Annotated in this window: 101 protein-coding genes, 3 pseudogenes and 1 riboswitch; of the genes and pseudogenes, 54 read left to right on the forward strand and 50 right to left on the reverse strand. The window is 71.5% G+C overall.

Features of this window, described 5'->3' with window-relative positions:
• Positions 1–116: 116 nt before the first annotated feature.
• Together ACH4U8_RS24600 and ACH4U8_RS24605 are read left to right on the forward strand one after the other, a co-directional pair.
• Positions 117–992, forward strand: a complete 876-nt coding sequence (locus ACH4U8_RS24600) for a TIGR04222 domain-containing membrane protein (RefSeq protein ID WP_395780198.1) — start codon at positions 117–119, stop codon at positions 990–992.
• A gap of 528 nt (positions 993–1520) precedes the next feature.
• Positions 1521–2777 (forward strand): class I SAM-dependent methyltransferase, encoded by a 1257-nt coding sequence (locus ACH4U8_RS24605; protein WP_395780200.1) that lies wholly within the window; start codon positions 1521–1523, stop codon positions 2775–2777.
• 270 nt (positions 2778–3047) lie between these two features.
• Here the strand turns inward: ACH4U8_RS24605 and mshC are convergent, their stop codons facing one another.
• The 4 genes from mshC to ACH4U8_RS24625 form a co-directional block, all read right to left on the reverse strand.
• Complete coding sequence (gene mshC / locus ACH4U8_RS24610) at positions 3048–4274, reverse strand: cysteine--1-D-myo-inosityl 2-amino-2-deoxy-alpha-D-glucopyranoside ligase (protein ID WP_395780202.1); 1227 nt, start codon at positions 4272–4274, stop codon at positions 3048–3050.
• A 173-nt stretch (positions 4275–4447) separates the two neighbouring features.
• A complete protein-coding gene (locus ACH4U8_RS24615; protein WP_360314910.1) occupies positions 4448–5299 on the reverse strand; it encodes an SCO1664 family protein in 852 nt (283 codons plus the stop codon).
• Positions 5269–5838 carry a DUF3090 domain-containing protein gene (locus ACH4U8_RS24620; RefSeq protein WP_360314888.1) on the reverse strand — a complete coding sequence of 190 codons (570 nt, stop codon included), beginning with the start codon at positions 5836–5838 and terminating at the stop codon, positions 5269–5271. The genes ACH4U8_RS24615 and ACH4U8_RS24620 overlap by 31 nt, the downstream gene beginning before the upstream one ends.
• A gap of 326 nt (positions 5839–6164) precedes the next feature.
• Positions 6165–6890 carry a histidine phosphatase family protein gene (locus tag ACH4U8_RS24625; RefSeq protein WP_360314890.1) on the reverse strand — a complete coding sequence of 242 codons (726 nt, stop codon included), beginning with the start codon at positions 6888–6890 and terminating at the stop codon, positions 6165–6167.
• Positions 6891–7114: 224 nt separating this feature from the next.
• Here ACH4U8_RS24625 and corA point away from each other — a divergent pair, with 224 nt between their 5' ends.
• Positions 7115–8089 (forward strand): magnesium/cobalt transporter CorA, encoded by a 975-nt coding sequence (corA, locus tag ACH4U8_RS24630; protein WP_360314892.1) that lies wholly within the window; start codon positions 7115–7117, stop codon positions 8087–8089.
• 247 nt (positions 8090–8336) lie between these two features.
• Positions 8337–8960 (forward strand): hypothetical protein, encoded by a 624-nt coding sequence (locus ACH4U8_RS24635; RefSeq protein WP_360314894.1) that lies wholly within the window; start codon positions 8337–8339, stop codon positions 8958–8960.
• 67 nt (positions 8961–9027) lie between these two features.
• Here ACH4U8_RS24635 and ACH4U8_RS24640 read toward each other — a convergent pair whose 3' ends face one another.
• Positions 9028–10077, reverse strand: coding sequence for an LLM class F420-dependent oxidoreductase (locus tag ACH4U8_RS24640; RefSeq protein ID WP_395780204.1), 1050 nt, complete (start codon positions 10075–10077; stop codon positions 9028–9030).
• A gap of 239 nt (positions 10078–10316) precedes the next feature.
• Here ACH4U8_RS24640 and ACH4U8_RS24645 point away from each other — a divergent pair, with 239 nt between their 5' ends.
• Both ACH4U8_RS24645 and ACH4U8_RS24650 read left to right on the forward strand, forming a co-directional pair.
• The gene (locus tag ACH4U8_RS24645; RefSeq protein WP_360314898.1) at positions 10317–11297 is read left to right on the forward strand and encodes an aldo/keto reductase; all 981 of its coding nucleotides are present in this window, start codon (positions 10317–10319) and stop codon (positions 11295–11297) included.
• 1846 nt (positions 11298–13143) lie between these two features.
• Complete coding sequence (locus ACH4U8_RS24650; RefSeq protein WP_395780206.1) at positions 13144–14853, forward strand: AAA family ATPase; 1710 nt, start codon at positions 13144–13146, stop codon at positions 14851–14853.
• A gap of 67 nt (positions 14854–14920) precedes the next feature.
• Here ACH4U8_RS24650 and ACH4U8_RS24655 read toward each other — a convergent pair whose 3' ends face one another.
• From ACH4U8_RS24655 to ACH4U8_RS24665, 3 genes are all read right to left on the reverse strand, one after another.
• Positions 14921–15514 (reverse strand): SUKH-4 family immunity protein, encoded by a 594-nt coding sequence (locus ACH4U8_RS24655; protein ID WP_395780208.1) that lies wholly within the window; start codon positions 15512–15514, stop codon positions 14921–14923.
• Between the two features lie 217 nt (positions 15515–15731).
• A complete protein-coding gene (locus ACH4U8_RS24660) occupies positions 15732–16544 on the reverse strand; it encodes an MOSC domain-containing protein (protein ID WP_395780210.1) in 813 nt (270 codons plus the stop codon).
• Between the two features lie 108 nt (positions 16545–16652).
• Positions 16653–17189: a DUF6643 family protein gene (locus ACH4U8_RS24665; RefSeq protein ID WP_360317657.1), complete on the reverse strand. Its 537-nt coding sequence runs from the start codon at positions 17187–17189 to the stop codon at positions 16653–16655.
• A gap of 923 nt (positions 17190–18112) precedes the next feature.
• On the opposite strand from ACH4U8_RS24665, the gene ACH4U8_RS24670 reads away from it, so the two are divergent.
• Positions 18113–19039 carry an ADP-ribosylglycohydrolase family protein gene (locus ACH4U8_RS24670; RefSeq protein WP_395780212.1) on the forward strand — a complete coding sequence of 309 codons (927 nt, stop codon included), beginning with the start codon at positions 18113–18115 and terminating at the stop codon, positions 19037–19039.
• 126 nt (positions 19040–19165) lie between these two features.
• On the opposite strand, the gene ACH4U8_RS24675 is transcribed toward ACH4U8_RS24670, so the two are convergent.
• A complete protein-coding gene (locus tag ACH4U8_RS24675) occupies positions 19166–19585 on the reverse strand; it encodes a cupin domain-containing protein (RefSeq protein WP_395780214.1) in 420 nt (139 codons plus the stop codon).
• A gap of 70 nt (positions 19586–19655) precedes the next feature.
• On the opposite strand from ACH4U8_RS24675, the gene ACH4U8_RS24680 reads away from it, so the two are divergent.
• From ACH4U8_RS24680 to ACH4U8_RS24695, 4 genes are all read left to right on the forward strand, one after another.
• Positions 19656–20168, forward strand: coding sequence for a MarR family winged helix-turn-helix transcriptional regulator (locus tag ACH4U8_RS24680; RefSeq protein WP_395780216.1), 513 nt, complete (start codon positions 19656–19658; stop codon positions 20166–20168).
• Between the two features lie 201 nt (positions 20169–20369).
• Positions 20370–22487: an MMPL family transporter gene (locus ACH4U8_RS24685; RefSeq protein WP_395780218.1), complete on the forward strand. Its 2118-nt coding sequence runs from the start codon at positions 20370–20372 to the stop codon at positions 22485–22487.
• Positions 22484–23731, forward strand: a complete 1248-nt coding sequence (locus ACH4U8_RS24690; RefSeq protein ID WP_395780220.1) for a sensor histidine kinase — start codon at positions 22484–22486, stop codon at positions 23729–23731. Before ACH4U8_RS24685 ends, ACH4U8_RS24690 begins: the two co-directional genes overlap by 4 nt.
• Before the next feature lie 82 nt (positions 23732–23813).
• Positions 23814–24512, forward strand: coding sequence for a response regulator transcription factor (locus ACH4U8_RS24695; RefSeq protein WP_360317645.1), 699 nt, complete (start codon positions 23814–23816; stop codon positions 24510–24512).
• A gap of 31 nt (positions 24513–24543) precedes the next feature.
• Here the strand turns inward: ACH4U8_RS24695 and ACH4U8_RS24700 are convergent, their stop codons facing one another.
• Together ACH4U8_RS24700 and ACH4U8_RS24705 are read right to left on the reverse strand one after the other, a co-directional pair.
• On the reverse strand, positions 24544–25557 hold the full coding sequence (locus ACH4U8_RS24700) for a transporter substrate-binding domain-containing protein (protein WP_395780222.1): 1014 nt from the start codon (positions 25555–25557) through the stop codon (positions 24544–24546).
• A 383-nt stretch (positions 25558–25940) separates the two neighbouring features.
• Positions 25941–26237, reverse strand: coding sequence for a hypothetical protein (locus ACH4U8_RS24705; protein ID WP_395780224.1), 297 nt, complete (start codon positions 26235–26237; stop codon positions 25941–25943).
• Between ACH4U8_RS24705 and ACH4U8_RS24710 the strand changes: the two genes are divergently transcribed.
• Complete coding sequence (locus tag ACH4U8_RS24710; protein ID WP_395780226.1) at positions 26218–26700, forward strand: FAD-dependent oxidoreductase; 483 nt, start codon at positions 26218–26220, stop codon at positions 26698–26700. The genes ACH4U8_RS24705 and ACH4U8_RS24710 overlap by 20 nt on opposite strands.
• Positions 26701–27167: 467 nt before the next feature.
• Here ACH4U8_RS24710 and ACH4U8_RS24715 read toward each other — a convergent pair whose 3' ends face one another.
• Entirely contained in the window at positions 27168–28373 is a 1206-nt protein-coding gene (locus tag ACH4U8_RS24715) for a trans-sulfuration enzyme family protein (RefSeq protein ID WP_395780551.1), read from the reverse strand.
• Positions 28374–28565: 192 nt separating this feature from the next.
• Between ACH4U8_RS24715 and ACH4U8_RS24720 the strand changes: the two genes are divergently transcribed.
• Positions 28566–29072 carry an Lrp/AsnC family transcriptional regulator gene (locus ACH4U8_RS24720; protein WP_360317636.1) on the forward strand — a complete coding sequence of 169 codons (507 nt, stop codon included), beginning with the start codon at positions 28566–28568 and terminating at the stop codon, positions 29070–29072.
• A gap of 36 nt (positions 29073–29108) precedes the next feature.
• On the opposite strand, the gene ACH4U8_RS24725 is transcribed toward ACH4U8_RS24720, so the two are convergent.
• Together ACH4U8_RS24725 and ACH4U8_RS24730 are read right to left on the reverse strand one after the other, a co-directional pair.
• The gene (locus tag ACH4U8_RS24725; protein WP_395780553.1) at positions 29109–30281 is read right to left on the reverse strand and encodes a low temperature requirement protein A; all 1173 of its coding nucleotides are present in this window, start codon (positions 30279–30281) and stop codon (positions 29109–29111) included.
• A gap of 154 nt (positions 30282–30435) precedes the next feature.
• A complete protein-coding gene (locus ACH4U8_RS24730) occupies positions 30436–31620 on the reverse strand; it encodes an alpha-hydroxy-acid oxidizing protein (RefSeq protein ID WP_395780228.1) in 1185 nt (394 codons plus the stop codon).
• A 180-nt stretch (positions 31621–31800) separates the two neighbouring features.
• Here ACH4U8_RS24730 and ACH4U8_RS24735 point away from each other — a divergent pair, with 180 nt between their 5' ends.
• Positions 31801–33072: an alpha/beta fold hydrolase gene (locus ACH4U8_RS24735; protein ID WP_360317631.1), complete on the forward strand. Its 1272-nt coding sequence runs from the start codon at positions 31801–31803 to the stop codon at positions 33070–33072.
• 66 nt (positions 33073–33138) lie between these two features.
• Here the strand turns inward: ACH4U8_RS24735 and ACH4U8_RS24740 are convergent, their stop codons facing one another.
• The 7 genes from ACH4U8_RS24740 to ACH4U8_RS24770 form a co-directional block, all read right to left on the reverse strand.
• A complete protein-coding gene (locus tag ACH4U8_RS24740) occupies positions 33139–33822 on the reverse strand; it encodes a GntR family transcriptional regulator (RefSeq protein ID WP_395780230.1) in 684 nt (227 codons plus the stop codon).
• A 135-nt stretch (positions 33823–33957) separates the two neighbouring features.
• Entirely contained in the window at positions 33958–34959 is a 1002-nt protein-coding gene (locus ACH4U8_RS24745) for a proline racemase family protein (protein ID WP_379990580.1), read from the reverse strand.
• The gene (locus ACH4U8_RS24750; RefSeq protein WP_360317623.1) at positions 34959–35891 is read right to left on the reverse strand and encodes a dihydrodipicolinate synthase family protein; all 933 of its coding nucleotides are present in this window, start codon (positions 35889–35891) and stop codon (positions 34959–34961) included. Before ACH4U8_RS24750 ends, ACH4U8_RS24745 begins: the two co-directional genes overlap by 1 nt.
• The gene (locus ACH4U8_RS24755) at positions 35888–37201 is read right to left on the reverse strand and encodes an FAD-dependent oxidoreductase (protein WP_395780232.1); all 1314 of its coding nucleotides are present in this window, start codon (positions 37199–37201) and stop codon (positions 35888–35890) included. The genes ACH4U8_RS24750 and ACH4U8_RS24755 overlap by 4 nt, the downstream gene beginning before the upstream one ends.
• Positions 37198–37485, reverse strand: coding sequence for a (2Fe-2S)-binding protein (locus ACH4U8_RS24760; RefSeq protein ID WP_360317618.1), 288 nt, complete (start codon positions 37483–37485; stop codon positions 37198–37200). Before ACH4U8_RS24760 ends, ACH4U8_RS24755 begins: the two co-directional genes overlap by 4 nt.
• Complete coding sequence (locus ACH4U8_RS24765) at positions 37482–38627, reverse strand: NAD(P)/FAD-dependent oxidoreductase (protein WP_395780234.1); 1146 nt, start codon at positions 38625–38627, stop codon at positions 37482–37484. The genes ACH4U8_RS24760 and ACH4U8_RS24765 overlap by 4 nt, the downstream gene beginning before the upstream one ends.
• A gap of 161 nt (positions 38628–38788) precedes the next feature.
• Positions 38789–39826 (reverse strand): glycerophosphodiester phosphodiesterase, encoded by a 1038-nt coding sequence (locus tag ACH4U8_RS24770; protein WP_395780236.1) that lies wholly within the window; start codon positions 39824–39826, stop codon positions 38789–38791.
• 139 nt (positions 39827–39965) lie between these two features.
• Here ACH4U8_RS24770 and ACH4U8_RS24775 point away from each other — a divergent pair, with 139 nt between their 5' ends.
• A complete protein-coding gene (locus ACH4U8_RS24775; RefSeq protein ID WP_360317609.1) occupies positions 39966–40139 on the forward strand; it encodes a hypothetical protein in 174 nt (57 codons plus the stop codon).
• A 180-nt stretch (positions 40140–40319) separates the two neighbouring features.
• Here ACH4U8_RS24775 and ACH4U8_RS24780 read toward each other — a convergent pair whose 3' ends face one another.
• On the reverse strand, positions 40320–41099 hold the full coding sequence (locus tag ACH4U8_RS24780; RefSeq protein WP_379990687.1) for an SDR family NAD(P)-dependent oxidoreductase: 780 nt from the start codon (positions 41097–41099) through the stop codon (positions 40320–40322).
• A 108-nt stretch (positions 41100–41207) separates the two neighbouring features.
• Between ACH4U8_RS24780 and ACH4U8_RS24785 the strand changes: the two genes are divergently transcribed.
• Positions 41208–42431, forward strand: coding sequence for a TetR/AcrR family transcriptional regulator (locus ACH4U8_RS24785; RefSeq protein ID WP_395780238.1), 1224 nt, complete (start codon positions 41208–41210; stop codon positions 42429–42431).
• 60 nt (positions 42432–42491) lie between these two features.
• Here ACH4U8_RS24785 and ACH4U8_RS24790 read toward each other — a convergent pair.
• Both ACH4U8_RS24790 and ACH4U8_RS24795 read right to left on the reverse strand, forming a co-directional pair.
• Positions 42492–42674, reverse strand: a pseudogene (locus ACH4U8_RS24790) (molybdenum cofactor biosynthesis protein MoaE); the annotation flags it as partial.
• Positions 42675–42755: 81 nt separating this feature from the next.
• The gene (locus tag ACH4U8_RS24795) at positions 42756–43559 is read right to left on the reverse strand and encodes an IclR family transcriptional regulator (protein WP_360317601.1); all 804 of its coding nucleotides are present in this window, start codon (positions 43557–43559) and stop codon (positions 42756–42758) included.
• Between the two features lie 106 nt (positions 43560–43665).
• Between ACH4U8_RS24795 and aceB the strand changes: the two genes are divergently transcribed.
• The 3 genes from aceB (at position 43666) to ACH4U8_RS24810 (ending at position 46406) form a co-directional block, all read left to right on the forward strand.
• On the forward strand, positions 43666–45285 hold the full coding sequence (gene aceB / locus ACH4U8_RS24800) for a malate synthase A (RefSeq protein ID WP_395780240.1): 1620 nt from the start codon (positions 43666–43668) through the stop codon (positions 45283–45285).
• Between the two features lie 263 nt (positions 45286–45548).
• Positions 45549–45938, forward strand: coding sequence for a gamma-glutamylcyclotransferase (locus tag ACH4U8_RS24805; protein WP_395780242.1), 390 nt, complete (start codon positions 45549–45551; stop codon positions 45936–45938).
• Positions 45939–46049: 111 nt separating this feature from the next.
• Positions 46050–46406: a hypothetical protein gene (locus ACH4U8_RS24810; RefSeq protein WP_360317595.1), complete on the forward strand. Its 357-nt coding sequence runs from the start codon at positions 46050–46052 to the stop codon at positions 46404–46406.
• 144 nt (positions 46407–46550) lie between these two features.
• On the opposite strand, the gene ACH4U8_RS24815 is transcribed toward ACH4U8_RS24810, so the two are convergent.
• The 6 genes from ACH4U8_RS24815 to ACH4U8_RS24840 all read right to left on the reverse strand — a co-directional run bounded on the left by ACH4U8_RS24815 (position 46551) and on the right by ACH4U8_RS24840 (position 50711).
• Positions 46551–47966: an 8-oxoguanine deaminase gene (locus tag ACH4U8_RS24815; protein ID WP_379990685.1), complete on the reverse strand. Its 1416-nt coding sequence runs from the start codon at positions 47964–47966 to the stop codon at positions 46551–46553.
• A 126-nt stretch (positions 47967–48092) separates the two neighbouring features.
• Positions 48093–49007 carry a factor-independent urate hydroxylase gene (pucL, locus tag ACH4U8_RS24820; RefSeq protein ID WP_395780244.1) on the reverse strand — a complete coding sequence of 305 codons (915 nt, stop codon included), beginning with the start codon at positions 49005–49007 and terminating at the stop codon, positions 48093–48095.
• Positions 49008–49012: 5 nt separating this feature from the next.
• A complete protein-coding gene (gene uraH / locus ACH4U8_RS24825; protein ID WP_360317589.1) occupies positions 49013–49354 on the reverse strand; it encodes a hydroxyisourate hydrolase in 342 nt (113 codons plus the stop codon).
• Positions 49351–49848 carry a 2-oxo-4-hydroxy-4-carboxy-5-ureidoimidazoline decarboxylase gene (gene uraD / locus ACH4U8_RS24830; RefSeq protein WP_360317587.1) on the reverse strand — a complete coding sequence of 166 codons (498 nt, stop codon included), beginning with the start codon at positions 49846–49848 and terminating at the stop codon, positions 49351–49353. The genes uraH and uraD overlap by 4 nt, the downstream gene beginning before the upstream one ends.
• Positions 49849–50094: 246 nt before the next feature.
• Positions 50095–50457, reverse strand: coding sequence for a helix-turn-helix domain-containing protein (locus ACH4U8_RS24835; protein WP_360317584.1), 363 nt, complete (start codon positions 50455–50457; stop codon positions 50095–50097).
• Complete coding sequence (locus ACH4U8_RS24840; RefSeq protein ID WP_395780246.1) at positions 50454–50711, reverse strand: thiamine-binding protein; 258 nt, start codon at positions 50709–50711, stop codon at positions 50454–50456. Before ACH4U8_RS24840 ends, ACH4U8_RS24835 begins: the two co-directional genes overlap by 4 nt.
• 185 nt (positions 50712–50896) lie before the next feature.
• Here ACH4U8_RS24840 and ACH4U8_RS24845 point away from each other — a divergent pair, with 185 nt between their 5' ends.
• The 9 genes from ACH4U8_RS24845 (at position 50897) to ACH4U8_RS24885 (ending at position 61770) form a co-directional block, all read left to right on the forward strand.
• Positions 50897–51739, forward strand: coding sequence for a hydroxypyruvate isomerase family protein (locus tag ACH4U8_RS24845; protein ID WP_395780248.1), 843 nt, complete (start codon positions 50897–50899; stop codon positions 51737–51739).
• On the forward strand, positions 51736–52656 hold the full coding sequence (locus tag ACH4U8_RS24850; protein ID WP_395780250.1) for a 2-hydroxy-3-oxopropionate reductase: 921 nt from the start codon (positions 51736–51738) through the stop codon (positions 52654–52656). Before ACH4U8_RS24845 ends, ACH4U8_RS24850 begins: the two co-directional genes overlap by 4 nt.
• Before the next feature lie 23 nt (positions 52657–52679).
• Positions 52680–54371, forward strand: a complete 1692-nt coding sequence (gcl, locus tag ACH4U8_RS24855; protein ID WP_395780252.1) for a glyoxylate carboligase — start codon at positions 52680–52682, stop codon at positions 54369–54371.
• A 218-nt stretch (positions 54372–54589) separates the two neighbouring features.
• A complete protein-coding gene (locus ACH4U8_RS24860) occupies positions 54590–55735 on the forward strand; it encodes a glycerate kinase (RefSeq protein ID WP_395780254.1) in 1146 nt (381 codons plus the stop codon).
• Positions 55732–57075 (forward strand): allantoinase AllB, encoded by a 1344-nt coding sequence (allB, locus tag ACH4U8_RS24865; protein WP_395780256.1) that lies wholly within the window; start codon positions 55732–55734, stop codon positions 57073–57075. Before ACH4U8_RS24860 ends, allB begins: the two co-directional genes overlap by 4 nt.
• A gap of 103 nt (positions 57076–57178) precedes the next feature.
• Complete coding sequence (alc, locus tag ACH4U8_RS24870; protein ID WP_395780258.1) at positions 57179–58240, forward strand: allantoicase; 1062 nt, start codon at positions 57179–57181, stop codon at positions 58238–58240.
• An 18-nt stretch (positions 58241–58258) separates the two neighbouring features.
• A complete protein-coding gene (locus tag ACH4U8_RS24875; protein ID WP_395780260.1) occupies positions 58259–59713 on the forward strand; it encodes a catalase in 1455 nt (484 codons plus the stop codon).
• Positions 59714–60031: 318 nt separating this feature from the next.
• Positions 60032–61444, forward strand: coding sequence for a family 2B encapsulin nanocompartment shell protein (locus ACH4U8_RS24880; RefSeq protein ID WP_360317560.1), 1413 nt, complete (start codon positions 60032–60034; stop codon positions 61442–61444).
• Positions 61445–61560: 116 nt separating this feature from the next.
• Complete coding sequence (locus ACH4U8_RS24885) at positions 61561–61770, forward strand: CsbD family protein (protein WP_360317557.1); 210 nt, start codon at positions 61561–61563, stop codon at positions 61768–61770.
• A 66-nt stretch (positions 61771–61836) separates the two neighbouring features.
• Here ACH4U8_RS24885 and ACH4U8_RS24890 read toward each other — a convergent pair whose 3' ends face one another.
• The 6 genes from ACH4U8_RS24890 to ACH4U8_RS24915 all read right to left on the reverse strand — a co-directional run bounded on the left by ACH4U8_RS24890 (position 61837) and on the right by ACH4U8_RS24915 (position 68999).
• The gene (locus tag ACH4U8_RS24890; RefSeq protein WP_395780262.1) at positions 61837–62160 is read right to left on the reverse strand and encodes a hypothetical protein; all 324 of its coding nucleotides are present in this window, start codon (positions 62158–62160) and stop codon (positions 61837–61839) included.
• 195 nt (positions 62161–62355) lie between these two features.
• Entirely contained in the window at positions 62356–63474 is a 1119-nt protein-coding gene (locus ACH4U8_RS24895) for an XdhC family protein (RefSeq protein ID WP_395780264.1), read from the reverse strand.
• A gap of 37 nt (positions 63475–63511) precedes the next feature.
• Entirely contained in the window at positions 63512–64900 is a 1389-nt protein-coding gene (locus tag ACH4U8_RS24900; protein ID WP_395780266.1) for an NCS2 family permease, read from the reverse strand.
• A 347-nt stretch (positions 64901–65247) separates the two neighbouring features.
• Positions 65248–67614, reverse strand: coding sequence for a xanthine dehydrogenase subunit D (gene pucD / locus ACH4U8_RS24905; protein WP_395780268.1), 2367 nt, complete (start codon positions 67612–67614; stop codon positions 65248–65250).
• 3 nt (positions 67615–67617) lie between these two features.
• The gene (locus ACH4U8_RS24910) at positions 67618–68118 is read right to left on the reverse strand and encodes a (2Fe-2S)-binding protein (protein ID WP_360317543.1); all 501 of its coding nucleotides are present in this window, start codon (positions 68116–68118) and stop codon (positions 67618–67620) included.
• Positions 68115–68999 (reverse strand): FAD binding domain-containing protein, encoded by an 885-nt coding sequence (locus tag ACH4U8_RS24915; RefSeq protein WP_395780270.1) that lies wholly within the window; start codon positions 68997–68999, stop codon positions 68115–68117. The genes ACH4U8_RS24910 and ACH4U8_RS24915 overlap by 4 nt, the downstream gene beginning before the upstream one ends.
• Before the next feature lie 271 nt (positions 69000–69270).
• Between ACH4U8_RS24915 and ACH4U8_RS24920 the strand changes: the two genes are divergently transcribed.
• Positions 69271–70890 (forward strand): helix-turn-helix domain-containing protein, encoded by a 1620-nt coding sequence (locus ACH4U8_RS24920; RefSeq protein WP_395780272.1) that lies wholly within the window; start codon positions 69271–69273, stop codon positions 70888–70890.
• A gap of 92 nt (positions 70891–70982) precedes the next feature.
• On the opposite strand, the gene ACH4U8_RS24925 is transcribed toward ACH4U8_RS24920, so the two are convergent.
• Complete coding sequence (locus ACH4U8_RS24925; RefSeq protein ID WP_360317537.1) at positions 70983–71768, reverse strand: SDR family oxidoreductase; 786 nt, start codon at positions 71766–71768, stop codon at positions 70983–70985.
• 157 nt (positions 71769–71925) lie between these two features.
• Here ACH4U8_RS24925 and ACH4U8_RS24930 point away from each other — a divergent pair, with 157 nt between their 5' ends.
• From ACH4U8_RS24930 to ACH4U8_RS24945, 4 genes are all read left to right on the forward strand, one after another.
• Complete coding sequence (locus ACH4U8_RS24930) at positions 71926–73170, forward strand: Tm-1-like ATP-binding domain-containing protein (RefSeq protein ID WP_395780274.1); 1245 nt, start codon at positions 71926–71928, stop codon at positions 73168–73170.
• A gap of 1 nt (position 73171) precedes the next feature.
• Positions 73172–73996, forward strand: coding sequence for a phosphoenolpyruvate hydrolase family protein (locus tag ACH4U8_RS24935; RefSeq protein WP_360317533.1), 825 nt, complete (start codon positions 73172–73174; stop codon positions 73994–73996).
• Between the two features lie 81 nt (positions 73997–74077).
• Positions 74078–74413, forward strand: coding sequence for an EthD family reductase (locus ACH4U8_RS24940; protein ID WP_360317530.1), 336 nt, complete (start codon positions 74078–74080; stop codon positions 74411–74413).
• Positions 74414–74604: 191 nt separating this feature from the next.
• Positions 74605–74799: riboswitch (cyclic di-AMP (ydaO/yuaA leader) on the forward strand.
• 105 nt (positions 74800–74904) lie between these two features.
• Positions 74905–75537 (forward strand): transglycosylase family protein, encoded by a 633-nt coding sequence (locus ACH4U8_RS24945; RefSeq protein ID WP_360317528.1) that lies wholly within the window; start codon positions 74905–74907, stop codon positions 75535–75537.
• A 66-nt stretch (positions 75538–75603) separates the two neighbouring features.
• On the opposite strand, the gene ACH4U8_RS24950 is transcribed toward ACH4U8_RS24945, so the two are convergent.
• The gene (locus ACH4U8_RS24950) at positions 75604–75912 is read right to left on the reverse strand and encodes a hypothetical protein (RefSeq protein WP_395780276.1); all 309 of its coding nucleotides are present in this window, start codon (positions 75910–75912) and stop codon (positions 75604–75606) included.
• 593 nt (positions 75913–76505) lie between these two features.
• Between ACH4U8_RS24950 and ACH4U8_RS24955 the strand changes: the two genes are divergently transcribed.
• From ACH4U8_RS24955 to ACH4U8_RS24965, 3 genes are read left to right on the forward strand one after another with little or no spacing between them, the layout of a single operon-like run.
• The gene (locus ACH4U8_RS24955) at positions 76506–77882 is read left to right on the forward strand and encodes a DUF6421 family protein (protein ID WP_395780278.1); all 1377 of its coding nucleotides are present in this window, start codon (positions 76506–76508) and stop codon (positions 77880–77882) included.
• A gap of 46 nt (positions 77883–77928) precedes the next feature.
• Positions 77929–78630: an SDR family NAD(P)-dependent oxidoreductase gene (locus tag ACH4U8_RS24960; protein ID WP_360317523.1), complete on the forward strand. Its 702-nt coding sequence runs from the start codon at positions 77929–77931 to the stop codon at positions 78628–78630.
• Complete coding sequence (locus ACH4U8_RS24965; protein WP_395780280.1) at positions 78612–79679, forward strand: threonine aldolase family protein; 1068 nt, start codon at positions 78612–78614, stop codon at positions 79677–79679. The genes ACH4U8_RS24960 and ACH4U8_RS24965 overlap by 19 nt, the downstream gene beginning before the upstream one ends.
• 82 nt (positions 79680–79761) lie before the next feature.
• Here the strand turns inward: ACH4U8_RS24965 and ACH4U8_RS24970 are convergent, their stop codons facing one another.
• On the reverse strand, positions 79762–79896 hold the full coding sequence (locus ACH4U8_RS24970) for a hypothetical protein (RefSeq protein ID WP_395780555.1): 135 nt from the start codon (positions 79894–79896) through the stop codon (positions 79762–79764).
• Between the two features lie 15 nt (positions 79897–79911).
• Positions 79912–80019: pseudogene (locus ACH4U8_RS24975) on the reverse strand (TetR/AcrR family transcriptional regulator); the annotation flags it as partial.
• Positions 80020–80154: 135 nt separating this feature from the next.
• On the opposite strand from ACH4U8_RS24975, the gene ACH4U8_RS24980 reads away from it, so the two are divergent.
• From ACH4U8_RS24980 to ACH4U8_RS24990, 3 genes are all read left to right on the forward strand, one after another.
• On the forward strand, positions 80155–81516 hold the full coding sequence (locus ACH4U8_RS24980) for a carotenoid oxygenase family protein (RefSeq protein WP_395780282.1): 1362 nt from the start codon (positions 80155–80157) through the stop codon (positions 81514–81516).
• 171 nt (positions 81517–81687) lie between these two features.
• Positions 81688–82410 (forward strand): hypothetical protein, encoded by a 723-nt coding sequence (locus tag ACH4U8_RS24985; protein WP_379991253.1) that lies wholly within the window; start codon positions 81688–81690, stop codon positions 82408–82410.
• 109 nt (positions 82411–82519) lie between these two features.
• On the forward strand, positions 82520–83227 hold the full coding sequence (locus tag ACH4U8_RS24990) for a hypothetical protein (protein ID WP_395780284.1): 708 nt from the start codon (positions 82520–82522) through the stop codon (positions 83225–83227).
• A gap of 16 nt (positions 83228–83243) precedes the next feature.
• On the opposite strand, the gene ACH4U8_RS24995 is transcribed toward ACH4U8_RS24990, so the two are convergent.
• Positions 83244–85049, reverse strand: coding sequence for a cholesterol oxidase substrate-binding domain-containing protein (locus tag ACH4U8_RS24995; RefSeq protein ID WP_395780286.1), 1806 nt, complete (start codon positions 85047–85049; stop codon positions 83244–83246).
• Between the two features lie 362 nt (positions 85050–85411).
• Positions 85412–86794, reverse strand: a complete 1383-nt coding sequence (locus ACH4U8_RS25000; RefSeq protein ID WP_395780288.1) for a sensor histidine kinase — start codon at positions 86792–86794, stop codon at positions 85412–85414.
• A 275-nt stretch (positions 86795–87069) separates the two neighbouring features.
• On the opposite strand from ACH4U8_RS25000, the gene ACH4U8_RS25005 reads away from it, so the two are divergent.
• From ACH4U8_RS25005 to ACH4U8_RS25025, 5 genes and pseudogenes are all read left to right on the forward strand, one after another.
• Positions 87070–88041 (forward strand): alpha/beta hydrolase, encoded by a 972-nt coding sequence (locus ACH4U8_RS25005; RefSeq protein ID WP_395780290.1) that lies wholly within the window; start codon positions 87070–87072, stop codon positions 88039–88041.
• On the forward strand, positions 88034–89167 hold the full coding sequence (locus ACH4U8_RS25010) for an acyltransferase (protein ID WP_395780292.1): 1134 nt from the start codon (positions 88034–88036) through the stop codon (positions 89165–89167). Before ACH4U8_RS25005 ends, ACH4U8_RS25010 begins: the two co-directional genes overlap by 8 nt.
• A gap of 67 nt (positions 89168–89234) precedes the next feature.
• Positions 89235–90578, forward strand: a complete 1344-nt coding sequence (locus ACH4U8_RS25015) for a histidine kinase (protein WP_395780294.1) — start codon at positions 89235–89237, stop codon at positions 90576–90578.
• Between the two features lie 5 nt (positions 90579–90583).
• The gene (locus ACH4U8_RS25020; RefSeq protein ID WP_360317501.1) at positions 90584–91252 is read left to right on the forward strand and encodes a response regulator transcription factor; all 669 of its coding nucleotides are present in this window, start codon (positions 90584–90586) and stop codon (positions 91250–91252) included.
• A 173-nt stretch (positions 91253–91425) separates the two neighbouring features.
• Positions 91426–91590 (forward strand): annotated as a pseudogene (locus tag ACH4U8_RS25025) (NAD(P)-dependent oxidoreductase); the annotation flags it as partial.
• Between the two features lie 37 nt (positions 91591–91627).
• Here ACH4U8_RS25025 and ACH4U8_RS25030 read toward each other — a convergent pair.
• The 7 genes from ACH4U8_RS25030 to ACH4U8_RS25060 all read right to left on the reverse strand — a co-directional run bounded on the left by ACH4U8_RS25030 (position 91628) and on the right by ACH4U8_RS25060 (position 100152).
• On the reverse strand, positions 91628–92695 hold the full coding sequence (locus ACH4U8_RS25030; protein ID WP_395780296.1) for a lactonase family protein: 1068 nt from the start codon (positions 92693–92695) through the stop codon (positions 91628–91630).
• Positions 92695–93600 (reverse strand): GNAT family N-acetyltransferase, encoded by a 906-nt coding sequence (locus ACH4U8_RS25035; protein WP_395780297.1) that lies wholly within the window; start codon positions 93598–93600, stop codon positions 92695–92697. Before ACH4U8_RS25035 ends, ACH4U8_RS25030 begins: the two co-directional genes overlap by 1 nt.
• Before the next feature lies 1 nt (position 93601).
• On the reverse strand, positions 93602–95515 hold the full coding sequence (locus tag ACH4U8_RS25040; protein WP_395780557.1) for a peptidase C14: 1914 nt from the start codon (positions 95513–95515) through the stop codon (positions 93602–93604).
• A 356-nt stretch (positions 95516–95871) separates the two neighbouring features.
• A complete protein-coding gene (locus ACH4U8_RS25045; protein ID WP_360324873.1) occupies positions 95872–96702 on the reverse strand; it encodes an SDR family oxidoreductase in 831 nt (276 codons plus the stop codon).
• Between the two features lie 29 nt (positions 96703–96731).
• Positions 96732–97592, reverse strand: a complete 861-nt coding sequence (locus ACH4U8_RS25050) for an amidohydrolase family protein (protein ID WP_360324865.1) — start codon at positions 97590–97592, stop codon at positions 96732–96734.
• Positions 97589–98779 carry a mandelate racemase/muconate lactonizing enzyme family protein gene (locus ACH4U8_RS25055; protein WP_395780299.1) on the reverse strand — a complete coding sequence of 397 codons (1191 nt, stop codon included), beginning with the start codon at positions 98777–98779 and terminating at the stop codon, positions 97589–97591. Before ACH4U8_RS25055 ends, ACH4U8_RS25050 begins: the two co-directional genes overlap by 4 nt.
• Positions 98779–100152 (reverse strand): aspartate aminotransferase family protein, encoded by a 1374-nt coding sequence (locus ACH4U8_RS25060; RefSeq protein WP_379991863.1) that lies wholly within the window; start codon positions 100150–100152, stop codon positions 98779–98781. Before ACH4U8_RS25060 ends, ACH4U8_RS25055 begins: the two co-directional genes overlap by 1 nt.
• A gap of 215 nt (positions 100153–100367) precedes the next feature.
• Between ACH4U8_RS25060 and ACH4U8_RS25065 the strand changes: the two genes are divergently transcribed.
• The 10 genes from ACH4U8_RS25065 (at position 100368) to ACH4U8_RS25110 (ending at position 112677) form a co-directional block, all read left to right on the forward strand.
• Positions 100368–101201, forward strand: a complete 834-nt coding sequence (locus tag ACH4U8_RS25065) for an IclR family transcriptional regulator (RefSeq protein WP_360324871.1) — start codon at positions 100368–100370, stop codon at positions 101199–101201.
• 750 nt (positions 101202–101951) lie between these two features.
• Positions 101952–103754 (forward strand): peptidase C14, encoded by a 1803-nt coding sequence (locus ACH4U8_RS25070; protein ID WP_395780559.1) that lies wholly within the window; start codon positions 101952–101954, stop codon positions 103752–103754.
• Positions 103755–103822: 68 nt separating this feature from the next.
• Positions 103823–105115, forward strand: coding sequence for a Gfo/Idh/MocA family protein (locus tag ACH4U8_RS25075; protein ID WP_395780301.1), 1293 nt, complete (start codon positions 103823–103825; stop codon positions 105113–105115).
• A gap of 155 nt (positions 105116–105270) precedes the next feature.
• The gene (locus ACH4U8_RS25080; RefSeq protein WP_395780303.1) at positions 105271–106530 is read left to right on the forward strand and encodes an ABC transporter substrate-binding protein; all 1260 of its coding nucleotides are present in this window, start codon (positions 105271–105273) and stop codon (positions 106528–106530) included.
• 90 nt (positions 106531–106620) lie between these two features.
• Positions 106621–107526 carry a sugar ABC transporter permease gene (locus tag ACH4U8_RS25085; protein WP_360313434.1) on the forward strand — a complete coding sequence of 302 codons (906 nt, stop codon included), beginning with the start codon at positions 106621–106623 and terminating at the stop codon, positions 107524–107526.
• Positions 107523–108488: a carbohydrate ABC transporter permease gene (locus ACH4U8_RS25090; RefSeq protein ID WP_395780305.1), complete on the forward strand. Its 966-nt coding sequence runs from the start codon at positions 107523–107525 to the stop codon at positions 108486–108488. The genes ACH4U8_RS25085 and ACH4U8_RS25090 overlap by 4 nt, the downstream gene beginning before the upstream one ends.
• Before the next feature lie 35 nt (positions 108489–108523).
• Entirely contained in the window at positions 108524–109588 is a 1065-nt protein-coding gene (locus tag ACH4U8_RS25095) for an NAD-dependent epimerase/dehydratase family protein (RefSeq protein WP_395780307.1), read from the forward strand.
• Between the two features lie 48 nt (positions 109589–109636).
• Positions 109637–110731, forward strand: a complete 1095-nt coding sequence (locus ACH4U8_RS25100; protein WP_360313444.1) for a dihydrodipicolinate synthase family protein — start codon at positions 109637–109639, stop codon at positions 110729–110731.
• Positions 110715–111776 (forward strand): hydroxyacid dehydrogenase, encoded by a 1062-nt coding sequence (locus tag ACH4U8_RS25105; protein WP_395780309.1) that lies wholly within the window; start codon positions 110715–110717, stop codon positions 111774–111776. The genes ACH4U8_RS25100 and ACH4U8_RS25105 overlap by 17 nt, the downstream gene beginning before the upstream one ends.
• A 49-nt stretch (positions 111777–111825) precedes the next feature.
• Positions 111826–112677, forward strand: coding sequence for a fumarylacetoacetate hydrolase family protein (locus ACH4U8_RS25110; RefSeq protein ID WP_395780311.1), 852 nt, complete (start codon positions 111826–111828; stop codon positions 112675–112677).
• A 67-nt stretch (positions 112678–112744) separates the two neighbouring features.
• Here ACH4U8_RS25110 and ACH4U8_RS25115 read toward each other — a convergent pair whose 3' ends face one another.
• Entirely contained in the window at positions 112745–113140 is a 396-nt protein-coding gene (locus ACH4U8_RS25115) for a RidA family protein (RefSeq protein WP_360313424.1), read from the reverse strand.
• Between the last annotated feature and the right edge of the window lie 294 nt (positions 113141–113434).

Here is a 113434-nt window from a genome sequence, read left to right on the forward strand (position 1 = left end):
GTGCAACGGGCCGCTGCTACCTTCCGGATCAGGCGGAACAGCCGAACAGCGAACAAGCCGAACAAGTCGAACAAGACGCAGAAATCCGCGAGTCGGACCATCGGGAGGGACGTCACATGAACGGCACCGCGTGGGGCCTGACCGGTCCCGAATTCCTCAAGCTCTACGGCGGCGTCCTCGCCGGCCTGGTCGTCCTCGCGATCGTGCTCCGGATCGTGATGGCCTGGGCGGTCCGAGGCCAGGTGAACCGGGCACCGCTCGGCGCGTACGACGCCGCCTACCTCGCGGGCGGACCCATCCGGGTCGCCGAGACCGCGATGGCGTCGCTGATCACCGAGGGATACGTGCACGTACAACGTGCCGGCAAGGTCACCGCCGCCACCGGCGCCCGGCCGACCGAGCCGGTCGCGGCGGCCGTGATGGACTGCGTGCGCACCACCCGAGGCACCCGGCTCGCGCTGCTGCGGGCCTGGAGTCGCAGCACCATGCTCGCCGAGATAGAGGGCAGCCTGGTCGATCGTGGCCTGGTGCACTCCCCGTTGGCCCGGCGGATCGTCAAGGTGCCGTCGCGGCTGATGCTCGTGCTCGCCCTGGTCGGCATCGCCCGTTTCGTCAACGGCCTGGCGCACGGCAGGCCGGTCGTCTTCCTGGTCCCGTTCCTGATCGTCACCTTCGTCCTCGCGGCCCTGTTCGCCGTGTCGTTCCGGGCCACCGGGGCGGGCCGCCGGGCTCTGCGTGAACTGCTCGTACAGGTAAGGGCGGACCGCCGCTCGGGCGCGCTGGTCGGCGCCGGCGCACTGGCCGGCCTGTTTACGGTGGCCTGCCTGGGCATGGCCGCGCACCCGGACCCGGAGGCCAGGGTCGCCTTGGTGGCGTACGGCGGAAGTGGTGGCAGCGGCGGCGGTGGCGGCGGGGACGGCGGAAGCGGCTGCGGCGGGAGCAGCGGCTGTGGTGGCGGAGGCGGCTGCGGGGGCGGCGGCTGCGGCGGCTGAACCACACGACCCGTCCGAACCACACGAACCACACCCCTCCGCGCGGCGCGCGGCCTCGAAACACACGATCGGCCCGGCTGGATCGGGAACGGCGAACAGCCGCCCCGACCACCGGGCCGAGTCGTTTCCGCTTCCGTTCCCTCCCGCGCCCCGACCGCCCCTTCCGCCCGATTCGTTCCCGTCCCGGCAGGCAACCGCCGTGCCACGCACCGGTGATCGGGGAAGAGCCGCGACCGAAAAAGAGTTCTACCTGTCGCCGTTCCTCCCTGTATCGGGCGGTCGTCGACCGAGTCCGCCCGAGTCGGACGGGGACGCGGCACCGGCGGTCACGCTGCACCATCCGGGTGCGCGGCCGTTTGTGGCTCGGGTGCGAGGGGAGCCGCGCCCATACACGGTGCGATCCCCGCCTTGCCCGACCCCGCGCCTTCCGGTGGCGCCGCTCCCAGGCGCGGAGCGAGTTGCCGGCGTGGCATCGGGTCGTGGCTGCGCGGCACCCGGGGAGCGGTACAGGACTGGAGGGAGTCTGCGTTGAGTGTGATCGAGGTTGCCCCGACTCGGATCGACCCGGTGCGCTGGCCCGACGTGGCCGAGGTGCCCAGGCGGCCGGTGCGTGCGGCGGCCGCTCGGTTCCTGTTCGAGCGGGCGGTGGCACGACTGCCGTTGCGCGTGTGGATCGACGGCGCGGTGTTCGGAAGCGGCGACGCGGCGGCGCCCCGGATGCGGATCGTCCGGCCTGACGCGTTCTTCAACCGGGTCGGCGCGGGCGGGCTGATCGGCTTCGGCGAGGCGTATCAGGCGGGCGACTGGGAAGCGGACGACCTGACCGCGGTGTTGACCGTGTTCGCGTCCCGGGTGAGCACGCTGATCCCGCCCGCGCTACAGCGACTTCGCCCCGTCGTGGTGCCCCGCATGCCGCGCTCGCAGCGCAACACCGTGGCCGGTGCCAAGCGCAACATCCATCGGCACTACGACCTGTCGAACGAACTGTTCGCGACCTTCCTGGACGAGTCGATGGCCTATTCGTCGGCGGTCTTCGAGCAGGGCGCGGACGGCGGTCCCCGAGCCGGGGAGGACGCGCTGACCGAGGCCCAGCACCGCAAGATCGACCGCCTGCTCGATCTCGCCGATGTCGGTCCGGGCAAACGCGTGCTGGAAATCGGCACCGGATGGGGCGAGTTGGCCCTGCGTGCGGCCGAACGCGGAGCGCACGTGCACACCATCACCCTCTCGGCCGAGCAGCGCGACCTGGCGATCGAGCGGATCACCGCGGCCGGTCTCGCCGACCGGGTCGAGGTCGAACTGTGCGACTACCGCCAGGTGCAAGGCAGTTACGACGCGATCGTCAGCGTGGAGATGATCGAGGCGGTGGGGGAGGAGTACTGGCCGATCTACTTCGCAGTGCTGGATCGGCGACTCGCGCCGGGCGGACGGGTCGCGCTCCAGTCGATCACCATGCCGCACGACCGCATGGTGGCCAGCCGAGCCACGTACACGTGGATCCACAAGTACATCTTCCCCGGCGGCCTGATCCCCTCCGACGACGCGGTGCGCCAGGCGACCGCGGCCACCCGGCTGCGGGTCGCGGACAGCAGGTCGTACGGCCTGCACTACGCCGAGACGCTGCGGTTGTGGCGCGAGCGGTTCAACCGACGCGCGGACGAGGTCGAGGTGTTGGGCTTCGACCACGTGTTCCGGCGGATGTGGAACCTGTACCTGTCCTGGTCCGAGGCGGGCTTCCGGTCCGGCTATCTGGACGTGCGGCAATACCTGCTGATGGAGGCGTGAGCGCCGGCGGGGGCGCGCCCGACCGAGGTGCGCGAGAAACGTTGACACCGGACTCCCTCGCACTCCCCTCGGAAGATGAGGGCTTCCCCTGAAGTGCCGGGAGTGGCGCACGTGATCTGCTGGGGTCGTGGACGAGGGGTCGCTCCGGTCGGCCGTCGCGGGGGTGTGGCCGGACGGAGCGGTACCTCGATGTCCGCCGCGAGAAAGGCCCCGACCGGGATCTCCCGGTCGGGGCCTTCGCATCGGGTGCGGGCGGCTGGGCCGCTGGGCTCAGAGGGCCACGCCGAGGATCGCGTCCAGGGCGCGTGAGGCCACGCCCGGGGCGGACAAGTCGTCGCCCCCGTCGGCGAGTTGCCGGGCCGCCCAGGCGTCCATCGCGGCCAGCGCGCCGGGCGCGTCCAGGTCGTCGGACATGCGTTCGCGGATCGTGGCGAGCAGTTCGGTGGTGTCCGGCCCGTCGGGTCGACCGACCGCCGCGCGCCAAGTCGCCAGCCGGGCCTGGGCGTCGGTCAATACCCGGTCGGTCCACTCCCAGTCGCTGCGGTAGTGGTGGGCCAGCAGCACCAGGCGAATCGCCATCGGGTCCACGCCTTCGCGGCGCAGCTTGGAGACGAACACCAGGTTGCCCCGCGACTTGGACATCTTCTCGCCGTCCAGCGCGACCATGCCGGCGTGCACGTAGGCCCTGGCATACGGCACCTCGCCGGTGACCACGTGCGCGTGCGAGGCACCCATCTCGTGGTGCGGGAAGACCAGGTCGCTGCCGCCGCCCTGGACGTCGAAGCCCATGCCCAGGTACTTGAGCGCGATCGCCACACACTCGATGTGCCAGCCGGGCCGCCCCGCGCCGAAGGACGCGTCCCAGGACGGCTCGCCGGGCCGCGCCGCGCGCCACAGCAGGGGGTCGAGCGGGTCCTTCTTGCCGGCCCGCTCCGGGTCGCCGCCGCGCTCGCCGAAGATCTCCAGCATCTCAACGGCGGTGTAGCCGGACACGCCGCCGAAGCTCTCGTCCGATGCGATGGAGAAGTAGATGTCGCCGTCCACCGAGTAGGCGGCGTCCTTCGCGAGCAGGTCCTCGACCAGCGGCACGATCAGCGGGATCGCCTCGACCACGCCGATGTAGTTGGCCGGTGGCAGCACCCGCAGCGAGGCCATGTCCTCGCGGAACAGCGCCGTCTCGCGCTGTGCCAGCTCGACCCAGTCCACGCCGTCCCGCTCGGCCCGCTCCAGGAGCGGGTCGTCGACGTCGGTGACGTTTTGTACGTAGTCCACGGTGTGGCCGGCATCCCGCCAGACCCGCTGAAGCAGGTCGAACGCGACATAGGTGGCGGCATGCCCCATGTGGGTCGCGTCGTACGGGGTGATGCCGCACACATACAGCCGCGCGACCGGTCCCGGGGTGATCGTCACAAGCTCGTGCACGGAACTGTCGTGCACACGCAGGGACGCACCCTGACCAGGGAGAACGGGGAGCTCGGGTGCAGGCCAGGCATACATACGTATGAGACTAACGTCCGCAGGGGTGGAAGATCTTCCAGGGTTGGCGGACTAATTTCCGCGTCTTTGCCGAACGGCGCGCCCGACCTCGCGGTTCCGCCACACCCGCGGACTCGGCCCGGGGCCGACCCGCACCGCGTGCCGGGTCTCCGCGTCGACGTCGAGCGCCGTGCTCAGATCGGCGGCCAGGGGATCACGTGCCGGCGGCCGTCCGGCTTCGGGAGCCGGTCCTCGGCGAGCAGAACTCTCACCCGTTCGCGGGTCGCGGCCACCTCGTCCGGCGTAATCAGCTCGCCCAGCCGCGCGCCCAGCGGCCCGGCCAGATCGCTCGCCAGCGTGCTCAGCGCCGCCCGCGCGGGGCCCGGCAGCGGCTCGCCGGCCCAGCCCCACAACAGCGTGCGCAGCTTGTCCTCGACGTGGAAGCAGACGCCGTGGTCGATCCCGTACACGTGGCCGTCGGGACCGGGCAGCAGGTGGCCGCCCTTGCGGTCGGCGTTGTTGATCACCGCGTCGAACACCGCGATCCGGTGCAGCGCGTCGGCGGCGGCGTGCACGAGCAGGGCGGGCTGCTCCTTGCCGTGCTCGTCCGGGACGACCACGTGCGCGATCGGCTTCCAGGCCGGGCCCGGGTCCACCGCGGGCAGGATCGTCACCGGTTCCGGCTCGTCCTCGGCCGGCTTGTGGTCGATCCACAACTGGCACATGCCCGCGCCGTACGGCCCCTCGCGGAACACGGTCGTCGGCACGATGTTCCAGCCGAGCGCCTCGGACACCTCGTACGCGGCCACCTCGCGGCCCGCCAGCGTGCCGTCCGGGAAGTCCCACAGCGGTCGCTCGCCCGCGACCGGCTTCCACACGCACGGCAGCGATATGCCCTCCAGCGTCGCGGTGCAGTACAACGTCGCGTTGGAGGCGTCCTCCAGCCGCGCCTGCACCGTCAACTCGCCCCGGCGCAACAGCTCCGGGACGGCGGCGGCGTCGAGAACCGTGTCGGTCAACGCCGGTATCCGTTGGCGCGCGGGCAGATGTGGCCCTCGGGGTCCATCGGCAGCCCACAGAACGGGCAGGCGGGCCGGCCGGCCGCGACCACGAGCAGCGCGCGCTTGGCGAACGCCCGGGCCTGACCGCCGGTGAGCCGGACCCGGAGCAGCGGCGGGCCGTCCTCGTCGTCGTCATCGCCGAGCAGGGTGTCCTCGGGAGAGTCGTCGTCGGGCACCTGGGCCTGCGCCTCGACCACGAGCCGCTCGTCGTCGGCATCCCACGCGAGGGCCATCGTGCCGACCCGGAATTCCTCCAGGATCGGCGGCAACAGCGGCCCGGAGTCCTCGAGTTCGGTCGGCGTCACGGCCGGCACGGCGGTCTCGCCGCCGGTGCGACGAACCAACTCGTCGAGCAGTTCGTCGACGCGTTCGGCCAGGACGGACACCTGCGTCTTCTCCAGGGCGACGCTGGTCACGCGGCCGGCGGCGGAAGCCTGGAGGAAGAAGGTTCGCTGGCCGGGCTCACCTACGGTGCCGGCGACGAACCGCTCCGGGGGGTCGTACAGGAAGACCTGGCGGGGCACGAGCTGCTCCGTGTTTCTGTCGAGAGCGGGACGGGGGTGGTCGCGGTCTGTCGGTGGTCGGGCGGGCGGGCGGTCGGACGGGCGGTCGGACGGGCGGTATGGCGAACCTGGACCGCACCGGAACCCGACTGGGGGTTCCGCACGGTTATATCCGCCACACCCGGGGGGCTATTCCCGGACTCCCGGTTTCCCGAGTTCCCGGATGCCCGGTACTCCGGTTCTCCCGGACGATCCTGCCCGTTCCCACCGGGTTCGATCTTGCCCGGGTGTTCCCGTCCGGCCAAAGTCGGCGAGGGCGCGCGGGGGAGTGCGCCCTCCCCGGCACCCTACGGCGCGCCGGCTCCGCCGCCCACCACCGCGTCACCGGACCCGGACGCGTGCCGCCCGTCGGGCGCCGGCAACAGGCCGGCCACCGAACCACCGGTGTCGTTGAGTCGGCCGACACTCGGTCGCTGCGTGCCGTACGAGATCACCGTGAGCGAACACGGGTCGACCTGGATGCGCTGGAACAGGTCCAGATGCATCCCGAGCGCGTCCGCGACCAGGGCCTTGATCACGTCGCCGTGCGAGCAGACCAGATACATCGCGTCCGGCCCGTGCTCCGCGGCGATCCGCTCGTTCCATTCCCGGACCGCGTCCACGGCCCGCGCCTGGGTGGTACGCAGTGCCTCGCCGCCCGGGCCGGGGAAGGTGACCGCGCTCGGATGCATCTGCACGGTCTTCCACAACGGATCCTCGGCGAGCTTCTTCAGCTCCTGCCCGGTCCAGTCGCCGTACCGACACTCGCCGACCCGCTCGTCCACCTGCGCGCCGGCATTCAGCGCCGACTCGGTTCCGCGCCGGGCCGCCAATACCGCCTCCGACGTCTGCCGACACCGCTCCAGCGGACTGGTCACCACGGCCGCGAGCGGCACCTCGGCGATCCGCCGGCCGAGCGCCGCGGCCTGTTCCTCGCCCCGCTCGTCCAAAAACACCCCCGGCGTCCAACCGGCGAGCACCCCCGTGGAGTTGGCCGTGGTCCGCCCGTGCCGAACAAAGAGCACCGTCGTCATACACCCAACCCTATGTCTCCCCCCATCGCGGCCGGCCTCGGGCATGTGGGGCCTGCGGGCGGCTCGGGCGGTTCACCCACCGGCTCCACCCGTTGCCTGCGGCGTGCCGGCTGCGGTTCTTCGGGCACCGGGGCGGCCTGCTCCGGCTCCCGGCCACCGACGGGGCCGGCGACGCGCTCGCCCCGCTCGCCACCGGCCTCGCGGCCGGCCGGCAAAATGGACCGGTGATCGTCGACTGCGCCATCTACACCAACGGCCGCCGGACCCAAGGCCCCGCCGACTTCTCGGATGCGCTGGACCAGGCCCGGCGGGTCGGCGACTCGTTCCTCTGGATCGGGCTGCACGAACCGACGCCGAGCGAGTTCGATCTGGTCACCAGCGAGTTCGGGCTGCACCCGCTCGCCGTCGAGGACGCGCTGCACGCGCATCAGCGACCCAAGCTGGAGACGTACGACGACTCGATCTTTCTCGTCCTCAAGACCCTGCACTACTACGACGAGACCTCCTCCGTGGAGACCGGCGAGCTGATGATGTTCGTCGGCGACTCGTTCGTGGTGACGGTCCGTCATGGGCCGGGCGCCGAGCTGAAATCGGTCCGGCGTCGGGTCGAGAAGCAGCCCGAACTGCTCAAGCACGGCCCGGGCGCGGTGCTGTACGCGGTCGCCGACGCCGTCGTGGACGCCTATCTCGCGATCGCGGGCGAGCTGGAGACCGACCTGGAGGAGCTGGAGGCCCGGGTCTTCTCGCCCAGCCGGGAAAACGACGCCGAGCGCATCTACCTGCTCAAGCGCGAGGTCCTGGAGTGCCGCCGCGCCGCGCTGCCGCTGATCGAGCCGATACGCAAACTGGCCACGGCGGACGTCCCCTTCGTACCCGCGGAGACCCGGCCGTTCTTCCGCGACGTGGCCGACCATGTGACCAGGGTCACCGAACAGATCGAGTCCTTCGATCGCCTGCTGACCGACGTACTCGGCGCGCACCTGGCCCAGGTGGGCGTGCGGCAGAACGAGGACATGCGCAAGATCTCCGCGTGGGCGGCGATCTTCGCGGTGCCGACGATGATCGCGGGCGTGTACGGCATGAACTTCGAGCACATGCCCGAACTCGGGTCGGCCTGGGGCTATCCGGGAGCGGTCGCCCTGATGGTGTGCTCGTGCATCGTGCTGCATCGCATGTTCCGCAAGAGCGGCTGGCTGTAGCGGGCGCTTCGCCGAGGGCGCGGGTCGCGTCGGGGCGCACCGAGTTGCGCCGGGTTGCGCCGGGTTGCGTCGTGTCCTTTGCTTCTTTTGGTCGTTGAACCACATACCGGCCGTGGCGGGGATGCACTGGACTCCCCCGCCGCGGCCTGATTTCGTTCTGTGATCGATCAAGCGGTGGACGCCGGCACCGCCCACGCCGGACTCTCGTAGGCTTCTGCTTGTACAGACGCGGCGGAAGCAGGTGGGGATGTTCGGCAAGTCGGGCAGGCAGCGCACATCGGGGACGCGCCCGGCCCAGGTTCCGGGGGCCGGAGCCGCCGGGGCCGACTGGTCCTCGCACAGCCAGTTGGAGGACGCGGTCCGCTCCTACCTGCTGCATCCGGACGTCGCGCTGGAGGCGTTGGGCTCGGTCCTCGGCCGGCGCCCGGTCCGCGGCTTCACCCTCGAACGGGTCGTGGACATCAACGCGAACGGCACCTCGGTGTGGCAGGAGGCCGCGGTCTGCGACGACCGGCGGCTCGTGTTGTGGCACAGCGAGGACATGACCGACCCCTCCGCGCCCGGCGGCACCGTGCTGGACTCCTCCGTGCAGGTGATCCCGCTGGGCTCGGTGTCGCACGTCGGCATACGCACGCTCGTCGGTACCGACCACGACGGACGCCGGCAACTGCGCGGCGCGTTCGTGTTCCTGGCCACGCCGACCCTGCAGGAGGTGGCCACCGTGCGGGGCGAGGACGGTACGTCCACCGGCCGCTTCCGGCAGGAGGCGTACCGGTTCAGCAAGTCCCTGGAGGACGGCGGTCCGGGCCAGATCCGCCGCCTCCTGGAATTCGCCGAGGTGATCGCGGCCCGGGTGCCGGGGCCGCGCTGACGGGTCGTCGTCGGGTCGGCGGGTCGAGAAGTCCCTGGAGGACGGCGGTCCGGGCCCGTCGGTCCCGCTAGGACGCCGTCCCGGACAACTCCAGCGCCTCGGCGGCGACCCGGAGCGCGGCGACGCGTTCGTCCAGGGTGGTGCCGTTCGGCGCGATGGTCAGGGTGGTCACACCCGTGGCGGCGTACGCCTGCATGCGCTCGGCGATCCGCTCCTTGCCGCCGAGCAGGCTGGTCTTGTCGATGAAGTCGTACGGGACGGCCGCGCCGGCACCGAGGTAGTCCTTGGCCAGGAACCTGTCCTGGATCTCCTTGGCCTCGGCCTCGTAGCCCATCCGGATCGCGAGCCGGTTGTAGAAGTTCTGCTCCCGGCTGCCCATCCCGCCCACGTACAACGCCGCGTAGCCGCGCACCTGGTCGGCCGCGTGCAGCGGGTCGTCGCCGACCACGAGCGGGACGGTCGGTACGACGTCGAAGTCGGTCATCGCCAGACCGGCCTTTTCCCGGCCCGCGCGGATGTGTACGAGCGATTCCTCGGCGTGCTCCGGCGCGTAGAAGACACCGAGCCAGCCGTCCGCGATCTCGCCGGTCAGTTCGAGGTTCTTCGGGCCCACCGCCGCGATGTACAGCGGGATGTGCTCGCGCACCGGGTGCACGGTGAGCTTGAGCGGCTTGCCCGGGCCGCCGGGCAGCGGCAGGGTCCAGTTGGCGCCCTGGTGGTCGACCCGTTCGCGGCGCATCGCCTTGCGGATCACCTCGACGTACTCGCGGGTGCGGGCGAGCGGCTTGTCGAACTTGACCCCGTACCAGCCCTCGGACACCTGCGGCCCGGACACGCCCAGGCCGAGCCGGAACCGGCCCCCGGAGAGCACGTCCAGCGTCGCGGCGGTCATCGCGGTCATGGTGGGCGTCCGGGCCGGGATCTGGAAGATCGCCGAGCCGACGTCGATCCGCGTGGTCTGCGCGGCGACCCAGGACAGCACCGTCGCCGCGTCCGAGCCGTAGGCTTCCGCGGCCCAGCAGACCGCGTAGCCGAGACGGTCGGCCTCCTGGGCCACCGCCAGGTTGTCGGCGTCGTTGCCGGCGCCGAAGTAGCCGAGGTTGATACCGAGTCGCATACGGACCTCCTCTTTGTGGGTTCGAACCGGAGTTGTTTGTGGTGTGAGCGTCGTGGTGCGTGGTTGTGGTGTGGTGAGTGCGGTGCGGTTGGCGTGGTGCGGTGGTTGCGGTGCGGTTGGCGTGGTGCTCGGCCGACCATATCGCGATACCTACCCGCCGGTAACCTGCTTGGGCGGCATACCGCCGAACGGCCCCGCCAACGGCGGCACAGGGGAGGGAACGGCTAGTCTCCGGTGCCATGGAGCAGCGACATCTCGGCCGCACCGGCCTGCGGGTCTCCCGCATGGGCCTGGGCACGATGACGTGGGGACGAGACACGGACGAGCACGACGCGGCCGACCAGATGAAGGCATATCTGGACGCCGGCGGCAACCTCGTGGACACCGCCGACGTGTACGCGGACGGCGAGGCCGAGTACATGATCGGCCGTCTCCTGGACGGGTACATCCCGCGTTCGGAATTGGTCATCGCGACCAAGGCGGCGAGCGTGCCCTACAGCGAACGCCGCTTCGACGGATCGCGCGGTCACCTGCTCCAGGCCCTCGACCACTCGCTGGCCCGCCTCGGCACCGACCACGTCGACCTGTGGCAACTACACGCCTACGACCCGTCGACGCCGCTCGAAGAGACCCTGCACGCGCTCGACCTCGCGGTCACCAGCGGTCGGGCCCGCTACGTCGGCGTCTCCAACTTCTGCGGCTGGCAACTCGCCAAGGCGGCCACGTGGCAATCCGCCGCTCCCGGCCGGGTGGTCGTGGCCAGCACCCAGATGGAGTACTCGCTGCTGCAACGCGGCATCGAACGCGAGGTCCTGCCCGCCGCCCTGGACCTGGGCGTCGGCCTGCTCCCGTGGTCCCCACTCGGCCGCGGCGTCCTGACCGGCAAGTACCGCCACGCGATGCCGGCCGACTCGCGCGGGGCCTCCGCCAACATGGGGCCCTTCGTGGCGCCGTACCTGGACGAGCACTCGCGCCGCATCGTCGACGCGCTCGCCACCGCGGCGGACGGGCTGGGCGCCGCACCGATCGAGGTGGCGCTGGCCTGGGTACGCGATCGGCCCGGGGTGGTCGCGCCCATCGTCGGCGCGCGCAACGCCGCGCAACTTCGGGCGTCGTTGGCTGCGGAGAGTGTCGTACTTCCTGCGGAGATCCGGTCGGCGTTGGAGGACGTTTCGCAGCCTATGACGGGGTATCCGGATCACACTTGGAGTCAGGCTTAGGGGGCTGGGGGCTGGGTCGCGGGCGGGCCGGAAGGCCCCGGTCGCGAGGTGAGCGCCGCAACCGGGCCCGGGTCGTGAGCGGAGCGGGCGGGTGGGGGGCTTTCGGCGATGCAACGCTGCTTCTATTGGGCGCCTTCGGCGCCGGCTCGCGAGGGGCCACTTTTTTGCTCCGTCGCAGGCTCCTCCACAAAAAAGTGGCCCCTCGCTCGTGACTTCGTGTCCCTGCGCTTCGCTCCGGGCCACGAAGTCTTTGTTTTGCGGCTCCGCCGCTCTCCGCGCTGCGCGCGTCGATCACGAGGTCTCGACCAGGTCGTGGGCGCTGACGCGCCGGGCCGCAGCCGTACTCGGGGGCCCGGGGAAGGCCCCATGCGTTGCCGCAGCCGATTGATCGTGGGGGACCAGGGCCACGATGGTGGTTTGGGGGCCTGACCGGGTCGCTCCGGTGCCCGTAGAACCGCAGCGTTCGAGCGTGGGGTAACGGGTGGAGCGGGTGGGGGCGCAACCCGAGCCACCCGCACGGGAACCGCAGCCGGATCGGGGTTCGCCTGCCCGTTTGGGCCGGCCGCCACCTTGCTTGCCGGGACGTGTGGTTATTCGTCCTTGGCTGCGGCTCGGATGGCCCGTCTGTGCCGCGTTTGCTGTGGCGTCGGCGATGGCTGCGAGAGTGTCGCCATGGTCGTGGTGGGTGCGGCGCGAGTCCGGATCCGGCGGGGCCGGTGGTCGGCAGAATCGGTCGGGGTGTTTGTGCGCGAACGCATTCGGATTGGGTGTGGTGAACGGGAGCGCGAAGAATGGGCGCTGTCGGTGGAGTGGATGGCGCGGCGGTAGGAGTGGTGCCGGCAGTGTGGGTGGCGCAAGTGGTGTGGGTGAAGCGAATGGTGCAGGTTGCACTGGCGGTGCCGGTGGAGCGGACGGTGTGGGCGTGAACGGTGACGAATCGAACGGTGCTGCGGAGAACGAGTCCGCCCCCGCGGTTGGGGAGGACGGCTCGACCCGGGCGTCCGACAAGCCTGATCCGGTAGCGCTCTTGCGCGACCAACTCGCAAGGTTGGCGCGCGGCGAGGCCCCGACGGTCGTCGGCGGTGTCGCACATATCGACGCTCCTCACTCCGACGGCGCCGAGCGTGCCCGCAGGCGTACCGCCGTGGCTGCCGAAACCGCCGAGGCTGCCGCGCTTGCGGCCGAAGCCGCCCGCGTGGAGGCCGGCGAGGAGCCCTCGCTCACCGATCCGTCCGCCCTTCGAGAGGAGGGCGGCTCTTCCGCCCCGCGATCGGTGCACGATGTCGAACTGCCGCCGAGCCCGGACAACGAGACCACGGCTCCGGGTACTTCGGTCGACGCGAGCTCGGCATCGCCGGCAACCGGTGCGGCGGATTCGGAGGCGGCATCGAGGCCGGACCCCGAGAGCACTGTTTCGGTTGCTTCGGAGGCTCCGATGCCGGTAGGCGGTGCGGATGGGGTGATTGGTTCGCAGGCGACTTCGGAAGGTGGGGTTGCTGCTCTTGCTGATCGGGACTCTCCGGATCCGACGGTGGCTGCGGTCCCGATCGCCGACCGCGAGTCGGTCTTGCCGCGGGGCTCGGATGCCGAGAGCGGGGCTGCGGACGACCCGTCCGGTGCCGGTGTGTTGTCGACGCGGGATGTCGGGCGTGATGCTCGCGACGGGGAGCGGCGTCAGGTGCGGGCGGAGGTCGGCCCGGGTGGGGACGGCGGTGTCGGCGGGCCGAGTTCGCCGCGACCCGGTGGTCGGGCGGGTGGTGGGGGTTGGGTCGGGCCCGGTATGGGGGGTTTGCCGGCTGTGCCTGCGGCGGCGCCGGTCGACCGGGATCGGCGGCCGTTTGCCGCCGTGGCTGCGGATGTTGCCCGGGTGTTGGCCGCTGCCGGGGCCCCGGAGCGGATGGCGCCGCAAGTGGCCGCCGCGTTGGGGGACGAGGCCGCGGAGTTGCTGGCGGCGGACCCCTGGGCGGTACTCGCGGTACCCGCGATCGCGCCCGGGCAAGCCGACCTGCTCGCGCGTGGAGCACTCGGCGCCGGCTGGGTCGCCGATGATCCTCGACGGGTGCGCGCGATCGTTTTGTGGTTGCTGCGACGGGCCGCCCGTCAGGGGGATACCGCGATCGAGGCCGATGCGGCGCGGGCCGCGCTCGCGCACTTCGAGGTGGGTGATCCGGACACGGCGCTGCGGGCCATACTCGCCGAGGGCCGGGTGATGGCCTTTGCCGCTGCGCCGGGTGGATCCGGGGGATCCGGTGCGAGTGTCGATGATGTCGGTGAGAGTGGGGAGATCGACGGCGACTTCGAGGAGGACTTCGAGGAACCCGATGAATTGGGCGTCGTCGGCGGGGTTTTGCTTGCGCTCGACGACTATGCCCTTGCCGAGGAGGCCATCGCCGAAGCCGTTGTCCGGCTGTTGTCGACGGTTGAGCCGTGGCCGGAGATCGGCGACGGCAAGCTCGGTCGGGCGCTGAGCGACAACGGGGTTCTGCTGTATGCGGCAGGTCCCGGCGAGGAACCCCCGGCCGCGGTTCTGACCGTCGCCGCGCAGGCCCGGGAGGCGGGCCTGCGCGTGGTCGTGGTCGCGCCGACCCTCGACGGCCGGGATCGGCTCGGTGCGGGTGCGGTCGGGCTGCGGGAACTTGCCGCGATGGAGCGTGGCCCGGACGGCACGCTCGAACTCGACCTCCTCGTGGTCACCGACGCGACTCTGCTCGACGTCACCGCCGCCGCCGCGATCTTCGAGGCGGTACCGGACGGTGCCAGGCTCCTCCTCGCCGGTGACCCGGCCGGCCTCGAATCCACCGGGCCGGGAAGGGTGTTCACCGATCTCGCGGCCACCGGTACGATCCGTGCCCTGGTCGCCCCGACCGTTCCCGAAGGTCCGCTGGAGGCACTTGCCGACGGGATCCGTGACGGTCGGCTGCCCCCGATCCAGGACCCGGACCGCCGCGCCGTACTGATTCCGGCCCGCACCGGGGAGGAGGCCGCCCATCGATGTGCCCAACTGGTCGCCGACTCGATTCCGCGGGCGATCGGGATCGCGGCCCGGGATGTGCTCGTGGTCGCGCCCCTCGCCACCGGACCCGCCGGGGCGACCGCGCTGAACGCGGTGCTCAAGGCGAGGCTCAATCCGAGCCCCGAGGACCGGAGTTCCGCTGTGTCGATCGACGTCGGCGACTGCGTCGTTCGGGCTGCGAGCGACCCCGGTGGTGGGGTGGTTCGAGGAATCGTGGGCGACGTTCTCCCGGACGGCCGAGTGGTGGTGGCCTTCGGCGCGGCCGCTCCCGAGCCGGTCCAGCGGACCGAGCTGCGCCACGGTTGGGCCTTGACGGCTCGTCAGTCCCTGGGGGTTCGCCGTCCGGGTGCGGTGGTGGTACTTCCCTCCGAAGGTGCCGACGCCTACACCCGAGCTCTCATGTACACGCTCGTCACCCGAGGCGAACGCCACGTCTCGATCGTGCACGCGGCGGGGCCGGCCCTCGCCTCGGCGGTGGCCGCCGACCCGACGCGGCACCGAACCACCCATCTCCGACAGGCGATGAGCGAAGCGATGAGCTGAACGGGATTCCCTTGAGCGGCGTTCGGGGGGCGGTTCAGGGCGCGCCGGAATGGTGGCTTTGGAGAAGTCAGGCCGAAAGGTGGTCGAACACGCTGTCCCAGAAGGGGGAGTTGTCCACCTCGGGTTCGATCGCGGCCATGTGCACGCGTAGTTCGGCGATGGCGGCGTGGCGGATCCCGTCGTCGTCGGTTTCCAGGGCATCGCGTCGTTCGACGACCAGGCCCAGGAGCAGGGCCAGGGTCGGCAGCGAGGAGGTGGCGATGCCTTTGTCGCCGTCTCCGTGGTCCCAGCCGGAAGGGTCGTAGTGGTTGATCTCGCCGATGTCGGTGTCGACCATGAGCTGTTGGTCGAAGTGCATGCCTATCGTGAAGCAGAAGTTCTCGGGCGGCGAGTCGTCGTCGGGGTAGCGACGTCCGTACAGTTCGTCGGCGTCGAACAGATATGGCTCGTCGGCGTCCCGTAGGTGGGTGGAGTCGAACTCGACGAGGTCGATCGCGACGGCGGGAAAGCCGGTGCTGGTGAGGAAGTTGCGAGTTTCGCGGTCGGTCAGTTCCGCGGGAAGGTCGGCCTCGTCGGGCCGCCAGAGCGAGCCGCTGCCGAAGCGGGCCTCCAGCCATGCGGCGTCCGGGACCCGAGGCGTTGCGTTGGTTGTCGTCGTCATCGGTGTCTTAACCCCCTGTGCTCCGATCTCGCCGCACAGTCAATCGCACGGGCGCGGTGGGGGCGGCGGGTGGGGCGGCGGGCGCGGGTGCCGAGGTGCCGATGCCGTACACGTGGGCGTCGGGGCCGAGTTCCTCGACCACCGTCCCTGCGCCGACCGGCCGCCCGGGAGGGCGTGCGGCCCCGGTCGGCCGGTCGGGTGCCTATCCGTCGGGTGGTCAGACGGATTCGAGGACCTCGAAGGGGTCGCCCACCCGGAGGGTCCCCGCTTTGGTGGCGGGCAGTTCGGGGATCAGGTTTTGGCCGAAGATCAGCTTCTTGCCGAACCGGCGGTGTTTGCCGAGGGATCTGAGCGGCTCGGGGCCGCGTTCGCCGGTCCGTTGGTCGGTCGTGGTGATCACGCAGCGCGAACACGGCTTGACGACGCGGAAGATGACCTCGCCGATACGGACTCGGCGCCAGTGGTCCTCGGCCCAGCCCTCGGGCCCGTCGATGACGACGTTGGGGCGGAACCGGTTCATCGGCAGCGGAGAATCCATCACGGCGTTCAACGCTTCGAGTGAGCCCGTGGTCGTCAGCAACAGCGGAAACCCGTCCGCGAAACTCACCCGATCGGACGCGTCCGCATACTCTTGATCGGGCATTCGTCGGGTCGGGTCGTCGAGATGCACCAGTCGTGCGTCGATCCCCAGCAACCTGCCGAACCACGTGTGCGCGTCGTCGGAGCCCAGGGCGGCCTTGACCTCGTCGTTCCAGACGGTCACCGGGACGAGGTGCGCGTCGGCGGTCGGCTCGACCCACAGTTCGTCCATCGAGGGCGCGTGTAGGGCCAGTCGCCCACCCGACTCTCGACGTACCGTCACGGTGGCCAGCAGCGGGTTCTTGCGCTGGCTGAGGAACCGACCGGATTCGTCCACGAGCATCCAACGCCGGTCGCCGGCAAGGCCCCACGGTTCGACCACGGCCTCGGAGAGGTCGATACCGCGTGCGGATTTGATCGGATACACGTGCATGGAGGCGAGGTGGTGCATGCCTTCACTGTTTCACGCCGGCCCGGGGAAGCCGACGGGGGATCGGTGCGACGCCGGCCGGCTCGGGACGGTGCCGCACGGGGTGCGGGTGGTACGGGTGGCGCGCGATCAGTAGCGGGGCGGGAACTGGCCCGGCTCGCCCATGTTCGGCACGCGCGGCGTCGGCACCTGCGGCGGCTGTACGTACTGCGCGGCGTACTGCCCGGCGCCGGGCTGCGGCGCCTGGTGTACGGCCTGCTGGGGTGCCTGCGGCGCGGCCGGGGCCATCGACGCGTACCCGGACATGTGCGCGTTGTTGTACTGACCGGCGCCGTACTGCGGGGAGCCACCGCCGTATTGCGCCGGAACCGGCAGCGCGGCGGGCAGCGCCGGCATCGGGGCGGGCGCGTTGTAGCCGTAGCCCGGGGCGGACGAGCCGTACGTGGACCCGTACGCCGGGGCGGGCGACGAGTACGACGACGGCAGGGCCGGCAGGGCCGGGAGCGCCGGGCGTTCGCCGAAGAGCGGGTGCATGGCGAAGTCCGGTACGGGGAGGTTGAAGGGGCCGATCTCCGGCCGACCGCGTTCGGCCACGAGCCGGTCGTAGATCGGGGTCTCCGAATACGGCGAGTAGATGCCGCCGTCATAGGCGCGAGCCGAGGTCATGGCCGATAAGGTACGCGATTCGCGGCGTCAGCGAACCCCCTGGGTCGTGACGAATTTCAGCGGGTTGCGTCTGAACTTCGTCAAGGCTTGCCAATAGCCCGGACCAGGGCAGTTCCATAGCCTGCGCAGGGCATGTGATAGGGCATCACATTTGGGTCCAATCCGTCGTCTCGGGCGTCTGGTCTTTCGCCGATCGGCCGGAGCATGATGCGGTACGAGCGGGCTTGGGCACCCGGAGTCGCCGTCGGGCAGGTGATCGGCGTCGGCAGGGGGCTCGTCCCGTGCGGGTGTGTGGGACCGGGGTGGGAGCGGTGGTGAGCGCCGGGGCGGGCGGCGGTTTCGGGGCGGAGTCGGTCGGCGAAGGAGCGGTGACGCGCGTGGCGGAGACGGCTCGGGATGGTCGGGAATCGGACAACGTGGGTTCGGGACGCGGAAGGTGGGTCGATCACGGGCAGGGCGGCGGCGGTGGCGATCGAGGTTTGCGGTGGAGCGGTCGTTCGGTGCGGGGTGGTTCGGGCGACGACGGGGTGAGCCGCGACCCGGTGGCGGGTGACGGGCGACTCGCCCCGGGCGAGGGGTCCCGAGGCGAGCGCGCGGCGGACGATCGGGGCCGGGACGGTCTGGAGCGGGACCTGCTGGGCAGGGCCCATCCGGAACGAGGTCGCCTCGGCCGGGATCGGCCGGATCAAGGGCGTCTCGACGAAGGGCGTCCCGACGCGGATCGCCCGGGGCGAGACGAGCGCGGGCGGGACTGCTTCGACCGGCGGCGTCCGCAGCGGGAGCGCCTGTCGGCGGAGGGCTCGACACGGAACGGCCCGAGCCGGAACGGTCCGAGGTGTGACGATCCGGCTGACGCCGTCGATCGGCTCGTCGACGAGGGGTTGCCGCCGGCCGGTTCCATCGACCCGCCGCCATCCGGCGCGGTGTTGCTGGATCGCATGCACGGGGGCTGGATCGGGCGTTGTCTCGGTGCCCACGAGGCGGCCCGCATTCCGGACGGGTCGGGGGTGCCGGATGCCGCCCGGGCGGAGGATCGCAGCGACGCGATGGACCGGTCGGTGTTGAGCCTGCGGGTGTTGGAGCTGTACGGACCGGGCTTCACCAGTGCGCAGGTCGGGGCGTTGTGGCTGCTGACCCTGCCGTTCCTGCGTCAGCGTGCGGCCGAACAGGCCGCGTACGAGGCGCTGTTGGGCGGGGCGTTGCCGCCGGCGACGGCGTCCCGGGCGAGCGCGCACGGCGGGACCGACGAGGCGATGGCGCGGGCGGACCTGTACGGGTACGCGGCTCCGGGTGATCCCAGGCGGGCCGCGCGGTTGGCCCGCAAGGACGCGGCGGTGTCGCACGTGGGGGAGGGGCTGTACGCGGCGATGTGGAGCGCGGCGCTCGCGGCGGCGGCGTTCACGGCGCGGGACGCGGCCCAGGCGGTCGGGGTCTCGTTACGGCATGTGCCGGTCGAGTCGCGGTTGTCGCGGGCGATTCAGGGTGTCCTGGTGGCCCACACCCGCGGCCGGACCTGGGAGCAGGCGGCTGCCGAGGTGCATCAGCGGTACGGGACCGGCTCTCGGCGGGACGCGCTGGGCAACGCCTGCCTGGTCGCGGCGGGGCTGTTGTGGGGTGACGGCGATCCGGGTCGGGGCATCGGCCTGACGGTGCGCGCCGGCTGGGACATCCACACCACCGCGCCGCTGGCGGGCTCGATCGCCGGGATCCTGCACGGCGCGGAGGCGGCCTGGCCGTCGCCGCCCGCGATCCGGGTCGGCACCGGCCTCCCGGGCCAAGACCACTGCACCCTGGCGCAGTTGGCCCAACGCACCCTCGCGGTGACGTACCCGGACGCGCCCCTGCGCTGAGGTCGAGCCGGGGCGGTCCCGGCAGCGCGCAACCGCAACCACCACGACGTCGCCGACCGACGTGGGGCGGCTTGGTCCCGCTGCCCCACGTCGGTCCCCGCCGCTGCTCGCAGCCTGCCGGACGGGTCAGATCGTCCACGGCGGGAGCACGCGTTCGGCGTCCCTGGGGGCCAGGCCGCAGGCGTCCGGCGGGGTGATGTCGTCGGGGTTGTAGGCGCGGGCTTCGGCGGGGGCGGTGGCGATGGCGGTGAAGCCCGTTTCGGGGTCGGCGTGGACTTGGCGTGGGAGGTCGGCGGGGAAGACGACGGTGTCGCCGATGGTCGCGGTGAGTTCTTCGCCGTCGATGACGGCGGTGAGGCCGCCGGTGATGACGGTCCAGATCTGTTCGGCTTCGAAGGAGTGGTAGGGGCCGGAGGCGGCCGGGGTCATGTCCACTCGCCACAGGGCCGTGCCGGTGGTGCCGCCCTGGGTGGGGGAGGCGAAGGTGGTCATGGTGCCGTTGGGGGTGGTGGTGATCCGAGCGTCGGTGCTGCGGACGACTGGCATGTGTGGTCTCCTGGTCTTGCGAGGAATTCGACAATGTTGTTGTCTAAATAGTGAACCAGGTTGTCTATCCATGTCAAGAAACCCGTCCGCAGTCGGCTCGAACGCCGACGATGCCGGCCCGGAGCCGCCGGGCTTCGAGCTGCCGCTGCGCCTGTTGATGGCCTTTCGGATCGTCATCGACGAGGTCCATGCGGAGCTGGCTCGGCAGGGCCACCCGGACATGCGCCCCATGCATGGCTTCGTCTTCCAGGCCATCGGGCCGTCCGGTACCACCGCCGTGGAACTCGGGCGCCTGTTGGGGGTGTCGAAGCAGGCGGCGGGCAAGACGATCGACGGCCTGGAGCGACTGGGCTACGTCGAGCGCGGAGTGGATCCGAACGACGCGCGGCGCAAGGTGGTTCGGCTCACCGCACACGGGGTGGATTCGCTGGTGAAGTCGGCGGCGATCTTCGAGCAGGTGCGCGCGAAGTGGGCCGGGACGTTGGGCGCGGAACGGCTGCGCGCGCTGGAGGAGGACCTGCGGACGATGACGCCGGGGGACTCGTTCCACCTCGACATGCCGGCCTGGTTCGGCGGCGGCTGATCGCCGGGCCGATCCCGGCCGGACCGGACCGGGCCGGACTGTGGGCCTTGAGGCGTCCGTTCCGGCCGCTCGACTCGCCACCCGTACTCCCGGGCGTTACTCCCGCAGGATCAGTCCGCGCCCTCGGACTTCGTGCGGAGTAACCCGGACATCGGTCTTCGGCCGGACGATCGCGGGTCGGTCGGCCGAAAGCCTTGGGGCATGGAGACACTCGCGAAGGAAGAGGCCCCACCGGTGCCGCAGCGGGGACGGTGGTGGGCGGTGCCGTGGGCTGTCGTCGGTGGTTGGCTGCTGGTCGTGCTGGTGGCCGGGATGTTCGCCGCCAAGCTCGGCGACGTGCAGCGCAACGAGGCCGTCGACTATCTGCCGGCGAACGCCGAGTCGACCCAAGTGGCCAAGGTGCAGGCCGGGTTGCCCGGTGGCGACGCGATGGACGTGCAGCTCGTGTACCACCGCGACGGCGGCTTGACCGCCGCCGACCGGGAACTGGCGGCGGGGCAGGTGGCCGAGGTGGCCGGGCGGCATGCGCTGGTGGCCGGGCCGGCGCCGGTGGCGCAGGAGTCCGTCGACCACGCGACGTTGCGCTACGCGTTGTCCATCGATCGGCGTGGCGCGGAGCCGGACGAGATCGTGCCCGACATCCGCAAGGTGCTGGATCGCCATCCGGACGGACTCACCGTCCGGTTGGGTGGGCCCGGGGGCATCACCGCGGACATGCAGGAGGTGTTCGCGTCGATCGACGGGACGCTGCTGCTGGCCAGCGTTCTCGTGGTCGCGGTGTTGTTGATGCTGACCTACCGCAGTCCGTACCTGTGGGTCGTGCCGCTCGTGTGTGCCGGGGTCGCGGTGGCGGTTGCCTCGGCGACGGTGTACGGGCTGGTGAAGGTGTTCGGGATCACCGTCACCGGACAGAGTTCGGGCGTGCTGACGGTGCTGGTGTTCGGTGCCGGGACCGACTACGCGCTGCTTTTGGTGGCTCGGTATCGGGAGGAACTGCGGGTCCACGAGCGACCGTTGTCCGCGATGGTGGCGGCTTTGCGCGGGTGTGGGCCGGCCGTCGTGGCGTCGTGCGGGACGGTCGTGGTCGGGCTGTTGTGCCTGACCGCCGCGGATCTGAACAGCAGTCGGGGGATGGGGCCGGTCGGGGCGGTCGGCGTGGTGTGTGCGCTCGCGGTGATGACGACGTTGCTGCCGGCGGTGCTGGTGTTGCTCGGGCGGCGGGTGTTCTGGCCGTTCGTGCCCGCGTTCGGCAGTGTCCCCAAGCGGGGCCGCGGGGCGTACGCCCGGATCGGGGCCGGCGTGTCCCGGCGGCCGATCGCGGTGCTCGTGGCGGGCGTCGTGCTGCTCGGGGCGGGCGCGTTGACCGCGTTCGCGCTGCCGGGTCCGCTGCGGCAGAGCGACGGCTTCACCGCGAAGCCCGAGTCGATCGCCGCGCAGGAGACGCTGAGCGCGGCCTTTCCGGAGCAGTCGGGTGCGCCGATCTCGGTGCTCGCGCGCACCGAGCGGGCCTCGGCCGTGCTCGGGGCGGTCTCCGCGACGGCGGGTATCGAGCACGCCCGGCAGGCTCGAACCGGCGGCGGCTGGACGGAAATCCTGGCCTTCGCGAAGGATCGGCCGGAGTCGACCGGTGAACATGCCACGATCGAGCGGTTGCGGGCCGTGCCGGACGCGCGGGTCGGCGGCCCCACCGCCCAGCAGATGGACACCTCGCACACTACGGCCCGCGATCGCCGGGTGGTCGTTCCGCTGGTCCTGCTGGCCGTACTGCTCGTGCTGATCGTGTTGTTGCGCAGCCTGGTCGCGCCGCTGATCCTGGTCCTCGCGGTCGGGTTGGTGTGGGCCGCCTCGCTCGGAATCGGTGGGCTGATCTTCGAGCACGGCTTCGGATACGCGGGCGTGGACGCACAAACGCCGTTGCTGACCTTCGTGTTCCTGGTCGCGCTCGGGGTGGACTACGGCATCTTCCTGATGCACCGGGTGCGGGAGATGGCGCTGCGTGGCGCGTCGGTCAGGGTGGCCGCGCCGGCCGCGCTGGAGACCACCGGCGGGGTGATCGCGTCGGCCGGGTTCGTGCTGGCCGCGACCTTCTCGGTGCTGATGTTGCTGCCGCTGGTCTCCCTGGTGGAGCTCGGATTCGTGGTCGCGATGGGGGTGTTGATCGATACCTTCCTGGTCCGGACCTTCCTGGTCACCGCCGCGAGCGTGGCGCTGGATCGGCGGATCTGGTGGCCGGGCCCGCTGTCCCGACGGCCCGCGGTGGGCGCGGTGGGGACCCGGCCGGTGGAACCGCCCGTGCCGTCCCGGAAGATGGCGGTGTGACGAAGCGATCGACGCGGGGTGGGGCGTCCGTTGCGGACGCCCTGCTCGCTCTCGTCCTGGCCGCGGGTGCGATCTGGTTCGCGTGGATGTTGCCGGGGCAGCGGGCGTTGGACCCGCTCGGGGTCGCGCTGCTGGTCGGCGGGGCGATCCCGTTGGCCTGGCGGCGGGCCAGGCCGGGAACCGTGCTGGTGGCGACGTTCGTGCTGACCGTGCCGTATCACAGCCGGGAGTATCTGCACGAGAGCGCGGCCGTGTTGGCACTGGTGGCGCTCGGGACGGTCGCGGCCTACATCCGCCGCGAGGAGGCGATCGCGCTGACCTTCGCCGTGTTGTTCGTGGTGATCGTGGCGATGAGCCATGGCGGACGGGACGAGCCGACCTGGCGGGACCGTTGCGGGATGGTCGGCTGGGTGATCGCGGCGGTGGTCGCGGGGCAGGCGTGGCGCAGCCACCGGGCGTACGTGTGCGCCATCATCGATCGGGCCGAGCGCGCCGAGCGCACCCGGGACGAGGTGGCCCGGCGGCGGGTGGCCGAGGAGCGCTTGCGGATCGCGCGCGACCTGCACGATCTGCTGGCGCACAGCATCACGCTGATCGGCGTGCAGGCGGGCGTGGCCGCGCACCTCGCCGCCCAGGAGCCGCCGGCCGAACGTGCGGTCATGGTGGGCGCGTTGGACACGATCGCCGAGACCTGTCGGGACGCCCGGCACGAACTGCGGGCCACCTTGTCGGTGTTGCGCGACGCCGAGGAGGCCGCGTCGTACGAGGCGGTGCCGGGCCTGGCCGGGTTCGACGGCCTGGTACCGCTCGCGGGCGCGGCCCGCTCCGCGGGCATCGAGGTCGTCCTGACCGGGCATCAGGGACCGCCGCCGGCGCCCGAGGTGGGCGTGGCGGTGTACCGGATCGTGCAGGAGGCGCTGACGAACGCGGTGAAGCACGCACAGGCCCGATCGGTGTGGATCGAACTGTCGGTCGTCGACGCGGAACTGCGGTTGACCGTGCGCGACGACGGACGGGGGATCGCGTCGGAGCCGGACGTCGGGCACGGGACCGGGCCGGAGGTCGGCCGGGGGACCGAGGTCGCGGCGGGGCACGAGGCCCGGAAGGAGGCCGGGTTCGGCATCGTCGGGATGGCCGAACGGGCGCGCAGTGTGGGCGGGACGCTGGTCGCCGGGCCCGGCCCGGAGGGCGGATTCCGGGTCGAGGCGGTGTTGCCGATGAGTGAGCGAGCCGGCGCCGGGTGACACTGGGCGGGCACGGCGGGGACGGCGAGGTACGTGGTGACGGGGAGTGGTTGCGGATGATGCGTGGCGAGCGGGGGAGCACGTGACGGTCGGCAGGCTGCGGGTGTTGCTGGCCGACGATCAGCACCTGGTGCGGTCGGCCTTCGCGATGCTGGTGGGTTCGGCGCCCGACATGGAGGTGGTCGGTGAGGCCGCCGACGGGCAGGCCGCCCTCGAACTCACCCGCGCCACCCGGCCGGACGTCGTGCTGATGGACATTCGCATGCCGATCCTGGACGGGATCGAGGCCACTCGGTCGATCGCGGCCGATCCGGACCTGCCGGGAGTTCGGGTGCTGGTCCTGACCACCTACGAGGACGACGAGAACGTGGTGGCCGCGTTGCGCGCGGGCGCCGGCGGATTCCTGGTCAAGGACACACGCCCGGCCGAACTCCTGGCCGCGATCCGCACGATCGGCGCGGGCGAGGCGTTGTTGTCGCCGGGTCCGACGGCGCGGTTGATCTCGCGCGTCCTGCGGATGCCGGCCGCGCGCACGGCGGGCGGGCCGGAATCGGTGCTGGTGGCCGACCTGTCCGGGCGCGAACGCGAGGTACTCACGCTGGTCGGACGGGGATTGACCAACGCGGAGATCGGCACGCTGCTCGGGTTGAGCCCGCTCACCGCCAAGACGCACGTGAGTCGCATCATGGCCAAGCTCGGTGCGCGCGATCGACCGCAACTGGTGGTGACGGCCTACGAGTCGGGGCTGGTCGTGCCGGGAGACGATCTGTCCTCGGCGTAGGCGGACCGAGTCCGGACCGGTGTCGGCGCGCTCAATCGCGATACACCGCGACCGGGGCCGTCACCGGTCCGGATTCCGGGATGTAGCGGGCCACATACGTCTCGTACAGCCGCGACCACGTCCCGTCCTGGCGGATGCGCTCCAGCGAGGCGTTGACGAAGCGGACCAGGTCGGGATGGGTCTTGGCGATTTCCAGGCCGTACGGTTCGCGGGTGAGCTTGGGGCCGACCAACTGCACGAATCGGTCCTGGGCCTGGAGGCCGGCCATGATGGTGTCGTCGCCGACCGCCGCGTCCGCCTGGCCCTGTTGGATCCGGACCAGGCAGTCCGCCCAGGTCTCACCGGTGACCGGGGCCAGGCCCCGGGTCGCCCGCACCGCCTCGGCGGAGGTGGTGCCGGCCACCGTGCAGACACGGGTTCCGGAGGGCAGGCCGATCAGGCCCTTGGCATGGTCGGCGGCCGCGGCCGGGCTGTCGCGCACGACGAGTGTGCGCTGTCCCGACTCGTAGTAGACCGAGCTGAAGTCGACCAGCGCCCGGCGGCCGCAGTTCACCGTGACCGACTTCGCGACGATGTCCACGTCGCCGTTCGCGACGGACTGTTCGCGGATGTTGTTGGGCAGGACGCGAAAGTGCAGCCGGCTGGGGTCCGTACTGCCGAACAGGTCGGCGGCGATCTCCCGGACGAGGTCGATGTCGAAGCCCTTGAGCCGATTGTGGTCGGCGACGTCGGCATAGCTGAACGGGTAGCTGCTCTGGTCGATTCCGACGGTCAGGAAGCCCTGTCGCAGGATGTGTGCGAGCGAGCCGTCGCTCGCGTAGTCGGTGGCGCGCGGTGGCCCCGACCGGGGACGCAGGCTCGCGAGCGGGTCGCTGCACGAAGCGGCCGGCACACTCGCCGTTCCCGGTCCGGTCGGGCCGCCCGGAGCGACGGTGGTCGGCACGGCGCCGGTGGGCACGGCTGCGGGGCGAGAGGCGGAGGTCGCGGAGGTACAGGACACCAGGAGCACCAGCACGGCCAGCAACGACAGGGGCGGCCCGACCACGACCCGGCGGCGCGCCGGAGGGCCGGCGGCGGGCCGGTTCGGCGGGTATCGGCCGGGCGCGGTTCGCAGGGACGTGCATCGGGACAAGTCGCGGAGCGGGCGGTGGACCGGGTGGTTCGATCGGGCAACGTGCGCGGGCATGACGCGTCACCTCCGGTGGCGGCTCGCGGGACACCGCTCGGCTCGGCCGGTTCGGATCTGCTCGGGACGCTACCCGATCGAACCGGGCGACCACTGGGGGTAGTCCCCCGATTTCCGGGGGGACGTGCGACGGGCGACACGCGACGGGCGGCAGCGCCGGGTCGACGGGCCGGCTGCGGTCGGCCTCCCGGCCTTCGGCCCCGGTCCTCGCCCCCGGACGGCCGACGACCCGGAACCCCCCGTCACCCGACCGGGTTTGCCCCGCCCCCGAGATCCCCGGTCAGGCAGCGCTGTAGCTGAGGCCCGAGCCAGGCGACGATCTCCGGCCGGGTCATGCCCACGATCGGCGGGAGGCGGAGGACATAGCGACACAGGGCCGGGCCGAGCACCTGGGTGGCGACCAGGCCGGCTCGGCGAGGGGCCTCGGTCGGGGTGGGGCAGACGCGGGCCACGAGCGGGCCGACTTGTTCCGCGAACACCGCGCGCATGCGTTCGGCGGCATCCTCGTTGGTGACGCCGGTGCGCAGCAGGATCATCATCGCCTCGTCGTCCTCCCAGCGGTCCAGGCTCCTGGACGAGCGCGGTCCCTCGACCGGTCGGGTGCTGGTCGAGGAGGTCGTGTGGGGCTCGCGCTTCCGGGTCCACCACCGCATCGCCGACACCTACCGCGCCGGGCGCATCCTGCCGGCCGGCGACGCCGCGCACGTGCACAGCCCGGCCGGCGGCCAGGGCATGAACGCCGGCATCCTCGACGCCGTGGCGCTGGCCCACGCGCTCGGCCCGGTCCTCGACGGCGGTTCCACCTCGGCGCTCGACGCGTACGGCGCCACCCGCCGCCCGATCGCCGAGCAGATCGTGAAGCTCGCCGACCGGATGACCCGGATCGCCACCGTCACCCCGGCGCTGCGCCCGCTGCGCAACACGGTCCTGCGCACGATCACCCGAATCCCCGCCGTGCGCCGCGACGTTGCCCTACGCCTCTCCGGCCTGCTCTACCGCTGACGATGGATCCTCCGCCGATCGGCCCGTCCGAATTGCCTCGGCAGGCCGTGGCGGCGAACACCCGAATCGCACGGGCGGCCCCGCGCAGCGAGATCGGGGCCGGGTGGTGGGCCGGCCTCGCGGCACACATCGAGGCCGTACCGGAGCGCGAGTACGAACGGCCGCGCCGGGTCCGCGCGTTGCCCGGCCGCTGCGTGGACGGCGCGCACCCGCCGACCCGTTTCCGCCGGCGACGCGTGGTGAGCGACGAACAGTATCCGGAGTGCGTCGACCTCGATGCCGCCGGCAACGCCGCCATCGAGGCCGAACCGGCCGACGCACGGGCCCGCTTGGCCGGCGAGGTCACCCGCGACCACTTCCGCCGACCGACTCCGCGCGACCCGGCCGGGTGCCTTCCCCATCGCCCGGCCGGGCGTCGTCCGGCAAGCGTCGGCACGTCCGGCAAGGGCCGCACCGACGCACCCACATCACACGTGCGCCCCCTGACGAAGCGTCACCATCGAAGGCGCCGCCTTGCCGTTCGTGGCCTCCACCGACCCCGATGCCGACGTCCCGCGCCGCCCCGAAGCCTGCTCCAAGGCCGTCGACAGGTCGTGCCACAGGTCGTCCTCGTGCTCCAGCCCCACCGACAGGCGCAACAACTTCGGCCCGATGGCGCCCTCGTCGCGCGCCGCGTCGTCGATCACCCGGTGGGTCAACGAGGCCGGATGCTGGATCAGCGTGTCGGTACCGCCGAGGCTGACCGCGGGCGTGATCAGCCGCAGTGCGCCGACCAGCGCCATCGGGTCGCCCGTCGGCTCGAAGGCCACCAGCGCGCCACCGATGCTCGGGTAGTGCACCCGCTCGATCGCCGGGTGGGCGGCCAGCCGCCGGGCCAGGGTCGACGCCGACGCCGACGCCTTCGCGACCCGGATCGGCAGCGTCGCGAGACCGCGCAGCAGCAGGTAGCCCGCGAGCGGGTGCAACAACGCACCCGTCGCGAAGCGGATCTGCCGGAGCACCGCGGCCGTCTCCGGATCGCAGGCCACCACGCCGCCCATCACGTCGCCGTGTCCGCCGAGGAACTTGGTCGCGCTGTGCAGGACCATCCGCGCGCCGGACCGCGCGGGTTGTTGCAACACCGGGGTGGCGAACGTGTTGTCCACCAGCAGCGGTACGTCCCCGGCCTGCGCCGCCAGATCGGCCAGGTCCAGTTCGGCCAGCGTCGGATTGGCCGGCGTCTCGACCATGACCAGCCCGGTCTCCGGCCGCAACGCCCCGGCCACCCCGTCCGGGTCGACCCAGGTGACCTCGGTGCCGAGCAGCCCGCTGGTGAGCAGGTGGTCCGTGGTGCCGTACAGCGGCCGTACCGCCACCACATGCCGTCGGCCGCGTGCGGCGGCGGCGAGCAGACACGCGGTGACCGCCGCCATGCCGGTGGCGAACGCGACCGCGTCGGCGCACCCCTCCAACTCCGCGAGCGCCGTCTCGAAGCGGCGCACCGTCGGATTCGTCAAGCGGCCGTAGATCGGCGAGCCGTCCGGGAGTTCACCCTCCGCGTAGGCGTCGAGCGCGAGCGCCGCGGCCGGCAGGTCCGGCAGCGGATAGGTGGTGGACAAATCGATCGGCACGGCGTGCGTACCCAGGGCGGCGAGGTCGTCCCGACCGGCGTGCACCGCCCGGGTCTCGAACATGTGCCGCACCCCCGCCGAGCCGTCCGCGGCCCCGGAAGCGCTCGCCCCGGCCACACCGCCCGGCACACCGGCCACGCCGCCCACGGCGGTCGTCCCCGCCCGCCCGTCAAGATCCACTCGGAGGTCATCCATGCCCGCCATGGTCCGCCGACCCCCGGAGAATGTGCCCGATCACCGAACTATCATCGCCCGATGAGCCAATCCATCGCCCTCGATCCGATCGATCTCGGAATTCTCCGGGCCCTCCAGAACGATGCCCGGATCAGCAACAAGGCGCTCGCCGCCGAGGTCGGCATCGCCCCCTCGACCTGCCTGGATCGAGTCGCCCGGCTGCGTTCGGCCGGGGTGGTCAAGGGCGCCACGGTGGAGGTGGACGCGGCGGCGCTGGGCCGCCCGCTGCAGGCGATGCTCGCGGTTCGGGTACGGCCGCACCACCGCGTGGTGCTCAACCCGTTCGTGGGGCATGTGCTCAAGCTGCCGGAGACCCGTGCGCTCTACCACCTGGCCGGACCCGACGACTTCCTCGTGCATGTCGCGGTCGCCGACGCGACCGGCCTGCAGCGGCTCGTGGTGGACGGCTTCACCTCGCGCACGGAGGTGACCCAGGTGCACACCATGCTGATATTCCAGCAATGGCAGGGCGGCCCGCTGCTCCCACCCGAGCCGCAGAGCCCGGCCCGCCGCCTGACGGCCGGGTAGCGCGGCCAGGCCCCACCAGGATCCACCGGACAGGGCCTAGCGCGGCCCGGCGGCCTCCACGTCCGTCGCCGCCCGCTCCTCCTGCCGCGCGGACAACACGGTGCCCACCGCGACCGCCAGCGCCGCCACCGCACCCGCGGTCGGTACCGCCGCCGCGCCCAGGAACGTGCACAGCAGGACCGCCACGCCGGCGGTCGGCAGCACCGCCTTCTGGGCGAGGCCGACCTTGTGGTGCCGTGCGTGCAGCACGAACGTGCTCAGCAGGAACAGCGCCGCCGGGATCGTCACACTCGCCGACGCGGCCGTCCGGGAGATGTGCGCCTCGCCCACGGCCTGCTCGATGGTGACCTCCAGACCCGCGCCGATCGCCGCCGCCGAGCCGAAGACCAGGTAGTGGCCGTATCCCCACAGGAACGCCTGCCGACTGGACGCGAGGTAGTCGTGGATCGGCACCGCGAAGTAGATCCAGTACGCCGCGAACACGATCAACAGGCCGCCCCCGGCGATCGGCAACAGCTCGTCCAGCGCGGCCTCGTCGTCGAGCGCGGTCTGGATCGCGATGGTCGCGGCGGAGACGCTCTCGCCCAGCATGATGATGGTGAACAGCCCGTACCGCTCGGCGATGTGACGCGGGTGCCAGGTCGTGGCGTGGTCGCGCTCGGCGATCGCGGGCACCGCGAGTTCGGCGATCACCAGGAGTGCGAACCCCCACTTCCACGCGGCGTCCGGCAGGAGCAGCAGCACCACCCAGCCGATCTGCACCAGCACCAGCCCGGCCGCGTAACGCAGCGCCGTGCGCCGGGCCGCGGCGTCGGTCTCGTCGTGCGCCGCCCGCAGCCACTGGAAGGTCAGCGCGAGCCGCATGATCAGGTAGCCCACGATGGCGACCGCGTAGTCGCTGCTCTCGAACGCGCGGGGCACCCCGGCGGCCAGGACCAACACGCCGGTGATCTGGACGAGGGTGGCGATCCGGTACAGCGGGTCGTCACAGTCGTACGCGGACGCGAACCAGGTGAAGTTGACCCACGCCCACCAGATCGCGAAGAACACCAACAGGTAGCCCGCGAGCCCGTGCCCGGGGTGTCCCTCCGCCAGCGAGTGCACCAGTCGGCTGCCGGCCTGGGCCACCGCGACCACGAAGGTCAGGTCGAAGAACAACTCCAGTGGGGTGGACGCGCGATGCTCCTCGGTGGTGTCGCGCGAGGTCATCCGGCGCAGAATGGCGTGCGAGGTGGCGGGGCGCGCGTGATCGCTCACGAGGCGGGACCTCTCGTTCCGGGCGTGATCATGCGCGGACAGTATCGGAATCGGTGCGGCAAATCGGGCCATTCCGAGCGGACATTCGGGCCTTCGCGCGGCCCGGTCAATCCGAGGTCAACACCGAGGCGTGCAACTCGTCCGGGCGGGTGTGCCCGGACAGGGCCATGGACAGGTCGAACTCGGCCAGCAGGCACCGCAGTACGTGCCGCACGCCGGCCTCGCCGCCCAACGCCAGTCCGTAGACGTACGGCCGGCCCAGCAACACCGCCCGGGCGCCCAGGGCCAGCGCCTTGAGCAGATCCGTCCCGGTGCGTACGCCGCTGTCGAAGAGCACCGTCAAGTCCTCGCCGACCGCCGCCACCACCGCCGGCAGCGCGTCCAACGCGGCCACCGCCCCGTCGAGTTGGCGCCCGCCGTGGTTGCTGACCACGACCCCGTCCAGACCGGCGTCGCGGGCCCGGCAGGCGTCGTCCGGATGCAGGACACCCTTGAGCACGATCGGCCCGATCCAGTTCTCGCGCAGGAACGCCAGGTCGGCCCACGTCTTGGTCGGATCGGAGAACATTCCCGCCCAGTGCACGATCGCCGCGGTCGGGTCCTCCGCGATCGGCTTGCTCAGCCCGGCCAGGAAGGCCGGATCGCTCAGATAGTTCGCGATGCCGACCTGGTGCAGGAAGGGCAGATAGGCGCGATCCAGGTCGCTGGGCCGCCAGCCCAGGAACCACGTGTCCAGGGTGACCACGAGCGCGGTGTACCCGGCCGCCCGAGCCCGGGCGAGCAGGCTGATCGTCACGTCGTCGTCGCGCGGCCAGTAGAGCTGGAACCAGCGCGGACCCGACCCGGACGCGGCGGCGACCTCCTCCAACGTATGGGACGACGCCGTGCTCAACACCATCGGCAACCCCAGTGCGGCCGCGGCGCGCGCGGTCGCCAACTCGCCCTCGGGATGCACGATGGACTGCACCCCGACCGGCCCGAGCAACACCGGCGCCGGTGTCGCGGTGCCCAGCACGGAGCAGGACAGGTCGCGTGTCCCCACGTCGCGCAACATGCGCGGGACGATCCGGCGCCGCTCGAACGCCGCCCGATTGGCCCGCATCGTCGCCCCGCCGCCCGCCCCGCCCAGCACGTAGCCGCGCGGACCCGGATCGAGCCGTTCGCCGGCGGCCGCCTCCAGGGCGCCGGCGTCCGTGGGATACGCGGGCGTCTGCCCGGTCAGCAGGCCATCGAGGTAGATCGAGTCCTGGAACGCGGAATAGGGACCGGCAGCGTCGGCGCCATCGACCACGACTGCACACCTTTCGCCGAGTGGAATCGGAACCCCCGACCCTTGCGCACCCGTCGACGACGCGGAAGGGCCGAACGAGTCGGCGCCGGCATATCGGGGCAGATTCGTTCGTGTGCCGTCCGCACCATCCGCACGCGAGACCCGAATACGGATACGGACACGAGCTTGGGGGAAAGACGCATGACCCGCATCACCCGGATACCGGGGATGGCCCTGACCGATCACACCTTCACCGTTCCGCTCGACCACTCCCGTCCGGACGGGCCGACCATCGAGGTCTTCGCACGCGAGGTGGTCGATCCGCTCGCCGCGGACCGGAAGCGGCCGTGGTTGTGCTTCCTGCAGGGCGGCCCGGGCGGCAAGGCCGGGCGACCCAATCGCGCCACCGGCTGGCTTCAGCGCGCGCTGCGCACCCACCGCGTACTGCTCCTGGACCAACGCGGCACCGGTCGCAGCACACCGATCACACCGAGCCTGGCGGCCCGTACCGCACCCGAGGAACTCGCCGCGCTGCTGCGGCACATGCGCGAGGACGCGATCGTCGCCGACGCCGAGTTCATCCGTCGACGGCTGTGCGGCGACGAGCCGTGGGAGACGCTCGGGCAGAGCTATGGCGGTTTCATCACGCTCGCCTACCTCTCCCAAGCGCCCGAGGGCCTGAAGTCCTGTTATGTCACCGGGGGCTTGATCGGCCTGGACTGCACGGCCGAGGACGTCTACCACCGCACGTATCCCCGAGTGCGGGCGAAGAACGCCGAGTACTACGCCCGCTATCCGGACGACGTGGCGGCGGTGCGGCGACTGGCCGACCATCTGGCCGCGCACGACGTGCGGTTGCCCGACGGCGACCGACTCACCCCGCGCCGGCTGCAGTTCCTGGGCCAGGTGTTCGGGATGGGCGACGGCTTCGAGCAGGTGCACTGGATGCTGGACGAGGCGTGGGACGGCGACCGGGTCTCGGATACCTTCCGGGCCGCCGCGATGCACGCCACCGCCCTCACCGACCAGCCGCTGTGGGCCGTGCTCCAGGAGCCGATCTACGCGCAGGGCAAGGTCGCCACCGGATGGGCCGCGGCGAAGGTGCACGCGGAGCTGCCGGAGTTCGCCGAGACCGCCGATCCGCTGCTGTTCACCGGCGAGATGATGTACCCCTGGATGTTCGAGGAGATCGCCGCCCTGCGCCCCTTCCGCGAAGCGGCCGACCTGCTCGCCCGGCACGACGACTGGCCCGTCCTGTACGACGTCGAGCGACTGCGGAACAACCGGGTCCCGGTCGCGGCGGCGGTCTTCTTCGACGACATGTACGTGGACGCGGACCTGTCCCTGGACACCGCGCGCCGGGTGGCCAACGTTCGGGCGTGGGTCACCAACGAATGGGAGCACAACGGCTCCAACGCCTCCGGCGGCGCGGTCCTGGACCGCCTGATGGACATGGTCGCCGGCCGACTCTGACCGGGAACGACACGCCGACCGAACCGGCCGCCCGAGTGCCTCGCGCTCGGGCCGCCGGTGTCGGCTTCAGCTCGGTTGCTCGGGACCCGCCCACAGGTGGCGGACGTGGCCGATGTGCCGGGCCATCACGTCCTCGGCCCGGGCGGGATCGCCGGTGGCGAGCGCGTCCAGGAGTTCGAGGTGCTCGGCGGCGGACGCGGCGAGGCGGCCGTTCTGCGCGAGCCGGGACAGGCCGTACAGGCGCGAGCGTTTGCGCAGATCGCCGACCACCCGAACCAGGTGTTCGTTGCCCGCCAACGCGAGCAACGACAGATGGAAGCGGCGATCCGCCTCCACGTACCTGATCAGGTCGCCCTCCTGCGCCGCCGCCACGATCTCCTCGGCGACCGGTCGCAGCGCGGCCAGTTGGGCCGGGGTGACCACGCCCGCGAGGCGGGCCACCACCGGAACCTCGATCAGCGCGCGGACCTCGGTGAACTCGTCCAACTCGCGGTCGGAGAGCTCGGTGACCCGAAAGCCCTTGTTGCGAACGGCCTCGACCAGTCCCTCGTTGGCGAGGTCGAGCATCGCCTCGCGGACCGGGGTCGGTGACACGCCGAACTGCGCGGCCAACGCGGGCGCGGAATAGACCACACCCGGCCGCATCTCGCCCGCGATCAACGCCGCGCGCAACTCCCGTGCCACCCGATCCCGCAGGATCGGCCGATCATCGAAGGACGGCAGCGCGAGCGCTCCGTGTCCCGTTTCCATGGTGCCTCCTCCCGCCATGCTACTGACGGTCAGTCACCCTGTGGGCGGGATCGGAACTGTGCGTACGGGCGATCACCGAGCGTGAGCATATTTCGGCCGGTCGCGCCCCCGGTCGTGCCCCCGGTTCGGCCGCCCTCACAGGCGGAACCCGGCCGGGAAGGGATCCTCGGGATCGAGCAGATACTGCGCGGTGGCGGTGATCCAGGCCCGTCCGGTGACCAGCGGAACCACGGCCGGATGGCCGCCCACCTCGGTGCGTTCCACCAACCGCCCGTGGAAGCGGGTCCCGATGAACGACTCGTTGACGAACGGTTGTCCGATCGCCAATTCGCCGCGTGCGGCCAACTGGGCCATCCGAGCGCTGGTTCCGGTGCCGCACGGCGAGCGGTCGAACCAACCCGGGTGGATCGCCATCGCGTTGCGCGACAGCGTGGCGTCCGAGCCGGGCGCCAGGAACTGCACGTGGTGGCAGCCCGCGATCTTCGGATCCTCCGGATGCACCGGCCGGGCCTGCTCGTTGATCGCCGTCATGATCGCCAGCCCGGCCTCCAGGATGCGTCCGCCCTCGGCCCGGTCGAACGGCAGGCCGATCTTGTCGATCGGCAGGATCGCGTAGAAGTTGCCGCCGTAGGCCAGGTCGTAGCCGACCGAACCCAGACCCGGCACGTCCACGGTCGCGTCCAGGGTGTGGGCGTACGAGGGGACGTTGCGCAGGGTCACCGAGCGGGCCGCGCCGTCGCGGACCTCGACCTCGGCGATCACCAGCCCGGCGGGCGTGTCCAGGCGGACCGTGGTGACCGGTTCGACCACCTCGACCATGCCGGTCTCCACCAGCACGGTGGCCACCCCGATCGTGCCGTGTCCGCACATCGGCAGGCAACCCGACACCTCGATGAACAACACGCCGTAGTCCGCGTCCGGGCGGGTCGGCGGTTGCAGGATCGCGCCGCTCATCGCGGCGTGTCCGCGCGGCTCGTGCATCAACAGCGTGCGCAGGTCGTCCCGGTGGGCCATGAAGTGCACCCGCCGCTCGGCCATGGTGGCACCGGGCAGCACGCCGACGCCGCCGGTGATCACCCGGGTCGGCATGCCCTCGGTGTGCGAGTCGACCGCGTGGAAAACGTGTCGTGAGCGCATCAGGCCAGTCCCTCCGCGAGCGCCTTCTCGGTGAACTCGCGCACCGACGCCTCCTGTTCGGGCAACAACGGGAGCCGCGGCGCGCGACACGGGCCGCCGCGGCGCCCGGCCAGGTCCATCGACAGCTTGATCGACTGTACGAACTCGGTGCGCGAATCCAGCCGGAGCAGTGGATGCAACAGGCGGTACAGCGGCAACACGGCGCGCACATCGCCGCCGATCGCGGCGCGGTACAACTCGACGGTGGCTCGCGGGAAGACGTTCGCGTAGCCGGCGATCCAGCCGACCGCACCGGCCAGCCCGAACTCCAGCGCGACGTCGTCGCTGCCGATCAACACGTCCAGTCCGGGCGCGAGTTCGGCGATCTCGTAGGCCCGGCGCACGTCCCCGGTGAACTCCTTGACGCCGACCACGAGACCTTCCTCGTACAGGTCCGCGAGCAGTCGGGGGGTCAGGTCGACCTTCGTGTCGAACGGGTTGTTGTACGCGACGATCGGCAGGCCCGCGCGGGCCGCGGTGCGGTAGTGGTCGAGCACCGTGCGGGTGTCCGCGCGGTAGCTGTTGGGCGGCAGCAGCATCACCGCGCGGGCGCCCGCCTCGGCGGCCTGCTCGGCCCAACGCAGCGACTCCGCCGCGCCGTAGGCCGCGATGCCGGGCAACACCCGGTCGCCGCCCACCGCTTCGACCGCGACGTCGACCACCCGGGCCCGCTCGTCGGGCGTGAGCGACTGGTACTCGCCGAGCGAGCCGTTCGGGCAGACGCCGTCACAGCCGGAATCCACCAGCCAGCGCACATGTTCGGCGTAGGCGTCGAAGTCCACGGACAGGTCCTCGCGCAGCGGCAGCGCGGTGGCCACCACGACTCCGTGCCACGGCTGCCGGGTGTCGGGTCGGTCCGGACCGGCAGGGGAGGAGGCGGGATGCGGGCTCATGAGGCTCCTTGGGCTAGGTCTCCGAGACGGATGGGCACACCGATCGGACGAGTGGGTGCCGGCGCGGCGATCGGTCGGTCCAGCACGTCGGACAACACGCACGCGGTGGCCTCGGCGCACATCCGGCCCTGGCACCAGCCCATGCCGGCGCGGGTGAGCAGCTTGATCGAGCGCACGTCGTCGGCGCCGAGCCGGGCCGCCTCCTCGATGCGATCACGCGGCACCTCCTCGCAGCGGCAGATCAGGGTGTCGGCGTGCGACCAGGACGACCACCCGGGGCGGACCGGGTAGAGCGCGCGCAACCCGGCGGCGAACCGGGTGAGCGCGGCCCGGCGGCGCAACAGCGCGCGCGGCGGCGTCCGGCCGGCGATCGCGTACCCGGCCAACTCGCCCTCGACCTCCGCCAGATGCACTCCGCCGATGCCGGTGCTCTCGCCGGCGGCGGACAGCCCGGGAAGATCGGTCGCCTGTCGGGCGTCGACCGCGACGAAGCCGTCCGGGGTGGTCGCGCACCCGAGTTGGCCCGCCAGTTCGAGTTGCGGGGTGAATCCGAAGCCGACCGCGAGGGTGTCGCAGGCCACTTCGGTGGACGTCCCGGGACGAGGTCGCCAGTCGGCGTCCAGACGGGCCACGGTGACCGAGGTCAGGCCGGTGTCGTCGCCGTGCGCGGCGATCACGGCCCGGCCGGTTCGGTACGGGATGCGCCGACGGGCCAGGGCGAGCGCGTAGCGGCCCGCCTCGACCACGCGCGCGGGGCTGTGCGGCGCGAGCGCGGCGGCCCGCGGCGTGGGTCGGGACGCCTCCAGCACCGCGCTCACCTTGACGCCCGCGTCGGCCAGCGCCACCGCGACCGGCAGCAGGAACGGACCGGTGCCGGCCACCACCGCGCGTCGGCCCGGCGCCACGCCGTTGCCCTTGATCAGGGCCTGGGCGCCGCCGGCGGTGAGCACTCCGGGCAGATCCCAGCCGGGGAAGGGCAGTTGCCGGTCGTAGGCGCCGGTGGCCAGCAGCAGGTTGCGGCCGGTCACGGTCACCGGGCCGCCGTCCCGCTCGCCGGCCACGGCGTGCACGGCGAAGCCGTCGGCCGTGCGTTCGACCGCCCAGACGCGGTGTTCGGCGAGGTGTTCGACGGTGTGCAGGCGGGCGAGCGGCGGCCAGGCGGGCGGCCGACCGGCGCGGTGCCGGTGGTATTGGCCGCCCGCGCGGGAGCCGGCGTCCAGGACGGCGACCCGCAGGCCGAAGCAAGCGGCGGTGACGGCGGCGGTGAGGCCGGCGGGGCCGGCGCCGACGACGACCAGGTCGTGGGTCATGTGGTGCTCACCTCGTCGTCGGGGCGGGCGGTGACCAGGCAGGCCCGCAGGGAGGGGGTGCCGTTCACCGTGACCAGACAGTCGAAGCACACCCCGATGCCGCAGAACAACCCCCGCGGCTTGCCGGCGAACCGGGTGGTGCGCCAGGACCGGATCCCGGCGGCGAGCATCGCGGCGCCGACGGTCTGCCCGGCCTCCACCGGGACGGGCCGACCGTCCACGCCGATCCGGAAGTGGTCCGCGCCGGGCGGGTGGACCGGGGTGGGTTCGGATGCGCCGGTCACGAGGACACCTCCGCGAAGCGGGTCGGGGCGAATGGGGTGGAATCGAACTCGGGGTCCTTGCCGGTCAGTCCCCGGGCGACGAGGTGCCCGGTGGCGGGCGCCAGTCCGACGCCGGCGCCCTCGTGACCGCACGCGTGCCACAGGCCGGGCACGCGCGGATCCGGGCCGATCACCGGCAGGTGGTCCGGGGAGTACGGCCGGAACCCCCGATAGGCGCGCAATACCGAGACGCCGGCCAGGAACGGGAACAGCTCGATCGCCTGCGCCGCCAGCCGGCGCAGCACCGGGACCGGGAACGAACGGTCGAAACCGACCCGTTCGCGGCTCGCGCCGATCAGGATGGTGCCGGACGGGGTGCCCTCGACCACGGCCGACGAGGCCAGGTCCGCGTCGTCGCCGGCGACGTCGCCCGCGTAGCTCGCGGCATACACCTTGTGTCGCACCATCGCCGGCAGCGGCTCGGTGACCAGTACGAAGCCGCGGCGGGGGAGGATCGGCAGCGACGCCCCGGCGAGCGCGGCCACCGCACCGGACCAGGTGCCCGCCGCGTTGACCACCGCGCCGGTGGCGAGTTCGCCGTGCGAGGTGCGTACGCCGAGCACCCGCCCGTCCCGCCCGAGCCGGAAGCCGGTGACGGTGACCCCGGTGTGCAACCGCACCCCCGAGCTCAGCAGCGCGGCGGCGGCCAGCGCGGGCTGCACCTGCGCGTCCTGCGGATAGTGCGTCCCGCCGGCCAGCCCCGGGGCCAGGTGCGGTTCGTAGGAGGCCAGGTCCGCGGCGTCCACGGCGTGCGCGGTGACCCCGCAGGGGCGCTGCGTGGCGGCGGTGGCGGCCATCGCGCCCGCCTCGGCCCCGGTCCGGGCGACGATCAGGCCGCCCTTGCGCTGGTACTCGAAATCGGGCCCGTCCTCGGCGAGTTCGGCCCACAGGCGGAGCGAGAGCAGGGCCAGGGCCAGCTCGGGTCCGGGCTCCTTGTCGGAGACCAGCAGGTTTCCCTCGCCGGCACCGGTGGTCCCGCCCGCGACCGGACCACGATCGAGCACGGTGACGGACAGGCCGGCACGGGCGGCGTAGTGGGCGCACGCGGCGCCGACGACGCCCGCGCCGATGACGACGACATCACTGGGACGGAGTTCGCTCACATCTGTAAAATGTCACATTGCCCTCACGAGGTAAAGGGTTTGCCGACGCCGGTCCGTGGACAGTCGGCCCGGCCGGCCGGGCCGAACCTCCGAGAAGAAGGCCCGCGGCCGGTTCCGGGAGGGTTACCCGGAATCGGCCGCGGGCCTCGTGGTGCGTCGATTCAGGGTTTGCCGGTGCCCTTCGCGTGGTGCGTGGTGAGCCACGAGACCAGGTCGGCGGTCCGGTTCGTGATGATGCCGTCCACCCCCGCCTCGTCGAGCGCCGCCCACTCCTTGGGGTCGTCCGGCGTCCAGGCCAGCACCGCGATGCCGGCGGCGTGCAACTGCTGCACCAGTTGCGGGCGTTGCCGCAGGGCCTGGTAGGACGGGTTGTACGAGGCGAGGCGCAACTCCTTGGCCAGCGCCACCGGATCGGGGTCCAGCCGATCCCGGAGCAGTCCGAGCGGCAACTCGGGGGCGACGTCACGGGTGATCCGCAGCGAATCCACGTCGAAACTCTGCACGAACACCCGGCCGGACATGCCGGCGGTCCGTACCTCCTGGACGATCCGGGAGATCTCCTCCCGGGTGTGCGGGGTCTTGATCTCCAGGAGCAGCCGGCCGCCGTGCGTGCGCAGGTCGGCGAGTTGCTCGCGCAGGGTCAGTACATGGGTGCCGGCGAAGGACGGCTTGAACCACTTTCCGGCGTCCAGCGTGGCCAGGTGAGCGGCCGTCAGTTCGCGCAGGCGGCCCTTGCCGTTGGTGGTTCGATTCACGGTGGCGTCGTGCATGATGTGCGGGACGCCGTCGACGCTGGGCTGGACGTCGTTCTCGATCCAGTCCGCGCCCGAGCGCCGGGCCGCCTCGTCCGAGGGCAGCGTGTTCTCCGGGGCCAGGGTCGGCGCACCCCGATGTCCGAACACCATCGGCCGGGCGCCGGGCGCGCGGATGTAGCTGCGGCCCTCGATCGCGGAGCCGCCCCGAGGGGTGTCCGGAATCCCCGCGGGCGGATGCGCGGCGGCGGCCGGCGGCGGCTTGGAGGGCGTGAGAGTGGCACCGGCCAAGGACGATTTCGCACCGTCGTGCAGGTAGGCGGGCACCAGGCATTGCACGCAACCGAATGCGATGCCCAGGCCGGCCAGGGAGCCGACGATCCCTCGTTTGCTGCGGTGGAATCGCGTCCGGGGCCGGGGAGCGCGCCCGGGTGGGTCAAGGAGCATCCAGGCATCGTAGAAGCAATTCCGGGCTGCCATTCGCATTCGATCAACACGTTCGGTAGCTCTCGACATGCACCGCGTGACGATCGATGTGAGAGTGGATGACGACCGACCATCGGTTCTCCGTAGGAGGAAAACGGCCATGGCCAAGCAGAAGTCGAAACCTCACCTGCAGAACAAGAATTCGCTGTTCGTCGAAGCCGAGCGTGCCGACTCCGCACCGGCACCGGCAGCGGAGGCGACGGACACCCTCGAATCCCACAAGGCGGCCAGGCGCGGCAAGAGCGACCGGCCCAAGGGTCGCCCGAAGCGCTGACGGCCCGGCGTCCGCGGCCGGCGCCCCCGGGCACCGGCCCCGGACGATCCCCCGAACCTCGCGGATGCCCGGGGGAGGGGCGTGAAGTCCCCACCGCCCCGCCCGGTACGCGCCCGCAGGCCCCGCCGACTTCGCGTCGGCGGGGCCTGTGGCGTGCCCGGGCCGGTGGCCGGATGTGCGCTACGGGCGGGTCGGTCCGTAGACCCGACCGGTCCTGGTGGACACGCTGCCGAACAGGCCGCGGGGGGTGAGTTTGGCCAACCCGACCACCGCCTTGTAGCGCAAGTCCGGCACGCTGACCGTGCGGCCCACCGCGAGGTCGCGGATCGCGGCGGCGACCACCCGATCGGCGTCCAACCACATCCAGTTGGGGATGTTGGAGGTGCCCATCCCGGCCCGCAGGTGGAACTCGGTGCGCACGAAGCCCGGACACAGCGCCATCAACCGCACACCGCTGCCCGCGAGTTCGCGGGCCGCGCCCTCGGTGAAGCTGACCACCCACGCCTTGCTCGCGCCGTAGGTGCCGCGCGGCAGGAAGGCCGCGACGGAGGCCACGTTGATCACCCAGCCGCGACCACGCTCGCGCATCGCGGCACTCGCGGCGGTGGTCAGCCGCAGCACCGCCTCGCAGTGCACCTTGAGCATGCGCACCTCGTCGGCCGTCGACGCGTCCAGGAAACCGCCCTTGTTGCCGAAGCCGGCGTTGTTGACCAACACGTCCACCGGTGCGACGCGATCGGCGAGCCGGGCCTCGACCGCCGCGATTCCCTCGTCCGTGGCCAGGTCCGCGGCCAGCACCTCCACCGGCACCCCGTGCTCCTCGCTCAGGTCGCGGGCGGATTCGGCCAGGCGTTCCCGGTCGCGCGCGACCAGGACGAGGGCGTGCCCCTCGTGGGCGAGTCGTCGGGCGAACGCGGCGCCGAGGCCCGAAGTGGCACCGGTGATCAGTGAGGTCGTCATGTCGCCCAGGGTAGTAACCGAACGCCCGCGGGCCCGATTCGCGCGTCGGCGGCGGGCGCGGCCGGCTGAAACAATGGCGCCGGGGCGGATCCCGGAAGGAAGTACGCGATGGCGGCTGCGGTGCGCAAGGTCGGTGGACACGTGCCACCGGCCCGGGGGACCCGACCACGCAATCGGCGCGCGCTGATCCTGGCCGCGGCAGCCGAACTGTTCCACCGCCGCGGGTACGCGGACGTGGGTATGAGCGACATCGCCGAGGCGGTGGGCATGGGACCGTCGGCGCTGTACCGGCACTTCCGGAGCAAGCAGCACCTGCTCATGCAGGTCGTGCTCGACGGGGTCGCGCCGGTGCGCGACGCACTGGCGCGCAGCGCGGTCGAGGATCCGGACACCGTGCTGCGTGCGGTGGTCGCGGTCACCCTCGACCATCGCGAGGTCGGCGTGTTGTGGCAGCGCGAGGGCCGGTTGTTGCCGGCGGCGGAGCGGGCCGAGGTCCGGCGCGAGATCCGCGCGGTGACCGCCGTGGTCGCCGGGCTGATCCGGACCGCCCGGCCGGAGTTGTCGTCCGAACAGGCCGAGTTGCTCGCGTGGTGCGGCCTGGGCGTGCTGCTCAGCCCGTCCTTCCATCACATCGAACTCCCGCGTCCGGAATATCTGCGGCTGCTGGTGGAGTTGGGCCGGGCGGCGGTGGCCGCGCCGCCCGCCGAACTGGTGCCGATGGCCCGTCCGCCGGCCGGGCTGGTGCTGCGCTCGCGCCGCGAGGCGTTGCTGACCGCGGCCGTACGGATGTTCGCCGAGCAGGGGTATGCGGGCGTGGCCATCGAGGACATCGGCGCGGCGGCCGGGATCGCGGGCCCGAGTGTGTACAACCACTTCGAGAGCAAGGGGGACCTGCTCTCGGCGGCGGTGACCCGGGGCATCGAGTGGTTGGCGATGGACATGACGCGCGCGCTCGCCGGCGCCGCGGATCCCGAGACGGCGCTGCGCGTCCTGCTGGCGGCCTACATCCGATTCGCGGCCGAACACAGCGACCTGGTCACGTTGTTGCTCACGGAGGTCTCGCACCTGCCGACGCCGGCTCGGCATCGGGCCCGGCAGGCGCAGTCCGACTACCTGATGGAGTGGGTGCACCTGTTGTGCGCGGTGCGGCCGGAGTACGCGACGGCGCCCGCCCGGATCCGGGTGTACGCCGCGCTGACCGCGATCAACGACGTGGCGCGCACCCGCCATCTGCGGGACACCGCGGGGGTGGCCGCGACGCTTGCCGCGGTGGCCGGTGCGGTGCTCGGGCTGGATCCGGTCGGGCCGCCGGCGCTCAGTGCTCGCAGTTGACCCAGCCCCGGCGCCGTCGAGGTAGGTCTGCCGCTTCCGGATCGGCACCTCGTGCTTGATCCGGTCGACCGGTTCGTGGCAGGCCGTGAAGGCCGCCGCGCGATGTGCGGTGGCGACCGCCACGACGATCGCGGTGTCGCCGACGAGCAGGTCGCCCGGCCGCGATCGCGGGCAGGTCCGGCCGGTGGCGCGAAGGGGTGGGACATGCCCGCCAGTAGAGCCGCCGGGCCGGCGAGGGTCCACGGGCGGAACGTACGAGAGCCGGTCGGCGCGGGTGTGGGCGGCGTGGTGGATTCATCCGAAGGCGCGGACCGGGCGCGGGTGTCAGTTCGTGGGCATCGACTCCGGGGCCGGTTCGGTGCCGCCCAGGCGCGCGCCCAGCCGGACCGCGATCTCCTGCATCCTGGTGGTCATCCAGCGCTCCTCCATCGCCCGGATCCGGCCCTCGGGGCCGGACACGGACAGCGCGGTCGCGGTGGGCGCTCCCGGCACCACGACCGCGACGCAGCGCACGCCGAGTTCCTGTTCCTGGTCGTCGATCGCATAGCCCTGGGCCCTGATCCGCGGGAACTGGGCGAGCAGCTCGGCCGGATCGGTGACGGTGTGTTCGGTGTGCGAGGTCAGTGGTCGACCGCCGAGCACGCGGGCGGCGTCCGCCTCCGGGAGTTGGGCGAGCAGGATCTTGCCCACCGCGGTGCAGTGCGGCTGTACGCGCCGGCCGACCTCGGTGAACATCCGCATCGAATGCCTGCTGGGCACCTGGCCGACATAGACCACCTCGCCGGCCTCCAACACCGCGAGATTGGCGGTCTCGCCGGTGGCCTCCATCAGTTCGGCCAGGTACGGCCGGGCCCAGCCGCCGAGCAGGCGACCTGCGGTCTCGCCCAACCGGATCAGCCGCGGGCCCAGGGTGTAGCGGCGAGAGGCGTCCTGGCGCAGATATCCCAGCGACACGAGCGTGCGTACCAGGCGGTGGATGGTGGGCATGGGCAATCCTGAACGCGCGGCGAGTTCGCTGAGCGTCAGCACTCCGCCCGCGTCGGCGAGCAGTTCGAGGAGGTCGAACGCGCGTTCCAGGGACTGGACGCCACCGCTCGTGCCGTTGCTACGTGAGTCGAGTGCGGCCACGGCATGATCCTTCGTCGAGAATATTTCAACAAGTTGTTGAACTTCCGTTTCCCGGAAACTAATGTCCACTCTACAAAAGAGCGTCGACGGCGAAGGAGAGCCACCCATGAGTGCACCGGCCATCGTGGTCAAGCACGGCACGGCGACCGGCGGCTCCGTGCCGCGAGCGGACGAGGTGCTCACCACCGAGGCGCTGCGTTTCGTGGCGAGCCTGCAACGCAGGTTCGGCGGCCGTCGCGACGCGTTGCTCGACCTGCGCCGGGCCCGACGCGAGGAGATCGCCCGCACCGGCCGGCTCGACTTCCTGCCGGAGACCGCCGAGGTGCGGGCCGCCGACTGGCGTGTCGCCGAGGCGCCGCCCGCGCTGCGGGACCGACGGGTGGAGATCACCGGCCCGGCGGATCGCAAGATGACCATCAACGCGCTCAACTCCGGCGCCCGGATCTGGCTCGCCGACTTCGAGGACGCGTCGGCGCCGACCTGGCACAACGTCGTCGCGCATCAGCTCAACCTGATCGACGCCTACGACCGGCGGATCGACTTCTCCACCGCCGAGGGCAAGAGCTACCGGCTGCGCCCGGACGACGAGTTGGCCACCGTGGTGATGCGCCCGCGCGGCTGGCACCTGGACGAGCGGCACGTCCTGGTCGACGGGGTGCCGGCCGCCGGCGCGCTGGTCGACTTCGGGCTGTACTTCTTCCACAACGCGGCCCGCCTGCTTGACCGGGGCCTGGGCCCGTACTTCTACCTGCCCAAGATCGAGAGCCACCTCGAAGCCCGGTTGTGGAACGACGTGTTCCGACACGCACAGGACCTGCTGGACATCCCGCGCGGCACGATCCGCGCCACCGTGCTGATCGAGACGGTCACGGCCGCGTTCGAGATGGACGAGATCCTGTACGAACTGCGCGAGCACGCGTCGGGTCTGAACGCGGGCCGCTGGGACTACCTGTTCAGCATCGTCAAGAACTTCCGCGACGTGGGCGACGCGTTCGTCCTGCCGGACCGCAACGCGGTCACCATGACCGCGCCGTTCATGCGGGCGTACACCGAACTGCTCGTGCGCACCTGCCACCGGCGCGGGGCGCACGCGATCGGCGGGATGGCGGCGGTGATCCCCTCCCGACGCGACGCGGCGGCCAACGCGGCGGCGCTGACCAAGGTGCGCGACGACAAGGACCGCGAGGCCGGCGACGGCTTCGACGGCTCGTGGGTGGCGCACCCCGACCTGGTGCCGGTCTGCCGCGAGGCGTTCGACGCGGTGCTCGGCGATCGGCCCAACCAGATCGAACGCACCCGGGACGACGTCGAGGTGACGGCGGATCAGCTCCTGGACGTGGCGTCGGCCGAGGGGTCGCCGACCGGGGCCGGGCTGCACGCGGCGGTCGGGGTCGGGCTGCGCTACCTGGAGGCGTGGCTGCGCGGATACGGTGCGGTCGGCGTCTTCGGCCTGATGGAGGACGTGGCGACCGCGGAGATCTCCCGGTCCCAGGTCTGGCAGTGGATCAACAACGGCGTGGTGCTCGCGGACACCGGCGAGAAGGTGACCGCGGACCTGGTCCGGCGCCTGGTCGTCGAGGAACTGGGCGCACTGCGCGAGGACATCGGCGACGACCGGTTCGAGGCGGGCCGCTGGACGGCCGCCCGGGACCTGTTCCTCAAGGTGGCCCTGGCTGCGGACTTCGTCGACTTCCTCACCCTGCCGGGATACGAACTGCTCGACTGAGGCGGGCTGTTCGCCGATCCCCCCAATACCGGGACGGCCGGGTCCACCCCGGCGGTCGTGGGGCGCGTCCAATCGGGCGGGCCCGGTCGTTCCGCAGCTTGGCACCGTGTTTTCGGGCGCGGGCGATGTCGCGCCGGTACCGCCGGTGCCGAGATCGCTCGCGTCGACACCGCTCGCGCCGACGCCGTTCGTGCGGGCATCGCTCATGCCGACACTGCTCGCGTCGACGTTGTCCGTGCGGGCATCGAACAGGAGGCAGCACAATGGCTCGGATGTTCCTCAACGGCCAGGCGATGGAGGGTGGTCCGTTCCACCATCACCTGGCGGGTGCGCCGCTGGTGGCCAAGATCCGTACCGCGCCCGGCTATCGCTTCTTCTCCATCGGCGACCGTTGTCCTGGTCTGTTGCCCGATCCGGCGAGCGAGGTGCAGATCGCGGGCGAGGTGTACGAGGTTCCGGACGAGGTGCTGCGCGACAACCTCCTGCCGACCGAGCCGGCCGAGCTGGAGTTCGGGATCATCAAGCTGGAGGACGGCTCGGCCTGCTTCTCGATGATCCTGCGGCGCGGCGAATTGCAGTCGGGCCGGCACAAGGAGATCACCGAGTTCGGTGGCTGGCGCGCCTATTTGCGGACGCTGGGGCGCGAGGCGTAGTCCGGCTTCGAGCACGCGGGGCGGGTCCGACCCGGGTCGGACCCGCCCCGCGTGGGTTGCGCCGGGTCGGTGCTGCCCAATCCCGACAATCGGGGCCCATATGATCTTGGCATGACTGCCGCGAACCCGGCCCTGGCCGCCATCCTCGACCGCGCCGACGACTCCGAGATCGACCCTGCCGACCTGCTCGCGGAGATCGTGGCCGGCGGGGTGGTCGTCGCGATCGACGACACCGAGTCGGTGGTCTTCATTCGCGGCCGGGACGGGCAGCCGTGGTTGCCGGCGTTCGTCGACGCGGATACGTGTGCCCGGGACGTGCCGCATGGCCGGCCGTACTCGTGCGACGCGGCGCGGCTGGTCGACATCGCCGGGCGGACCGGGGTGCGGACGATGACGGTGGCGTCCGCGACGCAGTGTGCGACGGTGCCGCTGGCGCTGGTGGCCAAGGCGGTTGCGGCGCGGGACTGAGGTGCCGGCGCGGGCCGACGCGCGGCCGAAGTCCCGGGGGGCCTCGGCCGCGTGACGGCAGGTCAGGGGATGACGGTGGTGTGTCGGGGCGCCGGTGCTCGGGCCTGCCGGTCCGCCGGTCCGCCGGCTCGGCGGTTCGGCCGTTTACGCGGCGCGCAGCCGGGCCGCCGCGTGGGCGACGTTGCGGGCGATCTCCTCCTCGTCGACCCGGGAGAGGTGCCCCTGTTCGACCACTTCGCGGCCGTTCACCAGCAGCAGGGTCAGCGGCGCCGCCGCACCCAGGACCAGGGCCGCGACCGGGTCGACGATCCCCGAGTGCAGTACGCCGTCCACCCGCCACATGGCCAGGTCGGCGAGCTTGCCGGGCTCCAACGAGCCGATCTCGCGCTCGCGACCGAGCACCTTCGCGCCGCCCATCGTGCCCAGTCGCAGTGACTGACGGACCGTCATCGCCGCCGGGCCGCCCCGCAGCCGGGCGATCAGCAGGGCGTTGCGCAGTTCCGTACCCAGCTCGCCCGACTCGTTGGAGGCGGTGCCGTCGACGCCCAGGCCGACCGGCACGCCGGCGGCCACCATCTCCGGCACCCGGGCGATGCCCGCGGCGATTCGGGCGTTGGAGGACGGGCAGTGCGCCACGCCGGTGCCGGTGGCGGCGAACTTGGTGATGTCCGAGTCGTTCATGTGCACGCAGTGCGCCATCCACACGTCCTCGCCCAGCCAGCCCACGCTCTCCAGGTAGTCGGTGGGACCCATGCCGAACCTCTCCCGGCAAAACGCCTCCTCCTCCACCGTCTCCGACCCGTGGGTGTGCAGTCGCACGCCCTTGGCTCGCGCCAACTCGGCTGCTCCGCGCAGGAGTTCCGGAGTGACGGAGAACGGAGAGCAGGGCGCGGCGGTGACTCGCACCATCGAGTCGAAGGACGCGTCGTGCCATCTGTCGATCGCCCCGGCGGTCGCGGCGAGTGCCGCGTCGGTGTCCTCGACGCACGCGTCCGGGGGCAGCCCACCCTGCGACCGGCCCAGGTCCATCGAGCCGCGGGTGGGCTGGAAGCGCATGCCAAGTTCGGCCAGCGCGCGGATCTCCGCCCCCAGGATGTCGCCGCCGTCCTTGGGGAAGACGTACGCGTGATCCGTGGAGGTGGTGCAGCCCGAGCGCAACAGCGCGGCGGCCGAGCCCTGTGCGGCGGCGTAACACATCTCGTCGTCGATCTTCGCCCAGGTGGGGTACAGCGTCACGAGCCAGTCGAAGAGGTTGCACTCCTGGGCGAGGCCGCGGGTGATCCACTGGTAGAAGTGGTGGTGGGTGTTGACCAGGCCCGGGGTGACCAGGTGGCCGGTTCCGTCGACCCGGCGCACCACGTTCTCCAGGCCGGCCGGGGCGGCTCCGGCGCCGACCGACTCGATGCGGTTGCCGGCGGTCACGATGTGGCCGAAGGCGTATTCGGTGTCGCGTGCGTCGACGGTGGCGATCGCGCAGTTCTCGATGACGACGCGCCCGGTGGCGGCGGACGTCGCGGCGGAGTTCCCTGCGGCGTTCCCGGCGGAGGTCCCTACAGACATGGGCAGTCCCTTTGCGGCAGCGGTCCGATGTGCGAACGTACCGCCGTCTGGTCCTGCCTGCTGCGGGCCCCGGAGGCGGGACGGCGGATGAGAATCCTCCGGGGTAATTGCCCGAGCAGTGTGTGTTCAGTCCACCGGAATCAGCGGAGTGACGCCCTCGCGGTGCACCGTGCCCTCGATCAGACCGTAGGGTCGGTCGGCGGCGTAGTACACCTCCTTGTCGTTCTTGACGCCGATCTGCTCCATGTCGACGAGGAAGTTGTGCTTGTTCGGCAGGGACAGTCGAACCTCGTCCACCTCGTGCCGCCCGGTCAGGACCCGGTTGGCCATCGCGTACAGGGTCTGCTGGAGCGAGTAGGAGTAGGTCTCGGCGAACGCCTCCAGCAGGTGTCGGCGCACCTGGGCGTACGAGCGCTCCCAGTTCGGCTCGACCGCGTCGTCGCCCGCGTCGAAGGAGAACCGCCAGCGGGCGGTGACCTGGGTCGCCAGGATCCGGTCGTACGCCTCCTGGAGCGTGGTGTATCGGTCCTTGATGTAGCCCCAGAACTCGGAGGACGTCGTGTTCATCACGATCAGGTCCTTGAGCCCGGATATCACCCGGACCCGCCCGTGTTCCCAGACGATCTCGGTGGTCCGGGTCTCGCCGCCGTCGCGGACGAACGAGTGTTGGATCTCGTCCGCGCCGATGAAGCGGTTGCGCGAGGGGGCGGCGGGGATCCGGTTCCACGGGTACTCCTCGATCCGTACCCGGGCCCGGGTGATCGAGGGCTGCGACTCGACGAAGTGCCGGGCCAGGCGCACGCCGTAGCCCTCGGCCGAGTCGATGCCGTGTTCCCGTGCGAAGGCGAACACGGTGTTCTTCATGGTGTCGGTCGGCAGCACGTTGTCGTTGCCGCCGGTGAAGTGGGTGTCGGACAACTCGCCCGACAGTGCGACGCTGACGTTGAGGTCCTTGACCTCGTGCCGTTCCGTGTCGCGGCGGACCCGCACCACGCGGGTCTCCGCCTTTCCGTACTGATTCTGGCCGAGCACCATCGGCATGCCTGTCAGCTCCCTCGATAAACGGAGTATCCGTACGGGTTGAGCAAGAGCGGTACGTGGTAGCGCGTGCCGGGGTCAGCGGTGAAGACCACCTGGACCTCCGGGAAGAACGGCGTCTCGCCGCGGGCACGGCGGTACGCGGCGACGTCGAAGACCAGCCGGACGTCGACCGGTCCGGCGTCGGGTCGAACACCCAGCGGAGGCAGGTCCGGGCAGCGGCCGTCGGCGTCGGTGGCGGACGTGCCGAGCACGGTCCACGTTCCGTCGGCCGCGCGCCGGGACAACTCGACCGGGACGTCGGTCGCCGGTCGGCCCTCGCTGGTGTCCAGGATGTGGGTGGAGATCACGTGGAGATCAGCCCTTCCAGACGCAGGCGGTTGATCTTCCGCAACTCCTCGCGGGTGACCTCCCACTCGAACGCCGGTTCGTTGTCGAGTCGGTGCCGCAGTTCGGCGAGCATCTCCGCGGCGCTGCGACCACTCGCGCAGATCAGGAAGACCCGGCCGAACCGGTTCTCGTACGCGATGTTCCCGGCCCGCAGTTCGGCCAACACCGCGTCACCCGCCCGGTGGACGCCCGACTGTTCGCGCGCCGACTGCGGATCGTCGTGGCGCGGGCGGCCGATCACGGCATGGCCGTCGATCGCCTCCTGGAGATCGGCGGCGGTCAGTGCGGCGACCGCCTCGTCGGAACTCGTGTACAGCTTGTCCGGCTCGCCGTACGGCCGGCCCGCGAGCACCGCGCCGATCCAGGCGCCGCTCGCACAGACCTCGCCGAGCAGCCGAATCGCCTCGTCGGTGGACGCCTCGTCGAGCCTGTCGAGCCCTGGCGCAGATGACATCTCGGGAACCTCCCCACGGGGCGGGCACCCCCACCCGGAGTCGAACGCCGCACCGGAGCGGGCACCCCGATGCGACGATGGCCGGAACGCTAGGCGCTCCGAATCACCTCCGTCAACAGTTTGTTGAAGCCGATCACCCACCCGACCGAACGTCGGCCGCGCGAAAACGCCCCGAGTCGAACCGGTGGTGGGCCGGTCGGTCGGGGCGGGGTGTGCGGTGTCGAGGCGTGCTCGTCGACGGAGAGATCAGGGGCGGGTTTCGCGGTTGAGGTAGTTGTAGACGGTGAAGCGGCTTACGCCCAGGGCGGCGGCTACGGTTTCGACGCCGTGGCGGATGGTGAAGGCGCCGCGTTGTTCGAGGGTGCGGACGACGCGTTGTTTGGCTTCGCGGTCGAGGTCGGCCAGAGGGCCGTATTGGCGGGCCGCGTCGCCGAGGAGGCGGTCGAGGGCGCTGTCCAGGCCGGGGAGGCGGACGGCGACGACCGGTTCGCCCTCCCAGTCCAGGATCACGTCCTCGGGGCCGGCCTCCTCCGGGGCGACGAGGCGGGCGCCGATCGCGGTCACCAGGGGCTTGATCGCGGCGGACAGCGGGTGGTCGGCGGGGGTCACGCGTGGCCTCCCGGTGCTTCCGGCACGGTGGTGACCTGTACCGAGATCCGGCTCGCGCCGACGCCGAGCGCGCCTCGCAACACCCGGTCGAGTGCGGCGAGGACGGCGTGCGCCTCGCCCTCGGCGGTCGTGCCGAACGGGCCGACCTCCACGTCGAGACCCGCCTCGTCGATGACCCGTCGGGCCTCCAGGGCATGGGCCGGCACGCCGTCCAGGTCGAACGGTTCGGTCGAGAACTCAATCCGCAATCGCACGCCCGAACCCTAGCGCCCGCTCCCGGATCGGCGCCCGGCGTGCGGCGGCGAGCTCCGGCGGGTGGACCGCGCCGGGACCGGACTGCCACGGTCGACCTTGACAAACTGTTGAAGGCGCATGGCATGATTCCGATGAGCAGAATCTTACTTCCGCATTGTGGAACCGACGTGGAAGGGGTGATCCCGTGAGCGCTCGTGGACTGCGCTTCGACATCAATCTCTCGATCCTCTTCACCGAGCTCCCGCTCCTCGAACGGCCCGCTGCCGCCGCGTCGGCCGGCTTCACCGAGATCGAGCTGTGGTGGCCCTTCGCCGGCCCGACCCCCGCCGACGCCGAACTGGACGCGCTCTCCCGGGCGATCCGCGACGCCGGCGTCGATCTGGTCGGCCTCAACTTCGACGCCGGCGACATGCCCGCCGGCGACCGGGGCCTGCTGTCCCGGCCCTCCGGGTCGGCGCGCTTCCGGGACAACATCGCGGTCGCGACCGGCTTCGCCGAGAGCCTGGGCTGCCGCGCGCTCAACGCGCTGTACGGCAACCGCGAGGACGGCGTGGACCCGCAGGCCCAGGACGAACTGGCCCTGGAGAACCTGGCATCGGCCGCCCGGGCCGCCCATCGCATCGGCGCGGTCGTACTGATCGAGTCGATCAGCGCGCCGGAGAACCCGCGATACCCGCTGGTCACCGCCGCCGACGCGGTGGCCGTCGTGGACAAGGTCAACGCCGAGACCGGGCTGGGCAACACCACCTTCCTGTGCGACCTGTACCACCTGGCCCGCAACGGCGAGGACCTCGCCGCCGTGATCGACACGCACGCCGACCGGTTCGGCCACGTGCAGATCGCCGACACCCCCGGGCGGGGCCAACCCGGCACCGGCGAGCTGGATTTCGAAGACCTGTTCCGCCGACTCGTCGCCGCCGGGTACACCGGGCGCGTCGGCCTCGAATACAAGCCCGTCGGCCCGAGCGCGGACAGCTTCGGCTGGCTCCCGCGCGAGCTGCGCGGCACCGAGGGAGGGGCCGGATGACCGGCACGAGCAAGAGCATCGCGTTCATCGGACTGGGCATCATGGGCGGCCCGATGGCCGCCCACCTGGTCCGGGCCGGCCATCGGGTGACCGGCGTCAACCTGGAACAGGACGCGGTGGACCGGCTGATCGCGGCCGGCGGCCGGGGCGCGGCGAACATCGCCGAGGCGGTGCGCGACGCGGGCGTGGTGATCACCATGGTCCCGGCCGACCCGCACGTCGAGCAGGTGATGTTCGGCGCCGACGGCGTGTTGGCCGCGGCCCGGCCCGGCACCCTGGTGATCGACATGAGTTCGATCAAGCCCGGCACCTCGATCGCGGTGGCCGAGGCCGGCGCCGAGCGGCGACTGCGGGTGCTGGACGCGCCGGTCAGCGGGGGCGAGGCGGGCGCGATCGAGGCGGTGCTCTCCATCATGGTCGGCGGCGAGGCGGCGGACTTCGCCGCCGCACTGCCCCTGTTCGAGGTGCTCGGCAAGACCGTCGTACACGTCGGGCCGCACGGTGCCGGTCAGACGGTCAAGGCGGCGAACCAACTGATCGTCGCCGGCACCATCCAACTCGTCGCCGAGGCACTGCTGTTCCTCGAACGCGCGGGAGTGGACACCGAGGCCGGCCTGCGGGTGCTCGCCGGCGGCCTGGCCGGCAGCACCGTCCTGGACCGCAAGGCCCGGGTGATGCGCGAGCGCGACTTCCGACCCGGATTCCGCATCGACCTGCACCACAAGGACATGGGCATCGTCACCGAGTCGGCCCGCGAGTTCGATCTCGTGCTGCCGCTCGCCGGCCTCACCGCGCAACTGGTCGCGTCGCTGCGCGCCCAGGGCGGCGGCGGCCTGGACCACTCCGGTCTGCTGCTCGGCCTGGAACGGCTCAACGGCGGCCCCGACGACAGTGGTTCGAAGCAGGGAGACAACTGATGGCACCCCGTCGTGTTCCGGTCATGAACGCCGTCGTGGAGGTGCTCGCGTCCGAAGGCGTGGACACCGCGTTCGGCTGCCCGGGTGCGGCGATCCTGCCGCTCTACGCGGCCCTGGAAGCGGTCGGCGGCATCGAGCACCTGATCGTCCGGCACGAAGAGGGCGCGACCCACATGGCCGACGGCTGGGCCCGCACCAACGGCGGGGTCGGCGTCGCGATCGGCACCTCCGGCCCGGCCGGCACCAACATGATCACCGGCCTGTACACCGCGCTCGCCGACTCCATCCCGATCGTGTGCATCACCGGCCAGGCCGTCTCGAGCAAGCTGCACCAGGAGGCGTTCCAGGCGGTCGACATCGTGGAGATCGCCAAGCCGGTGACCAAGTGGGCGGTGCAGGTCAAGGAGGCCGCACAGGCGCCCTGGATCTTCCGCGAGGCGTTCCGGCTGGCCCGCTCCGGCCGACCCGGCCCGGTGCTCATCGACCTGCCGCTGGACGTGCAGAAGCAGGAGATCTGGTGGGACTCGGAGGTGGACGCGCCGCTGCCGGTCACCGAGGTGCTGCCGCACCAGCCGCGTGTGGAGGCCGCCCTGGACCTGCTGCTCGCCGCCGAGCGCCCGCTACTGCTCTCCGGCGGCGGTGTGATCATCGGCGAGGCGCACGAGGAACTGGTCGAACTGGCCGAACTGCTCCAGATCCCGGTCCAGGCCACCCTGATGGGCAAGGGCTCGATCGACGAGAACCACCCGCTCTACAGCGGGATGACCGGCGTGCAGACCTCGCAGCGCTACGGCAACGCCTCGTTCCTGGAGTCCGACCTGGTGCTCGCGCTCGGCGCGCGCTTCGGCGACCGGCACACCGGCACCCTGGACGTCTACCGGGGCACCCGCACGTTCATCCACGTCGACATCGAGCCGACCCAGCTCGGCAAGGTCTTCGAGCCGGACCTGGGCATCGTCTCGGACACCCGGCACTTCCTCCAGGCGATCCTGGCGACCGCGAAGGAGCGCGGCATCCGCCGCGAGGCCGGCGCGTGGGTCGCCCGGATCCGGGAGCTGCGCGCGACGCTGACCCGGCGCGAGGACTTCGACAGCGTGCCGATCAAGGCGCCGCGCGTGTACAAGGAGATCAACGAGATCTTCGACGAGGACACCTACTTCGTCACCGCGATCGGCCTCTACCAGATCTGGGGCGGCCAGCACCAGAAGGCGTACAAGCCGCGCCACTACCAGGTCTGCGGCCAGGCGGGCCCGCTCGGCTGGGAGATCCCGGCGGCGATCGGCGTCAAGAAGGCGCTCAAGCACAGCGACCCGGACGCCGAGGTGGTCGGCATCGTCGGCGACTACGGCTTCCAGTATCTGGTCGAGGAACTCGCGGTCGCGGCGCAGTACAACGTGCCGTTCGTGATCATCATGATCAACAACGAGTACCTGGGCCTGATCCGGCAGGCGTCCATCCCGTACGAGATGAACTACCAGGTCGACATCCACTACGACCAGGTCGGCACCGACAACGTCAAGTTGATGGAGGCGTACGGCTGTTCGGGCCGGCGGGTGGTCGAGCCGGACGAGATCGCCCCAACCGTCGAATGGGCCCGCAAGGAGGCGCGCCGCACCTCGCGCCCGGTCCTGGTGGAGATCATGATCGAGCGCGAGGCGAACACGCCGCACGGGCCCGCGATCGACGCGGTCAAGGAGTTCGAGCCGGTTCCGTAGTCGGACCCGGCGCGACCGAACCGGAGCGGGGCGGGCCGAATCGGCCGGACCGTCTCCCGGGGTTCGTCCCGCTCCCCATCGATTCCGCCCGGTGACGTCGACCCATTCCAGGTGTCGTGCCCGCGTCGCCGGGCGGTTTCCCGGCCCCGTCATCTCCCCGGTCGCGGCAGCCACGTAGTTGACTGTTGCCCCTGCCGGCACACCCGAAGGAGCAGCGCATGGGACCGGTCGTCGTCCTGGCCCCCGACAAGTTCAAGGGGACCCTGACCGCGGTACAGGCCGCGACCAGGATCGGTGCCGGGATCCGGCGGGGTCGCCCGGACGCGCAGGTGCGGATGTTGCCGATCGCCGACGGCGGGGAGGGCACCGTGGACGCGGCGGTGGCGGCCGGCTTCGCGCGCGTCCCGGCGCGGGTCACCGGTCCCACCGGGCGGCCGGTCGCGGCGGCGCTGGCGGTGCGCGGTCGCACGGCCGTGGTCGAGTTGGCCCAGTCCTCGGGGCTCGCGCTGCTTCCGGACGGGCCCGCGCCGCTGACGGCGGACACCGCCGGGGTGGGCGAGCTGATCGCCCGGGCGCTGGAGCTGGGTTGCACCCGGATCGTGCTCGGGCTGGGCGGCTCGGCCTCCACCGACGGCGGGTCGGGGTTGGCTCGCGCACTGGGGGTGCGCCTGTTGGACGCGGCGGGCGCGGAGTTGCCGCCCGGCGGGGCCGCCCTGCTGCGCCTGGACCGGATCGAGCGGGGCGACCTGGCGGCCCGGCTGGCCGGCGTCGAGGTGGTGATCGCCTCGGACGTGGACAATCCGCTGCTCGGCCCGAAGGGTGCCGCAGCGGTGTACGGGCCGCAGAAGGGCGCCACGCCGGAGGACGTACGGGTACTGGACGCCGCGCTCGCGCGCTGGGCCGAGGTGGTCGCGCCCGAACTGACCGAGGTGCCCGGCGCGGGAGCCGCGGGCGGGGCGGGCTACGGCGCGCTGGCGTTTCTCGGCGCACGGGTGCGGCCCGGCATCGCCGTGCTGCTCGAACTCCTCGGTTTCGACGAACTGCTCGACGGAGCACGGCTCGTGGTCACCGGGGAGGGCAGCCTGGATCGGCAGACCCTGCACGGCAAGGCGCCGGCGGGGGTGGCCGCCGCCGCCCGGGCACGGGGTGTACCCGTGGCGGTGGTGTGCGGCCGCGTCGAGTTGAGCGGGGTCCAACTCGACGCGGCCGGCATCGTGGCGGCCTACGCGCTGGCCGACCTCGGCCCGGACAGTATGACCAATGCCGGCGAACTCGCGGAGCACGCAGGTGAGTTGCTCGCAAAGGACCTGCTGGGCGAGCAGCCCGCCCACCCGCGCACAGCGGACTCGGAGGACGCGTCGTGACCCACACCCCCACGCTCGTATTGCGCTCGCGCCGAGTCTTCACCCCGGCCGGTGAGCGGCCGGCCGACGTGGTCGTGGCCGGCGATCGGATCGTGGACGTGCTGCCGCACCGCACCGCGACCGGCGCACCGGTCGAGGAGCTGGGCGAACTCGCCCTGCTGCCGGGCCTGGTGGACACCCACGTGCACATCAACGAACCGGGCCGCACCGCGTGGGAGGGCTTCACCAGTGCGACCCGGGCCGCGGCCGCCGGCGGCGTCACCACGCTGATCGACATGCCGCTGAACTCGATCCCGGCCACCGTCACGGTCGACGCGCTGCGGGTCAAGCAGGAGGTCGCCCGCGGCCGGGTCTACGTGGACGTGGGCTTCTGGGGCGGCGCGATCCCGGGCAACACCGACCAATTGGAGCCGCTGCATCGGGCCGGCGTGTACGGCTTCAAGAGTTTCCTCGCGCCGTCCGGCGTCGACGAGTTCCCGCACGTGAACGCGGCCGAACTGGACCGGGCGCTGACCGAACAGGCCCGACTGGGCGCGCTGGCCATCATCCACGCCGAGGCGCCGCACGTGCTGGACGCCGCTCCACAGGTACCCGGCCGGGCGTACGCCGACTTTCTGGCCTCCCGACCGGACGCGGCGGAGACCGTCGCGGTGGAGCAACTGCTCGACACCGCCGGGCGCACCGGTGCCCGCGTACACATCCTGCACGTGTCCTCGGCCGAGGTGCTGCCGCTCCTGGACGCCGCCCGCGCGGCCGGGATCGCGGTCACCGCCGAGACCTGCCCGCACTATCTGACCCTGGTCGCCGAGGGTGTCCCGGCCGGTGACACCGCGTTCAAGTGTTGCCCGCCGATCCGCTCCCGGGACAACCGGGACCGGCTGTGGCACGGGATCGAGGCGGGTTCGTTCGCCGCCGTGGTCTCCGACCACTCGCCGTGCACCGCCGATCTCAAGCGGCTGGACGTGGGCGACTTCGCCGCGGCGTGGGGCGGGATCGCGTCGCTGCAACTGGGTCTGCCCACGGTGTGGACCCAGGCCCGGGCCCGCGGTATCGCGCTGGCCGACGTGGTCGCGCTGATGTCCGCCGGTCCGGCCCGGCTGGTGGGCCTGGCCCGCAAGGGCGCGATCGCACCCGGGTACGACGCCGACCTGGTCGCCTTCGATCCGGACGCGGTGTTCACCGTGGACCCGGCCGGGCTGCACCACCGCAACCCGGTCACCCCGTACGCGGGCCGCGCGCTCACCGGCGTGGTCCGCACCACCTGGCTCGCGGGCGCGCCCGTGGACGTGCACGGCAGCCCGCGCGGGCGGCTCCTGGACCGGACGGAGACCGCCTCGTGAGCACCGCCGGGATGCGCCACCGACGCGGCCACGGCCCGCCCCCTCCCGGTCCCGAGTCCGCATCGAGGTTCGCCAACTCCCGCCCAGGCCAAGGAGATCGACCGTGAGCACCGATTTCACCGAACACGTCAACCTGGCTGCCCGCGCCCTCGGAGCCGGCGTGGTGGCCGCCAACGACGAGTGGTTCGCCGAGAAGGAGAACCTGCTCCGGGCCGAACCGCCGGTCTTCGCCCCGCATACGTTCGGGCCCAAGGGTCAGATCATGGACGGCTGGGAGACCCGCCGCCGGCGCGGCACCTCGGCCGAACATCCGCATCCCGGGCCGGACGCGCACGACTGGGCGATCGTTCGGCTCGGCGTGCCGGGCGTGTTGCGCGGGATCGTGGTGGACACCGCGTTCTTCACCGGCAACTACCCGCCGAGCGCCTCGGTGGAGGCCGCGGCCGTGCCCGGCACCCCCTCCCCGGCGGAACTGCTCGACCCGGCCGTGCGGTGGACCACGGTGGTCGCGCGCACCGACCTCAAGGGGGACACCGCGCACCCGTTCGCGGTCACCGCCGAGCAGCGGTTCACCCACGTGCGGCTGAACATCTTCCCGGACGGCGGGGTGGCCCGGCTGCGTGTGTACGGCGACGCGGTACCGGACCCGACCTGGCTGGACGGGCTCACCGTGGACCTGGCCGCGCAGGAGTACGGCGCGGTGGCCGAGGCGGCCAGCGACCGATACTTCTCCTCGCCGCACAACCTCAACGCGCCGGGCCGCTCGCGGGTGATGGGCGAGGGCTGGGAGACCCGGCGCCGACGCGACGACGGGCACGACTGGGTACGGGTGCGCCTGGTCGGGCAGGCCGAGATCCTGGCCGCCGAGATCGACATCGACAACTACCTGGGCAACGCGCCGGGTTGGATCGCGCTCGTCGGCAGCGACGCGGGTGTGGACCCGGACGCGTGGTTCGAACTGTTGCCCCGCACCCGGGTCCAGCCGGACACCCGGCACCGCTTCCGACTCGCCGACGCGCGACCCGTCACGCACGTGCGCATCGAGGTCTTCCCGGATGGCGGGGTGGCCCGACTGCGGCTGCCGGGTCGGCTGACCGAGGCCGGCCTGACGGCCCTTCGGAACCGTTTCCACACCCCCGACGCCGGCATCTCTCCGAATAGCTGACAGGGAGTCAACTCCGTTATGGGCAAGCCGATACTGACGACGGAGGCCGGTGCCCCGGTCTCCGACAACCAGAACAGCGCGGCGGCCGGGTCCGGCGGCCCGCTGCTGCTCCAGGACCAGTACCTGATCGAGAAGTTGGCCCGGTTCAATCGCGAGCGCATCCCGGAGCGGGTGGTGCACGCGCGCGGCTCGGGCGCGTACGGCGTGTTCGAGGTGACCGAGGACGTCAGCCGCTACACCCGCGCGCACTTCCTGGGCGCGGTGGGTCGACGCACCGAGGTGTTCCAGCGCTTCTCCACCGTGGCGGGCAACCTGGGTGCGGGCGACGCGGTTCGCGATCCGCGCGGCTTCGCGCTGAAGTTCTATACCGAGGAGGGCAATTACGACCTCGTCGGCAACAACACCCCGGTGTTCTTCATCAAGGATCCGCTGAAGTTCCCGGACTTCATCCACTCGCAGAAGCGCGACCCGTACACCGGCAGCACCGAACCGGAGAACGTATGGGACTTCTGGTCGCACTCGCCGGAGGCCACCCACCAGATCACCTGGCTGTTCGGCGACCGCGGCATCCCGGCGTCCTACCGGCACATGAACGGCTTCGGCTCGCACACCTACCAGTGGGTCGATGCCGCCGGCGAGGTGTTCTGGGTCAAGTATCACTTCCGGACCAACCAGGGCATACGCAGTCTGACCAGCGCCGAAGGCGCGGAACTCGCGGGCGAGGACCCGGACTCGCATCAGCGGGACCTGCATCAGGCCATCGAGCGCGGGGTGTTCCCGTCCTGGACGCTGTTCGTCCAGGTGATGCCGGCCGCCGACGCGCCGCGCTACCGATTCAACCCGTTCGACCTGACCAAGGTGTGGCCGCACGCCGACCACCCGCTGCTCAAGGTCGGCACGCTGACCCTGAACCGTAATCCGGAGAACGTGTTCGCCGAGGTCGAGCAGGCCGCGTTCAGCCCGAACAACTTCGTGCCGGGGATCGGACCCAGTCCGGACAAGATGCTCCAGGGGCGGCTGTTCGCCTACGCGGACGCGCACCGCTACCGCCTGGGCGTCAACCACACGCAACTCGCGGTGAACGCGCCCAAGGCGACCACGGCCGTCAACCACGGCCGGGACGGCGCGCACGCGAGCAACGTGGCCGGGCGGGCCCGGAATTACGAGCCGAACAGCTTCGGCGGGCCGTACCAGAGCGACGCGGCGTTGTCCGCACCGCTCGCGGTGACCGGCCACACCGGCACCCACCCGGCGCCGACGCACGCCAAGGACGACGACTTCTTCCAGGCGGGCGAGTTGTATCGGCTGATGTCCGAGGCGGAACGGGCCCGACTGGTCGAGAACATCGCGGGCAGCCTGGGTCAGGTCACCCGGGACGACATCGTGGACCGAGTGCTCCGGCACTTCCACACGGCGGATCCGGAGTACGGGGAACGGGTGGCCAAGGCGGTCTCGGCGGTCCGGGACGCCTGAGGCGGCAGGCGACGGACGGCACACGGCAGACGGTCTGCGGCACACCACCGACCGCGGACCGCGCACCGCGGCGAGGAACCTCCCGAAGCCCGATCGGGTCGGGTCGGCGCGCGCTCGGACGTCCTCGGACGCCGGGCGCGCGCTCGGCCGTTCGCCCGACGGCCGAACGGGTGGGCGCGGGCCGACGAGTACGGCCGAACCCAGTTACCTAGCCACTTCCACGCCCCTCCAGTCTCACCCGTTCGGGTAATGGCCGGCCGCGTTCACACCGGCAACGATGGACCGCGAAATCTGGTTCATCCAGGGGAGGCGGAATCGTTGTCGATCGATGCTGGGGCCGGCACGGAAGGTGCAGCCCAGGACACGCAGGCTCGTTCGAGTCTTGCGACGGCGGCGGCGCGGAATCTCGCGACCACCACCAAGACGGTCCCGCAGATGCAGGACATCACGTCGCGGTGGCTGCTGAAGATGTTGCCGTGGGTCCAAGTGTCGGGTGGTACGTACCGGGTCAACCGCCGGTTGAGTTACCGGGTGGGCGACGGACGTGTGCAGTTCGTCCAGACCGGGTCCGAAGTCCGGGTCATCCCGGGCGAGTTGGGTGAGCTGGCACCGCTGCGCGGATTCGCGGACGACGAGGTGCTGCGCGCGTTGGCCGACCGCTTCGTGCGGCGGGAGTACGCGGCCGGGGAGACGCTCGCGACGATCGGCGAGCCGAACGACCGGGTGGTGCTGGTCGTGCACGGCAAGGTGGCCAGGTCGGGGGAGGGTCCGTACGGCGATCGCACTTCGCTCGGTCTGCACGGCGACGGTGACCACTTCGGCGAGAAGATGCTCGTCGACCCGGAATCGTCGTGGGAATACACGGCGACCGCGGCGACCTCGGTGATCGTGCTGGAACTGCCCAGGGACGCGTTCGAGGGGGTGCGCGCCGACAGTCTGCGCGAGCATCTTGCCGAATACGCGGCGGGCAGCAGCCGTCCGCAGAACGCCAAGGGTGAGGCGGAGATCCCGATGTCCGCCGGCCACCACGGCGAGGCGGTGCTGCCGGGCAGCTTCGTGGACTACGAACTCAACCCGCGCGAATACGAGTTGAGCGCGGCGCAGACCGTGTTGCGGGTGCACAGCCGGGTGGCCGACCTGTACAACCAGCCGATGGATCAGATCGAGCAGCAGCTTCGACTGACCATCGAGGCGTTGCGCGAGCGGCAGGAACACGAGCTGATCAACAACCCCGAATTCGGTCTGCTGCACAACGCGGACTACGAGCAGCGCATCCAGGCCCAGGCCGGCCCGCCGACGCCGGACGACATGGACGAACTCCTCAGTCGCCGGCGCGGCTCCCGGCTGTTCCTGGCCCACCCGCGCACCATCGCCGCGTTCGGCCGCGAGTGCAGCCGGCTCGGCCTGTACCCGACCACGGTCGACGTGGGCGGCAACCAGATCCCGGCCTGGCGCGGCGTGCCGATCTTCCCGTGCAACAAGATCCCGATCTCCGAGGCGCGCACCAGTTCGATCCTGGTGCTGCGTACGGGTGAGGACGACCAGGGTGTGGTGGGTCTGCACCAGACCGGTCTGCCGGACGAATACCAGCCCGGCCTGTCGGTGCGTTTCATGGGTATCAACGAGCAGGCGCTGATCTCCTACCTGGTCACGGCCTACTACTCGGCGGCGGTGCTGGTGCCCGACGCGCTGGGTGTGCTGGAGAACGTGGAGATCTCCCAGGCTCGGTGACAAAGGTCATGAATGCTACGAAGGTGTGTCGGATGGGTTGTTTGCGGTTATAGGTCGGGCTGGACGTTGCGCGATCAACGGACGCGCACGGTGGACCGCGACAGGAGACCCGAGACATGGGCATCGACGACAACATCCGCAACAAGGCCCGGAACGCCGGCGGCCAGGCCAAGGAGAAGCTCGGCGAGGCCACCGGCAACGAGGATCTCCGCGACGAGGGCCAACAGGATCAGGGCGAGGCGAAGGCCAAGGAGGCCGTCGCCGGCGCCAAGGACAAGGCCAACGAGGCGATCAACAAGATCAAGGGCTCCCTCAAGCGCGATTGAGCCCACCCGACCCCCACCGCGAGGCCCCTTCGAGGGCCTCGCGGCGCTTTGGGGTCGGGTCGGGTTTCAGGGGGTGGGGCGGTAGGGGCGGTGGTTGGCGTGCCGCAGGGTGAGGGCGGGGACGATGAGGAGGGCGGCCCAGAGCCGGTGGATGTGGGACCGGTCGTCGGCGTCGGCGTCGGGCCATGGCCACAGGGAGGCGGGGAGGGCGAGGGTGCCGGCCAGGAGGGTCGGCAGGGCCCCGATCGCGAGGGCGGCGGCGGGTTTGCCGGGGACGCGGTGCACCGCCGACGCGGCGGCGGCCAGGGCGGTGCAGGTCAGTACGGCGGCTTCGAGGGTGAGGCCGGCCCAGGGCAGCGCCCGGTCGGAGCGCACCCTGCCGACGGCCACCACGGCGGCCCAGGCGAGCCCGACCGGGAGCAGCGCGAGGAGCGTACGCAGGCGCCCTGTCGCAGCCCGCGGGACACGGGCAGCGCGGCGGTGCTCGCCTCCATCGGGTCGATCAGGGCGAACGCGGAGGCGGCGCCCGACAGGACGGCCGCGACGCGGACACAGGTCACGACGCGCGGTCGACGGCGCGTTCGGTCACGCCGCCCGGTGGATCGGGCCGGCGGCCGTGCGCAGGGGCAGGCCGGTGCCGCCGTTGTGGGTGGCCACCACCTCGGCGAAGACGGACAGCGCCGTCTCCTCGGGGGTGCGGGCGCCCAGGTCCAGGCCGATCGGGGAGTGCAGCGCCGCCAACTGCTGTTCGCCCAGGCCGGTTTCGCGGAGCCGGGCGTGGCGCGCCGCATGGGTGCGGCGGGAGCCCATCGCGCCGACATAGGCCAGGTCCAGCCGTAGCGCGAGCTCCAGCAGCGGGATGTCGAACTTCGGGTCGTGGGTGAGCACCGTGACCACCGTGCGGCGGTCCAGCGTGTCCGCGATCGAGGCCAGGTGCCGGTGCGGCCAGTCGACCACCACCTCGTCCGCCTCCGGGAACCGGCGCCGCGTCGCGAACACCTCCCGGGCGTCGCACACGCTCACGTGATAGCCGAGCAACTTGCCCACCCGGGTCACCGCCGCCGCGAAGTCGATCGCGCCGTAGACCAACAGCCGCGGCGGCGGCGTGCGACTCTCGACGAAGATCGTCAGGTCGTCCGGACCCGCCTCCGGGCACGGCCGACCGTCCGGGCGCAGCGTGGTCGATCCGGTCCGGCCCGCGTGCAGCATGGCCCGGGCCGTTGCGACCACCGCCGCGTCCAGTGCGGGATCGGCGCCGTACGTCCCGGTCGCGCCCGCGTCGGCGACCACCGCGATCACCCGGCCCAACAGCCCGGCCGGCCCGGCGACGACCCGGGCCGCGGCCACGGGGACGCCCCGCTCGGCCGCGGCCAACGCCGCCTCGACGGCGACGTCGCCGCCGGGCTGCACGAACACGTCCAGCACTCCGCCGCAGGTCAACCCGACGGCGAAGGCGTCCTCGTCGCTGTAGCCGAAGCGCTGGAGCACCGGGATACCGCTCTCCAGCGCCTCGCGGCACAGCTCGTACACCGCGCCCTCCACACACCCGCCCGAGACGCTGCCCACGACCGTGCCGTCGGCGGCCACCGCGAGCGCCGAACCCGGGGGGCGGGGTGCGCTCCCGCTGACGCCGACGACGGTGGCCAGGGCATATGGCGTTCCCGCACGGCGCCAGGCCGCGAGTTCGGTCCCGAGGTCGAGCATCGACGTCTCCTTGGGGGTGGTGGCGCGGTCGGTGGGCCTAGCTGACGCCCAACCACTCCTTGATCGGATGCAGCGCGAAGAACACCAGGAACGCCAGGGTGAGCACCCACATCAGTGGACCGATGTCGTGGAACCTGCCCTGGGCGGCCTTGATCAGGGTGTAGACGATCACACCGGCGGCGACGCCCGCGGTGATCGAGTAGGTGAACGGCATCAGCACGATGGTCAGGAACGCCGGGATCGCCGCCGCCTTGTCGTCCCAGTCGATGTGCTTGACCTGGGTGATCATCATCGAGCCGATCACCACGAGCGCGGCGGCCGCGACCTGGTCCGGGACCACGCCCGCGATCGGCGTGAAGAACAACATCAGACCGAAGATGCCGCCGGTGACCACGCTGGACAGCCCCGTGCGTGCGCCGTCGCCGACCCCGGTGGCCGATTCGATGAACACCGTCTGACCGGACGAACCGGTCACCCCACCGACGATGCCCCCCGCACCGTCGATGGCCAGCGCCTTGGACAGGCCGGGCATCCGGCCCTTGTCGTCCACCAGCTTGGCCTCGTTGCCGATCCCGATGATGGTCGCCATCGCGTCGAAGAAGCCCGCGAACACCAGGGTGAACACCAGCACCGAGGCGGTGATGCCGCCGGCTTCGGAGAAGCCGCCGAACACGCTCACCTCACCGAACAGCCCGAAGTCCGGTGAGTCGACCACCTTGTCCGGCAGGTTCGGGACGCCACCGCCCCAGGTCTTGTCGGATATGTCGACGATCGCGTTGATCACCATGGCCAGCAGCGTGCCGAAGACCAGGCCGATCAGGATCGCGCCGCGGATGTTGCGCGCCATCAGCAGGAAGATGGCGAGCACGGTGACCGCGAAGATCAATACCGGCCAGCCGGCCGGCTCACCGGCCTGGCCCAGGGTGACCGGCGGCCCGCCCGGCGCGGCGTTCTCGGTCACCACGCCGGCCTTGTTCAGGCCGATCATCGCGATGAACAGCCCGATGCCGATGGTGATCGCGTGCTTGAGCGCCATCGGGATGGCGTTCATGATCCGCTCGCGCAGCCCGGAGACCACCATCAGCATGATGATCAGGCCGTAGATGACACACAGACCCATCGCCTGCGGCCAGGTCATCTCGGCGGCGACCTGATTGCCCACCACGCCCGCCACGGACAGACCCGCGGCGAGGGCGAGCGGCACGTTGCCGATCAGACCCATCGCGACCGTGGTGATGAACGCCGCCAGCGCGGTCATCGTGGTGACCTGCGCCGGATCGAGCCGATTCCCGTCGACGTCCTTGCCGCCGAGCAGGATCGGATTGAGCAGCAGGATGTACGCCATCGCCATGAACGTGGTGAGGCCGCCGCGCAGTTCGCGGCCCACCGAGCTGCCGCGGGCGCTGATCCCGAAGTACCTGTCCAACGCGCCCGAGTCGGCCGAGCCCGCCGGCGGCGGGTCCTGGGCGAGTCCGGCACCGGATCCGTGTGGCGGATGCGGGGGATTTTCGCCGGGTTCCGTCGGAACCGAGGTCTGAGCCACTTCCCACTCCCAAGTGTCTTAGGTGTTGTTGGGGTGGAGCCAATCGCCGCCTCGAAACCACCCGAATCCTTCTTCGGGCAGGCGAGGACGACGACCTTCCTGCGTGGGGGCGCGTCCGTTCGACGACACGGCGATCGGCCGTGCGGAGTCGGGCCGGTCCGGCCCCGGGGGCGACGTCTGCGCCGCCGCCGGGACCGTACTACGGTCGGGAAACCGGATCTGACGGTGTCTCAGGTTCCGGTGAGGTGCTCCGGCCGAACCGGTACCCGGTTCAGGGCCAGACCGGTCGCCGCGCGGATCGCCGCGACGATGGCCGGAGTGGAGGAGAGCGTGGGTGCCTCGCCGGCCCCGCGCAGCCCGTACGGCGCGTGGGGATCGGCCAGTTCGAGCACGTCCACCGGCATCGGCGGAGTGTCGAGGATGGTGGGGATCAGGTAGTCCGTGAAGGAGGGATTGCGGACCTTGCCGTCCCGGACGACGATCTCCTCCATCACGGCCAGGCCCAACCCCTGGGTGCTGCCGCCGTGGATCTGGCCGAGCACGGCGAGCGGATTGATCGCCTTGCCGACGTCCTGCGCCGCGGCCAGCTCGATCACCTTGACCAGGCCCAGGTCCACGTCCACGTCCACGACCGCGCGGTGCGCGCAGAACGTGTACTGCACGTGCCCGAAGCCCTGCCCGGTGACCTTGTCGAACGGCTCGGTCGGGCGGTGGCGGAACTCGGTGGTCTCGTCCACCGGTTCGTCGCCGAGCAGGTCCACCAGGTCGGCGAGCACCTCGCCCGCGGCGGTGAGCACCTTGCCGCCGGACAGCCGCAGGCCCACCATCGTCGCGGGCGCCCAGCCGTAGCGCTCCCGACCGCGGGCGAGCACTGCGGTGCGCGCCGCCTCGGCCGCCTGCTTCACCGCGCCGCCGGTCATGTACGTCTGCCGGGACGCGGACGTCGAACCGGCCGATCCCACCCGGGTGTCCGCCGGCGCGATGGTCACCTGGTCCACGCCCAGCTCGGTGCGCACGATCTGCGCCTGCACGGTGACCCCGCCCTGTCCGACCTCGGCCATCGCGGTGTGCACCAGCGCGACCGCCGCGCCGTTGATCACCTCCAGCCGGACCCGGGCCGTCGAATAGTCGTCGAAACCCTCGGAGAAGCCGACGTTCTTGATGCCCACCGCGTAGCCGATCCCGCGCACCACACCCTCACCGTGCGTGGTGTTGGACAACCCGCCGGGCAGCTCGCGCAGGTCCGGGCCGTTGGCCGTACGCCAGTTCTCCGTCGGCGGCAGCGGCCTTGCCTTGACCCGCCGAAGCAGCTCGGCGACCGGGGCCGGCGCGTCCACGACCTGCCCGGTGGGCAGGACCGAACCCTGCTCCATCGCGTTCATCCGGCGCAACTCGACCGGATCCAGGCCCAGTTCGGCGGCCAGTCGGTCCATCTGCGTCTCGTAGCCGAAGCACATCTGCACCGCGCCGAAACCGCGCATCGCGCCGCACGGCGGGTTGTTGGTGTACACCGCCATCGAGTCGACCACCGCATGCGGCACCACATACGGACCGATGCCCAACGAGGCCGCGTTGCCGACCACCGCGGGCGACGCCGACGCGTAGGCGCCGCCGTCCAGCACGATCTCGGCCTTGACGAAGACCAGCCTGCCGTCCCGGGTGGCACCGTGCTCGAACACCATCGTCGCGGGATGACGGTGCACATGGCCGAAGAACGACTCCTCGCGGTTGTAGACGATCTTGACCGGTTTGCCGGTGTGCTGCGCCAGCAGGCACGCGTGCACCTGCATCGAGATGTCCTCGCGCCCGCCGAACGCACCGCCGACGCCGGCCAGGGTCAGCCGTACCTTCTCCGGTGGCAGACCCAGCACCGGGCACATCTGCTGCCGATCCACGTGCAGCCACTGGGTGGCGACGTACAGATCGATGCCGCCGTCCTCGGCGGGCACCGCGAGGCCGGACTCCGGGCCCAGGAACGCCTGATCCTGCATGCCGACCTCGTACTCGCCGCGCACGATCACGTCCGCGAGCGCCCGGACCTCGGCCGAGTCCCCGTCGCCGTGCCGGATGTGCTGGCTGTGCACGATGTTGCCGGACGCGTGTGCCTTGTAGTCGGCGGGCAGGTGCACGTAGCCGTACCGCTCCGGGTCCAACGCCTGGGCGGGCCCGATCGAGGGCAGCACGTCGTACTCGACCACGATCTTGGCGACCGCGCGCCGCGCGGTCTCGGGGTGGTCGGCCGCGACGATCACGATCGGCTCGCCGTGGAAACGCACCTCGTCGATGGCCAGTACCGGCTGGTCCGCGATCTCCAGGCCGTAGAACTTGCTGCCCGGGATGTCCTCGTGGGTGAGCACCGCGTACACACCCGGCTGGGCCAGGGCCCCGGACACGTCCACGGACAGGATGCGGGCCCGGGCGTGCGGGCTGCGCAGCGCCATGCCCCACAACATGTCCTCGTGCCACAGATCCGAGGAATAGGCGAAATCGCCCTTGACCTTGAGGATGCCGTCCGGGCGCAGCGGCGAGGCGCCGATGCCGTCCCGGCCGGGCGCGAGCACGTCCTGCAGGTTCTTCGGCCTGGTCAGACCGGCCATGGTTCAGCCCTCCGACCCGAGGGCCGCCGTGTCGCGGGCGTCCGCCTTGCGGGCGGCGGCCAGGCGGACCGCGTCCATGATCTTCTCGTAGCCCGTACAACGGCACAGGTTGCCGGAGAGCGCTTCGCGGATCTCCGCGTCGGAGGGGTGGTGCGCCCGGTTGAGCAGATCGTGCGTCTGGACCAACAGGCCCGGCGTGCAGAAGCCGCACTGCACGGCGCCCGCGTCCACGAACGCCTGCTGCACCGCGTCCAGCGTGTCGCCGTCGGCCAGACCCTCGACGGTGCCGACCTCGCGGTCCTGCACCTGGCCGGCCGCGACCAGACACGCACAGACCGGGGCGCCGTCCAGGTAGACCGTGCAGGAGCCGCACTCGCCCTGTTCGCACGCGTTCTTGGAACCGGGCAGCCCGACCCGCTCGCGCAGTACGTAGAGCAGGCTCTCGCCCTCCCAGACGTCGTCCGCCTCGGTCCGGCGGCCGTTCACGGTGAATGTGACCCTCATGCGGCGGCCCTCCCGGTGGCTCGGTGGTCGTTCCAGGTCCAGAGCAGCGTGCGGCGTGCCATCACGGCCAGCGCGTGCCGCCGGTACGCGGCCGAGCCGCGCACGTCGTCGATCGGCGCGGCAGCTTGGGCGACCAGTTCGCCGAAGCGCACGGCGGTGGCCACCGGCAACTCGCCGCCGGAGGTCCACAGATCGGTGTCCGCCAACTCGCCACGGATGAACGCCTCGGCCTCGCTCGCCCGACGCGGGGTGGGCGCGGCGGAGCCGATCCCGGTGCGCACGTCCCGGGTACGCGGGTGCAGCGCGACCGCGAACGAGCAGACCGCGATCACCATCGCGTTGCGGGTGCCGATCTTGGCGAACTGTTGTGGCCCGGTCGCCGAAGGGATGTGGATCGCCCGGATCAGTTCGTCCGGCTCCAGCGCGTTGCGTTTGACACCGAGATAGAAGTCGTCGATCGGGATCAGCCGGGTGCCGCGCACCGAGGCGACCTCGACCGTGGCACCGGACGCGAGCAGTGGCGGGTGCGCGTCGCCGGCGGGCGAGGCGCCGCCCAGGTTGCCGCCGACCGATCCCCGGTTGCGGATCTGCGGCGATCCGACCGTGCGCGCGCCCAGTGCCAGGCCCGGGAGTCGATCGTGCAGTGCGTCGATGATCTCGACGTACGGCACGGAGGCACCGAGACGCACCATGTCGTCGTCCTCGATCTGCCATGTGTGCAGTTCGTGGATCCGGTTGAGATCGAGCAGTGCATCCGGACGATGCCGGTCGAAGTTCAGTTCGACCATTACGTCGGTGCCACCGGCGATCGGGACCGCGGACGGGTGCTGCGCCTTGACGGCGAGCGCCTCCTCCCACGTCGCGGGCCGCAGGAATTCCATGACGGGTGTCTCCTTCTGCCTTGCGTATGGCCCTACCGTCCTTGTACCCGTCGCGGGGGCGCTTCGTTTCGGGTCCGTCCGGATCGGAGGGTGCGCACCAGTACACCGAGACGAGGGTCACTGTGAGTACCCACCAAAGACATGACCCAGGCGTGTCATGTGGGGGTGGTTCCCGTACTTTTCTCCAAGTGTTCGTCCGGTCGTCGAACCGGTATGACGGATCCGCCGTGTGCGCGCAGGCCGCGCCGGCACGATCGAGAGGGGGCCGTCGATGCGATTGCGCGCGCTTCTCGGCGATGGCACGGCCGGTGTCGGCATACCCGGGATCCGGTTGTTGGTGGGCGAGGAGGAACTGGATCGGTCGGTGCGCGCGGTGATGACCACCGACCTGCACGACCCCAGTCGATACCTGACCGCCGGTGCACTGGTGTTGACCGGCATGGGCTGGCGGGCGGGGCCGGCGGACTCGGAGCGTTTCGTCCGGGTGCTGACCGGGGGCGGGGCCACCGCGTTGGCGGCCGGGCAGGCCGAGATCGGCGACATCCCGGTCGATCTGGTGCGGGCGTGCGAGCGGCACCATCTACCGCTGTTCGCGGTCGAGGAGGAACTCTCCTTCGCGCATCTGACCGAATTCGTGATCCGTCGAATATCCGCCGAACGGGCGACCGACCTGACCGCGGTGGTCGACCGGCATCGACGGCTGGTGCAGGCCGCCGCCGGCGGGGCGGGCCTGGACGGGGTGCTCGGGCTGATCGCGGCCGACATCGACATCCACTGCTGGGTGCTCTCGCTGACCGGGCGTCAGGCCGCCGCCGGCGGGCCCGATCTGGCGTCGGGGCTGCGGGTGAAGATGGCTCGCGCGCACTTCGCGGCGCGGGAGCGCAAGGCCCGGGTGCCGTTTCGCTATCGGGTCGACGGACGCGCGTTCTCGCTGCTCCCGGTGCCCGAGGCGGGCGGTTCGGTCGATTTGGACACGTGGGGCGACTGGTTCCTCGCGGTCGAGGACGACGTCACCGACTGGCCGGAGCGGCACCAGGCGCTGCTGGGCGAGCTGGTGCGGCTGGTGTCGGTGGGGCGGGACCGGGTCGAGGACCAGCGTCGGCGCACCCGGCGGTTGTCCGAGGACGTGCTGAACCTGCTCGCGGCCGGCGCCGACCCGGTCGAGGTGGCCGCACGACTGCGGGCCGCCGAGCCGGACGGCGCGGGCGCCACGCACTGGCAGTTCGCCACCGCCACCATCCCGGACCTGCCCTCGCGCGAGGCCCAGCGGCTGGCCCGGGTGCTCCTGGAGGAGGCGTTGGCGGATCGACCGAGCGCGGCCCTGGTGTCGGCGACCGGGCCGGGCGCGGTGGCGCTGATCCCGGGCGAGGCGCTGCCGGATCGGGACGGCAGCGAGCCGGACCCCACCACCGGGCTGCTGCGCGAGCGGTTGGCGGCGTTGGAGGGGCCCGCGGCGGGCGGTGTGCGGGTGCGGATCGGGGTGAGCGCGCGGGTGGGTCGCGCGGACGGGCTGCGCGGCGCACTGGAGGAGGCCTGGCACGCGGGCCGGATCGCGGGCACCAGGTCCGGTCGGGTCGAGGTGGTCGGGCATGCCGAACTCGCGTCGCACGTCGCGCTGTTGGCGGCGGTGCCGGAGGACGTGCGGCGGGCGTTCCGGGGCCGGTTGCTGGAGCCGCTGCGGGCCTACGACGCGAGCCACCAGGCCGATCTGGTGGGCACGCTGGAGGTGTTCCTGGACTGCGACGGGTCGTGGACCCGGTGCGCGGCACGGTTGCACGTCCATGTGAACACGTTGCGCTACCGGATCGGCCGGATCGAGGAGTTGACCGGGCGTCGGCTGTCCCGGTTGGAGGACAAGGTGGATTTCTTCCTGGCGCTCAGGCTGCGCTGAGCGCGCGCTCGCGGCGGACGGGGTGGGGCGCCACGAGCGGTGTGCGGGCGTTGCGGGCAGGGCCGGCGGCGCCGGCGGTCGGGCATCCGGGGTCAGCCGAAGGAGACGCCCGAGGTGACCGGGGTGATCGTGCCGGTGATGGCCCGGGCCCCGGGCGAGGCCAGGAACGCCACGGTGTCGGCGATGTCCTCCGGCTGGGTGATCCGGCGCAGCGCCGACGACTTGGTCATCTCGGCGCGCACCTCCGCCTCGGGCACGTCCCGGCGCGCGGCGATGTCGGCGATGTAGCCGGCCAGTTTGGCGTTCTCGGTGTAGCCCGCGACGACCACGTTGACCCGCACCCCGTCCGGGCCGACCTCCTTGGCCAGCACCCCGGAGGCGACCTCCATCGCGGCCTTGGTCGCCGCGTACGCGCCCAGGTTCACCAGCTTCGCGCGTGGCGCCTCCGAGCTGATCTGCACGATCGACCCACCGCCGACCGCGCGCATGTGCGGCAGCGCGGCCCGCGAGACGGCCAGCACGCCGAGCACGTTGATCTCGAACGCCCGCCGAAACTCTTCCGGATCCAACTCCTCCAGCCGCCCCGCCGGGTTGTACGTGGCGACGTTGACCACCACGTCCACCCGGCCGAGTTCGCGCGCGGCGGTGTCCACCAGCGCCCGGCAACCGGCCTGGTCGGCCAGGTCGGTGGGTACCGCGATCACCCGACGGCCCGTCAGCTCGCGGATCTCGTCCGCGAGTCGCCGCAACGGCTCGGGCCGGCGCGCGGCCAGTGCCAGATCCGCGCCGGTGCGGGCCAGGGCCAGCGCACAGGCGCGTCCGATGCCGTCACCCGCGCCGGCGACGATTGCGACCCGTCCGTCCGGTTCCTCCGCCATCGATACCTCCGTGACGTGCCAAAACTTCGGAACTCGCCCCCCGTCCTACCGCACGGTGCTTTCAATCGCCATGATCATCCGGTTGGGTTACTGTGCGCGGCCGTTTGCCGCCGAAGCGTCAACCCGGCAAGCCCTACCGACTCCACCGGAGGCACCGATGCCCACCGTCGTACTGATCGGAACGCTCGACACCAAGGGATCCGAATACGCGTGGCTGGCCTACCGGCTGCGTGCTCGTGGCGCCGAGGTGGTGTTGATGAACGTGGGCGTGCTCGGCGAGTCGCTGGCCCAGGCCGACGTACAGGCGACCGACGTCGCGGCGGCGGCCGGCACCGACCTGGTCGACCTGCGGACCCGGGCCGATCGGGGCGCGGCCACCACCGCGATGGCCGAAGGGGCCGCGTCGATCCTGCGCGAGCTCTACGAGCAGGGCCGGGTCGACGGGGTGCTCGCGATGGGCGGCTCGGGCGGATCGGCGATCGCCTCCCACGCGATGCGCGCGCTGCCGGTGGGTGTGCCCAAGCTGCTGGTCTCCACGATGGCGGCGGGCGACGTGTCGCCGTATGTGGGCGCGGTGGACGTGACGATGATGTACAGCGTCGTGGACATCGCCGGGATAAATCGGCTCTCCGAGCGCATCCTGGGCAACGCGGCGGACGCGATCGCCGGGATGGCTGGCGGTTACGCCGAGGATCGTGCGGCGGTCGCGGGGGTGACCGGCGAGGGGCGTCCGCTGGTCGCCGCGTCGATGTTCGGGGTGACCACCCCGGCGGTGGACGCCGCCCGCGAGCGGCTCACCGAGCTGGGCTACGAGGTGCTGGTCTTCCACGCCACCGGGGCGGGCGGCACGTCGATGGAGAATCTGGCCGAGGCGGGCTTCTTGGCCGGGATCCTCGACCTGACCACCACCGAGCTGGCCGACGACCTGGTCGGCGGGGTGCTCAGCGCGGGTCCCGAGCGGCTGACCGCGGCCGGCCGGATGGGGCTGCCGCAGGTGGTCAGCGTCGGCGCGCTGGACATGGTCAACTTCGGCCCGCGCAACACCGTGCCCGAGCGGTTCGAGGAGCGGCAGCTCTACGTGCACAACCCGACCGTGACGCTGATGCGCACCACCCCCGCGGAGAACGCCGAGCTGGGTCGGCGCATCGCCGCCAAGCTGGTCGCCGCGACCGGCCCCACCGCGCTCTACCTGCCCTTGCACGGGGTCTCGGCGATCGACGTCGAGGGCGCGCCCTTCTACGATTCCGTCGCCGACAAGGCGCTGTTCGACGAGCTGCGAGCGGGGCTCGCGGGCAGCTCCGTCGAGGTGCACGAGGCGGCGACGGACATCAACGATCCGGCGTTCGCCACGGCGGCGGCGGATCGACTGCACGAAATGATCACGAAGGGACGCGTGGACTGAGATGAACGGACGCGAGGCGCGGGGCCGACTGCACAGGACGGTCGAGCAGGGCGGCGTCGTGATCGGCGCGGGCGCGGGCACGGGACTGTCGGCCAAGTGCGCCGAGGCCGGCGGGGTGGACCTGATCATCATCTACAACTCGGGCCGCTACCGAATGGCCGGTCGGGGTTCGCTCGCCGGGCTGCTGCCCTACGGGGATGCCAACGCGATCGTGGTCGAGATGGCGGGCGAGGTGCTGCCGGTGGTCCAGGGCACCCCGGTACTGGCGGGCGTGTGCGGCACCGATCCGTTCCGGATCATGCCGCACTTCCTGGACCAGCTCGCCGCGATGGGCTTCGCGGGTGTGCAGAACTTCCCCACGGTCGGGCTGTTCGACGGCGTCTTCCGGCAGAACCTGGAGGAGACCGGGATGGGCTACGACCTGGAGGTGGAGATGATCCGGCTGGCCGCCGAGCGCGGCCTGCTGACCGCCCCCTACGTCTTCGACGCCGAGCAGGCCCGGGCGATGACCGCGGCGGGCGCCGACATCCTGGTCCCGCATCTGGGACTGACCACCAAGGGCAGCATCGGCGCGACCACCGCGGTCACCCTCGACCAGGCGGTGGAGCGGGTGCAGCTCATGCGCGACGCGGCGGCGGAGGTGAACCCCGACGTGCTGGTGCTGTGCCACGGCGGGCCGATCGCCGAACCCGAGGACGCCGCGTACGTGCTGGCCCACACCACCGGCGTGGTCGGCTTCTTCGGCGCCTCCAGCATGGAACGGCTGCCCACCGAGGTGGCCATCACCGAGCAGGCGCGGGCGTTCAAGAGCATCGCCGCGCGCTAGTTCCATCCGGCGCCGGCGCGCCGGACGCACCGGGCACCACCGGCAGGACCCACATCCACCACACGATCGTGAGGATTCGGCATGTACAAGCTGACCGTGCTCTATGGCCACCCCGAGGACCCGGCGGCGTTCGACACCTATTACTGGGAGAAGCACGTCCCGCTCGCCCGCACCATGCCCGGGTTGACCGGCTGGACCATCGGCAAGTGCGAACCGGATCCGTCCGGCGCGCAGCCGCCCTATTACCTGGTGGTCGGGCTGTACGCACCGACCCGCGCCGGTATCGAAGCGACCCTGGATTCGCCGGAGGGGCGGGCCACGGTGGCCGACGTCGCCAATTTCGCGACCGGCGGGGCGACGTTCCTGTGGGACGAGGAGCGGGTAGTCGTACCTGTGGAGCTGCCCGCGACGGAATAGCTCGTCGCTGAAGCACGGGTGAGCACGCGGCTGCGCACCGTGGACGTCGAAGCCGTGACCTGCGGGGTTGGCGACATATCGGGCAAATCGGCGTTATTCCGCCCTATGGGGCACCTCACAAATCGCCCGAAATGTTTGCCAACCCGGCGGAGCGGTGCGTAGCTTCGTGGTTGTTCGCACAAGCGGACTCCCCGGGTGGTACGCCGAATCCTGCCGCCGCCCGAGGGAAGCAGTCGATATCGACTGGCGGCAGGAGCGGGGGAACCAAGTGAGTGCCGACATCGGCCACGTCGATGTCTGGGGTGAAGCCATGCCTGTTGCAGGCGAGGCCGGGCCAATCGTCCGAACCCGACAGCTAACTTCGTAGGCGCCCGACGAGGTAATAAATGACCTTCCGTGCCATCACCGCTCCCGTTCGCTCGCTCTCTCGTGGCCGTCGCGCCGGCATCGCCGTCGCCGCCGGTGCGGGTCTCGTCCTTCCCCTCGTGGGCATGACGGGCAGCGCGAGCGCCGCGACCTCGTCCACGTGGGACGCGGTCGCCCAGTGCGAGAGCACCGGGAACTGGGGTATCAACACGGGCAACGGCTTCTCCGGCGGTCTGCAGTTCACCCCGAGCACCTGGAACGCGTTCGGCGGCAGCCAGTACGCCTCCAGCGCCGCGCAGGCCACCAAGGACCAGCAGATCGCGGTCGCCGAGCGGGTCCTGGCGAGCCAGGGTCCGGGCGCCTGGCCGGTCTGCTCGCAGAAGGCCGGCCTGGGCAAGGGCGGCAACGCCTCCGCCACGGCCGACTCCGCGACCACCGGCAAGACCAAGAGCAAGGTCGAGCCGAAGGCCGCACCCAAGGCCGAGTCCGTGACCGAGAACGCGCCGAAGACCTCCACCGGCAACGCGCCGAAGGTCCAGGTGCAGGACAAGCAGGACAAGCAGGACGCGCCGAAGTCGGCCGCGACCAAGCAGACTTCGGGTTCCGGCAAGTACACCGTCAAGGCCGGTGACACGCTCTCCGGCGTCGCCGCGAAGCTCGGCGTCAAGGGTGGCTACAAGGCCCTGTACGCCGCGAACGCGGGCGTCATCGGGGGCAACCCCCACCTGATCTCGGTGGGCACCCAGCTCGCCGTCTGATCCAGCGTCACCACGTAGGCCCCGCCGAGTACTTCGGCGGGGCCTACGCCCGTTTCGGGGCAACGGTCAGGCGCGGGCGGGCTGTTCCGCCGGCGGTGCGGGTCGTTCGTCGGCGGTCGGGGAGGCGGGCCGGCCGGCGGCCTCGGTCCGAGCGGACCCGGTGTGGTTGAGCAGCAGGTTGAGCAGGACCGCGACGATCGAGCCGGCCGATATGCCGGACTCGGCGATCATCGCGACCTTGTCCGGGAACGCGTGGTAGAAGTCCGCGAACGCGATCGGGAAGACGCCGAAGGCCAGGGCCACCGCGACGATCAGCGCGTTGGAGCCGGCGTTCAGGTCGGCCCTGCCCAGGTGGTGGGGCGGCCACTCCGGCATACACCGTGGCCACGTGTTGCAGGGCGCCGGCCGGCATTCGCCCCGGCGGCAGGATCTCGTCCACGGGATGCACGGGCGCCGCCCCGCCGGCGGGCGGCCCGCCCGGCGCCTCGGCCGCGTTCTCGCCGGCAACGGTCTTCCTGGTGGTTCTCCGGCCCATGATCGGTGCCTCCACATCGGGTGCCGTCGCGGGACGGCCCGGCCCATCGGACATGCGGGATCGCAGGATCGTTCGCGGGATCGGGCAGCGGGAGTGGATGCGGATCCGGGGGCGCTCCCTGGCCAATATTCCGCTATACGGAATCGGTATTCCGTCAAGAAGAACGAAACTGTAGGGACGGGCCGGATCGACGGTCAACAGCCACAGACCTCGGCGACCGGGTCGGCGAAATCTTGTGCCTTCCTCCGGAGGCGCCGGATGCACCGCCGCCGCGCCCGGGAGATGATCGAACAGGGTCGCCCGGCAATCTCAACTTATTCGGGCAAAACATACCCACGACGATAAGATTGCGTTTGGAAGGGCCTTGCGGCGTTAAAATCTTTTGACATAGGTTCGCCTGACCGTGGTTCCTGCTTTCTCCTGAGAGGGTTCCATGTCGAACATGACCCGCGTAGCCGTCCGTACCGCCGTCGATCACCCGCTGTGGCCCGTGCTCAAACGGTCCGTCGCCGACCTGCGTCCGTTGCAGGCCGAGGACGGTTCGATCGAGCCGTCCGGGCACGCGTCCGCCCGGGCGCTGGTGGCCGACATCACCTCCTCGATCACCGGGCTCGCACCGCTGTTCCCGCACGACGAGGCGTACCTCGATGCCGTCGTGGCCGACTTCCGGCGCTGGTCGGCGGACGGTTTCGGCCGCCCCGACTTCCTGGACTCGCTCGTCGCGTTTCGCCCGGAGCGGGACCGGCGGGACGGGCTGGAGCACCTCGTCGTGTTCCCGATGAACACCCAGAACGGCAACCCGAAGCGCAACGTCGAGGCGGTGCTGCTGCGGGTGGTGTGGCCGCAGTGGCTGGCCGAGTTGGAGGCCGGGCGCTACGACAACGCGATGTTCGTGCCGATCGCGTTCGTCGACTTCACCGACGGCTACGACACCGACTCTGCGGTGCTCTTCCCGGAGACGGTGGCCGTGCGCGAGGTGCCGCGGTACACCTGGGGCGGCATCTTCTGCGACCGCGAGGCGGCTCGCTTCCGTCGGGTCGGCGCCGCCGCGGCGCGCACGCTCGGCCTGGAACTTCCGCCGGAGGCGGCGGAGTTGGTGCAGAGCCAGCAACTCGCCCAGGACGCGTTCGTGTTGTGGGACCTGATCCACGACCGCAGCCACATGCGCGGTCCGATGCCGTTCGACCCGTTCATGATCAAGCAGCGGATGCCGTTCTGGATGTACGCGCTGGAGGAGCTGCGGTGTGACCTGACCGCGTTCCGCGAGGCGGTGCGACTGGCCGAGGAGGGCGTGTCGACCGCTCGTTCGGTGCAGTACGCGGTGATCTTCGACCGGCTGTTCCGCTTCCCGGTCACCGGCGGCCGGGTGCGCAACTACGACGGGTTGGGCGGCCAACTGTTGTTCGCCTACCTGCATCGCGCGGGTGTGGTCGAGTGGGCGGACAATCGGCTCACCGTGGACTGGGATCGGATCACCGACGCGGTGCTCGGGCTCTACGACGAGGTGGACCGGCTCTACCGCGCGGGGGTGGATCGCTCGAAGGTCGGCCACTGGCTGGCCGGTTACGCGCTGGTCGCCGAGTACGTGCAGCCGCACCCCGGTTCGGTGTGGGCCAAGGGAGCCGCCGCGCTGCCGATCGACGGGCCGCCGAAGGCGCTCGTGGACGCGGTGTTGCCGGACGAGTTCCCGCTGAGCATGTTCTACGAGGCGCTCAACCGGCGACTGCGCGAGGTGATCGCCTCGACCCGGGGGATCACCGCGGACAGCCCCGCGCAGGATTCGACCGAGCGGGCGGCCGAGGCGTCGTGACGGCCAACGGCGCGGCGAACGACACGGTGAACGAGGAGTGGGTGCGATGAACGGTCTCGACGGTGCGGTGATCGCGGTCGCCGGCGCGGGTGGGCCCGCCGGCCACGCGGTGCTCGCGCGGCTGACGCGGGCCGGTGCGCACGTGTACGGCGCGGACGCGAACGCCGAGCGGTTGCGCGACAGCGTGGACGCGGCGCCCGGGGCCCGCGGCGCGGTGGTGGATCTGCTGGACGCGGCCGCCACCCGCCGATGGGCGGCGGACGTCGAGCGCGAGCACGGTCGGGTGGACGGCCTCGTGCACCTGGTCGGCGGGTGGCGCGGGGGCAAGAAGTTCGGCGACAACTCGCTCGACGACTGGGCCTTCCTGCACGACCTGCTCGTGCGCACCGTGCAGCACACCAGCCTCGCCTTCCACGAGGCGCTCGCCCGCAGTGCGAACGGGCGCTTCGTGTTGGTCTCCGCGGCGGCGGCCGGCCGGCCGACCCAGGGCAACGCGGGCTACGCGGCGGCCAAGGCGGCTGCGGAGACCTGGACGCTCGCGCTCGCCGACGCGTTCGCCGAGAGCGACGCGGCGGCCACCATCCTGGTGGTCAAGGCGCTCGTGAACGACGCGATGCGGCAGGCTCGACCCAACGCAAAATTCGCCGGCTTCACCGACGTGGTCGACCTGGCCGACGAGATCGCCGGCCTGTGGACCACCGCGGCAATCGACCTGAACGGGAAAAGACTGTGCCTGAACGTCCCCTGACCCCGCGTCACGACCCCGACGCGCGCGGCTTCGCGAGCGACAACTACGCGGGCATCCACCCCGAGGTGTTGGCCGCGATCGGCGCGGCCAACGGTGGCCACCAGATCTCGTACGGCGAGGACGTGTACACCGAGCACCTCACCGACGTCTTCCGGGCGCACTTCGGCGAACGCGCGCAGGTGTTCCCGGTGTTCAACGGCACCGGCGCCAACGTGGTCGGTCTCCAGTCGATGACCGACCGCTGGGAGTCGGTGATCTGTGCGGCGTCCGCGCACATCCACGTGGACGAGTGCGGTGCGCCGGAGAAGGTGGCCGGTCTGAAACTGCTCACCGTGGACACCCCCGACGGCAAGCTCACCCCCGAACTCGTGGACACCCACGCGTGGGGCTGGGGCGACCAGCACCGGGCGCAGCCCCGGGTGGTCTCCTTCGCGGAGAGCACCGAACTGGGCACCGTCTACACGCCGGACGAGATCGCCGCCTTGGTCGCCCACGCGCACGAGCACGGCATGCTCGCGCATCTGGACGGCTCGCGCCTGGCCAACGCGGCCGCAGCGCTGGATGTGCCGCTGCGCGCGCTGAGCACCGACGTCGGGGTGGACGTGTTGTCCTTCGGCGGCACCAAGAGCGGCCTGATGTTCGGCGAGGCCGTCGTGGTGCTCAACCCCGACGCGGCGCGCGGCGTCGGCTACCTGCGCAAGGCCGCGATGCAACTGGCCTCGAAGATGCGCTTCGTGTCCGTGCAGTTCGAGGCGCTGCTCGCCGGTGACCTGTGGCTGCGCAACGCCCGGCACGCGAACGCGATGGCGACGTTGCTCGCGGAGAAGGTGGTCGACCTGGACGGTGTGACGCTCAGTCGCATGCCGCAGGCGAACGCGGTCTTCGCGGTGCTGCCCCCGGACGTCACCGAGCGCATGCAGAAGCGGTTCCGGTTCTACACGTGGGACGAGTCGATCGGTGAGGTGCGCTGGATGACGTCCTTCGACACCACCGAGGGCGACATCGAGGCGTTCGCGAGCGCGCTCGGCGAGGAGTTGGGCGCGCGGTAGGGCGTGCACACGGATGGTCGGCGGGCCGGGGACGGTAAGTCCCGGCCCGCCTTCGCGTGTTCGTGTTCGGTCCGGCCGGGGGTCAGGCCGGGGCGAAACTGTCCGCGAGCAGGTCCAGGGCGGTGCCGAGCAGCGTGTCGGGGGTGTGGCCCATGCCTGTGAACCGACCGGCCACCTCCAGGCCGATCACGCCGTGCAGTTGCGTCCACACGAGCATCGCGCCGGCCGGCCCCGCCTCCGTGCCACCCTCGGCCAACTGCCGCAGCGCGATCGCCTTGATCTCGGTGCGCGTCTGCTCGCGAAAGCGAGCCCGGGGGCCGGACGGAGAGGCGGGGGTCACGGGTGTGCCCTTGCGTCGAGCCTGCGATCAGCGATAGCGAGTGTCAGTATGCATAACTGGCGCGACTGATCGTAACTCGATGATCGGGCGACCGCCCGGATCCGGGCGGTCCCCTCCGAAGGGAGAGCCCTGCGCATGAACGGCACGCCGCCGCACCTCGAAAAGCCTTACCTCGCCGGCCACTTCGCGCCCGTCGCCGACGAGATCAGCGGGTTCGACCTCACCGTGCGGGGCACGCTGCCGGCCGAGTTGAACGGTCGATACTTCCGGAACGGACACAACCCGAAACCCGGGGATGTGCCCACCCACTGGTTTCGCGGCAGCGGCATGCTGCACGGGATACGGCTGCGGGAGGGGCGTGCCGAGTGGTACCGCAACCGCTGGGTGCGCACGCCCGCCCTGGACGGCGCGCCGTTCCAACGCGAGGACGGCAGCGTGGACCGGACCGCGAGCGTCGCCGGCACCCACATCGTCGAGCACGGCGGTCGGTTGCTCGCGCTCCAGGAGGCCAACGTCCCGTTCGAGGTGACCCGCGAGTTGGAAACGGTCGGCCCGTACGACTTCGCCGGTCGGTTGACCACCGCGATGACCGCGCATCCGAAGGAGGACCCCGTCACCGGTGAGTTGCACTTCTTCGGCTACTCGCCGTTCCCGCCGTTCCTGACCTATTACGTCGCGTCCGCCGCGGGCGCGATCACCCGGGCCGAGGTGATTCCCGGCGCCGGCCCCTGCCTCATGCACGACTTCGGCCTGACCGAGCGGCACGTGGTCTGGCTGGACCTGCCGGTGGTGTTCAACCCGGCCGAACACTCCGGCATCCCGTACCGGTGGAGCGACTCCTACGCGCCGCGGATCGGTGTGATGCCCAGGACCGGGCCGGCCGCGGCGACCTGGTACGACGTGGCGCCGGGCATGTTGTTGCACGTGGCCAACGCCTACGAGGACGCGCGCGGGCGGATCGTGGTCGAGGGGCCGCGCTTCGATCGCTCCTCCTGGGAGAGCAGTTGGAAGTGGTGGGTGGGCGCGCCCGGGCACCCGCAGACGCCGCTGACCGGCGCGATCCGGCACCGGTGGATGCTGGATCCGGTCTCCGGCGTGGCCGGCGAGGAGGACCTCGACTCGCTGGTCGTGGACTTCCCGACCATCGACGCCCGCCGGACCGGCCGACCGCACCGGTTCGACTACGCGCTGGCCTTCCCCGGCGCGGGGCTGCACGAGCATGCGATCGTCAAGTACGACGCGAGCACCGGGGAGCGGCAGGTCGCCGGTCAGGGGCCGGGGCGCATGCCGGGCGAGGCGGTGTTCGTACCCGCCGCGGCCGGTACCGCCGAGGACGACGGCTACCTGCTGACCGTGGTCGGCGATCTGGCCCGGGACGGCTCCGAGTTGCTGGTGCTGGATGCGCGTGACATCACCGCCGCACCGATCGCGACGGTCGAACTCCCGCGCCGAGTCCCGGCGGGCATCCACGGGTCCTGGATACCGGACCGCGACTAGACTCCCGGCCGCACGCGGGGGGCTGCCGCGTGCGGGTGCACCCGCACGTCCCCGCGGCGCGGCGGGGCCGATCGGCTTGCCCTACAGTCCGAGCAGGTTGCCCGTCGGGGTGACCGGATCGCCGGGTGGGGGAGTGGAGTTCGGGTGCGTGCGGCCAAAGGTTTGGGAGCTTTGCTGCTGGTCGGGACGACGGTGTTGGGCATCGTCCTGTATTTCGTCGAGGACACGTCGTTGGCCGACCTGTTGTCGCTGGGCGCGGGTGCGTTGTGCCTGTTCTGGTTGATCATGGTGCTGACCGTGCCGTGGAACCTGCACTTCCAGGCCCGGCGGTTGATCCGGGAGATCGCGATCAGCCGGGAGCGCGGGCTCGCGGTCCCCGAGGCGCGTGAACCCGAGGCACGCCGGATCGCCCGTCGGTTGTTGTGGGGCGCGATCGGCGCGCATGTCGTCTCGGCGGCGGTGATCGCGCTGATCACCTGGATCTCCGGTGGCGTGGTGGGCTATTGGTTCGCCGGGTTCTACCTGCTCAGCACCCTGTTCCGACCCGGCCAGGCATACCTGGAGCACCTGGGGCAGCGGCTGCGGAGCATGTTGCGCGAGGTGACCCACCCGCGCGAGGACGTGCTCGCGCTGATCGACCGGGTGACCACGTTGGAGCGCAGGGTCGAGGGGCTGGACGAGCGGACCACCGTGCTGATCGAAACGGTCGCGCTGCTCAAGACCACGACCGGGCAGGACGCCGAGCGGGCGACCGAGCAATTCCACGCGGCCGACCGCAAGATCGACGCGCTCGGGCGCCGATTCGAGGACACCATCAGCCAGTTGACCGACAACCGGGAAGTGATCTCCGGGATCAAGGCGTTCCTGCGGCTGTTGCGCACCGAACAGAGCTGATCGCGGTCCGGTACGCGGGTTCGGGGCGCCGTCCCGGGGGATCGGCGGCCCTCCCGCGCCGCCCCGGCAATTGCCGGTGCCGGCGATCGCCACCTGGCAGGATGGCGCGGTGCACGCGTCGACCGAAGCCACCGAGAGCAGCCGGGCCCGCCGAATCGGCGACCCGCCCCGGGCCTTCCCCGCCGACCTGGTCGGGGAGTTCGAGACGCACGTCACGGTGCGTACGGACGATGTGGACACGCTGGCCCGCCGGGCCGGCGGCTACGGGGTGGGCCTGACCCACATCGTGCTCGCGCGCGGGCGCACGGTGTCCCAGCCGATGCTGACCGAGCGGGCGACCACGACGCTGACCCGAGCCCGCGAGCGGGCCGCCGCGTTGGCCGCGGAGCTGCGCCGGGACGGATATTCGGTGACCCGGATCAAGATCGAGGCGGCGCCGTGGCACCCCGGCGTGCCGCGCACGGACGCGGCGGCGCGCGCGCTCGGGCCCGAGTCGTACTTCGAGCATCACCTCAAGCTCGTGTTGACCGGGGACGTCGACCCGGCCGCGCTTGCCGCCGCAGTGGTCGGGCACGGCGCGCATCTGTCGCACAACGCGCGCCGTGTGCGGGCGGACGGACGGTCCGAGCGGTTCGTCACCCAGCGCTGCCACCGGGTCGGCGACGAGGCCGCCGCCGCGGCGACGGCAGCCCTGGTGGCCGCGCTGGGCGAATACGAAATCGCTTTTGTGGAACGGGAGTTCGTCGTCCACGACGACAACGGCGCACTGGACGACGGCTGGCTCGACGCGAACGAGAGCGGCGACGCCGGCGGGTGACGATCGGGCGGGTGGGTCAGGGCAGGAGGAGGTCGAGGAAGGTGTTGGAGAAGACCCGGCCCGGATCGTACTTGTTGAACGTGGCCCGGGCCGCGTCGAAGTTGCTCGTCGTGGGCAGCCCGGTGCGGAAGGAATTCGGGATCCGACCGGTCACCGCGGCCGTGTCGGTCCACGCGCCGTCGACCCCGTACGCCCAGCCCTTGGACCACTCCGGCCGCACACACGCGTAGTTGCCGGTGTAGTTGCCCCAGATCCAGGCGTCCATCTGTTGGTAGAAGTCGTGGTTGGCGGGCGTGCCGGGCAGGGTCGCCACGTCCAGCCAGACCACGGTGTCCCACTCGGGGTGGTCGGGGCGCGGCCGGGCGGCGGACAGGGTCGGTTCGACCGCGTTCGCGGTGACCACCTCGCTCGCCCGGTCGATGCCGGTCACCCGAAGCTCGATCGGACTGTTGCACGGATACTGGCCGTTGGCCTTGTACGCGCCCAACAGGCCGGTGTACCGGACGAAGAACTCGTTGAGCACCCGCTGCACGTTGGCCCGCGCCGTCAAGACCGCCCAGCCGCCCTCGTGGATGCGCAGCGTGGTCGGCTCGACGAAGAGCTGGGTGTTCTTCGACCATCCCCAGATGTCCCAGGTCCAGGTCACGATCAGGCCCGAACCCACGACCGCCATCTCGGCGTTGGTGAATACCTCGGTCGCGCCCACGTTGCCGGTGGCGATGTCGGCCAGGAACTTCGCCTGGTCCTCGGTGACGAAGTTGGCGAACGTGTACGGATACGGATTGTCCACCCGGGTGGAGACCCACGGCTTGCTCGGCGCCACGCTCCACACCTTGAGCCAGGGCACGGTGGTGAACGGGAACCAGATCACCTCGACCCGACCCGAATCGCGGATGTAGTCGGCGAGTTTCTTGCCACCGCCGCCGGCCGGGCCCAGCAGTGTGCCGATCTGGTCGTGGTAGAAGTTCTGGCAGCGCAGCCGTTGGTTCGCGTTGGTCTGCAGGGTGACCTCGGTGACGAAGGCACGGCCCAGGTGCACCAGGAACGGACCGATCTCCGGGTCGTTGCGCTGGAAGGTGCGGAGCACGTACGCGCCGGCGGCCTGGTTCCACACCACCGCGGTCAGCGACAACACCAGGTTGCTCAGCGTGCCGTACGTACCGCCCTGCGGCAACGTCTCGCCCGGCGTCGGGATCCCGCTGCCGTGCGCGCCGATGGCCAGCACACCGCCCACGCTCAGCTTGCCCGGCGCGGTGGTCGCGATCAGCCCCCGCCCGGCCTGTTCCAGTGCGGTCAGCAGCCGTTCGACGCTGCACCCGGTCTCGACGGTCACCGTGGTGGGCGATCCCGGGTTGACCACCAGCGAGGTCAGATGTTGCGTGGTGTCGACCATCAGGGTGTGCGAGGTGTCCGCGCCGGCGGGGATCAGGATCGGCGACCAGTTGTGGCTCATTCCGCGCGGGCGCAGCCGATAGCCCTTGGCCCGGGCCCAGTTCGCCAGGATCACCACATCCGAGGGGTGCGCGGGCACCGCCGTCCAGACGTCGTCCGCGCGCAGTTCGCCGGACCAGTTCCGGTACTGCTGCACGCCCAGGGTGATGCCGGTCGGGAAGTCGGGCGGGGTGGGCGCGGCGCCCGCCTCGGTCGCCGGGATCAGGCCGACGGGCGTCCACTGGGTCGCCGCGAGTGCGGCGGCGCCGGCGAGGCCACCCAGGAGCGTGCGGCGCGAGGGCCCGCCGGACGCGGGGCTCGACGGGTGGGTCGGGGGGTCGGTGGGGTGGTCCGGACGCACGTGGTTCGAGTGCCCGTGCTTGGAGTTCACGCGGTTCGGATTCATGGGGTTCGGTCGTGGCATCAGGTCGCCTTTCCGGGCGTCCCGAGGGCCTGCAGCCCGGGGGAATTCGACATTCGGAAGCGGAGGTTCCGATTCCGGACGATCGATCTGCTGCGGTGCCGAGGTGCCGGTGGATCGCGATGCGAGTGCAGCGTCGGGACCGGTGGATGTTCCCGGGTCCACGACGTGACGGCGTGCCTGGACGGTGCGTTGCCGAGTCGGCGTCCGCCGCCGGCGGCTCGCGAGGTGGTTGGCCCGAGGGTCCATCCGGGGGCCGGTCAAGTCAACACCCAAGTGCCGGTGACACGTGTCGAGGATGCGGAATCCGGCCCGGACGGATCAGCCGGGTATCAACCGATTTCTGGGTGTGACCCGGTGAGTACTCCCGGTGGCGATTCCGGTTCCGATTGCGCGCGTTGCCCGCCGGTACGCCCTGCTCGGCCGGCGGCCCGCAACGCGCGTGATCGAGTCGGCCGGTCGACCGCGCTCGGCGCGGCTCCCGGCTCCCGGGTCGACCGCCCCGGCGCGGCCGGGGTCGGTGCCGGCGGATCCGTCGGCTCGGCCGATTCGGTCGGCGCCAGCGGCAGCCGCGCGTCCAAGGCGAAACCGCCGTCCGGACGCGGGCCCGCGCCGAAGCTGCCACCGGTCAACTCGATCCGGCGCGCCAGCCCGACCAAGCCGGTGCCGCCGGAGCCCAGTTCGATCTCGCGCGGACCGGTGGCCGCGGTATTGGTGACGGTGATCCGCAACTCGGCGGGGCCGTACCGGAGCAGGATGCGAACGAAGGCGCCGGGGGCGTGTTTGTGCACGTTGGTCAGCGACTCCTGGACCACCCGATACGCGGTGCGCACCACCACCGGCGAGGCGGGTCGCACGGTGCCCCGCACGTCCAGGCGCACGTCCACGCCCGCCGCGAGCGACTCGTCGACCAGCGCGGACAGGTCGAGCACCGCGGGTTCCACCGGCGCGCCCGCGGTGCGCTCCTCGGCGGTGCGCAACACCGCCACCAGGTCCCGCAGTTCGGCCAGCGCCTGGCAGCCGGTGGAGCGCAGGTCCTCGGCCGCCGTACGGGTCGCGTCGTCGGGCGCCCGCAAGCGCATCGCGCCGGCCTGGAGGACCATCAGGCTGACCCGGTGCGTGACGATGTCGTGCATGTCCCCGGCCAGCCGGTTGCGTTCCTCCTCGCGTGCCTGCTCGGCGCGCAACTCCTGCTCCCGTTCCGCACGTTCGGCGCGCTCGCCGAGCGCGGCGAAGAGTCGGCGGCGGGAGGCGATGTACAGGCCGTAGCACGCGGGGGTGAGGATCACGAGCATGTTCGCGGTGCCGTTGCCCAGATCCCGCCAGTCCCACGGGTGCCAGGTGGCCACGCACAGCACCCCGATGGTCAGCCACATCCTGCGCCGATCCTGCACGTACACCGCGACGGCGTAGGCCGCGAAGCAACCGCCCAGGGCCTGTTCCTGCAACAGCGTGAGCGCCGCGATCCACGCGCACAACACCGGATGCCGGCGCCGGATGATCAGCACCAGTCCGGAGGTCAGCTCGACCAGGAACGAGATCTGCGCGCCGGTGTCGGTGAAGTCGCCGCCATCCCGCAGGTGCTGGGCGAAGTTGAGCCCCGAGGTGAGCAGCCCGATCGAGACGGCGAGTGTGACGTCGAAGGCGAACGAGCGGCGGGCCGCGGACCAGGACGGGAACGGGCGGCGGATCGACTCGACGGGGCGAAAAGTCACGGATTCCACGGTAGCCGGCCTGGGCCGGCGCGCGTCACCCCAGCGGAGGAGAGGCGGGGTGGTACCTGAGACTCGACCCGATGTTCCCCGCGCCCGGCCGGCGGCGCCGGTTGTCGCGGGCGGGCACGGCTTCGGTGGTTCGTCCGTGTTCGCGGCCGCCGACCGACCCGGGTAGTCCCGGAGAGCTACTCCCGAGGTCCACTCCCTGGTGCGACGCAGGCTACCGCCGCCGATTCCTAGCTTCGTGTCCGGTACTTCGAGGACGGGAGCGGGACATGGGTGGTCGGCTGCGAATGGCTCTGGTCGCGGCGCTGGTGGCCGGGACGCCGGCCGGACCCGGCGTCGGTGTCGCGGAGGCCGCGGCGCCGAACCCGCCGACGCTGCCCGCGATGTCCGCGGCGACCCTGGGCGAGCGCTACGCGGCCAACCAGCGGGCCATCGCGGAGGCGGCCGGTCTGGCCCGGGACACCGGGCACACCGCACGTGCGGACCACCTCGCGCGGATGGCCGACCCGGCCCGGAGCTTCCTGGCCTTCGACGGCCGCGCAGGGCGGGTCCGCGCGGTCGAGGTAATCGGCGACCTGGCCGGCGCGGACCGGATCGCGATCGTGGTGCCGGGCAGCGACAGCGACCTGGACCACTTCGACACGCGCGGGAACAAGCCGTACTCCACGCCGGCCGGCGGCGCCCGCGCGCTGTACGACGAGATCCGCGCCCAGGAGCCGAACGCGCGGGTCGCGGTGATCGCCTGGCTGGGCTACTCGCCGCCGCGCACGATCAGCCTCGACGTACTGACCACCGGCCGGGCCGACGACGGGGCGCGCGAACTGCGGCGCTTCGTCGCCGGGTTGTACGCGGTGGCGCCCGCCGCCGGAGTGTCGCTGCTGTGCCACTCGTACGGCTCGGTGGTGTGCGGGCGGGCGGTCTCCCGGATCGACGTCGCCGACCTGGCCGTGTTCGGCAGTCCCGGCCTGGGCGTGGACGAGCGGGACGACCTGGGCACCGGCGCCCGGGTCTGGGCCGGGCGGGGCGGTTCGGACTGGATCGACCTGGTGCCCAACGTGCGCATCCCGTTCTTCGACACCACCGTCGGCTTCGGCGCCGACCCGACCGGAGGCGGCTTCGGTGCCCGCGAGTTCGCGGCCGGCGGCGGTGGCCACTCCGACTACTTGCGGCCCGGTGGGCCGGCCCTGCACAACCTCGCGCTGATCGCGCGCGGCCGCGCCACGGAGGTGACCCATGCGTGAACCCGGCGTCCTGGTGCGACGGATCGAGAAGGCGACACCGGCGGACCGCGAACGCGAGGTGGACGGCCTGCGGGCGATCGCCATCCTGGGCGTCGTGTTCGGCCACTGGATCGTCACGGGCGTGTCCGCGGGCGCCGACCACTGGCAGACCGACAGCCCGCTGCGCCACCTGCCCGACTACGCGCCGCTCACCTGGCTGCTCCAGCCGCTCGCGGTGTTCTTCCTGGTCGGCGGGTACGTGGCCGCCCGGTCGTGGGCACGCGCGGACGGCTACCGCCGGTGGGCCCGGCGGCGGATGATCCGGCTCGGCCGGCCGATCGCCGCGCTGCTCGTGGCGTGGACCGCGGTGATGGCGGTGCTCGCCGACTTCGTGGCCGGGGACACCCTGCACACGGTCGGCAGACTCGTGGTGTCGCCGCTGTGGTTCGTGCTCGTCTACGCCGGCCTGACCGCGCTCACCCCGCTCGTGGTCCGCCTCGGCCGGGCCGCACCGGTACTTGCCGTCGGCACGGTCCTGGTGGTGGACCTGACCCGCTTCGCCGCCGACGGACCGGCGGTGGTCGGCTGGGTCAACGTGCTCGCCGGTTGGCTCGTCCCGTACAGCCTCGGGGTGCTCTGGGCGGGGCCGCACCGGGCCCGGATCGAGCGACTCGGCGGTTCGCCGGCGGTGGTCGGCGGGCTCGCCTGCGCCGGGCTGATCCGCTACGGCGGCTATCCGGTGAGCATGGTGGGCGTCCCGGGCGAGTCGATCTCCAACCTGAACCCGCCCACGCTCGCCGCGGTCGCCTTCGGCCTCGCCCAGTGCGGACTCGCGCTGCTGGTGCGAGCCCCGCTGCGGCGGGCGCTGGGCCGGCGGCCGCGGACCTGGGCGGTGGTCGCGCTGGTCAACCTCTCCGCGATGACGGTGTTCCTGTGGCACCAGAGCGCGATGCTCGCGGTGACCTGGCTCGGCATCGCGCTGGGCGGGCTGCCCGGTCTGGGCACGGCGCCGGTCGACCTGCCCTGGATCGTGGCCCGGATCGGGTGGATGCCGGTGTTCGCGGGGGTGCTGCTCGGGTTGTGGGCGGTGTTCCATCGTTGGGAGGCGGGCGGACGCGGCCCCGGGGACTCCCGGCGTAGCTCCTGAGAGTGACGCCCGGGATCCCCCGGGGCGGGGATGCCGTGGACCGGTCGTGCCTCGTAGCGTGCTGCGGGTGAGTGTCGAGGCGGGCAGAGCGAAGCGAGCGGTTGATGCCGGGCGGATCGACGAGCCCGGCGGCGGTGCGGCCCGGGTCGGTCGGATGAACCGAGGGCTGACCGCGCTGCGCGAGGACCTGTTCGACGTTCGGGTCCGCACCGAGCGCCCGCCGGCCCCGTTCGGCAGCGTGGGGATCGCGCGCGGCCTGCTCTACGTGGCGGTCGTGCTCACCGTGGGCATTCAGGGTGCAGTCCTGGCGGGTTACCCCGGGGTGTCCGGCGGCTTGGCCTTCGCGCTGGGCCTGGCCGCGGGTGCGCCGATCCTGCTCGCGCCGCAACGGCCACTCGTCGCGTGGTGGATGTCGCTCGGCGCGACCGTGGCGTGCGCCCTCGCCGGTGAGTCGAACGGGCATGACCACATCCAGTGGCCGTGGACGGCCGTGGGTGTCTTCGCGCAGGTCGTGGTGATGGCCTATGTGGCCTTCCATGCCCGGCTGCGCATCATCGTGGAGACGTGGATGATCACCGCGTTGCTCGGTCTGGTGCTGGTCCGCAACGCGCAGCACGACCCTTCGCACTGGGGCACGATGCCGGCGGTCGCGGTGATCACCGCGATCGTGATGGTGGTCGTGGTCGCCTTCCGGGGCCGCAGCGACGCGCGCCGCCAACTCGCCGTGCAATCGGAGCTGACCGCCACCGAGCGCGAGCGCAGTGCGCTTCTGGAGGAACGCGCGCGGATCGCCCGCGAGTTGCACGACGTGGTCGCGCATCACATGTCGGTGATCGCGATCCAGGCCGAGGCGGCCCGGTATCGGGTCGACGACCCACCACCCGAACTGCTCCAAAGCTTCGTCACGATCCGCGCCAACGCGGTCGACGCGCTTACCGAACTCCGGCGTGTACTGGGCCTGTTGCGCACCGAACAGGAGGCCGAAACCGAGCCGGGCGAGCCGCCCCGGCCGGCCCCGCTGCCCACCCTGGACCGGCTGCCCGACCTGCTCGAGAACGTGCGCGCGGCCGGCATGACGGTGGAGTGCGTCGTGCTCGGCACCCCGCGCCCGTTGCCGCAGGGCGTCGACCTGTCCGCCTACCGGATCGGCCAGGAGGCACTGAGCAACGCACTGCGCCACGCGCCCGGCGCCCGGGTGCGGGTCGAGGTCGGGTACGGACCGACCGGGATCGCCCTGCGCGTGCACAACGAGCCCCCGCCACTTCCCGGGCCGCCCGCGCGGGAGGGCTCCGGACACGGCGTGCTGGGCATGCGCGAACGGGCGGCGATGATCGGCGGCACCCTCGAAGCCGGGCATACTCCCGACGGGGGCTATCACGTGGACGTCTTCCTGCCGACCGAGGAGCAGTGACATCGATGGCCATCCGGGTACTGATCGCCGACGACCAGATGATGGTGCGCGAGGGCTTCTCCGTCCTGCTCGGCGCGCAGCCCGGGATCGACGTGGTCGGCGAGGCGGTGCACGGGCGCGACGCGGTCGAGCAGGTCGCCGCGCTGCGCCCGGACGTGGTGCTGATGGACGTGCGGATGCCGGTCCTGGACGGGCTGGCCGCGACCCGCGAGATCACCGCCGATCCGAGCGGCACGACCCGCGTCCTGGTGCTGACCACGTTCGACCTGGACGAGTACGTCTACGAGGCGCTGCGCGCGGGCGCGAGCGGCTTCCTGCTCAAGGACGCCTCGGCGCTGCAACTCGCGCACGCGGTGCGGGTGGTGGCCGCCGGCGAGGCGCTGCTCGCGCCCACCGTGACCCGCCGGCTGATCGCCGAGTTCGCCCGGCTCGGCCCACCCACCGGCGGGCCGCGCGGGCGGGTCGAGCAACTCACCGAGCGGGAGACCGAGGTGCTCTCGCTGATCGCCCAGGGGTTGTCCAACGCGGAGATCGCCGCGCGGTTGGTGGTCAGCGAGCAGACCGTCAAGACGCACGTGAGCCGGCTGCTGGCCAAGCTGAACCTGCGCGATCGCACCCAGGCGGCGGTGTTCGCGTACGAGAACGGCGTGGTGCGGGCGGGCGAGGGGCGCTGACCCGCACCCCGCTCGGCCGGCCGTCGCAGCGGTGCGCTCCCAGGTGTCGATCGGCCGGGTCCGGTGCACCCCGGCCGGCAGCAGCGGTTGCTCGCTCCGGGAGACCCGGGCGGCCGACTCGGCGCCTCCCGGCGTGGGCCGCGGACTTCCTGCCGCACGCTGCGGCCGGGTCGGTGCCGGGTTTCCTCGCCTTCTACGCGCCGCGGCTGGACGCGGACGAGCACGACGGCGACGTGGACAACCTGGCGATGGCGGTGGCGAGCATCGAACACGTCGTGCACACCACGCGTGATTCGGGCGTGGACGCGGCGCTGCCGAGCGCGGTCCCGGAGGTGTTCCGCGGCGGCGTGCGGTCCGGATTCGCCAAGGACGGCTTCACTCGGCTGAGCGAACTCCCGCGCTCGGCCCGACCCGGTCGGGCCCGGGTCCGGCCGCCCGCGCCGACAGCCGGCGGATCGGCAACAGGCAGCGTGGGTCGGGGAGGTGCAGGGCCATGCCGAGCGGGCGCAGCAGGCCGGTGCCGGGCGTGCGGCGGAACGCGCCGACCGCGTTCGCGTCGGGCAGGGCGGCGTACAGGACGTCGCCGACGAAGGCCAGGTCCTGCGGGTCGGCGCCGCCGGCGGGGAGGTCGGACATGGTGTGCGGGGCGGCCGTGGCCAGGGTGGTGATGGTGCCGGGGCCGCGGTTGGCCGCGTACACGTGCGCGCCGTCGGGGGAGGTGACGATGGCCGAGGGCAGGCCCGGCGCGGCCAGCGGATGGCGGGTCAGGTCGGGCAGCGCCAGGATCGCCGGATCGAGTTCGCCGAGCAGCCAACGGCCGCTCAGGTGCCGCGGGCCGGTGCCGGTCGGGACGCGGTGGGTCGAGCGCAGCCGCAGTCGGCCCGCGCTCAGGTGGTAGGTGAGCAGCACGTCGCCGCCGAGGTCGACCACGGTGAGCGTGCCCTGGTCCTCGAACACGATCTGGTGCGGGTGCGCCGCCGATTGCCGCTCCGGGTGTGCCCGCGAACCCGGTCCCGGCAGCGCGACCTGCTCGCTCACGCCGGCGAGCGAGCCGTGCTCGTCGAGACGGTGCACGATCAGGTCGCCGCTGCCGTAGTTGGCGGTGACCAGGTGCCCGCCGTCCGGGCAGACCGCGAGATGACACGGGATCGCGCCGCGCGACGAGGTCCGCTGTCGCAATCGCGGGTGCCGGCTCGGCTCGATCACGGTGATCGAGCCGTCGAGTGCCTCGTCCACGCCGTAGACCAGGTCCAGACGCGGATGCCGGGCCGCGTAGGCGGTGCGCACCGCGAGCGCCGGCCCGGTCTCGGCGAGTGCACCGGAGTCCGGATCGGCCTCGCACACCACCGTGCGTTCGCCACCGACCAGGATCGGTGCCCGGCTCGGCGGCACGGGGTGATTCCTCGCCGAGCCGGGCGGTTCGTGGTCGTCCCGACGGGACATCAGAACGAGTCCCCCAGCCAGTGGATCGCGCCGGGAGCGTCGACCGTCGCGCGTACCCGCGCCCGGTCGCTCTGGATCGGCCGGGCCAGGCCGAACGTGGTGTGGCCGGTGCTGACCTCGGTCAACAGTGGGCCGATCGCCCGGGTCAGCGCCGCGTCGATCGGCACCCGCAACGTCACCACCGTGCCCGGACCGCCGAGTTCGCACAGCGCCTCGCGCAACAGCGCGGGCAGTGCGTACGGGCGGCCCGGGCCGCAGGCCACCTCGACCACCTCGCCCAGGTCCGGGCGGATCACCGCGTAATCGCCGTCCTCGGTGGTCAACACCCGGGCGGGCGCGGCGTACCAGTGGCCGAACCGGTGCGCCCAATCCGCCGGCGAACGCACCGTGGTCAGCGGCCGGTTCGCGTTCGCGGCCGCGTGCGCCAAGGCCATCCGGGGCAGGTCGGCGGGCTGCGCCGGCCGCACCCGAAGGTCGCCCCACGCGGCCTCGGGACCGGCCACGCCGCGCAGGTGGGGCGCCGGGAACGCCTCCCACCCGGACCCGGTGTACACCCCCGGCGTGCCGCTGAACATCAGCGACCACGCGCAGCCGTACCGGGTCATGTCGTCGATCGCCGTCACCAGCAGCCGGCGGATCAACCCCCGGCCGCGGGCCCGGGGCGCACTGGCCACGCTGCCCACACAACCGACCACCTCCACCCCGCCCGTCGCGTCGCGGATCGGCCGGGGCTGCCAGTGCAGCACGGCCTGGATCCCGTCCTCGTCGGCCGCGACCAGGGTGCGCGGATGCCGACCCGGGTCCTGCGCGTGCAGGGCCGGCAGGTCGGGCGCGTCCGGGAAGGCCACCGCCCACAGGGCGTGCAGCGCGAGGTCGTCGGCCGGGGTGGTGGTGCGCAGTCGCATCTCAGAGCGCCAGGTTCCCGGTGGTGAGCACGCGTGCCCCGTCGGCGGGCAGCGCGGTCCGGGCCACACCGTCCTCGACGCACGTGGTGTGCAACATCGACGACACGCCGGCGAACGCCTGCGGGCGCAGCTCCAACCGGCCGCCGGTGAACCGGGTTCCGGTGGCCACCCAGTGGTTGACCCCGGCATCCAGTCGGGCGTGCGCACCGTCGGTGGTCGAGGCCGCGTCGTGCAACTGCCAGCGCACGACGCCCGTTCCGGCACCCCGGGACAGCAGCGCACCGGCGCCGTTGCCGCCGCTCAGCCGGGTGCCCGCACTCACGTGCACACTCTGGTCGCGCACCGCGGACAGCAGCACGCCGGTGTCGGTCAGCGTGCTCGCGGTCAGCCGCAACACGGCCGAGCCGACCTCCAACGGCGCGGCCGCGGGCCCGGCTCCGACGATCGTGCATCCGTCGAAGTCGACCTCGCCCGAACCGCGCAGGATCGCGCCGTCCACACCCGTGAGGGTGCAGTCCCGAAAGTGCACGGTGTTGCTCACCGGGGTCTGTACCAGCACCTGCTTCGCGGGCAGGTCGAACGTGCACCCCTCGATCACGTTCGGCCGGGTGGAGCGGGCCGAACGTTGCCCGATCGCGAACGTGCGCGCCACACAGCCGCGCAGGTGTACGCCGTCCGCGTTCACCTGGAGCGTGCCGCCCGGGTCGAACGTCGGTCGGGGGATCACCCGGACGTTCTCCAGGGTCAGGTCGGTGATCTTCGTACCCGCGACGAACCACGAGCAAGAGTGGTCGCGCACGGTGATGCGTTTGGCCGAAGTACCCCACAGGGCACCGGAGTTGGCGATGTCCATCAGCCCCGAGTTGCCCTCGAAGAGCAGGTCGTGCTCGTACTGGCCGTGCGTGGTGAACGGATTGCCGCCCTGGTCGTCGCCGTCCCCGTGGCAGTTGACCACGTGACAGTAGGCGGACGCGGTCAGGTCGTTCAGGTGCCGGGCGTTGCTCGACACGCAGTCCTCGACCCGGCCGTACAGGCAGTAGATCTGCTGGGTCAGGTAGCCCGCGCCGCCGTACATCACCGTCGGCGGATTCTTCAGCGACGAGCGCGCGGTATGGAAGTGGGTGCACCAACGGCGCATGATCACCGGCCAGAACGACCCGGTGGCCTCGATCCCGCTCACGTCGCAGCGCACCGCGTACTCGTAGGCGATCGGATGCGAGCCGGTGTACTCGTCGTCGTTCGGGCCGGCGCCGAGGAACACCATGTTGCGTACGTCCGCGCGTCGGACCGGTTCGACCCGGGTCCAGGTGATGCCGCGCCCGGCGGCCAGTTCCCAGCCGTTGAGGTAGTCCACCCGGATGTGTTTGCCGTCGACGATCTGGGTGATCTCGACCAGCTTCTGCAACTCGCGCTCGTAGATGCCGCCGCCGGCGATCGGGTCGATCTCGACGGTCCACCACTCGCCGACCTTGAACGCGCCCGAGTCCGGGACCGGGAAGGCGTCGGTGAGTTCGATGACGGTCTCGGCCAGCGGATACTTCACCACCGACTTGGTGACGGTGCCCTTGAAGTACAGGACGGCGCCGAAGGGGTTGTCGTGGGTGTTCTTCTCGATGCCGGTGGTGCGGACGGTGTGTCCGCCGAAGTCGAGGACGATCCGGGAGCGGCCGAAGGTGTGCCGCTTGACGAAGAGCAGGTCGCTGTGGGCTTCGATCCGGTGGATGTAGGGGTCGCCGACCATCGCGTCCAGGGCCGCGTCGGCGGGGACCTTGTCGTCCAGGATGCCGAACCGGCGGAAGTCCATCACCCCGTCGTGCACCTGGATCCACCGACCCTCGCGCCGGGAGGAACCGAGCGCGTGCACGGTGCCGCCGTTGGCGGGCAGCTTCGAGCGCGGGTCCCAGCGCACCACCATGCCGCCGCCGTCACCGGCCGCGTGGTAGCCGGCCACCAGGACCATCGTGTCGGCGGGCAGCCGGCGGGTTTCCAGGTCCAGCAGCGCGGCGATCGTCGGTACGCCGACCGAGAGTTCGCGGCGCCCGCCGTCGCGATCGTCGTCGGGGGAGGCCGAGGCCGTGCCCGCGGCCGCCGTGCCGGCGAGCAGCAGCCCGCCCAAGCCACCCGCGGCCAACAACCGGCGGCGGGACGACGAAGGGGAAGAACCGAGTGAGGACATGGGGGTCCCGCTCACTTTCTCGATCCGTGCACGAAGGGGGTATTCGGGGCGCGCGGGTCGCTCGCACAGGAGAGCGACCCGCACGCCCCGGTGAATCAGAGCGAGTTGCGATACGGCGGCATGTAGCGCATCCGGGGCAACTGATCGGCGAGCACCCCGCCGTCCACGACGATCCGGGTGCCGGTCACATAGGACGCGGCGGGCGAGGCGAGGAAGACCACGGCGCCCGCGCACTCGTCCGGGTCGGCGTACCGGCCCAGCGGGATGCGTTCGCGGTAGGCGGCCTCGAACGGCTCGCGATCGAGCGGGAATTCGCCGTCGATGGGGGTGACGACCATCCCCGGGGCCACCGCGTTGACGGTGATGCCGTGCGGGGCCAGTTCCACCGCCAGGCTCTGCACCAGCAGGTCCACTCCCGCCTTGGAGGCGTTGTAGTGGGCCAGACCGGCCTCGGCCACGTGGGCGTTCTTCGAGGTCACCGCGATGATCCGGCCCGGCACGCGGTCCGCGATCATGTGCTCGGCGACCCGCTGGGACAGGAAGAAGACCGCGTCCAGGTTGACCGCGAGCACCCGGCGCCAACTCGCCACGGTGACCTCGTTGAACCGCTCCAGGGCGGCCGTGCCCGCGTTGTTGACCAGGATGTGCAGCGGCCCGACGTCGGCCCGCAACTCGTCCACGTAGCCGGCCAAGGCGGCCGTGTCGGCCAGGTCGAACGGCCGGATCCGGGCGGTTCGACCGGTGGCCTCGACCAGGGCGCTCGTCTCGGTGAGATCCACGCCCGGCCGATCGGTGAGCACGACGTCGGCGCCCGCCGCGGCCAGGGCGACCGCGAACGCCCGGCCCAGGCCGCCGGCGGCGCCGGTGACCAGGGCCGTGCGATCGGTCAGCGCGAAGTTCGCGCCGGGCCCACCGGCCGGCGGCAGGCCCGGCCCGCCGGGCGCCGCAGTGCCGGTCACGACAACCCCAGCAGGGGCAACGCGTCGCGGAAGATCAGCTCTTCGATCGCGTCCCGATCCAGCGGCGGCAACCCGGGAATCCCGGGTACGGCGGCCACCGCACGCAGGCCCGCCACCGACGCGTCCACCGTGGTGAACGGGTAGTCGCTGCCGAACAGCAGCTTGTGCAGCACGCCGTAGTCCTGGGCCAGCCGCAGGCTGTGCCAGAGCTGGAACGGGCGGTAGTGCAGCGCGCTGACGTCCGCGTACAGGTGCGGGTGCTTGCGGATCACCGCGATGCACTCGCCCTCGAACGGGTGGCCCAGATGCGCGAGCACCATCCGCAACTCGGGATGGCGGATCGCGACCGGGTCCAGCAACCGGGGCTGCGCGTAGGCGATCGGCGCGGCCGAGACGAACGTGGTCCCGGTGTGCACCAGGATCGGCAGTCCGTTGGCCTCGGCGTAGGCGAACAGCGGGTCGTACTGCGGATCACCCGGGTCGAAACCCGCGTACATCGGCATCAGCTTGATCCCGCGCAGGCCCAACTCCTGGTGCCCGAAACGCAGTTCGTCCTGCCACCCGGGCTGTGTCGGGTCGATCGACAGATAGCCGATCAGGCGATCCGGTTGGCCGGCCACGTATTCGGCGACCGCCTTGTCCTCGACCCACAGGCCGCTGCGCCGGGCCTTGCCGCCGACCACGACGGTCCGGGTGTCGGCCGGACTGGACGCCGCGTAGTCGGCCCAGCGCACCGTCAGGTCGACCTCGCCGTCGTGCGCGCGGGCCGACTCGGCCCGGAACGCGTCGTCGAAGTCGCAACACTGGCGGAACAGATGGGAGTGCACGTCGACGATGCCGGATCGCTGGGAGCTCACGTGCGGTTCCTCTTCTCCCAGCCGTCCGAGAACATGTTCCAGAACCGGTGGGTGGGCGGGTGCTCGGCGAACACGTCGTCGTCCAACTCGACGCCGAAGCCCGGCGCGGTCGGGATCTCCACGTGCCCGTCGGCGGTCACCGGCAACGTGCCGCGCACCGCGTCGAAGACGAACGGCTCCAACAGCCCGTCGAACGTCTCCAGGATCTTGAAGTTGGTGATCCCGAGCGAGGCGTGCACGGAAACCGTGGTGCACAGCGGCGAGTTGGAGTTGTGCGGGGCGACCATGATGCCGTGCGTGTCGGCGATCGCGGCCAGCTTGCGCACCTCGGTGAGGCCACCGGCCATGGACAGGTCCGGCTGGATGATGTCCACCGCGTTGGTGGCGAACAACTGCTTGTACTCGTAGCGGTTGTGGAAGTGCTCGCCGCCGGAGATCGGGAACGGCGCGCGGGCGCGCAGTTCCGCGTAGCGCTCGATGTGCGTCCACGGCATCGGCTCCTCCAACCAGCCGATGTCGAACGGCTCCAAGGCGCGCAGCAGCGCCGAGGCGGTGGTCATCGCGAACCTGGCGTGGCCCTCGATGAACAGGTCCACGTCCGGCCCGATCGCCTCGCGGACCGCGCCGACCAGCTCGACGGACTGCCGCAGTTCGGCCCGGGAGAGCTCGTGCAGACCGGCCCCGAACGGGTCGAACTTGAGCGCCGAGTAGCCCTTGGCCACGGTCTCCTTGGCCTTGGCCGCGAACACGTCGGGCTCGCGCTCGCCGTTGTACCAGCCGTTCGCGTAGACCCGGACCCGGTCCCGGCAGGCGCCGCCGGTGAGGCGGTAGACCGGGACGCCGAGCGCCTTGCCCATCAGGTCGTGCATGGCCTGGTCGAAGCCGGACAGCGCGATGCCGCCGATGTCGCCACCGCGCAGGAAGTCGCCCTGGTAGAGCCGAAGCCACAACTCCTCGGTGTCGAACGGGTCGGCGCCGATCAGATGCCGGTTCGCCAACGCCTGGGCCAGCGCGGCGGTCTCGGCGACCCGGTACGGGTGGGTGATCTCGCCGACGCCGGACAGGCCCTGGTCGGTGTGGACCCGGACGTAGCCGAAGTCGCGCCACGCGGTGCCCAGGAGCAGCGTCTCGACGTGGGTGATCCGGCCGGCCGGGCCGGTGGGTCGGGTGCGGTCGACGACCAACATCAGCGGACCGTCCCCTCGATCGCGCCGCCCATCGTGGACGTGCCGGCCAACTCGCCGATCCCGCCGTCCTTGATCGCGTCCTGCACGGCCAGTTCGGTCGCGGCGATCAGGTGGTCGACGTCCGCGTCGGTGTGCGCGTACGAGATGTGACTGCGCTTGAGGTTGAGCGGTAGCTCGAACACGCCGTGCTCCAGGAGTCGACGGCGGTAGCCGATGAACAGACCGGCGTCGTTGGCGAGCAGGTCGTCGTAGGTGCGCGGGACACCGCCGGACATGAAGTAGGTGACGAACACCGAGCCGTAGCCGGTGACCACCGCCGGGACGCCCAGCCGGGTGTACATCTCGCTCAGGCCGGTGCGGACCCGGTCGCCGAGCCGGAACACGTGCTCGTGCACCGGTTCCTCGCGCAGCTTGCGCAGCGTCTCCAGGGCGGCGGCGACCACCCACGGGTGGCCGTTGTAGGTGCCGGCGAAGAACGCGGGAGCGCCCGGGAGGGTGCTGAACTGGTCCATCAGGTCGGCCCGGCCGCCGAGCGCGCCGACCGGGGCGCCGTTGGCGATGGCCTTGCCGAACGTGGTGAGGTCGGGTGTGATGCCGGCGATCTTCTGGTAGCCGCCGAGGTCGTGCCTGAAGCCGGTGATCACCTCGTCGAAGACCAGCACCGAGCCGTGTGCGGTGCACTGTTCGCGCAGCGTGGTGAGGAACTCGGCCTCGGGCAGCAGGCAGCCGACGTTGTGCGGGATCGGCTCCAGGATCACCGCGGCGATCTCCCGGCCGTGCTCGGCGAACGCGGCGCGCACCGCGGCCGGGTCGTTGAACGGCAGGACCAGGGTGGCTTCGAGCACCTCGGGCAGGATGCCGGTGGAGATCGGGTCGTGCGCACCGACCGCCTCGGGCGAGGAGATCACGTTCAGGCTGACCGAGTCGTGCCAACCGTGGTAGCAGCCCTGGAACTTGACGATCAGTCGGCGGCCGGTGACCGCGCGGGCGACCCGCAGCGCGTGGAAGGTGGCCTCGCTGCCGGTGCTGGTGAGCAGCACCTTCTCGACCGAGGGCACCAGGTCGACCAGGGTCTCGGCGAGGGTGACCTCGCCCTCGGTGACGGCCACGCCGGTCAGGTCCAGGCGGCTCGCCGCCTCGTTCACCGCGCGCTGCACGTCCGGGTCGTTGTGGCCGAGCAGCGGCGGGCCGAACGCGGAGTGGTAGTCGGTGAAGACCCGACCCTCGGCGTCGGTGAAGGTCGCGCCGCCGGTCTTGGTGACGACCAGCTCGGTCAGACCCGGGATCCGGCGCTGACCGCTGTTCACCCCGCCCGGAATGACCCGAAAGGCTCGGGCGGGAAGGGAGTCGGTGGCGGCTGTGCCGACACTCATCGGTGGGCTCCTTGCGTCGTTCGTGACCGTTCGGATCCGCGGCCCTGCCAGGCCGTGGATCGCCGGCGCCATCCGCCTTCGGCACGCGTCGCAGGTTGTTGCATTTGCTCTACACCGTGTTTTCTGAACACTGTTCGGCAGGACCGAACAGTCCCAGACTTTACATTTGGATGTACAAAGCAGTCAAGGGGTCCGGACCGGTAATGTGTTCTGCTATGTCGAACAGCGTTAACGAGAATGTCGAGGAGTCGAAGTACTGGGTGAAGTCCGTCGCCCGGGCCGCGGACATCCTCGAAGTGCTCTCCACACGTGGTCCGGGGGACGGCATGAGTGTCACCGAGGTCGGTCAGGCCTGCGGGATCTCCAAGAGCGCCACCTTCGGACTGCTCCAGACCCTGCGCGGCTACGGCCTCGTCTCGGACGACGGAGAAGGGATGAACCGGCGCTACCGGCTCGGGATGGGCCTGGCCCGGCTCGGTGATCGGGCCCAGTCGCAGGTGTCGCTGCGCGACGTGGCCCGACCGGTGCTGGCCGAACTGACCAGGGAGACCGGCATGGCCGCGCGCTTCGCGGTGCCCGAGGGCGGGCTCGCGGTGGTCGTCGACCAGGTCGGGATAGAGCAGCGGGTGCGCCTGGACCTGCGGATGGGCGTGCGCGAGCTGCCGCACTGCACCGGACTGGGCAAGGCCATCCTGTCCGCGCTGCCGGAGGCCGAGGCGCGCGCGGTGATCGAGCGCTCGGGGCTGCCCCGGCGCACGTCGCACACGATCACCGACACCGCGACCCTGCTCGCGCACCTGCGCGACATCCGGCAGACCGGCTACGCGTTGGACGACGAGGAGGACGCGGACGGGATCTTCTGTATCGGCAGTCCGGTCCGCGACCACCGGGAGCTGTGCGTGGGGGCGATCAGCATCACCGGGCTCAAGTTGGACCTGCCCGGCTGGCGATTCCAGGAACTGGGCCGCCAGGTTCGGGCCGGCGCGTTGCGGGTCAGCCGCGAGTTGGGCAGCACGGAGGGCGCCGAGGGCGAGATCGACGCCGGCTGAAACACGTCGGTGGACAATCGCACCCGATGGGGTCGAGACGGGACGATCCGACTCGACCTCATCGTGTTCCTCCGATCACGGACCACGAAAATCCGCCACCGGCTCTTGACCGGGATCGTCGAGCCGGTCTAGGTTCCTTGACTCATCAGGGCCCGCACGTTCGCTGCCACGAATCGTGCCCGGTTCGCGGCCCTGGGGTCGACGGTCCGTCAGCGGGCCGAGGCGACCCACCCCAAGCCATCCGCCGCGCGATTCCCACCGGTTGGGAACGCCGCATCGGCACGTGTCACGGGAAGCATCCTCACCCCCCTGCCGCCGAAGGCCGAGGTCCCGATGAGCACGTCCCCCGAAACTTCCACCGCCGTTCCGACGCGGGCTCCCGCCCCTGCCGCCGCGTCCTCCCGTCGCCGGCTGCTCGCCGCAGGCGGCCTGGGCGGTCTGCTCCTGGCCGCCGCCGGCACGGGTACGGCCGCCGCCGCGTCGTCGGCGTCCTCGTCCGCCGACGATCGGCACGAGGACGGCAACGTCCCCACCGGTGTCGCCACCGTCGCCGCGCTGCTGCGGCTGGAGACCCGCCGGCTCGCCTCGAACACCGTCGTCGTGGTCGCCGGCTACCACGCCGCGGGTGACGGCGGCGGCATGGTGGTGCGCTGGGAACCGCGTTCGACCCTGCCGGTCAACGGCGGCACCGTGCTGGCCCCCGCCTCGCCCCGGCGCGAGGGTCGGTGGATCCAGGTGCACGACGGGGTGATGGACTTCCGCCGGTTCGGCATCCTGGACGACAAGGTCCCCGCCGACGCGGCCCTGGACGCGATGGTCGGCGACCCCTACATCCACCGGATCGAAGCCCACAGCGACCTGCTCTTCGTCAAGCGGCACACCTTCGGCCGCTCCCGGATCGTCCTCGACTTCGGCGGACACACCGTCCGCACCACCGGCATCGAGAAGAACACCCACGACAACCCCTTCGGCGCCGTCCTGTACTTCAAGGGCAAGGTCACCGACACGGTGGTCAAGGCCAAGCTGTCCCAGCCGATGCCCGACCTGGCCGACGTCTTCGAGGTGCCGGACAGCGCGGCGTTCAAGGTCGGCGACTGGTGGGCGGTCACCATCGACCCGGAGCCGGGCAAGGGCAAGTACGAGCAGGAGGTGCAGCGCCTGGTCGAGATCACCCAGCTCGTCGACGCGACGCACATCCGGGTCGGCTACAAGATCGGCTGGGACCTCGCCGCCGGCCGTACCTTCACCTGGACCAGGATCGAACCGGTGGATCGCGCCCACGTGCGCAACATGGTCTTCCAGGGCATCCAGGACGGCGACCAGTACACCGGATCGCACCCGATCGCCTACGAGTACACCATCCACTGCGACGTCGAACACGTGGACGCGATCGGCACGTTCTGGCCGGTGGTGATGCGCCGCTGGTGCACCCACTACCGCACCCGGGCGTGCACGCTGAAGAACCCGGCCAGCGTCACGTGGGGCGGCGCCGGCTACCTGACCCAGCAGATCTACTGCCTGTACGGGCACGTCGAGGACTGCCACGTCGCGAACAGCCGGCATCTCAACGACCTGACCGCCTCCGCCTACTGCTACGTGACCAACTGTCACGGCGACGGCGACGACCAGGGCCCGTTCGTGACGCACGGTCAGTTCGAGCACGACCTCGTCTACACCGGCAACTCGGGGCTGATGACCTTCGCCAACTCCGGTGCCGCGTGGGGTTCGGTGGCCAAGCGCATCACCGTGCGCAAGCACGTGTGTTCGTGGTTCGTGGCCCGGGTCAAGATCACCGATCTGACCCTGGAGGACATGCAGGTGATCGGGAAGCCGGCGCTGGCCGGCTCCGGGATGTTGTGGGTCAACGCCGACGGCGTACAGATCCGCGGCTGCACCGCGTCCGGACCGCTGATCGTGTCGCAGGCGTCCAACCGCTCGCAGCGCGCCAACGTGATCGCCGACTCGACGTTCACCCTCGGCAAGGACGCCGAGATCACCCAGGCCAACGTGAGCGGCGAACTGCACCTGCACCGGGTCACCCTCAAGGGCCTGGACAACGCGAGCCTGAAGAACGCCGGTCGACTCGTGCTCACCGACTGCACGCTGGTCGGCACCCCCGGCGCCGCACCGACCACGGTGACCGGCGCCGCCCTGACCGTCGCGGGCGGCGAACTGCGGGATACCGGGCTGCGGTTGGCGGGCACCGGCGATCAGGGTGTGGCCCTGTCGCGCACCCGACTCGGCGGCACCAACGCGGCCCGCGCGCTGTTGTCGCGCACCGGCGGCGCCCGGACGGTCTCCTGGCAGTTGGACGGCTGCGTGTCCACCGCCGCCGACCCGGCCACGGCACACGTGCTGGTCACCGACGGGCCCAACCGCTACCGCGCGGCGGGCAACACGTTCGTCGGCGGTCGGCTCGAACTGACCGGCGCGGCCTTCGGCGGGAGCAGCGCGCTGTTGCACAGCGGCTGCGTCGAGGACGGCGTCACGCGTACCGCGCTGCCCGACGAGGGCCCGCGCGTCGCGCACACCGCCGGCAACCAACTCCTCTGACTCGTCGTCACCCCCGGGCCCGCGGCCCGCTCGTACCAGCAGTCACCCCTCGCACCACGGGAAGCACCATGACCGCCGCCAGTTTGACCACGAACACCGGCCCACCGGCCGGCACCGACCGACCCGTCCGGATCGCGCTCGTCGGTGCGGGCAACCGGGGCCTGACCTACACCGATTGGATCCATCGGCACCCCGACCGCGCCGAACTGGTCGCGGTGGCCGACCCGCGCGTCTCGGCCCGGCAGGCGTCCGGCGCGAGCGTGCAGTTCGAGGACTGGCGGGCACTGCTGGACGAGCGGATCGCGGACGCGGTGATCGTGGCCACCCAGGACCGCGAACACGTGGAGCCGATCCTGGCGCTGGCCCGGGCCGGCTACGCGATCCTCACCGAGAAGCCGATGGCCGCCACCGAGGCGGACTGCCGGCGGATCATCGAGGGAGTCGCCGAGGCCGGTGTGCCGTTCGCGGTCTGCCACGTGCTGCGCTACACCCCCTACACCGACCTGGTGAAGGGCGTGCTGGACTCCGGCGTGCTCGGCTCGATCGTCAGCCTGGACCTGCTGGAACCGGTCGGCTGGTGGCACTACGCGCACTCCTATGTACGCGGTCCGTGGAGTCGGGAGGCGGACTCCTCGCCGATGATCCTGGCCAAGTCCTCGCACGACCTGGACTGGATCGGCTACGTCACCGGCGCTCGGATCGAGACCGTGGCCAGCTTCGGCGGCCTCGCGCACTTCAAGCCGGAGAACGCGCCGGCGGGTTCGGCACGCAACTGCCTGGACTGCGCGGTCGAACCCGACTGCCCGTACTCGGGACCCAAGCTCTACTTCCCGGCGCTGCGCAAGACCGGCGACGCGTGGCCGATCAACCACGTCACCGACGCGGCGCACGGGCCGCAGGATCAGGCCGAGTTGGTCCGGGCGTTGCGTGAAGGCCCGTACGGGCGCTGCGTCTACCACTGCGACAACGACGTGGTGGACCACCAGGTGGTGGCGATGCAGTTGTCCGGCGGGATCACCGCGACCTTCACGATGACCGCGTTCACCGAGCAGACGCACCGTCAGGTGCGGATCTTCGGCAGCCACGGCTGGTTGCGCGGCGACGGCGAGCGGGTCACCGTGCACACCTTCGCCGACGACAAGGTGGTCACCCACGACGCGGGTGCCTCCGGGTCGAACGCGGCGGACGGACACGGCGGCGGCGACACCGCGCTGATCGACGCGTTCGTCACCGCGCTGGCCACCGGCGACCGGGCGCACATCCGCTCCGACGGCGCCGACTCGCTCGGCAGCCACCTCGCCGCGTTCGCCGTCGAACGCTCCCGACACGGCGGCAACACCGAGGTCGTACCCGCGAGTTGAGCGACCCCCGCCCCGTCGGGCAGCCCCCGAGCCGGCCCGGCCGCTCGTGCCGTCCCGCCCTCGCCGCCTTCCGGCGGTGGGCGAGCGGCCGGTCCACCGCCTCGGCCCCTGAACTGACACCCCGTCAAACCCCGCTGTCAGGAGAAGCAACCCTCATGAGAAGAAACATCCGTCCGCGTACCGTCCGCGCGATCGCCCTCCCGGTGCTCGCGACCGCCCTCACCGTGAGCCTGGCCGCGTGCGGCGGCTCCTCCGGGCCCGGCTCGGGCGGCAAGTCGATCACCACGTGGATGTACCCGGTGATCGCCGACGAGGCGAAGAACAAGGAGTACTGGGCCGGCCTCACCGACGCCTTCGCCAAGGCCAACCCGGGCTACAAGGTCAAGGTCGAGACCTACCCGTGGGCCAACCGCGACACCGCGCTGGCCACCGCGATCGCGGCCAACAAGGGCCCGGACGTGGTCTACCTGGTGCCGGACCAGTTGCCCAAGTACCAGCGCAGCCTGGTGCCCGCGGACGAGTACATGCCGGCCGCCGACAAGGCGGACTACCGCAAGGCCGCGCTCGACTCGGTCAGTGTGGACGGCAAGCCGATGGCCACCCCGCTGCTGATGAGCGCCAACCCGCTGATCTGCGACAAGCGGGTGTTCGCCGCGATCGGCGAGACGAACTACCCGGCCACCTGGGACGACCTGCTCAACCTGGCGCCGAAGCTCAAGGACAAGGGCTACCAGGCCACCAGCTACAGCGGCGACACCCAGCAGACGCTGAACCTGACCTGGTACCCGATGTTGTGGCAGGCGGGCGGTGACGTGTTCGCCGCCGACGGCAAGTCGGTCGCGTTCAACTCCGAGGCCGGCGTCAAGGCGCTGAGCTACCTCAAGACGCTGGTGGACAAGGGCTACACCGACAAGGACCAGGTCACCACCACGCCCAAGCTGGAGCAGACCCCGGTGGCCAAGGGCAAGGTCGCCTGCACCTGGCAGAACACCCCGGCCGACGTGGACAAGTTCTGGGGCAAGGACAACACCGTCGTGCTGCCGCCGCTCAAGGACGCCAAGTCCGCGGGCTACGGCACGGTCGGCTCGTTCGCGATGCTCAAGGGCGCCAACAAGGACGCCGCGGGCAAGTGGATCTCCTTCGTCGCCAAGCCGGAGAACAGCCTCGCGCTGGTCAAGTCCAACGGCTACTTCCCGGCCCGCACCTCGGCCGCCGACCCCTACCCCGGCAATCAGCTCCAGGCCGACGTGGCCAAGACGCTCGACGTGATGAGCGCCGGCCCGCTCAAGGAGAAGTCGCGCGACGTGATGGGCGTGCTCGCGCCCGAGATCCAGGCCGCGCTGATCGGCAACAAGAGCCCCAAGGCCGCGCTCGACGACGCGGCCAAGGCGGCGAACGCGCTGCTCGCGCGCTGACCCTGGCGGGGCGGCCCGGTTCGTCCGGGCCGCCCACCCCGCCCCCGCTTCCCGTCCCATCCATCCGCTCTTCAGCCCAAGGAGGTCCCCGTGGCCGCAGTCGCGGAACAACCCCGCAGGCTCCGCCGACGCGGGCCGCACGCCCGCCGCGAGGCCCGAATCGGGCTGCTGTTCGTCCTGCCCGCCTTCGTGCTGTTCGTGCTGTTCCGTTTCGGCCCCAGCATCGCCGGCGTGCTGCTCGGCTTCACCGACTACTCGCTGATGGACTCGCCGAAGTTCACCGGCCTGGACAACTTCACCCGCCTGTGGGACGACCCGGTCTTCTGGTCCTCGCTCAAGGTGACCGTGCTGTACACGGTGATCACCGTGCCCGGCACGATCATCGCCGCGCTCGGGCTCGCCCTGCTGACCCGACGCGCCTTCCGCGGTTCGAAGTTGTTCCGCTCGATCTTCTTCCTCCCGGTGGTCACCAGCCTGGTGCTCGCCTCCACCGTCTTCATCTGGATCTTCTCCACCGACGGCCCGTGGTCCACGGTGATGAGTTGGGTCGGCGGACACACCGGATCCTGGCTGGCCGACGACGTGTTCGTGGTGCCCGCGCTGGCGATCGTGGGCATCTGGTCGCGGTTCGGCTACGGCATGCTGATCCTGCTGGCCAGCCTGCAGAACGTGCCGCGCGAGCTGGAGGAGGCCGCGCTCACCGACGGCGCCGGCCCCTGGCAGCGCTTTCGCTACATCATCGCGCCGAGCCTGAAGCCCGCGCTGTTCTTCCTCGCCGTGATCGAGACCACCGCCAGCTTCCAGGTCTTCGACGCGGTCTACGTGATGACCGGCGGTGGCCCGGCGAACGCCAGCTACACGCTGGTGTTCCAGCTCTACGACGCCGGCTTCAAGTACTTCGATCTCGGCTACGCCAGCGCGATCGGCCTGGCCCTGTTCGTGCTGACGCTCATCGTCGCGATCATCCAGCGCCTGGTGATCGGGAAGGAGAAGTGACCATGTCCCTCGATACCCACGAGGTCACCGAGAGCACGCCGCCGTCGATCGTGACGGCGAAGCACGAACCCCCGCGCGCCCGCCTGCGGTTGCGCCGCGACCGCTTTGGCGGCAGCCGCGAACAGGACACCGTGCCGCACGCGTTGCGCGGCACCCGACGCGGCAAGGTGCTGCGCGGCGTGCTGCTCGGGGTGGTCGCGCTGGCCACGATCTTCCCGTTCTACGCGATGGTCGTGCTGTCCCTGAAGCCGTCCGGCGCGGTCGAGTTCCCGGGCAGTCTGCTGCCGTGGAACCTGACTACCAGCGCCTACAGCGACGTCCTCGGTTCGCAGGACGTCCCCCAGTGGTTGATCAACACGCTCATCTACTCGATCGTCGGCGTGCTCGGCACGCTGCTGCTCTCCGCGCTGGCCGGCTACGCGTTCGCCAAGAAGCGTTTCCCCGGCCGCGAGGCGATGTTCTGGTCGTTCCTGTCGATGGTCATGGTCCCGTACCACGTGACGATGATCCCGACGTTCGTCCTGATCGCGAAGATGAACGGCGTCGACACCTACTGGGGCCTGATCCTGCCCTCGCTGGCCAACGCGCAAGCGGTGTTCCTGATGCGGCAGTTCATCCAGGGACTGCCGGACGAGCTGTTCGAGGCGGCCAAGATCGACGGCGCCTCGGAGTTCCAGATCTTCGTCCGGATCGTGTTGCCGCTGATCAAGCCGATCATGGCCACGCTGGGCACGTTCGTCTTCCTGTGGCACTGGAACGACTTCCTGTGGCCGTTGATCGTCGGCCAGAGCACCGACATGCGCACGCTGACCGTCGGCATCGCCTCCCTGCAACAGCAGAACGTGCCGCTCAACGTGGTCCTGGCAGGCTCCGTGGTCGCGTTCGTGCCCATCTTCATGGCCTACCTGGTGGGCCAGCGCTACGTCACCGAAGGCGTGGCGGCAACCGGAATCAAGGGCTGATCACCCGTCATGGCTGATCATCCGTCAGGAGAGAGGTGGCTGTAGCTGTGGCCGAAGCGAAGGGCACACCCGCGGGACTCGCCTTCCCGGACGGCGAGGCCGCGTTGGAGGAACTCCTCGCGACCCCGTCCGCCGCGCTGATCGCGGACCTGGCCGAACTCGACGGCGACCTGGTCGTGCTCGGCGCGGGCGGCAAGATGGGCCCGAGTCTGTGCCGGCTGGCCCGCCGTGCGCTGGACGCGGGCGGACGCGCCGACGTGCGCGTGTACGCGGTCTCGCGCTGGTCGGACCGGGCGGCGGCGAAGGCGCTGGAGGCCGACGGTGTGCACACCGTCGCGTTCGACCTGATGACCGGCGACCCGGCCGAACTCCCGGACGCGGGCAACGTGGTGTTCATGGTCGGCGCCAAGTTCGGCTCGGCCGGCGCCCCCGAGCACGCGTGGGCCGTCAACGCCGCACTGCCGGACCGGATCGCCCGCCGCTACCCCGACGCGCGGATCGCCGCGTTCTCCACCGGCAATGTGTACCCGCTGGTGGACGCGGGCTCCGGCGGCAGTGTGGAGACCGACCCGGTCGGGCCGGTCGGCGAGTACGCGATGTCGTGCCTGGGCCGCGAGCGGGTGTTCACCCATGCGGCCACCACGCGCGGCACCCGGGTCGCGCTGATCCGGCTCAACTACGCGGTGGACCTGCGCTATGGCGTGCTCGCCGACATCGCGGCGGCGGTACACGCGGGCGCACCGGTGGATGTGACGACGGGTCAGGCCAACGTGGTGTGGCAGGGTTACGCCAACGAGGTCGCGCTGCGCTCGCTCGGGCACGCGGGCACACCGTTCACGGTGAACCTGACCGGCCCCGAGACCGCGTCCGTACGACGCCTCGCGGCGATGTTCGGCACCGAGTTCGGCCGGGAGGCGATGGTGACCGGAGCCGAGTCGGGCAGCGCGTTGTTGTCCGACGCGAGTCTGTGCCACGAGTTGTTCGGCTATCCCGAGGTCCCCCTGCGCACACTCGTGGCCTGGCAGGCGGACTGGATCCGGCGCGGGTATCCGCTGTCCGGCAAGGCCACCAAGTTCCAGGTTCGCGACGGAAAGTTCTGAGGCATCGTGATCAACTCCGCAACGGACAACCCGAGTCCGGTCGGCTCGATGGACCCGGTCGATCCGGCCGGTGGGCTCGACGCGGTCGGCTCGACCGACGCGGCGGCAGGCCCGCGCACGCCGATCGAACTGCTGCTCGAAGGCACCGTGATTCCCGCGCACCCGTTGGCGCTCGACGCCGAGGGCCGCTTCGACGAGCGTCGGCAGCGGGCGCTGACCCGCTACTACCTCGCCTCCGGCGCGGGCGGCCTGGCGGTGGGCGTACACACCACGCAGTTCGAGATTCGCCGGCCCGAGGTCGGGCTGCTCCGGCCGGTGCTGGAGCTGGCCGCCGAGACGGTCGCGCGCGAGGCGGGCCGCCCGGTGGTGCGGGTGGCGGGCGCCTGCGGGTACACCGCGCAGGCGGTGGCCGAGACCGAACTCGCCGCCTCGCTCGGCTACGACGCGGTGCTGCTCAGTCCCGCCGTGCCGGGCGCGGACGAACAGGGCCTGTTGGACCGGGCGCGGGCGGTCGGCGAGGTGTTGCCGGTGATCGGCTTCTACCTCCAGGACGCGGTGGGCGGCCGGTTCCTCACCCCGGAGTTCTGGCGCGCGTTCGCCGACATTCCCAGTGTGGCGGCGATCAAGATCGCACCGTTCGACCGCTATCGCACCTCGGACGTGCTCGCGGCGGTGGCCGACGCCGACCGGGCCGACGAGGTCGCGCTGTACACGGGCAACGACGACGCGATCATCACCGACCTGCTGACCCCGTATCGGGCCGGCGACCGGCCGCGCTGGTTCGCCGGTGGGCTGCTCGGCCAGTGGGCGGTCTGGACCTCCAGCGCGGTCACGCTGCTCGACCGGGTCCGCCGGGCGCGCGCCGGCGATCACCGCATGATGGTCGAACTGCTCGGTCAGGCACCCGAGTTGACCGACGCCAACTCGGCGGTCTTCGATGTGCGCGGCGGCTTCCGCGGCTGCATCGCGGGCGTGCACGAGGTGTTGCGCCGGCAGGGGTTGCTGGCCGGGACCTGGTGCCTGGACCCGGCGGAGACCTTGTCGCCGGGACAGGCCGAGGAGATCGCCCGGGTGGCGAAGGCATATCCGTGGCTGACCGACGACGCGTTCGTGGCGGAGCACCTCGATGCCTGGCTCGCCTAGTCCGACGTGGGCCGCCGGGCCGGGCGCTCGCGCCGCGGTCGTGCTGGCCGTCCCGCCCGGGTTGCGCGCGGAGTTCTTCGGCGCGCGGGACCCGGCCGGGCCCGGGGGAGTGGCCGAGCGGCTGCGGGACCTGGCCGAGGTGCTGCCGGTGGACGATCCCGCCGACGTCGACGCGCTGCGGGCGGCCCTGGCGGGGGCGGACGTGCTGGTGTCGTCGTGGGGCATGCCGCGGTTGACCGGCGAGTTGCTCGCGGCGGCGCCCCGGGTCGGGCTGTTGGCGCACACCGGCGCGGCGATCACCCCGTATGTGGGCGCGGACGCGTTCGCCCGCGGGGTCCGGGTGACCCAGGCCGGGCAGGGCATGGCCCGCTCGGTGGCCGAGGTCGCGCTGACCTTCACCCTGGCGCTGTTGCACCGAACCCATCGCTACGACCACGCGCTGCGCGGGGGAGGCGACTGGGCGACGGCCTCGGTCGCGCCCGAGCGGCACGAGATCCTCGGCAGCCGGATCGGCGTGGTCGGCGCGTCGCGCACCGGGCGGGCGTACATCGAGGTGGTCCGCGCGCTCGGCGCCCGGGTACAGGTCACCGACCCCACCCTGAGCGCCGCCGACGCGGCCGACCTCGGGGTCGAACTCGTCGAATTGCCGCGACTCCTGGCCACCAGTCGCATCGTCGCGCTGCACGCACCGTCGTTGCCGGAGACCCGGCACCTGCTCGGGGCCGGCGAGTTGGCCCTGCTCGCGGACGGCGCCGGGCTGGTGAACACCGCGCGCTCGTGGCTGGTGGACGAGCGGGCGCTGCTCGCGGAGTTGGCCACCGGTCGCATCGACGCCGCCTTGGACGTGTTCGACCGGGAACCGCTGCCCGTCGAGCATGCGTTCCGGGGGTTGCCGAACGTGCTGCTGACGCCGCATCGGGCCGCCGGTACGGTCGAGTGCCGCCGCCGGCAGGGCGACATCGTGCTGGCCGAGGTGCAGCGCTACCTCACCGGCGCCGCGCTCGACCACGAGGTCGGCCCGGACGCGCTCACCCGGGTCGGCTGAACCCTCCTTCACCTTCCATACCGACACCTTCACCCCTGGAGAGACCACCGTGCGCCTGATGCGCGTAGGCGAACCCGGCAACGAACGCCCCGTACTGTTCGCCGCCGACGGCCGCCACTTCGACCTCGGCCGGCTCACCGCCGACATCGACGGAGCCTTCTTCGCCTCGGACGGCGTCCGGCGGGTCCGCGAGGCCGCCGCGGCGGGCACCCTGCCCGAGCTCGACGTCGCGGGCCTGCGGGTCGGCGCACCGGTGGCCCGGCCCGGCGCGGTGCTGTGCATCGGTCAGAACTACGCGGCACACGCGGCCGAATCCGGCGCCGAGCCGCCGAGCACGCCGATCCTGTTCTACAAGACCCCGCACACCGTGGTCGGGCCCTACGACGACGTGTCGATTCCGCGCGGCGCGGTCAAGACCGACTGGGAGGTCGAACTCGCCGTGGTGATCGGCCGCCGAGCCCGCTACCTCGACTCGCCCGAGGAGGCGTTGGCCCACGTCGCGGGCTACACGATCAGCAACGACGTGTCCGAGCGGGCGTTCCAGCTCGAACAGTCCGGCGGCCAGTGGTCCAAGGGCAAGAACTGCGAGACGTTCAACCCGCTGGGCCCGTGGCTGGTGACCACCGACGAGGTCACCGACCCGCAGACGCTCGGGCTGCGGTCGTGGGTCGGCGGGGAGATCCGGCAGGACTCGACCACGGCCGACATGATCTTCGACGTGGCGTACCTGATCCACCACCTGTCGCAGTATCTGGTGCTGGAACCCGGCGACATCGTCAACACCGGGACGCCGCAGGGGGTGGCCCTGTCCGGGCGCTTCCCGTATCTGGTGGCGGGCGACGTGATGGAGCTGGAGATCGATCGGCTGGGGCGCCAGCGCTCGCACCTGGTCCCGGCCTGACCCGTTCGTGATCGGCGCCGGCCGGGGTGGTTCACCCGGCCGGCGCCTTCGCATGTCGGGGCGCGGGTCAGGGGCGCACCGCGACCGCGTCGACCTCGAACAACATCTCCGGCAGGGCCAGCGAAGCGACACCGCTGAGCGTCTGGGTCGGCGGCACGTCACCCCAGATCGCCCCGATCGCCTTGCCGAGGATGGCCAGTTTGTCCGAGTCGTGATCGACGATGTGGGTGCGCAACTGCACGATGTGGCTCAGGTCCAGGCCGACGGCCGCAAGGGCGATCCGCAGGTTGTCGAAGGACTCCTCGACCTGCTCGGCGAAGTCGTCGGTGCTCACATGGCCGTCGGCGTCCGACGCGTACTGTCCGGCGACGAACACGAGTTCCCCGGATGCCACGGCGACGTGGCTGTAGCCGAAGTGCACCGGGTCGTGCAGGCCGTCGGGGTTGATGATGCGGTGCGACATGGTCGGGGTCCCTCCGAAGCGAACGGTCGTCGAGTACAGGTCGTCCAGGGGTCGGATCATTCCCGGCGACGGTGACAATCGCGGCCGTCGGAGTGCCCGCGTCACAATCTTGTACCAGTCGAGTTCTTTCGAATTATCGAGCCGTTTCGGTGCCCGCCAGGGAAATGAATCGTGCTGTCGACAAAGCACGGATTGCATTCGCGGGAATACGCATGGGAATCGCGCCCGGCCGGCCGGCCGAAAACGACAAGGGCCCCGCCGGGTCGGCGGAGCCCTTGTCATCGGATCGGGTCA

The organism is Embleya sp. NPDC020886 (assembly GCF_044333915.1).
In the GTDB taxonomy this organism is placed as follows: Bacteria; Actinomycetota; Actinomycetes; order Streptomycetales; family Streptomycetaceae; genus Embleya.

Excerpts from the sequence above, each read along its gene's own strand:
- ACH4U8_RS24600 (WP_395780198.1), top strand. The coding sequence starts at position 117 with ATGAACGGCACCGCGTGGGGCCTGACCGGTCCCGAATTCCTCAAGCTC.
- mshC (WP_395780202.1), bottom strand. The coding sequence starts at position 4,274 with ATGTATGCCTGGCCTGCACCCGAGCTCCCCGTTCTCCCTGGTCAGGGT.
- ACH4U8_RS24625 (WP_360314890.1), bottom strand. The coding sequence starts at position 6,890 with ATGACGACGGTGCTCTTTGTTCGGCACGGGCGGACCACGGCCAACTCC.
- ACH4U8_RS24635 (WP_360314894.1), top strand. The coding sequence starts at position 8,337 with ATGTTCGGCAAGTCGGGCAGGCAGCGCACATCGGGGACGCGCCCGGCC.
- ACH4U8_RS24640 (WP_395780204.1), bottom strand. The coding sequence starts at position 10,077 with ATGCGACTCGGTATCAACCTCGGCTACTTCGGCGCCGGCAACGACGCC.
- ACH4U8_RS24645 (WP_360314898.1), top strand. The coding sequence starts at position 10,317 with ATGGAGCAGCGACATCTCGGCCGCACCGGCCTGCGGGTCTCCCGCATG.
- ACH4U8_RS24655 (WP_395780208.1), bottom strand. The coding sequence starts at position 15,514 with ATGACGACGACAACCAACGCAACGCCTCGGGTCCCGGACGCCGCATGG.
- ACH4U8_RS24660 (WP_395780210.1), bottom strand. The coding sequence starts at position 16,544 with ATGCACCACCTCGCCTCCATGCACGTGTATCCGATCAAATCCGCACGC.
- ACH4U8_RS24665 (WP_360317657.1), bottom strand. The coding sequence starts at position 17,189 with ATGACCTCGGCTCGCGCCTATGACGGCGGCATCTACTCGCCGTATTCG.
- ACH4U8_RS24675 (WP_395780214.1), bottom strand. The coding sequence starts at position 19,585 with ATGCCAGTCGTCCGCAGCACCGACGCTCGGATCACCACCACCCCCAAC.
- ACH4U8_RS24680 (WP_395780216.1), top strand. The coding sequence starts at position 19,656 with ATGTCAAGAAACCCGTCCGCAGTCGGCTCGAACGCCGACGATGCCGGC.
- ACH4U8_RS24685 (WP_395780218.1), top strand. The coding sequence starts at position 20,370 with ATGGAGACACTCGCGAAGGAAGAGGCCCCACCGGTGCCGCAGCGGGGA.
- ACH4U8_RS24705 (WP_395780224.1), bottom strand. The coding sequence starts at position 26,237 with ATGATGATCCTGCTGCGCACCGGCGTCACCAACGAGGATGCCGCCGAA.
- ACH4U8_RS24715 (WP_395780551.1), bottom strand. The coding sequence starts at position 28,373 with ATGTTCGAGACCCGGGCGGTGCACGCCGGTCGGGACGACCTCGCCGCC.
- ACH4U8_RS24720 (WP_360317636.1), top strand. The coding sequence starts at position 28,566 with ATGAGCCAATCCATCGCCCTCGATCCGATCGATCTCGGAATTCTCCGG.
- ACH4U8_RS24725 (WP_395780553.1), bottom strand. The coding sequence starts at position 30,281 with ATGACCTCGCGCGACACCACCGAGGAGCATCGCGCGTCCACCCCACTG.
- ACH4U8_RS24735 (WP_360317631.1), top strand. The coding sequence starts at position 31,801 with ATGACCCGCATCACCCGGATACCGGGGATGGCCCTGACCGATCACACC.
- ACH4U8_RS24740 (WP_395780230.1), bottom strand. The coding sequence starts at position 33,822 with ATGGAAACGGGACACGGAGCGCTCGCGCTGCCGTCCTTCGATGATCGG.
- ACH4U8_RS24745 (WP_379990580.1), bottom strand. The coding sequence starts at position 34,959 with ATGCGCTCACGACACGTTTTCCACGCGGTCGACTCGCACACCGAGGGC.
- ACH4U8_RS24750 (WP_360317623.1), bottom strand. The coding sequence starts at position 35,891 with ATGAGCCCGCATCCCGCCTCCTCCCCTGCCGGTCCGGACCGACCCGAC.
- ACH4U8_RS24755 (WP_395780232.1), bottom strand. The coding sequence starts at position 37,201 with ATGACCCACGACCTGGTCGTCGTCGGCGCCGGCCCCGCCGGCCTCACC.
- ACH4U8_RS24770 (WP_395780236.1), bottom strand. The coding sequence starts at position 39,826 with ATGCTCCTTGACCCACCCGGGCGCGCTCCCCGGCCCCGGACGCGATTC.
- ACH4U8_RS24775 (WP_360317609.1), top strand. The coding sequence starts at position 39,966 with ATGGCCAAGCAGAAGTCGAAACCTCACCTGCAGAACAAGAATTCGCTG.
- ACH4U8_RS24780 (WP_379990687.1), bottom strand. The coding sequence starts at position 41,099 with ATGACGACCTCACTGATCACCGGTGCCACTTCGGGCCTCGGCGCCGCG.
- ACH4U8_RS24785 (WP_395780238.1), top strand. The coding sequence starts at position 41,208 with ATGGCGGCTGCGGTGCGCAAGGTCGGTGGACACGTGCCACCGGCCCGG.
- aceB (WP_395780240.1), top strand. The coding sequence starts at position 43,666 with ATGAGTGCACCGGCCATCGTGGTCAAGCACGGCACGGCGACCGGCGGC.
- ACH4U8_RS24805 (WP_395780242.1), top strand. The coding sequence starts at position 45,549 with ATGGCTCGGATGTTCCTCAACGGCCAGGCGATGGAGGGTGGTCCGTTC.
- ACH4U8_RS24810 (WP_360317595.1), top strand. The coding sequence starts at position 46,050 with ATGACTGCCGCGAACCCGGCCCTGGCCGCCATCCTCGACCGCGCCGAC.
- ACH4U8_RS24815 (WP_379990685.1), bottom strand. The coding sequence starts at position 47,966 with ATGTCTGTAGGGACCTCCGCCGGGAACGCCGCAGGGAACTCCGCCGCG.
- pucL (WP_395780244.1), bottom strand. The coding sequence starts at position 49,007 with ATGCCGATGGTGCTCGGCCAGAATCAGTACGGAAAGGCGGAGACCCGC.
- uraD (WP_360317587.1), bottom strand. The coding sequence starts at position 49,848 with ATGTCATCTGCGCCAGGGCTCGACAGGCTCGACGAGGCGTCCACCGAC.
- ACH4U8_RS24850 (WP_395780250.1), top strand. The coding sequence starts at position 51,736 with ATGACCGGCACGAGCAAGAGCATCGCGTTCATCGGACTGGGCATCATG.
- gcl (WP_395780252.1), top strand. The coding sequence starts at position 52,680 with ATGAACGCCGTCGTGGAGGTGCTCGCGTCCGAAGGCGTGGACACCGCG.
- ACH4U8_RS24860 (WP_395780254.1), top strand. The coding sequence starts at position 54,590 with ATGGGACCGGTCGTCGTCCTGGCCCCCGACAAGTTCAAGGGGACCCTG.
- ACH4U8_RS24875 (WP_395780260.1), top strand. The coding sequence starts at position 58,259 with ATGGGCAAGCCGATACTGACGACGGAGGCCGGTGCCCCGGTCTCCGAC.
- ACH4U8_RS24885 (WP_360317557.1), top strand. The coding sequence starts at position 61,561 with ATGGGCATCGACGACAACATCCGCAACAAGGCCCGGAACGCCGGCGGC.
- ACH4U8_RS24895 (WP_395780264.1), bottom strand. The coding sequence starts at position 63,474 with ATGCTCGACCTCGGGACCGAACTCGCGGCCTGGCGCCGTGCGGGAACG.
- pucD (WP_395780268.1), bottom strand. The coding sequence starts at position 67,614 with ATGGCCGGTCTGACCAGGCCGAAGAACCTGCAGGACGTGCTCGCGCCC.
- ACH4U8_RS24910 (WP_360317543.1), bottom strand. The coding sequence starts at position 68,118 with ATGAGGGTCACATTCACCGTGAACGGCCGCCGGACCGAGGCGGACGAC.
- ACH4U8_RS24915 (WP_395780270.1), bottom strand. The coding sequence starts at position 68,999 with ATGGAATTCCTGCGGCCCGCGACGTGGGAGGAGGCGCTCGCCGTCAAG.
- ACH4U8_RS24920 (WP_395780272.1), top strand. The coding sequence starts at position 69,271 with ATGCGATTGCGCGCGCTTCTCGGCGATGGCACGGCCGGTGTCGGCATA.
- ACH4U8_RS24925 (WP_360317537.1), bottom strand. The coding sequence starts at position 71,768 with ATGGCGGAGGAACCGGACGGACGGGTCGCAATCGTCGCCGGCGCGGGT.
- ACH4U8_RS24930 (WP_395780274.1), top strand. The coding sequence starts at position 71,926 with ATGCCCACCGTCGTACTGATCGGAACGCTCGACACCAAGGGATCCGAA.
- ACH4U8_RS24935 (WP_360317533.1), top strand. The coding sequence starts at position 73,172 with ATGAACGGACGCGAGGCGCGGGGCCGACTGCACAGGACGGTCGAGCAG.
- ACH4U8_RS24940 (WP_360317530.1), top strand. The coding sequence starts at position 74,078 with ATGTACAAGCTGACCGTGCTCTATGGCCACCCCGAGGACCCGGCGGCG.
- ACH4U8_RS24945 (WP_360317528.1), top strand. The coding sequence starts at position 74,905 with ATGACGGGCAGCGCGAGCGCCGCGACCTCGTCCACGTGGGACGCGGTC.
- ACH4U8_RS24950 (WP_395780276.1), bottom strand. The coding sequence starts at position 75,912 with ATGCCGGAGTGGCCGCCCCACCACCTGGGCAGGGCCGACCTGAACGCC.
- ACH4U8_RS24955 (WP_395780278.1), top strand. The coding sequence starts at position 76,506 with ATGTCGAACATGACCCGCGTAGCCGTCCGTACCGCCGTCGATCACCCG.
- ACH4U8_RS24960 (WP_360317523.1), top strand. The coding sequence starts at position 77,929 with ATGAACGGTCTCGACGGTGCGGTGATCGCGGTCGCCGGCGCGGGTGGG.
- ACH4U8_RS24970 (WP_395780555.1), bottom strand. The coding sequence starts at position 79,896 with ATGCTCGTGTGGACGCAACTGCACGGCGTGATCGGCCTGGAGGTGGCC.
- ACH4U8_RS24980 (WP_395780282.1), top strand. The coding sequence starts at position 80,155 with ATGAACGGCACGCCGCCGCACCTCGAAAAGCCTTACCTCGCCGGCCAC.
- ACH4U8_RS25005 (WP_395780290.1), top strand. The coding sequence starts at position 87,070 with ATGGGTGGTCGGCTGCGAATGGCTCTGGTCGCGGCGCTGGTGGCCGGG.
- ACH4U8_RS25010 (WP_395780292.1), top strand. The coding sequence starts at position 88,034 with ATGCGTGAACCCGGCGTCCTGGTGCGACGGATCGAGAAGGCGACACCG.
- ACH4U8_RS25020 (WP_360317501.1), top strand. The coding sequence starts at position 90,584 with ATGGCCATCCGGGTACTGATCGCCGACGACCAGATGATGGTGCGCGAG.
- ACH4U8_RS25030 (WP_395780296.1), bottom strand. The coding sequence starts at position 92,695 with ATGTCCCGTCGGGACGACCACGAACCGCCCGGCTCGGCGAGGAATCAC.
- ACH4U8_RS25035 (WP_395780297.1), bottom strand. The coding sequence starts at position 93,600 with ATGCGACTGCGCACCACCACCCCGGCCGACGACCTCGCGCTGCACGCC.
- ACH4U8_RS25040 (WP_395780557.1), bottom strand. The coding sequence starts at position 95,515 with ATGGTGGTGCGCTGGGACCCGCGCTCGAAGCTGCCCGCCAACGGCGGC.
- ACH4U8_RS25055 (WP_395780299.1), bottom strand. The coding sequence starts at position 98,779 with ATGTTGGTCGTCGACCGCACCCGACCCACCGGCCCGGCCGGCCGGATC.
- ACH4U8_RS25060 (WP_379991863.1), bottom strand. The coding sequence starts at position 100,152 with ATGAGTGTCGGCACAGCCGCCACCGACTCCCTTCCCGCCCGAGCCTTT.
- ACH4U8_RS25065 (WP_360324871.1), top strand. The coding sequence starts at position 100,368 with ATGTCGAACAGCGTTAACGAGAATGTCGAGGAGTCGAAGTACTGGGTG.
- ACH4U8_RS25070 (WP_395780559.1), top strand. The coding sequence starts at position 101,952 with ATGGACTTCCGCCGGTTCGGCATCCTGGACGACAAGGTCCCCGCCGAC.
- ACH4U8_RS25075 (WP_395780301.1), top strand. The coding sequence starts at position 103,823 with ATGACCGCCGCCAGTTTGACCACGAACACCGGCCCACCGGCCGGCACC.
- ACH4U8_RS25080 (WP_395780303.1), top strand. The coding sequence starts at position 105,271 with ATGAGAAGAAACATCCGTCCGCGTACCGTCCGCGCGATCGCCCTCCCG.
- ACH4U8_RS25100 (WP_360313444.1), top strand. The coding sequence starts at position 109,637 with ATGGACCCGGTCGATCCGGCCGGTGGGCTCGACGCGGTCGGCTCGACC.
- ACH4U8_RS25105 (WP_395780309.1), top strand. The coding sequence starts at position 110,715 with ATGCCTGGCTCGCCTAGTCCGACGTGGGCCGCCGGGCCGGGCGCTCGC.
- ACH4U8_RS25115 (WP_360313424.1), bottom strand. The coding sequence starts at position 113,140 with ATGTCGCACCGCATCATCAACCCCGACGGCCTGCACGACCCGGTGCAC.